This window comes from Betaproteobacteria bacterium, assembly GCA_016194905.1.
GTDB lineage: Bacteria > Pseudomonadota > Gammaproteobacteria > Burkholderiales > JACQAP01 > JACQAP01.
On sequence record JACQAP010000015.1, the window covers coordinates 1 to 110946 of the forward strand.

A 110946-nucleotide genomic window follows, 5' to 3' on the forward strand; every position below is an offset into this window, starting at 1 on the left:
ATCGAGCCACACGCGATCAAACGAAGACCGAAAAACCACGCGCTGCTGACAGTACCTCGACAGGTTGCGCGCGCCGCGATCATCCGTGCACGTCGGGCTTATGCTTAAGGTAGTGCCATGAGGGTCGGGCCTGCATAGATGCATAAACAAATGTAATACTGCAGGCTTGGCCTCCAGTCACGCACGAGTATGGCTATGAATACATTCTTGAGTGCGCTGGTGTTCCTTACGTTTAGCCACGAGGGTGGGATGTGCAAATATTTTTAAGTCACAGCAGTAAGCAGAAACCGCTTGTTCGCGAGATAAGAAGATACTTGCCAGCCTACCTAGGCTCGTGGATTGATGAAAAACAGCTGCTCTTCGGCGATAACATTGGCACGTCGATAGAGGCCACAATTAAGTCTGATATGGACTATGTCTTACTCTTTATCGACGAGCACGCAGCTACCTCTAGCTGGGTCGCTAAAGAGTTGGAGTGGGCATTGCAGGCTGAGAAGATTTTAGGCCGCACAATTCTGCTTCCGATTGTCATTGCGGAAAACGCACTTCGAGATATCGGAAGTATAGAAATACAAAATCGGAAACACCTTAAGCTAAAAGATTTTCAAGAATCGTCCGTTCGCGCTCTAGCAGATTCGATTGCGTCTGATCTTTTTGCCTTAGTGTGCAGAGATATGGATCGACTTCGAACGCCAAAGCCAAAGACGCCTTCGGCTACAATCGCCGATGCGGATGCGCTTCTTTCCGCTCACGCCGCATTAATCCGAAAGATTGTTTTTCCGCATCGAAAGCCGAATCCAATTTCGCGAGAGACACTCCGCAATGTGGTGAATTCGCAGGATGCAGAACCCATTGGCGCCGATGAATTCGAGAAAGTCCTTTCATCCGTTGTCCAACGTAACCTTATACCTGGACTTCTCTATGATGGGTTTGAGCTATTTTTGCTCGAAGAACATGCAAGCTGGAAATCTGAAGTACACCATCAGAGGAAAGAGAAGGTTGGAAGGAAGGCCGTCGGATTTATTCAAAATGGTATGAAGATCATCCTCGATGCGGGTTCTACAGTTGAGGAGGTCGTTCGTCTTCTATGCAAGAAAATCGAAAATCGAGCGCTGACCAAGTTAACAATTGCGACAACATCCATAAACATCGCCGATATGATCTCGGATTGCTGTGTCAGCATGGGCTTTGACGATAATTTCTCGGCGGTTCGCCTATATGTGCCAGGAGGACAAGTTCGCCCGAGCACGCAAGCTATTGTTCCAATGTTTGGGTCTGAGCGGGGGCAAATTCAGAGGCTCGCAGACCAGATAGGTGGTTTTGATCTTAGCATTATCGGTGTGAATGGAATTGATGCAACCGCAGGCTTTACTACCCATGACAATGCAGAGGCAATGAATAAAATCGATCTCGCGCGTGCCTCGGGATCCCGCCTCATTGTCGGAGACAGCTCAAAGATTGGGATAGTACTGGAGTACAAGTTCGCCGATCTTGAAGAAGAGTTTAAGCTAATTGTCGATAACAACCAAGAAAGCCAAGAACTTTGCAATTGTTTAGGGTCGCGCGCATCAAAAATTATCTTGGCGTAGATCGATTTTCTGATGACTGATGGAGAAGAGATTAAATTTGCCACTAATCTGGGCATCCGGTGTATGTCATGTAGAGCAGTAGTTTTCGATTTTTTTGGTGTCGTTTGCTCTGAAGTGGCGCCATTTTGGCTCGCGCGATATCTGCCCCAGGTGGAAGCGGCGAAGATAAAAGCGGAAATTGTGCGAGCTGCAGATTTGGGTGAAGTGTCCCAAGACGAAATGTTTTCTATGCTTTCCGAAGTTGCACAGGTGCCAGCGAAGCAGATCGAAAGGGAATGGCGGTCTTATGCCCGTATTGATCGGCAGGTAGTGGATTTTATTACAGCACTGAGGAATCGGTATCGACTGGGGCTTCTGACAAATTCGCCATCTTTGTTCGTGCGAGAAATTCTAGATCAACATCGATTGGGCGATTTATTTGAAGTGATCATCGTGTCGAGCGAAATTCACTGCGCAAAGCCAGATCCCGCCATTTACAGGCGGATGCTTGCTAGCTTGAACGTGCAGGCGAGCGAAACGGTAATGATCGACGACAATCCTGAAAATGTTGCTGCCGCGATCGCAGTAGGTATGGAGGGGATAGTTTTTCAATCGTGCAGCCAACTGCAATTGGCTATAGCGCACTAGGAGGTGGCCTGAACGAAACGACGGTAGATCGGACGATGGGGCTTGGCCTGTATAAATGCATAATTTAGCGGAGCAATGGCGGGGCAACGCGGTCAGGCTTGGCATGTTGCAAAATGAGAGCGTAGAAAATATGAGACCAGAACCAGAATCGGAACCAGAATCGGGTCGGACCAGCGCAAAGCGTTGTTCTGCTGAGACAAGAACATCGAAATTCGACCTTTCTAGCGCTTAGCACCCCCCCTTTTCGATGGCAGAAAGCTTTTCCTCCAAGCATGCAAGTCGAAGACCAGCCCAAACTAATCGCAAGCCCTAACCGATGCCCTGTGACGGGCATCGGTCACGAGTTCAATCCCGTCGTCGATCCGTATCTCGCCGAGCCTTATGCCTTCTGGCTTGGAGCACGGCTGTCAGTTGGATGCGCGCTGGTCGCATTCCTCGCCATGACCAACGCGTTTGCGCAGCAAGAGGTTCCCACGCTGCGCTACGACCCGCCGCCCAATTTCTACCGCAGCGCAATCCATCCGCCGGACGATTACTCTTCGAACGAGGTCAATGCGACGGTGCAGGTCTATCCATTCCGGCCGTTCAACGGGAACATCGAGCAGATGTTTCAGAAGACGCTTTTGCGCGAATGGATCGATCCCCGGTATCAGGAGACCAATGTTGCCGGGCAGCCCGAATTCGGGCTGGGGAGTGTCCGCGGAGCGCAAGTCGTTCTCACCGCGCGCTTTGCCGAGAACATCGCGGGCATTCCCAGGCAGCACATGCGGATGGTGATCGTCTCGGGCGGCATTGCGGCCATCGTCGATGCGTCCGCCAATAACATGACGACTTGGCAGCGCGCCTTGCCGGCGCTCAACGTGTTGGGCGCGTCGCTTCGCGTGGAGGCAGGGGCGGCGCTACCCTCGGTAACGGAAGGGCCCGGCCCGGCGGGCGGCAAGATCGCCGGGCTCTACATGGGAACGAAGCCGAAATACGTGGTGGATCTGAACCGGCCCGTAGGCTACGGAAAGCATGTGCCTGCCTTGCATTACTACCTGTTTTCCGCAGACGGCCGTGTGTATCGCGCCTACGACACGCTTACCGTGCCGGGCGGCGAAGTCAGCCGCTTCGACTTCGACGCCGCACAGCGCGACGACCCTGTCAATTCTGGCCGTTACACCGTGAAGGGCAATCAGCTATATATCAAGATGGGCGATCAGCCGCCGGAGATGATTACCACGGCTGCGCCGCAAGGCAACCGCATTACGATCGACACCGTCCTCTATATCCGTCAGTAAGTCACCCATGACGCCGAGGAAAAATTGTTTCTGACGTCATTGGCGATGATTGCATTCGCCGGCAATTCTCTGCTGTGCCGCATGGCACTGAAGCACACGGCGATCGACCCGGCTACCTTCACATCGATACGTGTGCTCTCCGGTGCCATTGCGCTCTGGCTTATCGTCAGCATGCGCACCGGCAGTCGCGTGCAGAGGGGGAGCTGGACCTCCGCGCTTGCACTTTTTGCTTACGCGGCCGCCTTTTCATTTGCCTATATCGATCTGTCCGCGGGTATGGGTGCATTGCTGCTGTTCGGCGCGGTGCAGGCCACCATGATCCTGTTCGGACTGTGGAAGGGCGAGCGCCTGAATGGATGGCAGAGCATTGGACTTGCGACGGCCCTCGGTGGGCTGATCGCCCTGTTGCTGCCAGGATTGTCCGCGCCGCCTTTGGGCAGCGCGATATTGATGGTGGGAGCCGGAATCGCCTGGGGTATGTATTCGCTGCGCGGCAAAGGCGCCGGTGATCCTCTGGCCGCAACCGCGGGTAATTTTCTGCGAGCCGTTCCGTTCGCGGTGATATTAAGTTTGGTGTTGTTGACTATGGCACGCGTGGACGCAGAAGGCATCGCGTACGCGATTGCCTCCGGAGCGCTGACTTCGGGAGTCGGCTACGCAATCTGGTATGCCGCCTTGCGCGGGCTCACAGCCACCAGCGCGGCGACAGTGCAACTGAGCGTGCCGGTCATCGCCGCTATCGGCGGCATCATATTGCTCGGTGAGCCGATCACGCTGCGCCTGCTCGGCGTCTCCATCGCTGTTCTCGGCGGCATAGCATTGGTGGTGGTCAGGCCGAAACCTGGCGGCTGAGTTCCGCGAAAGTCCCGACCCGGGTTACTCTTGATGTAAACAATGGAGAGCAGGCTTGGACACGTTGGGAGCGAGCAATGCAGATCGAGGATGACTCCAAACTTGGAGCGAGCACGGGTGGATGCCCTGTTACCGGAATCGGTCGCGAGTTCAATACGGCGTGCGGCGCCGGTGGCACGGTGAAAAACGGTGTGATCGAAGTTCAGGGCGATCACTGTGAACGGGGGATCGAAACCCTCAGGCAACAGGGCCGGACGGTCAAGCGTGCCGGGGGATGAGGTGGAACCAGCAAAGAACGGCGATAGCCGGGCTTTGCGTCGATTCACCTAACAGGGATTGCCCGGCTTGGGATTGCAGCCGTCGTGGTTGCTGATGATCAATACGGCCGCCACCCCAATGGCTACCCCGACCACGATCCAGAATGTCGTGTCGTCCGATCTTCCGCCCGACGGTTTCGCGTTCAACGGAACGCCATTCAGGCTCAACACGGACGCATCCCGATCCTGCCGGAGCCGGAAATCCAGCACGCGCACGGGTTCGGCGGAATACTTCGGGTCGGCAGTGAGTACCGATTCGTACGAGAGCCGGAATCCCAATTCCGGCTTGAGCTCTTTTCCCGTCTGGAAGGGAAGTGCCACGTAGAGCGTGGCTTGCGGCGCCATTCCCAGGTCGCCGGCATGAGCGATCGGCGCAAAAGCGGTTGCCCAGATCAGGAACAGGCAAATCGCCTCGCGAGGCTTGGTGATGCGGCTTCCGAGCCCAATGAGACAAATCAGTCGTTGCGTCATCTCGGCTCCTTTCAATGTGGTCAAGGAGACTTTCACGAAAGCGTGATATCCCATGAACGTGACGTCGCCTCCCGTGTGCAAAAAACAATTCGAAACTACGCCACGGTTGCGGCCGCGTCAACCGCATTGGAAGTGAAAGGGGTTTCGCACCGTCAAACGTGACCAGGCACAAGAGGGCACAGACTTTCTTAAGGGGACTACGGCTTGGATGGCGGTGGTAAACAATGGGGTCCGCGCTGTAAAGTGGCCGAAGTCGGGGTCCGTCGAATTTCTCTCCACCCGGGAGCGCAAATCGTGAGTGAGATTCATGAGGGAGGCTGTCTGTGCGGCAGTGTGCGTTATCGAACCAGCGGCGATCCGATGCTGGCGACGGTCTGCCATTGCACTTTCTGCCAGCGGCGTACCGGTAGTGCCTTTTCCGAACCTGTCTTTTTCAAAATGGAGCAAGTGCAGATGTCGGGTGGACCGCGGGTGACCTACGAGCATCGTTCCGATGAAAGCAATCGCTGGATTCGCCTGGAATTCTGCCCGCATTGCGGAACCACCGTTTCCTGGACAGCCGAAAGGAGGCCGGGTGTGCGTGGAATTTCCGCAGGAACTTTCGACGACCCCGCCTGGGTCAAGATTCAAAGGCATATCTGGACGCGCTCGGCGCAGCCCTGGATCTCCGTGCCGGTGGATGTGGAGTGTTTCGACAAGGGCTCTCCGGTATAAAACCCGGCTCCCTCGCTGGGTCCTTTGTCTTTGCTGCCACCACTGTCGCCGTGAATCGGCCTACGGCTTTCGTTCAGGGATGGGAACGCGGAACTCGCGATTTTCCTGCACCAGGGGAACCGCGGCCGCCACGAAGGAAAGGAGTGGATTATCCCGGCAAAATTTGTCGACATAGAGAGCGACGGCAGCCGGGTCCGGCATGGCGCCCAGGTGAACCTGATTCGCCGTGTTGCCGAAGTTGTATCCGGAGACGAATCCGCGAAACCAGGTCCCATATTGGGCACGCAAGACCTCGTCGCCCCGGGAGCGTGTCCACGCAGCGCACGATATGTCTTCAAAACTGAATATGGCAATATCAGGCGCGTCTTGAGCCACAGCCGTCGAAAAATTCACAAGGCAAAGTGCCGTCGCCCAGAGGCATACCCATTTCATTCGGCTTCCCCCTTTCTCGCGCCGCCGCTTTTTTCATGCTGTGCGGTGGGTTCGGACCTGCGGGATTGAATCGATTCATGGACGCAAAGGCGCGACCGCAATCACGTCCACCGGACTCCGTCAACAACGGTTGCGGCAGTCTCGCCCAGACCTCGACCGGAAGCAAGAGTCTCTGTCCCTCAAGAAACCGATGCAGGCTGCCGTTTACGGGACTGATCGAGGAGGTTCCGATGACGAGCGTATTGAGCGATATCCTTTCCTTAGACCCGGCCGAGGCCGACAGCGCGTTGTCGCCCGGAGATGAGGACGTCCTTGCCGGCCTGTTCGAAAACTGGGAACGATTTTCAGAAGCGGGAGCCATGCTGCGGCCGATTTCGCCGCTTGCCCTCAGCCTGCTGAGTCTGGACCAGGACTCGTCCACGCCCGGCCGCGACCTCACAAAAATAATCGAGAGCGATCCGATTCTCACCGCACGCATGCTCGGCCTTGCCAACTCGGTTGCATTCGCCGGATCGGCGAAGCCGATTTTCAAAGTGAGCGAGGCAATCGTACGTCTTGGTGTCGATACGGTGCTCACCGCGGCCTTCTCGCAACTGACAGCACAGTGGTTACGCGGCGCCTGCAAATTTCCCGATCCTTCGCTGATTCACGGTTTGTGGCTCGAATATCTGATCACGGCGCACTGTGCGCGTGAGATTGCCAAGCGGTTGCCTGACGGCGAAGTCGACGGTTCGCTGGCCTATGCGGCGGGGCTTTTGCACGATGTGGGGACGATTGCCCTTCTCTGCGCGCAGCCGGAGCCGATGTCCCGGTTTCTGCGGTCCGGATATGGATTTGGCGGACCTCTTTACGCCGGCTTCGTGACGGCACACACGCACCTCGGCGCCGCGTTGCTGCATCGCTGGCGCACGCCGGCCGATATCGCCACGGTGGCTGCCCGGCATCATTCGAAGTCGGTGTTGTCCGAGTCGGCGGCCTTGATCACCGTGTTCCTCGCCGATCATCTTCACCTGGCTGTCCTGGACCATGATCGCGCCGGCTTCGAGAACCCGGAGGCGTGCAGTCCTGGATGTTTTGGCAATGCCACCGAGCGGATCACCGCAGCGCTGGCGGCTCTGGGGGTCGCCGACGAACTGGATGTCATGGTCGGGCGCGTCGCCGCCGAGAGCCGTGGCATCGAGATGCTGGCCACGGCCATCCACCCGTAGACATCGAGTGCCGCAAGGCGCCCCTGAATCCCGCATTCAGGCTCCACCCCTGCGTCCGGGACGCTCGGCCAGCTTTGCGCGGAACACCCCGCTATACTGAAATTGCGCAGCTTCCCTCATACGCACTTTCCTCGCAGCCAGGATCCTTCACATGACAGCCATCGCCGCAGAAATCGCATCCCGGAAACGCATCGCGCTGGTCGCGCACGACAATAAAAAACAGGACCTTCTCGAATGGGCGCGCTACAACCGCGATCTCCTTGCCCACCATGAACTGCTCGCCACCGGCACGACGGGCAAGCTTCTGGAAGAGGCGCTGAAAACACCCATCGTCAAACTCCAGAGCGGCCCGCTGGGCGGCGACTTGCAGATCGGCGCCAAGATCGCGGAAGGGCTCATCGACTTCGTGATCTTCTTCTGGGACCCCTTGGAACCGCAGCCTCACGATCCCGATGTCAAGGCGCTGATCCGGATCGCGGTGGTCTGGAACATCCCGGTCGCGTGCAACCGGGCGACGGCCGACTTCGTGATCTCGTCGCCTCTGATGTCGTCGTCGTACGAGCGCGCGCTCCCGGACTACGAGAGTTACCGCGAGCGTTTACAAAAGCTGCCCGGCGAGCGATGAAGCCGGGTTCGTCTCGTTGAAAACGAAAGTTCTTCCAATCATCTTCGATGAGCCCTGAAGCTTCGGACAAGCGCTACGCCTGGAGCCCGTCTTGCACTAGAATTACCCTGGTTATCCATATCGAGGAAAAAGTACCATGAAGAAAATTCTGATTGCGCTGTTCTGTTTATTTTTCTCCGCGCATGCAACGGCCGGAGGCGGGCTCGATGGTTTTCTGAGCAAGCTCAATGCGAAGGCCAAGAGTGACCTCGCCGGTTTTTCCGCCAAGATCAGCGCCCAGTTTGGTATTCCCGAAGCGCAGGTCAAGGTGGTTATCGGCACGGTCAAGGAGCCCGCCGATGCCTTTATGGTATTCCAGCTTGGCCAAATGGCACGGCAGCCAACCGACAGGGTGCTGCAGGTTTACCAGGCCGGGAAGGGAAAGGGCTGGGGAGCGATGGCCAAGGATCTGGGCATCAAACCCGGTTCACCGGAATTCCACGCGCTCAAGCGCGGCGACTTCCATCTCGGGGACGCGTCGAGTGATGATCGTGGCAATGGAAAAGGAAGAGGGAAGGGGAAACACAAGGATTAGTCCCGCCGGATTGTGCTGCGATTCGCGCCACGTAATCCAAAGTAAGAGGCAGGTTTCCGGTTTGGCGTAGGATTTTCCTTTCCGTTGGAGAAAACCACATGAAGGTGTTCATCACCGGAGGCGGGGGATTTCTCGGCTACCGGCTCGCGCTGCGGCTGCTGGAGCGCAAGACGCTGGCCGGGGCGGACGGCAAGCCCGCACCCATTTCGCAGATCAAGCTCATGGACGCCGCTTTTCCGGCCAATGCTGATCCCCGGCTGGTGTGCGTGAAGGGAGATATCGCGGAGCCGGGCACCATCGCAGCCGCGATGGATGCCGATACGAATTCAGTGTTCCATCTCGCGGCCGTGGTCAGTTCGGGCGCCGAAGCCGATTTCGATCTCGGTTACCGCGTCAATCTCGACGGCACGCGGAATCTGCTCGAAGCCTGCCGCATGCTGAAGTCTCCGCCGCGGCTGGTTTTCAGCAGTTCACTGGCCGTGTTCGGCGGCAAACTGCCGGCCGTGGTGGACGATTCGATCACGCCGAATCCGCAGACCTCTTACGGGACGCAGAAAGTCATAGGCGAGTACCTGGTCACCGACTATTCGCGCAAAAGTTTTCTCGATGGCCGCAGCCTGCGCTTGCCCACCATCGTTGTGCGTTCCGGCAAACCCAATCTCGCGTCGACTTCGTTTGCGAGCGGCATGTTCAGGGAACCGCTGAACGGCGTGGTATGCGAGTGCCCCGTGGACGATACGGTCGAGATGTGGATCCTTTCGCCCGGCAAGGTGCTCGACGCCTTCGTGCATGCCCACGACCTGCCGGCATCCGCGTGGGGGTCGAATCGCGCGATCAGCCTGCCCGGCATCACCTTTTCGGTGAGGGAGGGCGTCGAGGCGCTGCGCCGCATCGCCGGGGACGAGGTCGCGGCGCGCGTCGTCTTCAAGCCGGTCGACCGTATCCAGAATATGATCAGAACGTTTCCCGCCCGCTTCAAGACGCCGCGGGCGCTCGAGATGGGATTCACCGCCGATACCGGCATCGACACCATCCTGAAGGATTACATCGCAAGCGAAGGCATCAAACTCTGACAACTGTGTTGGAAGTGACATGTCCGATAAAAACAGCACCGGCCTGCGTCTGAAGCGCGGGCGCTACAAAGCCATTGCGGGCAAGGTTTACCACACGCCGAAGGAGATCTGGAATTTCCGGACTGCGGCCCGGGGCGGTTCACCCGAGAGCATCGCGCGTGATTTTGTAGTGGCCAACGCGGCCCTGTTCAAGCTCGAGGAGGGCGTCAGCGAACTCACCGTGCAGCGCGTGATCCGCAGCCTGGGCGCCGCGCACGTCATCTTCAGGCAGGTTCACGACCGCTATCGCGTGCACCGCGGTTACGTGACGGTTCATATGGATCGTTCCGGACGTGTGTATCTCTCCAAGAACCGTTCGGTGCCGCCGCGTCTGCTGCCCGGAAAATTCGAGAAGAACATCGACCGCGACGAGGCCGTGCGCCGCGCGCGCCGCTCCCTGCCGAAGCGCGACCGGCTCAGCGACGTGCGCGAGACCGAAAGGCTGTGGTTCCCCCGCGAAAACGAACTGGTGCCGGCATGGAAGGTGCGGCTGACACGCGCTTTGCCGCGAGAGGAGTGGATTGTCTACCTGAGCGCCCGCAACGGCGCCATCCTCAACAAATACGACAACCTGGCCGAGGCCGTGCGCGGACGCGGCCACGTGTTCGATCCGAGCCCGGTCACCGCTCTCGGCGACCATGCGCTGCTGCTCAACGAGAGGAAGAAACCGCGCCGTCCGCCGCCGGTCGCCTACCGCGAGGTCATCCTCGAAGGCCTGGATGGAGGCGGCACGCTCTCCGGAGAAAAAGTCACGACCGCGCCTACGCGCGACATGCGCGTCAGAAAGGCCGACCTGCAGTTCTCGTTGCGCTCGCACGAGCGCGGCTTCGAAGAAGTGATGGTCTATTACCATGTCGACTCTGCGCTGCGCTATCTGGAGCAACTCGGCTACAAGGGCGCGCGAGCCATCTTCCGCGAGCCGGTCAAAGCCAACGTCAATGGCACTCGCGACGACAATTCCTGGTACAGCCCGGTCGATCGCATGCTCACCTTCGGTACCGGCGACATCGACGACGCCGAGGATGCGGAGACCATTCTGCATGAACTCGGCCATGCCATCCAGGATGCGATCTGCCCCGATTTCGGCCAGTCGGCCGAAGCCGCCGCGATGGGCGAAGGCTTCGGCGATTATTTCGCCGCGAGTTTCTTCGAATCGCGCAAACCCCCGCATTACCGGAACTCGGTCATGAGCTGGGACGGCCTGCTTTCCGGACTTGGCAGCGGCGACGATCCGCCTTGCCTGCGCCGTGTCGACAGCCCGAGGACCCACCGGAGTTTCCGCCCAAGCGGGGACGAACACGTCAACGGCCAGATCTGGTCGGCGATGCTTTGGGAAGTGCGGGCGTTGCTCGGGCGGGAGAAGGCCGATCGGCTCATTCTGGAAAGCCATTTCCAGCTCGACGGCTTCACCGACTTCGCGAGAGGTGCACGCGCCATCCTGGACGCCGATCGCAACCTGGAAGGCGGACGGCACGGGTCGGCGTTGAAGAAAATTTTCCGGCGCAGAAAGATCGGACCCGTCTAGCGGCAGCCTCTGCAACGAACCCTGGATAAGGCTGAACCATCGGCGCCATCGCGGGAACGGCGGTCTGGCTGGATTCATCATCGAGTTCGCATGCCGGCGGCTATTCAACCGCAGTACTTTGCAGGGGAGCGTGCATCATGCCGGGATTGACGCTGGACATTGCAAGGCAGTTGCTCGATCGCGCAATGGCCAGAGTGAAGCAGGAATTCAATCGACCGATCTGCGTTTCGGTTTGCGATCCCCAGGGGTTCCTTCTCGCTTTTGCGCGCATGGAGGGATCGCCGGTCAGAAGCATCAGGATTTCGCAGGGAAAGGCCTATACCGCCGCGCGCGAGGATCAGCTTATTACCGACTATATCGCCGAGTTTGTCCTTTCGGGTTCCAAAGCCTGGAGTCTTCACCGCGAAGGCGCGAAGGTTGCGCGAAGAAGTGCGAGGCGAAAAACCGTGACTGTTCGATCTCGATGCGGTCGGGCGGCTCGACAACAAGCTGCCCGATCCGGCGATCCTGTTCCTGCTGCTGATGCTCGTGGTGTGGGCGGCATCCTGGTTGCTTTCGGGAGTGAACTTCACCGAACTCGATCCGCGCAACGGCAAGCCGATCGCGATATATGTTCTGGTGATTCCGCTCGGCGCGGTGATCTTCCATGCGGCCGGCCGCCATCCGCTCGCCGGCATTGCGGCGGCTTTTGCCGGTGTCTCCGGTGGTTTCTCCGCGACCTTCTTCCTGCCCTCCAGTCTGGATCCGTTGCTTGCCGGCCTGACCCAGGCGGCGGCGAACATCACCGATGCCGCCGTGGTGGTGAATCCGCTCAACAACCGCGACATCGTCGCCGGCATGAGCAAGTCGATGAGCGGCATGGGCTACTACCTGGTCATGGCTTTCTTCTGCGCGCAATTCGTCTATGCCTTTGGCCAGTCCAACCTGGGTGCGCTGACGGCGATCAAAGGCGCCGGCTGGCTCAAGGCCATGGGTTTTCCGATGGCGGTTATCCTGATCGGGGTCGTGCTGCTCTCGGCCTCGGTGAATCTGATGATCGGTTCCGCGTCGGCGAAGTGGGCACTGATCGGACCGATCATGGTGCCGATTCATCGTCGTGTTCTGCCGGCGTTACGCGAAGTCCACCGGCTGGGCACCAAAACCATCAATGCAGCCGGCATCACGATCTGGTCGGCGGCGACCATGCTCACCGGCGCTTCCTGGAACTTCGTCTCGTTGATCGGCACGCGGCTGGCCATGGGCATAGGCGAACCAACAACGTTTCCCACCGGCGGGCGCGTAGTGCGCGAGTGGATTCCCGCGGGCGAGCGCGACGCGAAGACCAGCGCCCTGCAGAGCCGCGCCAGGGCCACGCGCGTGCTGGACTTGCTGCGCACGCGCACCATGTGGGGCCTGGCGCTCGCCGAAGGTTGCGCGGTCTACACCCGGTATCTGTTTCTGACCTGGTTGCCCAGCTATCTGCAAACGACACGCGGCTTGACCATCGTCAGGACCGGATTGTTCACCGCGGTGCCTTACGCCGGCGCAGCCGTCCTGGGCATTGCTCTCGGACGCATCAGCGATCGTTTGCTGACGCCCGATGCCGTGGGGAAGGGACGCTCGCTGGTCAACGATCTACTGCGCAATCCCGAGGATTCCGGCAAGGCGATGAGCATCCTCATCGTGGCCGGACCGGCCAATTAATTTCTCCAGACGAGGATCCATGCTGTTCAATCCGCCCACCATTGTGCAGACCACCGTATTCGCGCGGCTTCCCGAGGAACTGAAGTCTGCCGACCAGAACAACGGCTGGGTCGCGCGCCAGCCGGTCGGCACGCCGGCAGGCTCGCTGCTCGAAGGCCCATCTTTCGACCGGGAAGGCAATCTGTGGTGCGTCGACATCCAGAATGGCCGCGTGTTCAAGGTGACCCGCGATGGCGTTTTTCATGTCATCGCCCAATACGACGGCTGGCCGAACGGCCTGAAGTTCCATCGCGACGGCCGCATCTTCATCGCCGACCACAAGAACGGCATCGTGCTGCTCGATCCGGTGAGCGGAAGAATCACGCCGTTTCTGCGTGACGTGAATGGTTCGCGCTTCAAGGGGGTCAACGATCTGTTTTTTGCATCCAATGGCGACCTGTACTTCACCGACCAGGGATTGACCGGACTGCATGATCCGACCGGGCGGTTGTTTTGCCTCAGTCCCACGGGCGCGCTGACTTGTCTGCTCGACAACATACCGAGCCCCAACGGACTGGTCATGAACCGCGACGAGTCGCAGCTCTACGTTGCCGTGACGCGTGGCAATTGCGTGTGGAGAGTGCCGTTCGTGCGCGAAGGCGGCATTGCCAAAGTCGGTTTGTACATCCAGCTCTCGGGCGGCGGCGGACCGGACGGCCTTGCCCTGGACGAGGAAGGCGGACTGATCGTGGCCCATGTGGGCATGGGATCGGTGTGGACCTTCAATTCCCTGGGGGAGCCGGTGCACCGGATCAGGTCGTGCATGGGCACGCACACCACCAATGTCGCTTTCGGCTGGCCGGACCGCAATACGCTCTACATCACGGAATCGGCCAGCGGGACCATTCTCAAGGCACAACTCGATGCACCCGGCAAGCTCATGTACTCGCACACCTGAGGCGGTGTCCGCGCTCAGCAGCGCGACCCGTCTATTTACGCACGCGCAGCCAGGAAGGCCGGACTGAGCAATGCGCAGGCGCCGAGCTCGAACCCTGGATCGTCCAGGCAAGCGGCGTTCAGCAGCGCCGCATCCACCAGACCCGGATAGTTGTTTCTCATCGAACGCAGGTAAGCCGGATCGTAGTGGGTCGCGAGCAGGTCGCCGACCAGAACCTCCCATTCTCCCGCGTCGATCTGCGCGATCCAGCGCGCGACGGTGGCCTTGGAATGCTGCGCGGTCAGCCGCGACAATTGCGTCTTCAGCCATGCCGGTTCAGCCAGAAAATGCCGGTACTCGGCGATGAGGAAGCGCACCCGCTCCGCCACCGGCGCCTCGATGCGCACACAGCTCGATTTGCGCATGCGTTCCAGCAGCGCTTCCGGCACGCGCAGTGCGCCGATCCTTCTACTTTCCGCCTCGACGAAGACGGGGCGTGTCGCATCGAAGTTTCGCAGCGCGCTCCAGACCAAGCTTTCGAACATTTTCTGCGCGGGCTGCGGATCGCCGGGCAGGTCGCCGAGCACCGAGCCGCGATGCCGCGCCAGCGCTTCGAGGTCAAGGACCTGTGCGCCGCGCGCCGCCAGCGTTTGCAGCAGGCGGCTTTTGCCGCTGCCGGTGGGGCCGCAGATGACGCGATAGTCGTATCGCATCGGCAGTTCTTCGAGCTGCGCGAGCATCGCACGCCGATAGCTCTGGTAGCCGCCTTGCAACGACGCCGCATCCCAGCCGATCTCCCGCAGAATGAGCGTCATCGCTCCCGACCGCTTGCCGCCGCGCCAGCAATAGATCAGCGGTTTCCAGTGCTGGTCGCGCGAGGCGAAATGCGTCTCGAGATGCCGCGCCACATTCTTCGCCACCAGCGCTGCGCCGATCTTGCGCGCTTCGAACGGCGAGATTTGCTTGTAAACCGTACCAACCCGGGCACGCTCCTCGTTGCCGAGCACCGGGCAGTTCACCGCGCCGGGGACATGGTCGACGGCGAATTCCGCGGGCGAGCGGACATCGACGACTTCGTCGAAGTCGTCGAGCTGTGCCAGGTCGACGCTGCTTTCGTACCTCACCGATGAAGTACCAGAATGGAGAGTGGGGTATTCTAAGCGACCCGACCCTGACTCGACGGCTCAGATGAACGCACCCGCGGAACGCCCCATCCGTCTCACCGAGTTCAGCCACGGCGGTGGTTGCGGCTGCAAGATCGGACCGGCCGTGCTGTCCGAGATTCTCGCCAGGACGCCGCTGCGCGCGATCCCGAAGGATCTGCTGGTCGGCATCGAGACCAGCGACGACGCGGCGGTCTATCGCCTCAACGACCAACAGGCCATTATCGCCACCACCGATTTCTTTACGCCCATCGTCGACGATCCATTCGACTTCGGGCGCATCGCGGCGACCAACGCGATCTCCGATGTGTACGCCATGGGCGGCCAGCCGATTTTCGCGCTGGCCCTGGTCGGCATGCCGCTGGAGAAACTTCCCGTCGAAGCCATCCAGCGCATTGTCGCAGGCGGTGAGTCGGTGTGCGCGATCGCGGGCATTCCGATCGCTGGCGGCCATTCCATCGACACGCTCGAGCCCATCTATGGCCTGGTTGCGCTCGGCGTCGTGCACCCGGACAAGGTCAAGCGCAACAGCGGCGCGAAGGCGGGTGACGTGCTGATCCTCGGCAAGCCGCTGGGTATCGGCATCCTTTCCGCCGCGCTGAGGAAGGGGAAACTCTCGCCCGACGGCTATCGGCAGATGCTGGCCACGACGACGCAGCTCAATACGCCGGGATTGAAGCTCGCGGACCTGCCGGGTGTCCACGCCATGACCGATGTAACGGGTTTCGGCCTCGGCGGCCATCTGCTCGAAATCTGCCGCGGCTCCAGACTGGGAGCCGCCGTGCGCTTCGACGATCTGCCTGTGCTCGAAGACGCACTGGAATGCGTGAAGCAGGGTATGGCCACCGGCGCATCGGGGCGCAACTGGGCGGGCTATGGCCATGAAGTGAAATGCCCTGGGGATTTCGCGGACTGGAAGCGCAATCTCGTCACCGATCCGCAGACCTCGGGCGGCCTGCTGGTGGCGTGCGCGCCCGAGGCGGCGGACGACGTGCTGCGCATTTTCAGATCCGAGGGCTTTGCGGCTGCGACGAAGATCGGCGTCATGACGCGGGGCGACGCGGCGTTGACAATTGGCTAGCGGGAAAATAATTGCCGGGACCTTGCCCAGCCGGAGTGCGAGGTCCCGTTGCACGTCGAGAAAGGGAAGGGTTCGAATGACCGACCTGTATGCGTTCTCTGCTACCAGCCTGGAGGGAAAGCCGGTCAAGCTGGATGCCTTTCGCGGCAAGGTCGCGCTCGTGGTCAATACGGCCAGCCAATGCAGCTTTACGCCGCAGTACGCGGGGCTGGAAGAACTGCAGCAGGTTTTTCACGCAAAAGGCTTCGACGTGCTGGGTTTTCCCTGCAATCAGTTCGGCAAGCAGGAACCGGGCGCAGCGGACGAGATCGGGTCCTTCTGCCGGAAAAATTACGGGATTTCCTTCCCGATGTTCGACAAGATCGATGTGAACGGCGCCGGTGCGCATCCGCTGTATAAATGGCTGACTTCCACTGCGCCGGGCTTTCTCGGCACCCACGCGATCAAGTGGAACTTCACCAAGTTTCTGGTCGGCCGGGATGGGCACGTGGTCAGGCGCTACGGCTCGTGGACGAAGCCGCGGAACATCGCGGCGGACATCGCGAAGCTGCTGGCAGCCTGAAGTCCGATTCCGCGGAGTTCTGACACGCAATGAGCGATCAAGCAAATCCGGGAACCACCAGCGGTGGGGCCGTTGCCTGTGCCACATGCAGAGCGTGTTGCTGCAAGCTGGAAGTCATCCTGATGGGCGACGACGATCCTCCGGCCGAATTCGTCGCAACGGACCAATGGGGCGGACAAGTCATGAAACGCCTCGACGATGGCTGGTGTGCCGCCGTGGATAGGGTCACGATGTTGTGCCGGATATACGAACGCCGGCCGGGGGTGTGTCGCGAATTTGCAGTCGGCGAAAGCGAATGCCTGACCGAGCGCCTGGCACTCGATGAGGAAAAGCTGATTGTCGTGAGACCATAGCTGTTGAGTTAACATCGGGACTCACCACGACAGCTTCAGCCGTAAGTGTTTCACCTTAAGGCGCGAAGACACGAAGAGAAGCAGACGCATTTCCTGAATTCGCGTGCGGATGTAGAGAAACGGATTTCATTGGTCCGATACCCACTTCACTGATTCAACGAGGTTCGAACAGAAACACTTGTTCTCGGTTTTCTTCGTGTCTTCGTGCCTTCGTGGTGAGATTTTCAGTTACCACTTTCGACAGGTTAACCAACAAGTTCCACGACAATGAACGCCCGGCCTGACGCTGAAGAAGTCGTCTCTGCGACGCGAACCTGGCTCGAGAGGGCGGTGATCGGTCTCAACCTGTGCCCGTTCGCCAAGCCGGTCCATCTGAACAACCGTATCCGGTATTTCGTCAGCGACGCGCGTTGGCCGGCCAGGCTGCTCGAAGAGCTGATGGCGGAGTTGCGCGCACTGGACTCCGCCGACCCGGTGCAATGCGAGACGACCCTGCTGATCCATCCTCATGTCCTGGCCGATTTTCCGGACTACAACGAATTTCTGGAACGGGCCGACGACGCGGTCAGTGAACTCGGACTCGACGGCGTGATCCAGGTCGCGAGTTTTCATCCCCGCTACCAGTTCGAAGATGCCGGGCCGGACGATATCGAGAACTACACCAATCGTTCGCCTTATCCCATGCTGCATCTGTTACGCGAATCGAGCGTCGAGCGTGCGGTCACCACCCATCCGGACACCACGGCGATTTATCGGAAAAACATCGAGACACTGCGCCGCCTCGGGCATGAGGGCTGGCGTCGGCTGTGGCTTGCCGAATCGTCCAGGGAGGATGAAAAGACATAGCAACCCGGGTCAGTTCCGTGGCCCGGGCATGGAAGTGCGATCCTGACCGACTCCAGGGCATAGAATAGCTTTGTCCGTAATTGACCGCCTCTCCGCGGTGCGGAGTGTAGTCGGGGCCGAAACGCGAAACGCTTTCCCGAGTTCACAGAATCTGTCTCCTAAACTCACGTCCGCGTAAGGAGCCGCCGCCATGGACGAAAATGCCAGCACGCGCACCAGCGACCAGCCGGAATCCGATCGTCAGTCATTAGTCCTTGATACCGACTTTCAAATCGTCGCCGAAGATGCACCGGTGATGCTGTGGTTGACCAATGCGGAAGGCAAGGTCGTCTTCACCAATTCAAAATGGATGAAATTTGTGGGAGGGACGTCAACCCAACGCGTGGGCGGCGATGCGTGGATCAAGGCCCTGCATCCCGACGACCTGGAACCCTGCCTGAGGATTTTCGAAGAGGCATTCGGGGCGCACAAGTCGTTCGAGATGGAGTACCGGCTGCGTCGGGCGGACGGCCAATACCGGTACGTGCTCGACACGGGCGAGCCCTACATCAGCAAGGACGGGAAGTTTGCCGGATTCATCGGCGCCTCCACTGATATTACCGATCGCAAGAATCACGAAAATCAGTTGCGCGTCTCTCAGCTGGAACTGACGCAGCACAATCTGGAGATGCAGCTCATCAACGAATTGAATTCCTACCTGCAGGTGTGCCGGTCGCTGGAGGAAACGCATTCCATCGTTGCACATTTCGCCCGCAGGATCTTCGCCGAATACGCGGGGGCACTCTATCTGTTCAACGAAAACCACAGCAGGGTCGAATCGGTGGCCCAGTGGGGCGACGCTGAATGTTTTTCAGTGGAGGCAATTTCCCCCGACGACTGCTGGGCTTTGCGGCAAGGCAAGGTCCACGTGGTAGACGGGTCGACGGACGTGATCGTGTGCAAGCACATAGCCGAAGGCTCCAGGCAGGGCTACGTCTGCGCGCCGGCAATTGCGCAGGGCGAGATGATTGGAGTGCTTTCCGTGACGCTCGGTCGCGGGGATGGCGATGGCGGTGACGGTGCCGGCCTCATGCGAAGGTCGGTGGAATCCCGATCCCGTCTTATTTCAATGGCGGCGGACAACCTGGCGATGGCGCTCGTCAGCCTGAAACTTCGCGAAGCGCTGCGCGAGCGGTCGGTGCGGGATCCGCTGACGCGCTTGTTCAACAGGCGCTACCTTGAGGAAACGCTGGCCCGTGAATTGTCGAATTGCAAGCGGGCCGGAAAACCACTGGGCGTGATCATGGTGGACATCGACCACTTCAAGCAATACAACGATACCCATGGGCACGATGTCGGCGACTTCGTGCTGGTGGAGATTGCGGATCTGGTGCGCTCGAAGCTCAGGTCCGAGGACGTGGCCTGCCGCTATGGCGGGGAGGAGCTGGCGCTGATCATGCATGGGGCGAGCAAGGAGATCGTCTTTGCCCGGGCGGAAGCCGTGCGCAAGGCAATAGCGGACCATGAATTCGTCTGCAAAGGCAAAAACCTGGCGCGTGTCACCGTTTCGATGGGGGTCGCGGAATTTCCGGCAGACGGCGACTCGGTGGCCGCCGTGCTCAAGGCCGCCGACACCGCCCTCTACCAGGCCAAAGAGTCCGGCCGCAACAGGACTGCCATGGCTGGGATCACGTAGATGGTGGGGTCGGCGCGATGTGTGCAGGTTTCGCCGCTTGCGCCTTAACGGCGGTTCAGTGAGCGCGGCTTTGGATACTGCACCAGTTTCGACGCTTTGCGCTCGAAGGCATCGCGTTGTGCCAGCAGGCGCTCCTGCGCTGCCGAGATAAGAGTGTAATGCCGCGCCTTTACCAGGCGATCGTGAACCTCGTTGCATGCTTCTTCGTTCGTGACCCAAAGGGAGGGATCGACTCTTCGCAGATCGAATGTCCGCGAATAGCTGCGCAATGTCTTTTGATACCTCTTGTTGAAATACTCGTGGAAGTACGACATCGCCAGCTCCCGCAGCGTACGGTAGACCGGATCCCGATAGCGCAGCGGCGTGCCATTGGTCTTGGAAATCGCACCCCAGCAATCCTTGCGGCGGAAAACAGCGATCACGTGAGGGAAATCGCTCAGATCGCAGTCGAGATGAACCAGCAGCGGCGGATCGCCATGAATCCACAGCGCGCACGCCGCCAGAAAGGCGCCTTCGATGCAGTGTGCGCGGCGCTGCCGCAACACTTCCCGAACGGACAGGATGGTTTCGCCATCCAGCTCGTGATTGATCGGCGTCGCGTTCAGGAAGACCTGGATTTCCTGCGGCGTGTCCAGCCGCTTCAGCATGGCAAACTCCCTCACCGACATGCCGAGGTATCTGCGGTTCGCGAAGCGCTTGTTTGCCTTGTTGATCATGGGTGGGAACGCAGTTGCCAGTCGCTATGGTAAACGCCGGGTAAGGATGGCGACGGTGGAAGGTCCGTTGTGTCGTTCGTGGCCAATCTGGCCGGGTCATTGCCGGAATGTCATCGATCCATACTATCCTTCGGATCCGATCAAGTGTCGATGTCGAAATTCCGGCTAAAACGCGGTGTTAAACAGATGGATAGCTTCCGCGCGGTCCGGTTCGTCGTTCCATCCGGCCGGCGCGGATGGCGCGGTGCCGCGTCCGCGATAAGGACCCTGCAAGTCGCGACTGGATCGTTTGCGCGCAGGCCGGATTAAGCGACAATCCAACCGGAAAAACAGGCCAGGGTTGAGGGGAAGGTATGAACTTCGAAACCAAACGGCTGCCGCCAATGCCCGACATCGTCGCGCCCGACGGTTCCGACGTTCGCGTGCTGTTGAAAACGCCGCGCGGCGGAATGGCCCACTTCGAACTTGCCGGTGGCCACGCTTCGAAGGCGATCCGTCACCGCACTGTGGACGAGATCTGGTTCGTGCTGTCCGGCCGCGGAGAAATGTGGCGCAGTTGGAATGGGCGGGAGGAAGTTGTCGCGCTCGAATCCGGAGTCTGCGTCACCATTCCGGTGGGAACGCATTTCCAGTTCCGGGCTGAAGACGGCGCAGCGCTTGCGGCGGTCGGCGTGACCATGCCGCCGTGGCCGGGTCCGGAAGAGGCCGTACCGGTGCCGGGTAAATGGGGTACGACGGCGTCCTGAGGATGGATCTGCGCGCAACGGCAACTGAAAGTACTACCACGAAGGCACTGAGATTCGCGGCAGTTTGTCTCCCAACCGTCAATCCGCGATTTCGATCAATACCGGCTGATGGTCGGAGGCCTGCGTTTGCGCGTTGATTGCTACATCGCGCACTCGCTCAGCGAGATCGGCGGTCACGAAAATGAAATCGCAGCAAAAGGGTGGCTTGGCCCAACTGTCTTCGTGGACTCCGGCACTCGGCGCATGGGGAATTCCGGGATGTGCAAGTGTCCATGCATCGATGAGAGCGGGTGCAGTGCCGGCATCGAATGGCGCCGTGATGCGCCGATACTCCGGACCTTCCGGTCTGAAATTGAAGTCCCCGGTGAGAATGGCCGAAGGCGGTCGCGGCAGGGTCTGGAAGGGCTGACCGGCATCGTCCCGAACGCGAGGAGCTGATGCGTGGCTGCATGCCTCCTGATGCAGTGCGCGCAGCGCACTGACCTGCGCCATGCACTGAATCGACGAGTAATACTCCAGGTGAGTCGTTGTGACGCGCACTGGACCCCTTGGGGCCTGCACCACCACTTCGATAGCGCTGCGCTGCATGCTTTTCACCGCGGGATCCGCGGGCCAGGGCAGCAGGTGCCGGAAAATCTGGATCACGGACAATCGCGAAAAAACCAGATTGCCGAACAGGCTGCGACCGCCTTTGCCGTCATCGACATCGGTCGCAACGCCGTAATGCGCGCTGAAGCCAGGTAACGCACGCGACAATTCCGCGACCTGGTCCTCGCCGCGGCTTCCCGGCAGCCCGGGATAGTTCACCGCGACTTCCTGCAGGCATAGCAGGTCGAAGTCGGCGAACTCGCGGGCGGTGCGCGCAATGCGCGCCAGATCGACCGCGAGATCGATCCCGCGCGCCCACTGGATATTCCAGGTGATGAGTTTCATCGGATTTGCAGCGCGAGTCAGTAGCGGGCGTCGTCCGGCTTTCCGCCCTCGGGCCAATCCTCCAATTTCCTGAGGAAATCCGGCCGTGGTTGCCGGATGAAAAACGCGGCAACGTCAAACGCCTCCTGATCGCTCAGTGAGCCGCCCTGGCCGAGGGGCATGCTGGCCTTGACGAAGGCTGCGGCGGTATTGAGCCTCGCCATGCCGGCGCCGACGTTGAACGATTTCGGCCCCCACAGCGGCGGATAAACCGTTTCGCCGGAAGGGGTGTGTGTGCCTTGACCCGCGTCGCCATGGCAGAGTGCACATTTCTGCGCATAGACCCGCGCTCCGCGCTCCGGGTCCGGTGCCTGCGGGCTTTTGATGCGCAGGAATCCGCGACTGGAAACGCTTTTTCCCGTCGGCACTTCGCGCGACAGCCATTGCATGTACGCCAGGATGCCGATCATTTCCCGGCTCTCGGGAGGCAGGGGTCGGCCATTCAGGGATCGCTCGAAGCAATCGTTGATGCGGTCCTGCAATGCGTTGACTTTCGCGTTGCGGCTGCGATATTCGGGGAACACCCCCCAGATGCCCACCCACGGCGCCGCCCACGGCGTGCGTCCGCCATCGAGATGGCAACTGGTGCAGTTGAGCGCGCTGCCCGCATACGCCGGAGCGTTTGCTGGCGTATGCGCAAGGATGCGCCGCCCAAATGCGATCGCCTCCCCAACCGGTCCGTCCGGATCCGGAGCGTCACGCCATCCTGGATAGCGGTCATCTTCGGCTGCCGTGATCGGCGCGCAGATACAACACGTCACGATCGCCAGCGCGATCGTCGATGCGCGGACGCGGTGTCCTCGCTGAATCATCGTCGAATCAGCCCGCGAAGCAGTAGCTGCAGCCTTTCGATTGCGCACCATTGACCGCCAGCACGCCGGAAGGAACGACCTGCACTCCAGGCAGGACCGCCGCCAGCCAGTCCTGCTTGATGGACTCGTGTTGCAATCCCAATTGTTGCGCCAGGCGGGCGCTCTGATGGTGGATCGCGGTGTTGCACACGGCGATACGGACACCGCGTGCGACGAGTTTTTCCAGGGCAGCCTCGGGTAGCGGCATATCGCCCGGCTTGATATGGGCGAAGGGATTGCGCACAGCGGGTGATTTCGTGGCGGGGTCGCTGATTTTAAAATACTCGCCGAGTTTGTATTTCTCCCACACGCCGTCGCTGAATGCAATCGGGATCGCCGAATGCCGCAATACGACGACCACACCGAGTTCGCTTTCCGGCACGTTATATCCCTGCGCTCCGGTCATCAGGAACACGTGCGACCAGATCAACGCGAAGCCATTGTTGGGTGAGGGGGCGTCGTAGACCTGCCGGTACTGACCACGGATGCCGTCGAGCCAGGATTGGAATTCGGTACCCGCACCGGAGTCCGCGGCTTGCGCGCTCGCGATCAGATCGCCCAGGCCGATTGCGGCCGCGGTAGCCGCGATGCCGCCGAGGAAGTCGCGTCGCTGCAACAGAGATTTCGATTCCGACATTTTCGAGTCCTTTCCGTTCGAGGTGGAGTGATAACAGGTTTGCCGCAAACATTATCCGGCAAAGTCATCCTGGCCAGGGCGTGGACAAAAACAAAACCCCGCTTGCGCGGGGTTCGGAATGGGGCGTCGCTGGTTGGAATCAGACAGGAAGCAGGTCTTCGTCGTAGGCGGGTTGTCTCTGCGGCTTCGTTTCCGCAGCCTTGCGTTGTTTCTCGGCCTCTTTCCTTTTCTCTTCCTCTTCGGCCAGCTTTGCCCAGTACAGCGCTTCAAATTCAAAGCACATGGTGCACCTCCTTGGCGGAGTTGAGGGTCACAAACATTCGTGCTCTTGTTGTTGAACCCATGCTAGCGCCGCCGGTTCGCGGAATCAACCGGTTTCGTCAGCCGGGTTGCGGCGTCGCAGCAAGTTCTTCGCACGCCTTCTCCATCGCCTCGAGAATGACCTCTGGCGGCTGCGCGCCGGACAGGGCGAGGCGCTGATTGAATATGAAGAAGGGCACGCCTTCCACGCCGATGGCGCGTGCCCGCCGGTCCTGTTCTTCGATCAGCGTACGATCCGTATCGCTGGCGAGATACGCGGCCACCTCATCGCGATTCATCCCGGCCTGTTGTGCGATGTCGGCGAGCGTCTGCCTGTCGCTCAGGTCCGCGCCTTCCACAAAATAGCGGCGGAAGATCGCTTCGGCCATTTCGTTTTGTCTGCCGTGTTCGCCGGCGTAATGCATCAGCTGGTGCGCGTCGATGGTATTGGGCTGAACCTGAATGTTGTCAAACGCGAAATCGATGCCGGCGCGCTTTCCTGCCGCCGACACCCGTGCATAGATTTCCTTTGCGCGTTCCGGACCGCCGAACTTGTTCTCGAGGTATTGCTTGCGCGGCACGCCGCTGTCGGGAAGATGGGGATTGAGCTGGAACGGATGCCAGCGCACCGCAGGCGTTTCATCGGGATGCGTCGCGCGCCAGGTTTCCAGCGCGCGCTCGAGGTTGCGCTTGCCGATGAAACACCAGGGACAAACCACGTCGGAAATAACATCGATTTGAAAAGACATAGACATTTCCTTCCGGCTCCCCCTCTCCCCGGCCCTCTAAATGGGTACTCCCGGCTTCGCCTGGGTATCCCGCTAGGGGAGAGGGGGTTGAGAAGCCGCGCGATTGGTTGATACCTGCGCTCGATATTAAATTTTTCAGGTTACGCTCACAAGTTCTCTCTTCTTACGGAGAGGACCAAAGGGACGGAGCGGGAGAAGGCGTTCAATTGGTTGATTGCTGCAAATTGGTAACTCTAGTACCTGGATTAGGCCTACAAGTCCCCTCTCCCCTCGCGGGACAAGGGAACACTTGAAGCGGAGCAGAGGGCTAGGGAGAGGGGGGGGTGGGGCCTCTAATTGCACACCATTCTTTTTACCGCCAGTGCTTCGTTGCCATAGGACACGCGGCGATCGAACACGGCGTTGCAGCCGTTCATGCCGGGCGGCAGCAATGCGGTAATGCTGGCGGTGGTGCGTTCATAATTGCAGGTCAGATGAAAGTTGCGCTTGCTTTCCGGAAGCCGCCAGGAAACGCGCAGTTCGCCTCGCGTGCTTTTCACCGAGAACGGTTTGATCTTGTGGTTTTGCGAGGGCGGGCCATCGTAGATCGTCACGCCGGTCAGCCGCAGCGGCGGATCGGTGTAGGACACCGTCCAGTCGCCGGCGATGGTCGCCTGCTGATTCACTTCGATTGAATCCGGGCAGAGGACCTCGGCCTGCGCGGGTAGGGCAAGTGCCAGCAAAAGCGTTGTCGCGGTCAATCGCATGCGCGGGATACTCCTTCGTTCGCGTGTTGCTTGTATTCTAAACCGGGAACGACGGCAGCTTCGGCTCCAAGTGTTCCCTTGAGTGCTGCGCCTTAAGAGCACGGATACCCTCGCGAATACTCTACGTGCGCAGCACGTCGGAGTCCCCTTCTAGCGGGGAGTGCCCTTTTAGGAAAATCCGATCCCTTCGCACGGTCGTCAGGAAACCAGGCGAAATTGCGGGTCGACTGTTCTCACTCCGTCGCGAGTCGTCACCTTCAGCGTCGGCGCCGGACTATAGGCAGATTCGGACTCCGGCTCAGCGACCGCGGGCGCGGCGAGACGTTGCGCAACGCTGTCGTGAATCCACGAGCCCTCAAGAATCGGCCGGCGGACGCCCAGGAATCGCGTGGAGAGGCGGTCGATCCATGCGAAGAACCGGTTTTTTTTGTCGCTGCCGATCTCGGCGAATTCCTTCAGTGAGTCGCGCCGCTTCGCCCTGGGGTTGGGACGCAGGGCAGCGAGCGCGGGCGGCTCGAACTGCAAGCCGTTCGCGCTCGTGCGGTTAACCATCCAATTGAGCGCGATGTCTGAGAGCCCGGCATCGGCGTACCCGCCGCCGACGTTGGAATGCGCTCCGACGAACCACACCTGCTCGACCTTCGAGCCGGCGACGTTGACGCGGGGCGCGGCTCCTGCTGCGTCGGTCCACGGGGTCGGCAAAAAGGGCTTGCGCTGCTCGTCGATGGCAAGCGCGTGATACGCCGCTTCGACGCGTGGGCTGAGGTTCGTGTCGAGGAACCCGTAAAGCCTTGCGTCGATCGCCTTGTCGATCTTGCGCAGCGGCGGGATGAAGAACTCGTTCGGAATTCCCAGGGCGCCGACGGTATCCCATACGCCGATGAGGTGCACAACCGTATCGTTGCAGTAATCGCGCTTGAACTGCTCGGCGTCGGCACGGTTCTTTTCCTCGTAGGCGTGCTTGTACATCGCGAACGCCTTGTCGGTCACGTCCACTTTGAGATTAGCGTCCTGCTGCGTGGTGACCAGGTCGGCCACCAGCCCCGGGAGCTTCACATCCTGGACGTCCCTCCGGGCGATGCCACACCGCAGGACCATGCCGGCGAGGCTGCGCGCGGAGTAGGCGCCACGGGAAAACCCGAAGATGCAGATCCGGTCGCCGGGCTCGAAGCACTCGCGCAGGTAGCGGTACCCATCCTTGATCTGGTCGAACAGACCCCAGCCGAACGCGCCGCCACTTACTTTCTCCCCGGGGTCGGTGCCGACGCCGGGAAAATACTTGCGGATCTGGTCCGGGCGATCGGCCAGCGTATCGTACAGCTTGCGCACGTTCGTCGCGGTTTGTACCCCCTGGTCGGTCTGGCCGGGCTTATTCCAGGTGCCGTCCATGCACAGGATGATGTTGCGCGCCATATCTGCCTTCCGTTATAGATGGATCCGGGTTCCCGAGTCCGAACCCGAAGACGAAGGAAAAGCCTATCGCCTGCCATGCAGCGGCCGCGAAACAGCGGGCACACGCCTGCCGTTTCGCGGCCGCTGCATGGCAGGGTTGGGCATCATCACATGAACCTGCGACGCCTGAACGCTTTTACGTCTGAGGCAGACAACTCAAACCATTCTCCGTTCTTACGCCGATCTGCGAAGCGCTGGTGCCAGTACGCTTCTATTCCTGATGGGTCGTCCGTCTTGATTACATGAACTGTGTTGGCTTTATCAGGTAACTGCAATGCAATCTCACGTTCACGCCGTCCTATTGCATTTGACCGGCCGATTTTGAAGTGGCGTCCAGATTTGATGAGGTAGACGAAGCCAAAATCAGTTCCATCGTTTTTCTCACTCTGCGCGTCTGGCGCCTCTGGCCTGAAGGTTGTGGCTTCGTAGATTGCGACGACATCGTTGTAGCCCTTTCCACGACAGTATTCCGTTACCTTCGCGAGAATCTGCGCTTTGTTCCCAAACCGTCGAAAAGTCCTTTCACTCGGAAAATCTGGATCCGTACGACGCTTCATGATTACTTCGCCTTGCACCGGTATCCGACCAAGCTCGCGGATCAGGGATGCGTATTGCTCAAGAAGAAACTCCTCCTCGTGGGCGATATTTAATTTGTTTGGTTCGAATCCGGCCTCTCTGACAGCCTCACTCCACCGCACCCAGAATCTTCCCGCCCAGTCGGACTCCTTGATCCCAGTCTCACGCTCGAAACGCTCCCGCCCAATGGGCACGCCTCCATTGGCTTTTGCCATCCGTCGAATTTCATCAAGTATGTGTTGTCGCTTCATCGCGCACTATGATGCCCAACGAGGCTGTAGAAAAAGCCTTAAAACAACCATGATTGATGGTCCAACGAAATAATCTCGATTTTGTTGGTGCCTGACAATGTTGCCGCTGCCACGCCCGAGGATGCGTTCTGCGAGGAGATCGCAGTGCAGTCGATCGTTGATGTCGAATCTTATCGGATCGCTGTTCATATCGCGTCTAATTCTTGTGTCGATCGACTTCGAACTTTTTCTACAGCCTCAACGTTTGACATGAGCGGCCGGTGGAGGTCCGCTCGATAGGAAGGATTAGGCCACATGCTCCCTACGAGAACAAGGATGTGAGCCACTTGTATAGCGAGTTCTTACTTTGGGCGCTGAAGCCGCCGATACCGAATGCAAGAGTGAAGACGAAGAAGACCCACCAGAATGCTGTTGTCACTTCGCCTCGGAAGCCGCGGCGAGGTTCGGGCGGGTGTCGCTTTGGATCATTCTCCGCGAGGAAGTGCTCCCAGCCGATGCAGAGCGTCCCTTGGCTCCGAACCTGCGCTTCGATTCGCGACAAGTATTCTCCGAGCCAACCCAAGTGCTTCGCGATTGACCAACTTCGCAACGCACCGAAAACGACCACAACGGGAGGAATGAACCATGCAACCAGGAACGCCCCATCAAGTGGTTTCGTTGAGAGCCAGAAGAAGCCCGCGCCAACGCCGAAAATGCAATGCGTCTCGAGCGTGCCGAGTTCAGCCATCGCCACCTCAACCTCCTTTCGTAGCGTCAGATACTCCTCCTTCAAGAAATCGAAGTCAGCCATTTTTGTATGCTCCCGATGGAAGTGGAGTGAAGTTTGGAGAGAGTTTTCTGGGGCCTAACGAAGATCTGTACGTCATGATAAACATCTCCAATACTAGAAACATGCTTCTATAGTTATAAACAAGTTTCCAATAGCATAAACCTGATCCCGGCGACCCGGAACCCGCACTCATGCCTTTCTCTGTGATTTTATGGCGCGGCACTCAAGGGAACACTTGGAGCCGAAGCTGCCGTATCCTAAAAAGGTGCTCCACGCTAGAAGGGTACTCCGACGTGCTACGCACGTAGGGTATCCGCGAGGTTATCCGTGGTTCAAGTTTCGAATTGTCAGAGCGAACTCAGGAAAGCGAGCAAAGCCTCGCGTTCCGGCCCCGTGATCGGTCTTCAAGCCTCGCCGATGTCTTCATCCCAGACATCAGGATGAGCCTTGATAAACGATGTGAGCAGAGCTACGCATTCCGATGAGTCCAAATCAACAACCTTTACGCCTCGTTCGCGCAGCCAGTCGATCCCGCCGCGGAACGTCCGCGACTCGCCCACCACCACCTTACCGATCCGGAACTGAACGATGAGCCCGCTGCAATACCAGCACGGCGCCAGGGTCGTGACCATGATCGTGTCCTGGTACCTGCGCTGCCGGCCTGCCTTTCGGAAGGCATCGGTCTCGCCGTGTACCGACGGGTCGTTCTCCTGGACACGACGGTTGTGACCTCGCCCAAGCGGCACCCCATTCCGGTCGAAGAGCGCCGCTCCGATCGGAATCCCGCCTTCAGCCAGGCCAGATCTTGCTTCCTCGATAGCGACATCGAGCATTGCCGTGTAGTCAATTGCCTTGTTCATGCGTAACCTCGCCGGCGGCGGCTAACTGGATTTCGACAACATGATGGACATTTCCATCGGCACAAATGTGAGCCTGGCGACCCGCAATCCGCATTTACGCTCTTCTCCGTGTCCTCCGTGTCCTCCGTGGTTCATATTTAGAATTGTCAGAGCGAGTTCAGGAAAGCAAGCAAAGCCTCGCGCTCCGGCTTCGGCATGTGGACGAACGCGTCGCGAGAAGCTGCGGCTTCGCCGCCGTGCCACAGGATCGCTTCGGTTGGATTGCGCGCGCGGCCATCGTGCAGCAGCGACGCATTGCCGTTGACCTTGCTGCTCAGGCCGATTCCCCACAGCGGGGGCGTGCGCCAATCGCGCGGGCCGGCGAGAAAATCCGGTCTGCCGTCGGCGAGTCCTTCGCCCATGTCGTGCAACAGCAGGTCGGTGTAGGGACGAATGACCTGGTGGCCAAGCTGAGGCAGCGCGGGATAATCGCCGGTTCTTATTTCCGGCACATGGCAGACCGAGCATTGCGCCTCGGCAAACAATCGCTCGCCGCGTAGGGCGACCGGGTCGTCGATACGGCGTCGCGCAGGCACGCCCAGTGCGCGCGTGTAGAAAAGCAGTTCATTGAAAGCGCGATCGGGTTGTTCCGGCACCATGCCTGTCGGACGCTTGCGGCAGGCAGTCTGGATCTCCGGGCAGTTCTCGCGCTTGAACACGCTGGTGGTGACGCCCATGTCGTTCAGGAACGCGGACTCATTCTGCTGCTTGAGGCTGGGCTGGTTGGCTTTCCAGCCGAAGCGCCCGAGCGCCGTGGTTTGCTTTTCTTCATCCCAGACATAGTTCGGTCTGCCGTTGAAGCCGAGTTCCTGTTGCCGGCGCGCGATGTCGAGCACGGCATTCTCCGCAATGGCGTCGAGCAGCCCCGCGCCGAATATCGCTGGCGCGATGCGCACCGACGTCATGACATCCGCGCCGATCGGTCCGAAAGCCAGATTCGTGAAACCCAGCTTCGGGGTGCGCAGGGTCACGCTGGATCCGTCGGCCAGTCGCTCCTCGCGCTCGCTCCAGGCGATCACGGCGTCACCCTCGGGGAGCACCCGGCCGAGCTCGCCCTGGTCCTGCAGTTGATCGCCGTAATTCGGATGCGGCCGCGGCCCGCCGTGCTCGTTTTCGCCGGGGACCGAGAACCGAACCACCATCGATGCGAGCGTTTCCCTCTCGGAATCCGGCGCGTGGCCACGCCCGTTGCCGGCATGGCAGTCCGTGCAGACTTCTCCATTAGATGTTGGTCCGCGTCCCCATTTGCCGCCGATCACGGCCAGAACCACCCAGCGCTGGTGGAATTCCTGCCGGCCGTTGGCGAAGAGTTCGAGTTGGGCCGCGTCCAGTCCCGGCGCTGGCAGCGAATAAGCGAGTGCCGATTCATCGGACACGGTGAAGTCGCCGCCCGACAACGTCGTCAATTGCAGTTGGCCCGCGAAGGCGAGCACTGCGCTGGCGGCAAGCGATGCGACAAGAACAGGAAGGGAACGAGGGAGCAACGTCTTGATACCTCTTCACACGGAAGAATACTTTCTACTGCCAGTAGTGGAAGAAGGCAAGTCACCCCAGCCGCGACTGCGTGTTGGCATGCTCGCGAGCGAGGCCAAGGCTGCGGGACTGCATACCCCTCAAGCCATCGAGCGCGTGTTGCGCGAGGTGGTGCGCGCCTCGCTCTGGCGCCGCTTACCATACCCGTAGTTTGAACTGAACTACCAGCGCTCCGTCGAGCCGGTCCCGAATCGTGGGAATTATGCTCAGGTTCACGCCAAGATATCTGCCCTCGACCGCGAGCACCGGCAGAGGGGCGACGAACCATCCTCCGTCACGGTAGTTCGGATACCCGTCGAAGGCGCCGATCGCGATGCCGGCACTCAATCCGAGACTTGCAACCTGCCAGTGCAGTGGCCGCCACTCGTAGCCGCCATAGTGCGTGCGCTCCCGATTGCTGTTGATATAGCTGCCGCCGATCAGGGCGTGGTCCGGCGCAAGCGCGACTTCGAGGCTCAAACCCAGGTTGTCGTTGCGCAGGTTTTTGGAGCGGTCGAAGTGCAGAGAGTAAATGCCGGGGCTGATCCAGACCTGCGGCGAGAATGCTTGTGGCGCGTCATCCGCCTGTGAGCCAACCGGAACGAGGGCGGCGAATAACAGGACGCAAGCACACCAGAGATTGCAAGTACAACCGGGAGCGAACCGGGAGGATACAAGCATATTATTGTTTTTCCCGCTTCGTGCGCATGGAGCGGATATGTTAGCGTATGGGACCCGGATACATGCGCCCGGTTTTCAATGAAAAAATATTTTGAAAGATTTCACGCCAGCGTCGCGAACCCGTAGATCGCGAAACCGACGAGTACGGCACCGGAAAACCGATTGATCCAGATCAGCACGGGTGGCCGGAACAGGGCCGCGGACTTCGAAACCAGCGTCGTCAGGATCACCCACCACAGCATCGATCCGGCGAATACGCCGGCGGCGAAGGTGACCGACTGTGCAGTCGAGGCGATCGACGCCACGGAAGCGAAGATGCCGGCAAAGAACAGGATCGTCGGCGGATTGGCCATGGTGAGGCCGTAGGCGGTGAAAAATGCGCGACCGCCGGAACCGGTGGGGCTCGTGCGGCCATCAGGCTGCGGCGTGGCCAGGGCAATGCGCACGCCGAGCATGACCAGCAGCACCGATCCGACGAGCTTGATCCAGAAGGTGCTGGCCAGCAGTGCCGAAGACACCGCCGTGACGCCGAACGCGGCGATCGCGGCATAAGTCAGGTCGGCCGCCGCCACACCCGTGCCGAACACCAGTCCGGCGCCTTGTCCATGATCCAGCGTGCGATGAATGCACAGCAGGCTCATCGGACCGACCGGGGCCGCGACTGCCAGGCCGATACTCAGGGATTTCCAGAAGAGCCATGCATCCATTTTTTAATTGGCGGCGCTCGACCCCGGCCACCAACGGCAACCTGGCGCGGTGCCGCGGTGCACGGTTTGTTGACCAGGGCCTGCCCGACCTTACTTCTTGAGCTGCACGCCTAGCGGCAACTGGAACAGCAACTTGTCCGGTTTGCGGTCGGGTTCATAGCGCAGGAAGCGCATCGCATATTCGTATTCGGGGGATTTCACCGCGATCTGCAGGGGCGTGTCGTTCGTCTTCAGGAACAGCGTGACTTCGCGGTCATCGATTTGGAGCCGCAATACCTTGCATCTGAAGCCGTCGACGTCCTGGGCAGGCAGCTCTTTTGCGTCGCTTTCGTGGAAATATTCCAGCTCGTGCCCGAATTCGAGTTCGCGCAATTTCTGGGATGCCTCCGACGCAAACAGCGGGAAGTGGATTTTGTAGTTCGGCCCTGGATCGACCGCAAGCTGCGCCTGGTTGGTATTGCGATCGACAATCCAGATGTCGGGTTCGGCCACGATGATCAGGCCATGCACTTTGGTCTGCGGATTCGGCGCATCCTCGAAGCGAAGATAGTCCCTGCCGATGCGCCAGACTTTCTTCGACTGCGCATCGAAACTGTCCGCGGCAATCTGCTTGCCGGCGAGCTGGTATTCGACATAGAGCATCCTGTCGTCGGCGGCTTGCGCGGCGAACGGCGGAAGCAGGAAAAATAGTGCGGCGAGGAATCGTGACATGACGGGAATGTGCTTTCGAAAATGTTGGAGGGAAGTCTACAACGGATCGCCCGACGATATCCGCTACGGTTTGTCGTGCCTCGGAGACAGGGTGGGCTGCTGCAGGCCCGCCTGCTCCTCGGGAAGATCGCCGGGCAACAGCGGGCGCTCCGGCAGGGTATAGGTGACCTCGCGCGTTTCGCCCTCGCGGAACACGGACATCTTCAGCGTGCTGCCGACCTTGAGCGCGCGCATGATGGGTGCGATCTTTTCCGCATCCGTCGTAAGTACGCCGTTGATGGCGGTGACGATATCTCCGCCGAGCAGCAGCGAGATGGTGCCGAGCGTGAATTCGACTTCCCCGCCGTGCACGCCGGCGGTTTCGGCGGGGCTGCCCGGTTCGACGACTTCGATCAGCAGCCCGTCGGTCAGCGGAAGCTTCAGTATCTTGCGCAGGTCCGCTCCGATCATGGTGCCGTGGAATCCCACCCACGGCCGGATCATGCGCCCGTCCCTGATCAGGGCGGGCACGACGGCCTTCACCAGGTTGATCGGAATCGCGAAGCCGATGTTCTGTGCATCGGGCACGATCGCGGTGTTCATGCCGATGACTTCGCCGCACATGTTCAGCAGGGGTCCGCCGGAATTGCCGGGATTGATCGGCGTATCGGTCTGGATCAAAGGTTCGCTCAACGACAGTGGCGTCTCCGGCAGGATGCGGTTGACCCCGCTGACTATGCCGCGGGTCACCGTCTGGTCGAGACCGAGCGGATTGCCGATGGCGATGACGTTTTCCCCGACGCGCAGGTGTTCCGAGTCGCCGAGTGCCACCGTGGCGAGCTTGCTCTTGTCCGGCTTCGGAATCTGCAGTACCGCGATGTCGTAGATCGGATCGGCGCCGAGCAGGCGTGCAGGAACCACGGTGCCGTCGTCCAGCGTCACGTAGAGGGTCTGGCGGCCGAACGCCACATGGGAGTTGGTGATGATCAGGCCCTTGGAATCGTAAATGAAGCCGGAGCCGATGATGCGGGTGACGCGACCCTGGACTTTGTAGGGATTGATGCTCTGCGCGGAAATCATCACCACGGCCGGCGAAACCCGTTCGAACAGCGTCGGGATATCGCCGGAACAACCGGGGCGGGCGGCATGGGCGCAGCCACCCAGCGCAATCATCATCAGTGCCGTCCAGAGGCCGGCGACGCGTGCGGTGAAAATCGTCATCGTGGTTGCGTTGAGGCGGGCAGGATTTTTTCGGTCAGGTGGCGGCTGTCAGGCGGTTGGTCGAAGGCTGCAGCGACAGCCTGCTCTCAAACGCGGAAAGGCGCAGCCGGTTGACCGGATCGGCGCCGAAGGTGTACCAGTCCGCCGTCATACCGGCTCACGCTGATCATCTGGCAGCTAAAGCTCGATCGGCCAGTTGATGCCCGCAGTGACGCCGCCGTCGACGCGCAGCGTCTGCCCGGTGACGAATGCGGAAGCCGGCGAGGCCAGATAGATCGCCGCGCCGACCAGATCCTTGACGTCACCCAGTTTGCCGAGCGGCGTGTTGGTCTTCGCCCAGGCGGACATTTTTTCCTGCGCCCACATTTTCTGCGAAAGCGCGGTCGGGAAAAACCCCGGCGCGATCGAATTCACGCGCACGCCGTGTTTTCCCCATTCGTTGGCGAGCGCGCGCGTCATCATCAGCACGCCGGCCTTGCTCATCGCATAAGGCGTGACCCCGGCCAGCGGCGCATAGGTGTTCAGCGAATCGACATTGATGACGGCGCCGGACTTGCGCTCGATCATGTGGCGGCCGACGGCCTGTGCCACCAGAAAGGCGCCGCGCAGGTTGATGTTCACGATCCAGTCGTATTCTTCGATCGCGTAGTCCTCGGCCTTCATGCGCTTGTTCACGCCGGCCACGCTCACCAGCGTGTCGATGTGGCCGAACTGGCCGATGACGTTCTTGACCAGCTTCGCGACGTCGCCCGGTTTGGCGACGTCACAGACTTCGAACGCGACCGGATGCCTGCCTTTGGAAATCTCGCCGGCGGTGCGGGCGAGGGTTTCGGCCTCGCGTCCCGCAATCACGACTTTGGCATCGCGTTCGGCGAATCCCTCCGCCAATGCGCGACCGATGCCACGGCTGGCGCCCGCCACCAGCACGACTTGGTCCGCCACCGAAAACAACTTATCCTGCATTTTTTCTCCCTTATGTAAACCTCAACGCAGAGGCGCAGAGGACGCGAAGGACACAGAGAAAGACAAAAAGTAGTCAACAAAAGCACTTCAAAAATGTGTCAGCGCCACGAGTCTGGCCGATATATGTGCTTATTACATCCTCTATTCTTTGATTTCCTCTGCGATCTCTGCGTCCTCTGCGCCTCTGCGTTGGGTGTTGAATTACGCAGTATTTAGAGTGAAATTGCGGCGAAGCGGACGCCGTCCGCGTCCAGCGCCTGCCTGATGCGCTTTGCGAACTCCACTGCGTTCGGCTCGTCGCCGTGAATGCACAAAGTATCGGGCTGCACCGGAACGTCGCCGCCCTGTTGGCTGCGGACGCGGCCTTCGCCGACGATGCGTCTGACTTGTGCGATGGCGGTTTCCACGTCGTGGATCATCGCGTCCGGTTGCGTGCGCGGCGTCAGGCTGCCGTCGGCCTGATAGGTGCGGTCGGCAAAAACCTCGTTTGCGGTCTTCAATCCGGCTTGTGCGCCGGCGCGTATCAACTCGCTCCCAGCCAGTCCGAACAACACAAGTCCCGCGTCGAAATCCCTGACTGCTTGCGCGATTGCCTGAGCGAGTTTTCCGTCCTTTGCCGCCATGTTGTAGAGCGCGCCGTGCGGTTTCACGTGCGCCAGTTTGCCCCCGCAGGCGGTGGCGAAGCCCGCCAGTGCGCCGATCTGATACAGCACCATGTCATAGGCTTCTTCGGCTGACACGTTCATGCGGCGCCGTCCGAAACCCTGCAGATCCGGCAACGACGGATGCGCCCCGACCGCGACGCCTTTATCGAGCGCCAGTTTGACCGTCCGATGGATGGTACCGGGGTCGCCGGCGTGGAAACCGCAGGCGATGTTGGCGGAAGTCACGTGATCCAGCAGCGCGGCATCGTCGCCCATCTTCCAGGCGCCGAGGGCTTCGCCCATGTCGCAATTCAGGTCTAATGTTTTCATTCGGTCAGGTGTTTTTCCACCGCTTCGCGGATGGTGATGATTTCCTGTTCGCGCTTCAACCACAACGCCTGCGCCTGCGCCAGCGACACCAGCTCGAAACGCAGCCGGTCGCCGGGACGCAATTGCGCCAGCAGGTGAAGATCGACCGCCGCCACTTCGGCGACCTTCGGATAGCCGCCGACGGTCTGCCGGTCCGCCATCAGCACGATCGGCTTGCCCGAAGGCGGAATCTGGATTGTGCCAAAGGTTACGGCTTCCGACAGGATTTCTCCGGCGCCGCCGGCAACAACGTCTGCGCCGCCCGCGACAACGCCCGGGCCCTCGAGACGGCAACCCATCCGGTTCGAGTCGGAGGCGATGCGAAATTCATGTGCGGTCAGTGCGTCTCGCGCCGTATTCGGAAATGCATCCCAGTGGCGGCCGGCCAGGATGCGCACGATCTGTGGAGAACGCCCGAGCTTTTCGATGTGCTGGTTGACCGCCCATTTCGGGGCGGCGAAGCTTCGTTTCGAGATGGCGAGTTCCCGCGCCAGTCCGGGGTAGGAAGAGGATTTCTCGTTGCCAAGCGGCAGTACGTCGCCCTGTCGCAGCGCGCGGCCATCCAGTCCGCCGATGCGCGCGCTGTCATAGGTACTGCGGCTGCCCATCACCACGGGCACATCGAACCCGCCGTGGATCGCGAGATAGGCGCGGCAGCCGGCAACGCTGTTGCCGAAGTCGAGCACCGAGCCTGCCCGCACGCGCACGGCTTTTCCTTCGGGCGCGATGACGCCATCGATGGTCGGAGAAAGGTCCGCGCCGCACAACGCGATCAGCGCATCGCGTTCGAAACGCAGGCGCGGGCCGCGCAGCGTGATCTCGAGCGTGGCTTCGTCGGTTTTATTGTCGGCGAGGATGTTGGCGATGCGATGCGAAAAAAAATCCATTGCGCCCGATACCGGTACGCCGAGGTGCTGGAAACCGTATCGACCGCCATCCTGCAGCGTGCTCAGCATGCCGGGCTTGAGGACGGCGATACTCATGCAGCGGCCCGCGATCGCGCCTCGAATTCCTGCACGCTGATCGGCACGAAGCGCACGGTATCGCCCGCATTGAGCAGGCTCGGCGGCACGGCGTCGGGTTTGAACAACTGCAGCGGTGTGCGGCCGATGATCCGCCAGCCGCCCGGTGTGTCCAGGGGATAGACGCCGGTCTGCGTGCCGCCGATCGCCACGCTTCCGGCCGGTACATGCGGCCGCGGCGTATCCCGCCGCGGCGTGGCAAGCCGCGCGTCCAGTCCGCCGAGATAGGCGAACCCGGGTACGAAGCCGAGCATGTGAACGTGATAAGCGGCGCCGCTGTGAATCGCGATGACTGCTTCGACCGACAGATTGCAGCTCTCCGCAAGGGCTTCCAGATCCTCGCCAAAGGCGCCGCCGTAGCAGACGGGAATCTCGATCAGGCGGCCGGCCGGCGGCGTCGCAGCGGTTTGTGTCTTCAGCCAGGACTCGATGGTCTCGACCAGTGCCTCATAGGGCCCCGCGCCGGTGCCGACCGCCGCCGCATCGTAGTGCAGCGCCAGCGTCGAGTAGGCGGGAACAATATCGAGCACCCCGATGGGAAGGGATTCGCGCAGCCGTTGCGCCACGCCGGCGATTTCCGCGCTCAGGGCGGGATCGACGCGATCGCCGAATTCGACGATCAGTGCCTGATCGCCCATCGGAAAAAAGCGGGGAGCGGGCAGCATGGCGGGAATGCGGCGTAACCCGGAAAATCAGCGTGGGACGGCGCGTGCCAGATGAATGCCGCGCGCTGCTTCGATGCGCGGAACGGTTGCGCGCCTGAGCATTTCTTCGTACATCGTCAGCGGATCCATATCGAAGACCGCCCTCGCGTCGAAACGCAGCACGTACCAGCCGCCTCGCGCGATTTCGTCTTCGAGCTGACCGGCCGCCCACCCCGAAAATCCAGTGAAGAAGCGCTGCTCCCCGGCGTTCTCCGGATGCTTCAATAGTTCCGCGAGGACTTCGCTGAAACCGCTGAGGTAGATATCGTCGGCGACGAACAGGCCTTTCGACGGTTTCCGGGGCGACCGGAAGGCAAACAGCAGCGCATCGGGCTCCACCGGTCCGCCGAGGAATACAAGATCGCGCCGGCCGGCGATTTCCGCGCGGCCCGGATACAGCGATCGCAACTCGACGGTGCTCGGGCGGTTGAGAATGACGCCGACCGGACCACCATCATCCGGGCGCACCGCCAGCACGACGGTCTGGGCAAAGTTGGCGTCGAGCATGCCGCGCTTCGCGACCAGCAGAAAGGCGTGCCCGGTTTCGACTTGCGCACGCGGGCTCCCCGCCGCAAGCACCAGCGTCGCGGCGAACAGGATCGGGGTGAGGATAGGCCCGCGCATCGGCATAGTTTGACACCGTCTGCCGGTGCATGGGAGGGGGCTACTTCAGGATCGACTGGTACACCAGGTTACGCAACTGGATGCGATAGGTCTGGCGCCGCAACGGCTCTTGTGTCATCAGCACCGGAACCAGCTGTTCTTCGGGATCGATCCAGAAGTAGGTGCCGGCATAACCGGCCCAATAGTAATCGCCGGGCGAACCGGGCCATTCGGATTGGCCGCGATCGATCCGCGTGGCGAAGCCCAGACCGAAGCCGTAACCCGGGCCGGGCAGAAAGGCCGGGCCCTTGTCGATCTGCGGATTGACGTGGTTCGAACTCATGTACTCGACGGTCCGCGGGCCGAGGATGCGCGAACCTTCGAGTTCGCCACCGTTGGCCAGCATCTGCGCGAAGCGCAGGTAATCGCCGGCGGTGGAGACCAGGCCGTGCCCGCCGGCAAAAAACGTCTGCGGCTTGCTGAAATCGATGAGTTCAGGGGTCTTGCCGGTGTAAACGTCAGGCATCGGCTGCGCGATCCGGTCCTGCTTTTCGGGCGGAACCTGGAAAGCCGTGTCGACCATTTTCAGCGGTTCGAAAATGCGTTCCGCGAGGAATACATCCAGGGTCTGTCCGGAAACGACTTCGACCACGCGGCCGAGCACGTCGGTGGAGTGGCTGTACTCCCAGGTGCTTCCGGGCTGGGATTGCAGAGGCAGTTTGGCGAGTGCCTTGACGAAATCCGCCAGCACCCATTTCTGCGAGAAGATGCCGGCGTCGTTGTACATCTTCTTCACGGCGTTGGGCGTGCCCAGTACGCCGTAAGTCAGACCGGAAGTGTGGCGCAGCAGGTCCTGCACGGTGATCTGCCGTTTCGCATCCACCAGCTTGAGCGATGCCTTGCCGTCGGCGTCGGTCGACTCGACGCCGACTTTCATTTCCCTGAAGTCGGGAATGTATTTCGACACCGGCTCCTGCAGGCCGAGCCTGCCTTCCTCGACCAGCATCATCGCGGCGACGCTGACGACCGGTTTGGTCATCGAGTAAAGCCGGAAGATCGAGTCGTCGCGCATCGGGATTTTCTTTTCCCGGTCTTGCCAGCCGAAACTCTTCGCATACGCCAGATGTCCATCACGCGCGATCAACACGACCGCGCCGGGCAGCTCGCCGGAGTCCACCGCTTTCTGCATGGCGGCGTCGAGCCGGCCGAGCCGCTCCGGGGACATGCCGACTTCTTCCGGACTGGCTTCCGGCAAAGGCGCGGCCTGCACGAGCACGGCGGCGCCGGCCAGCATGAGAAAACAGATGCGACGGATCAGGGATTGCATGGGCATCCTCCGGAATTTTGGGGGGAGCCGCCTGGCGGCGGCGCGTTTTCGGTTTGTGACGTCCATCTTAGCGCAGGTTGATCCTGCGCCATGCTCCGGAGCGCCAGCGCAGGTAGATCAGGCTGCCGAGCACGCAGCAGTAAACCAGAGCGACGGCCCAGCCGCCGATGGCGCCGTAGCCGAACTGGGGCAGGAAATTCACCCAGCCCTGGCCTTGCGCGAAGGTGAACATGTGGGTGAACGGCACGAAGCCGAACCAGGATAAGAAAATGATCGCCAGCGTCGGCACGCGCATGTCGCCGGCGCCGCGCAGGCAGAACCCCGCGCCAAGATTCAGGCCGTCGAAAATCTGGTAGCCGGCGGCAAACCACAACAACGTGCGTCCGAGCGAGATCACCGCGCCGGCATGCGGATCGGAGGCATTCACGAACAGTGGAATCAGCCAGGGTCCGATGACGGCGAGGAACACGGTGACGAAACCCATGTAGCCGACAGCCAGCTTGATGGTGGCGTTGCCGACTTTGCTGGCCCAGTCCTTGTCGCCCGCGCCGATGGATTGGCCCACCAGCGTGGTGCCGGCGAGCGCGAAGCCCATCGTCGGCAGGTAGGCAATCGACGTCAGCATCATCACGATCTGGGTCGAAGCGCCGCCGATTGCGCCGGCGGCAACCTGCATGGCCTGGAAGGCCGCCAGTCCGGCGACATCGATCGCCGGAAACAGGCCCATCGGGAATCCGACACGGAACAGCCGGCCGAGTTCGGCACGGCTCTCGCGCCAGGTTTTTCGGGAATCGAATTCGGCATCGATGGCGCGACGGGTGATCAATGCGATGGACACCAGCAGCTCGATACCCATCGCCGCCGTCGTCGCCCAGCCGCTGCCGGCCACGCCCCAGTCGAAATCGAATATGAAGATCTGATTGAGCACGGCATTCAGCACGGCAACGAAAGTCATCAGTGCAAGCGTGATGCGGGTGCGGCCGATGCCGTTGAAAAAGCCGGTGGTTCCCCAGATGCCCACCGCGAAGGCGCCGCCGAGCAGCCGCGGGAACCAGTATTCGGCTGCGAGTTGCGCCACGTGGGGATCGAGCTTGAGCCAGCCGATGAGGCCCGGACCGAGAAGGGCGACGATCACGAACGCCGGCGCCACCAGCAGCATGCCGCGTATTCCGGCCCATGCCGCGCGTGAGGCCGAGCGGTTGTCTCCGGCGCCGAACGCCTGCGCCGCCAGCGTTTGTACTGCCAGGCCGGGACCACCGAAGAAGAGGATGGCAACGATCACGAACCAGTACGATGCGCCGACCGCCGCGGTGGCGTCGGTCGACAGGCGGCCGATGAACCAGGTGTCGGTGAGGTTCAGCAAAGCCTGGATGCCGCTGTTGATGAACAGCGGCAAGGCCAGCGCGATGACCGCGTGCAGATCGACGCGCCTGCGCCCGCGGGTGTCCGAGCTCACGGCCGGCAGGCGGCTGATAGGTCGGGCTTGCGCCGTGGTGTTCATTGACAGGGGCATCGGGGCGGCTACACTTGCACGATCTTGCGGCTTCTAACTTTTCTCGAATATGCGGCGATTCTCTCGGGCGCAATTGGCCTGCTGGCCAGTACGCAGTTCGATGTCCTGAGAGATTCGCTCCTTGGCATTTATCTGATCGGGGCGGGGCTTGCGCTCGCGGGCGCTGAAGCGCTGTATTCCCGTGAGATGAGCCTCCTATATACCGGCGAAACCGCGCCGCGCCACTCGGGCTTTCCCGCCATCGTCTGGGGGCTGATGCTTCTGTGTGTCGGCGGCGTACTCATCGGATATGCGATTCTGACCGAAGCTCGCCTCTGGCCGCGGGTCGCAACGACGCTGCAACAGTACCCAGGCTGGAGCTACCTCGCGGCGGGACTTTTGATGGTTGGATTTTCAATTCTGTTGTTTGTCGATTCGGACCGCACTCGCGGTTGGTTGCGGACGCTTTTCCTTCGGGTGCCACGGGTTGTGTTCGCCGCCGCTATTCTGCTTGGCGGCATTGCCGTGGCGGCGGGCGGGGCTTGGCAACTGCTCGACGCGCAAAGTTTCGCGGCAGCCCAGCGCATGGCCGGGATGAAAATCGAAAAGACGTTGGAGGGTCATCCGGCGCAGGCGTGGTTCAAGAAGAAGTAGGACGGCAGCCGCGTGCTGCCGCGGGAAGCGGGTTGAATCGTCCTGGCGCTTTTACCTCTTCACGCCATCACTCTTCACCCGTCACTGTTCACCGAATCTCAGTGCAGATGCTTCCGGCCCGCGGGCATCGGCATCGGTTCGGACGGACCGGTGGAAGTCTGGGTGTTCGAGGTCCCGGATTTCACATTGCGTTCGAACAACTGGTTCACCAGGGCGACGACCTGGGCGATTTCCGGATCGCTGAACTGGCGTGACAGCAGACTGCGCACGTCTTCGATCATCAATCCGCGCTGCGCCTCGAAAATGGCGTCCTGCGTCGGGCCGACGAACACCAGGCTGAACTCGTCCTTGCCGTCTTCCAGGTAATAACTCACCTCGAAGGCGGCGGCTTCTTCCGAAAACGGACTGAGCGCGGCGAGCGCGCCCGCGATGGTCTGATGGAAGCTGCGACCGACGTCGCCGGTCCAACAAACTTCGAGGACGCGGCGGCGGCGGTCGAACACCAAGCCGGGTTCGTCCGGATGGACGCTCTTCGCGTCGGCCATGTTGTCCTCGTCGATATATTCTAGCCAGGGGCGCAAGGCCTCCTCGATCTGGGTGGTCGTCGTGCCGGCACGAAGCAGGACCGTGCCGTGAATGTGGGCTTCCATGCGCATGGAAAGTCTCCTGGAGCGAGGGGCGGGCCGGAGTTCCGGGCCGCTGCATGCTTTTCGCGGTAGTTCACAATTATAGCGGCAGGAAGCGGGGCATCGCGAGCTTTGCGCCCCGGGGAGCGGAAGAATCCCTGTTTACGCCGGCTTCGGCTAGAATTTGTCACTTCGTCCCTCATGTCGATCCGTATTTCTTGATTGCCGCTTCACTGGCCCGGTTTCGGGCGTTTCGCCCCGCTACCCGCGCGGTTCTGTTCATGATGGTCATGGTCGTGTGCTTCTCGATACTGGAGACCACCGCCAAATATCTCAGCCGTTCCTATCCGGTGCCGATGCTGGTGTGGTGCCGCTACGCGGTACACACGCTGCTCATGCTGATCCTGCTTGCGCCGCGCATAGGCATGAGACTGGTACGCACCGGGCAGCCTGGCGGCCAGTTCTTTCGCGCGGCATTGCTGATGGGTTCGACGCTATTCAATTTCAGTGCGCTGAGTTTCCTGCCGATGGCCGAAGTCAAGGCCATCAGTTTTGTTTCCCCGCTGTTGGTGACCTTGTTGGCGGTCTGGCTGCTGCGCGAGCACGTGAGTTGGCCGCGGTGGATCGCGGTGGGGGTGGGATTCTGCGGTGTCTTGTTCATCGTCCGCCCGGGCAGCGCGATGCTGCAGTGGCCGGCGCTATTCGCCATCGGCTCCGCGTCGTCCTACAGCGTGTATCAGATCATGACGCGGAAATTCAGCGAATCGGAGAATCCGCTAACAACGCTGTTCTACACCGCCGCGGTCGGTTGCGTGCTGATGACCTTGATCGTGCCGTTTTTCTGGAAGACACCGCAGCTGCACCATGTTCCGCTGCTCCTGCTGCTCGGTATCGCGGGAGGTTTCGGGCACTTCATGCTCATCAAGGCCATGGAACTCGAAAATGCTTCCTTCCTGTCGCCGCTTGGCTATATGCAGTTGCTGTGGGTCGTGCTGCTGGGCTTCCTGGTGTTCGGCGATTTTCCGGACGCGCATGCCTTCGTCGGCATGGCCATCATCGTCGGCAGCGGGCTGTACGTTGCGCTCGGCCATCGGCCGAAGCCACGGGAAGAGCCGGATACGGCGATCGAATAAGGCGAGGGGCTAGGGACTAGGGGCTAGGGGTTAGGGAAGAGCGAAAGAGCTTCAAACTTTTTTTAGCCCCGCTAACCCCTAGTCCCTAGCCCCTGCACTTTCCCCCCTAGCCCCTCGCGATCGCGCCAGCGCTAGCGCACATCGCTCGGACTGAACACCGGCACGTTCCCGCCGGGCTGATCGTTCCCGTCGGTGTCTGCGTCGAAGATGCCCTCGAGTTCCTTGTGGGCGTCCTTCGACGTCTGGATGAGCTGGGTTTCGTCGTGGTACACCGCGTGCTGGCTCTCGAGCTGGCGCTCGTCGTGCCGGCGGAAAGTTTCAGTCGCATCCCGGGCTTCCCACTCCGCCATGCCCAGCCCCTGCATCACGTTCTGCGCCAGATCGAGCGAGGAGAGCAAGGTTTCGCGCATGAGGAAATCGACGCCGATGTCCATCAGCCGGTAGGCATGGAAACGATTGCGCGCGCGGGCATAAATCTTCAGCTTCGGAAAATGCCTGCGTGCGTTTTCGGCGGTGCGCAATGAAGCTTCCACGTCGTCGATCGCCAGCACCAGGATCTGCGCCTTGTCGGCGCCGGCCGCGCGCAGCAGGTCGAGACGGGAAGCATCGCCATAGTAGGAGCGGCTGCCGAACCGCCGCACGGTTTCGACCTGCTCGGCGCTCTTGTCGAGAGCGGTAAACGGAATCTTCTTGGCGCGCAGCAGGCGGCCGACGATCTGACCGACCCTTCCGAAGCCGGCGATGATGACCTCGTTGTCGCTTTCCTCGATGGTGTCGAAATTCTCCTCTTCCGGTTTGCTCAGCCATTTCGCCAGCAGCACGTCGTTGAACGCGAAGGCCAGCGGTGTAAGCGCCATCGACAGCGTGACCACGATCACCAGCGAGTCAGTCAGCGTGCGTCCCATGATGCCGTTGTCGGCGGCCAAGCCGAACAGCACAAAGGCGAATTCACCGCCTTGGCACAGGGCAACGGCCAGGCCGCGCGAAGATTCCAAGCTGTGCCCGGAAAACCGGCCGAGGCCGAGCACGATCGCTGTCTTGACCGCCATCAGGGCCACCGTCGCGCCGACGATGGCGAACGGGTGGGCGACTATCAGGCCGAGGTCGGCGGACATGCCCACCGAGATGAAGAACAGGCCGAGCAGCAGGCCCTTGAACGGTTCGATGTCGGCTTCGAGTTCATGGCGATACTCGGAATCCGCAAGCAGCACGCCGGCGAGGAAAGCGCCCAGCGACATCGACAGGCCGACCGAGCTCATCAGCAAGGAAGTGCCGATCACCACCAGCAGCGACGCCGCTGTAAAAATTTCCTGGATGCCGCTCGTCGCAATGGCTTGCAGCACCGGGCGCAACAGATAGCGGCCGCCGGCAATGACGGCGATGATCACGGCGATCGCTTTCAACGCGCCGAACCACGCGCTGCCGCCCGCGGCGTGCGCATCACCCGCTCCCAGCAACGGGATCAGCGCAAGCAGCGGAATCACCGCCAGATCCTGGAACAACAGAATGGCGAAAGAGGAGCGACCGTGACGCGCGGTGAGTTGGCGTTTCTCTGCGAGGATTTGCAACACGAAGGCGGTCGAGGACATCGCCAGCCCCAGGCCGATGACCAGCGCACTGTCGAAACTCAGACCGAGCGCCAGCGCGATGGAACCGATCACCGCACCCGTGACCAGCACCTGGGCGGAGCCGAGACCGAATACCGAGCGACGCAGCACCCATAGGCGCGACGGCTGCAGTTCGAGGCCGATGACGAAAAGAAGTAGCACGACGCCGAGTTCCGCGAAATGCAGGATGTTGTCGACGGCGGTAACGAACTTGAATCCGCACGGGCCGATGATGACGCCGGCCGCGAGGTAGCCGAGCACCGCGCCGAGCTTGAAGCGCCGGAACAACGGTACGGTAACGACCGCAGCGGCAAGAAAGATGGCGGTTTCGCTGAGAACGTTCATTCTGGGATAACCGGGCAGGGGACGTCCCCGATTCTATGGCCCGAACGCCAAAATAAAAAGGCCGCGGGGAGCAAACCGCGGCCTTCGCCAAAAAGGCAACCTGCTATCTGGCAGCTATGACGCGAATCTCCACCTTGTAAACCGGCGCGGCAAGTTTCGATTCGACGCAGGCGCGCGGCGGTGTGTTGCCCTTCGGTACCCATTGGTCCCACACCGAATTCATCCCGGCAAAGTCCTTGATGTCGGCGAGCCAGATGGTGGTCGACAGGATTTTGGACTTGTCGGTGCCGGCTTCCTTGAGGTACTGATCGATCTTGTCGAGGATCTGGCCCGTCTGGCCGGCCACGTCCACATTGGTGTCGTCGGCGACGATCCCCGCGGTGTAGACGGTATCTCCGTGAATCGCGACTTGCGAAAGCCGCGGGCCGACGTGCAGGCGTTTAACGCTCATGTTTGTCCTTTCCGTTTTAAAAATATTCAGAACAGCTTCCTGAGTTCGGTGATCAGCGAAAGTATCACGAACGCGGTAGTCAAGCGGTCGCGGGCCGCGATCCGCGCAACGTCACCAGCTCTTCCGCGACTGTCGGATGAATGGCAACGGTGTCGTCGAAGTCTCGTTTGGTGGCACCCATGTGCACGGCGACGGAGAAGCCCTGCAGGATTTCGTCGGCGCCGGGGCCGATGAGATGGCAACCCACGATTTTTTCCGCATCACCGGTGACCACCAGTTTCATCGCGCATTTCACCTTGCGGCGGGTAAAGGCGTGAAACATCGGCGTGAAGCGCGCCTCATAAACTTTTACCTCGTTTGCACCGTAGGCCTTCACGGCCGCTGCCTCGGATAGTCCGATCGTGCCGATTGGGGGATGGGTGAACAGCACCGTCGCAATGTTTTCGTAGACGAGCTTGCGATCCTTCATGCCGCCGAACAGCCGGTCGGCCAACCGGCGTCCGGCGGCGATCGCGACGGGCGTCAGATCGACGCGGCCGGTAACGTCGCCGATGGCATGGATGCCGGAAACGCTGGTCGTTTGATAGGCGTCGGTCGGAATATTGCCGGCGACGTCGACGGCCACGCCGGTGGCGCGCAGATCGAGACGATCGGTGTTCGTTCGTCGACCAACCGCCCAGATCAGGCCATCCAGTCCCTCCACGGATTCGCCGCTCTCGAAACTTATGCGAAGGCCGGTGGAAGCTCTTTCGACTCTGGCAATTTTTGTCTTTACGATCATGCGCACGCCGTCCGCCTGCATCTGTGTCATCAGCTCATCGCGCAGCATGGTGTCGAAATCCTTAAGAAAGTGTGCGCGGCGCAGGATCATCGTGACTTCGCTGCCGAGGGCTCGCAGCAGACCGGCGAGTTCCACGGAAATATACCCGGCACCCACGACTGCAACATGTTTCGGCTGTTGCGGCAGTTCGAAGAATCCATCCGACGTGATGCCGAACCCGGCGCCGGGCAGTTCCGGGACCACCGGCCGGCCGCCGACCGCGATGACAATGTGCTCGGCGGTAAAGAAGTCGGCCCCGACCTTTACCGTTTTCGGCCCGACGAAACGTGCGTTGCCGCGGATGATCTCCACGCCATTCTTGAGCAGATTGCGTTCATAGTGGCCATTCAGGTCGAGAACATGCTGATCGCGCTGGCGCTTGAGAAGGGTCCAGTCGAATGAATGCGAAGGAATGGAGAATCCGTAATCAGAGGCATCCTCGATCGCGTGCGCGAGGCTGGCGCCATTCCACATGACTTTCTTGGGTACGCAGCCGACATTCACGCAGGTGCCGCCGAGGCGGCCGGCTTCGATCAGGGCGCATTTCGCGCTGTAGCTCGCCGCACGATTGGATACGGCGACGCCGCCGCTGCCGCCGCCGATGGTGAGTAGATCGAAATGTCTGTTCATTGTGTAAGAATGCGTGTTGACCAACGGGAAACTACCCGACGAGTATAACGGACACGTCAATTGCTCATTGCATCGAGAAGAGCACTTGTCACCGGAGGCATGGGAGTCGTGAGGTGCTATCTGCTGAAGGGCCTGGTCGAAACCGGTAGTTGGGACTAGCGCCACGCGGGCGGGTACGTAGAAATAGCGGGTAACATTTACTTTATTCCGAGACTTGTTTGAGTTCCCTCGAGTCAAGGATGTTAAAAGGAGGAGAAAATGAGGGCCGCAATTTGGATTACCGTATCTTTGTTGTTGTCGTCCTGTGCTGCAACTATTTCTACCCGCTATCCGGGGAGCGACGCTGGTTACGCGATAATCGGTGTTGGGGCTGCCTCAACGACTGAGTATTCGAGTTATTCGTTCTTGTTTCATCACACTGGCAAGAAGGAAACCGGGCGCTTTACCTATTTTCAGCACAATATCTTTACGTCTCAAAAGCCTGACTACAGCAATGAAGATGAAACGGGAGTAGTAGAAGTCGCAACGCTCCCGCCCGGTAAGTACGAACTGACAAACTTCGATATTTTTAGCAATCGATTCGGTGGACCTCAGATCCATTACTCATCCCGGAAAGAGTTTTCTATCCCATTTGAAATTAGACCGGGCGAAGTGGTTTACCTTGGAAATTACCAGGCAAATATCATCAAGGGGCGTAATTTTTTTGGCATGCCCGTGAATGGTGGTGCATTCTTCGTCGTGACGGATCGTTCAGAGATCGACTTACAACTCGCGAAGGCGCGGTTCGATTTTTTGCCAATGGCAAAGACGCAAGATGCGACGCCGGATGCGAAACAAGTCGGAAATCCGTTCTTGGTTTCGGCGGACCAAGCACGTCACGCAAGAGAGGCCGCCGAACGTTAACGTGGATCTGAAGATAATCGGCCCGCTGAAAGGTTCGGGGTGCGTAGAATGAGTGCATCAGGCCGCTCGTGTTCCAACTTGAAAATAAGGGATTGCTACTCGGACAAAGTGGGGCCACTTTATCGTTCACTGTTCACGGAACTTGCATGATTGACCTCTATTACTGGCCCACACCCAACGGCCACAAAGTCACGATTTTCCTCGAAGAGACCGGCACGCCTTATCGCATCCTGCCTGTCAACATCGGTGCGGGCGACCAGTTCCGGCCCGATTTCCTCAGAATTTCTCCCAACAACCGCATGCCCGCGATCGTGGATACTGCGCCGGTTGATGGGGGTCCGCCGGTTTCGGTTTTCGAATCCGGCGCCATTCTCGTTTACCTGGCCGAGAAGTCCGGGAAATTCCTGCCGAAAGACTTGCGTGGAAGATTCGAGGTGCTTCAATGGCTGTTCTGGCAGATGGGCGGCCTCGGCCCGATGGCCGGCCAGAACCATCATTTCACGCAGTATGCGCCGGAGAAGCTGCCTTACGCGATCGACCGATACGTCAACGAAACCTCACGGCTGTATGCGGTGCTGGACAAACGCCTCGCCGATCGCGAATTCGTCGCCGGCGATTATTCGATCGCCGACATGGCCGCGTATCCCTGGATCGCGCCCTATCAGCGTCAACAGCAGAACCTCGACGATTTTCCAAACCTGAAACGCTGGTTCGAATCGATTCAGGCGCGGCCGGCCGTGGTGCGTGCCTACGAGAAGGGCAAGGCCATCAACACCAAGCCGACAATCGACGAAAAGTCGCGCAGCATCCTGTTCGGCCAAACTGCCGCCACGGTGAGACGCTGACGTTCGTTTTCCGTCGGCGATGGCCTTTCTCTGATTCTCCCCCGACGCATTCCATTGCCGTATTGACGGTTCGCCCTCCGATTCCAGTGGCGCGGTAATTGCTATCGCGTACGGTGGAATCGATTTTCCATGGGTGGTCTGCAATGCTGCGCGTGATGGTAGTGGACGAAGACAACGAACGCCGCGAGGTGCTGCGCCAGGGCCTGGAAAAGGCGGGCCACCGGGTGGTGGCCGAAGTGCAATCCACCGTGAAACTGTCGCGACTGGTGGCTGAGTTACTGCCGGACGTCATCATCATCGATACGCATTCTCCGGACCGCGACACCATCGAACACCTCTGCGTGATCAGCCAGGACACGCCGCGGCCGATCGTGATGTTCTCTGCCGACGGCAACACGGAGAAGATCCGCGAAGCGGTGCGCGCAGGCGTGAGCGCCTATGTCGTGGATGGACTCGCGGCGCAGCGCGTCCAGCCGATTCTCGACGTGGCGATTGCGCGTTTCGAAGCGCTGCAGTCATTGCGCAACGAACTCGAGGATACGCAGATCCAGCTCGCAGATCGCAAACGCATAGACCGGGCGAAGGGCATTCTCATCAAGCAGAAAAATCTGTCCGAAGAAGAGGCCTACCAATGGCTGCGCAAGATGGCGATGGACGAGAACCTGAAGCTTGCCGCGGTCGCGGAGCATGTGATTCGGGCAGCCAGGTTGCTGCTTTGACGACCGGCCGACAGCAATGCGCGGCAATCCTGCACGGTCCCTCAGCGGGAGTTGATTTGGTGCGTTACTGCAACGACGCGCACACGAACGGGGCGGCCGACGCGTTCAGTCACAAGGCGCCAAGTGCGTATGGTTGCGAAGAATCCGTATTAAGGACATAGGGTTAGTGTGTTTCGCCAGTGGTGGCACGCAGATTGCCTTTAGGTAAGCGCGATCGTTGACGTGATGCCCAACGATGGGCCGAGCGCGAAAGGTTTTCTTGCGTTGAACCGACGAAGGTTTGGCGCGATGGATAAAGACGTCCATGAGATGCGAGTTCGACTCGCACACATGGACGTTTTTTTTGTCTTCAAACTTTGCGGGGTGCAAATGAAGCAGCAAGCTGATTCCATACCAAAGGCCGTCATCGAAAAGGCGCAAAGTCCGACGCGCCGCCACTTCATCAAGCATTCCGGGGTTCTTACCGCGTCGGCTCTGATGGGCATGGTACCCGCAGCGGTGCGCCAGGGCGCTTGGGCGGCGGGTTCAGACGCACCGGAGAAAACGGAGCTAAGGATCGGATTCATTCCATTAACCGATTGCGCCTCCGTGGTTATTGCCGCGACCGAAGGTTTCGACAAGAAGTACGGCATCAAGATCACGCCCACCAAGGAAGCGTCGTGGGCGGCGGTGCGCGACAAACTGATGAACGGCGAAATCGATGCGGCCCATGTGCTGTACGGATTGGTGTACGGGGTGCATCTCGGTATCGGCGGCCAGAAGAAGGACATGGCCATACTGATGACGCTCAACAACAACGGCCAGGCGATTACGCTGTCCAATCAACTCGGGGAAAAGGGCACCACCGACGGTGCCAAGCTGAAAGCGCTGATCGAACGAGAGAAACGCGAGTACACCTTCGCCCAGACGTTTCCGACGGGCACGCACGCCATGTGGCTCTATTACTGGCTGGCGGCGAACGGCATCAACCCCGTTAACGATGTGAAAACCATCACCGTGCCGCCGCCCCAAATGGTGGCCAACATGCGGGTAGGCAACATGGACGGCTTCTGCGTGGGTGAGCCATGGAACGCGCGCGCCATCTTCGACAAGATCGGCTTTACCACCACCACTACCCAGGACATCTGGAAGGACCATCCGGAGAAGGTGCTCGGCACCACTGGCGAATTCGTGCAGAAGTACCCCAACACTGCCCGCGCCATGACCATGGCGGTGCTGGATGCCGCGAAATTTATCGACACCCTGGCGAACCGGCGCAAGGTCGCGGAGATCATCGCCGACAAGTCCTACGTCAATACCGCGGTGGATGTGATCGACGGCCGCCTGCACGGCAAGTACGAAGACGGGCGGGGCGGGCAGTGGGACGATCCGAACTACATGAAGTTCTACAACGAGGGCGCCGTTTCCTTTCCCTATCTCTCCGACGGTATGTGGTTCATGGCTCAGCACAAGCGCTGGGGTCTGCTCAAGGAAGACCCGGACTATCTCGCAGTGGCGCAGAAGGTCAATCAGATCGAGTTGTACAAGCAGGCCGCAGCCCAAGTGAAAGTGCCGGTGCCGAAGGAGCCGACCCGCACATCCAAACTGATCGATGGCGTCGTGTGGGACGGGAAGAACCCGAAAGCGTACGCCGCCGGTTTCAAGATCAAGGCGTGATTCGCGAAAAGGAGGACCATGAACTCGCTCGCCATCGCAAAAGCCATGCTGGATGTTCCGCCGACTCCGTTCGCCGTCGTGACCCCGGTCAAGCCCGGGAAGGTTGTCGCCATTGCTCCGGAGTCCGAAATGGTCGCAACGGTAAAAGCCGGCAGCGAGCGCCTCGCCTCGCAGTATGCCTCGCGGCTGCGCGGTTTGCTGTTGTCAATCCTGCTGCCGCTGCTGGGATTGGCGGCGTTCATCGGCGTCTGGGCGCTGCTTTCGCAGTTGAGCCCCAATCTGCCAGGTCCGGCCAAAACCTGGGGCTCGGCGGTGGAACTGTTTTCCAACCCCTTTTACCGCAACGGCCCGAACGACCAGGGCATCGGCTGGAACATCCTCAATTCGCTGCAGCGTGTAGGCATCGGCTTCGGGCTAGCCGCGCTGGCGGGCATTCCGCTCGGCTTTCTCGTCGGCCGCTTCAAATGGTTGAATGACATGACTGCGCCGATCGTGAGCCTGCTCAGGCCGGTGTCACCGCTCGCCTGGCTGCCGATCGGGCTGTTGGTATTCAAGGCGGCCCACCCGGCGGCGATCTGGGTGATCTTCGTCTCCAGCATCTGGCCGATGATCATCAATACCGCGGCCGGTGTGCGCGAGGTGCCGCAGGATTATCTGAACGTGGCCAAAGTGCTCAACCTTTCCGAATGGAAGGTATTCACACGCATCCTTTTCCCCGCGGTGTTGCCGTTCATGCTCACCGGCGTACGCCTTTCCATCGGTGTCGCGTGGCTGGTGATCGTCGCTGCCGAGATGCTTACCGGCGGTGTGGGCATCGGGTTCTGGGTCTGGGACGAATGGAACAACCTGAACGTCGAGCACATCATTATCGCCATCTTCGTCGTCGGCATTGTCGGACTGCTGCTCGAAAACGCGTTGCTGCTGCTGGCCCGCCGCTTCGAGCACCGCTGAGAAAAGGGAGATCGGGAGATGAAGAGATTCGTGCAACTCGAGAACGTCGCGATGACTTTCGCAACCCGTGCGGGACGCTTCGACGCGCTTCGCGGCATCAATCTGGCGGTGGAACAAGGTGAATTCGTTTCCATCATCGGCCATTCCGGCTGCGGCAAGTCGACACTGCTCAACCTGGTGGCGGGATTGCTGGAGACCCGCGACGGCGTCCTGCTCTGCGCCGGACGCGAAATCGCCGGCCCCGGTCCGGATCGGGCGATGGTGTTCCAGAACCATTCTCTGCTGCCGTGGCTGACCTGTTTTGGCAACGTTTATCTGGCCGTGGAACGCGTGTTCGGAGCCAGGGAAAGCAAGGCGCAGCTCAAGGATCGTGCACGGGCTGCGCTCGCACTGGTACACCTGAGCCACGCGCAGGACAGGCATCCCCACGAGATCTCCGGAGGCATGAAGCAGCGGGTTGGCATCGCCCGGGCGCTATCCATGCAGCCCAAGGTTCTGTTGCTGGACGAACCTTTTGGCGCGCTGGATGCGCTTACCCGTGCGCACCTGCAGGACGAGTTGATGCGCATCGTTGCCGAAACCGGCAGTACGGTAATGATGGTTACGCACGACGTCGACGAGGCGGTTTTGCTCTCCGATCGCGTGGTGATGATGACCAACGGTCCGGCCGCTACCATCGGCGAGATCGTATCCGTGGATTTGCCGCGGCCGCGGGAACGCCTCAAGCTCGCCAACCACGCCGTCTACATGGAGTATCGTCATCAGGTGCTGGAGTTTCTCTACCAGAAGCAGATGCGTCCGGCCGCATGAGCGGCGTACGGGCGGGTCCTCGGGCCATGCACATTTCGGCCGCCGGCGCACTGACTGCTGATGTTCGCTGGCGTGGAATTAGCGACGGATTGTGGCGATGCTGCGTGTGATGGTAGTGGATGAAGACAACGAGCGCAGGGATATTCTGCGTCAGGGGCTGGAACAGGCGGGACATCGAGTCGTCGCCCAGGTCCACTCGACGATACAGCTGCCGCAACTCGTCGCCGAGTTGAAGCCTGACGTGATCATCATCGATACCAATTCTCCGGATCGGGACACACTTGAGCACATCTGCGTGATTACGCAGGATGCACCGCGCCCGATCGTGATGTTCTCGGCGGACGGCAATATGGAGAAGATCCGCGAGGCAGTGCGTGCCGGGGTGAGCGCGTATGTGGTGGACGGCCTGTCGGCGGAGCGCGTGCAGCCGATCATCGACGTGGCAATTGCACGCTTTGAGGAACTGCAAGCGTTGCATAACGAGCTGGCGAGCGCGCAGACACAGCTTGCCGACCGCAAACACATCGACAAGGCCAAGGGCATTCTGATGAAGCAGAAAGGGCTTCCGGAGGAAGAGGCTTACCGAATGCTTCGCAAAATGGCCATGGATCGAAGCCTCAAACTCGCCGAAGCGGCCGAACAGGTGATCAAGGCGGCGAAATTGCTGGGTTGAGAGTGAGGGTGTACCGCTCGATGAGCATGAAATGTCGGGAAAAAGCTGTCCACGCCGCTCAAGTTTGCCCGCGTCAGTTCCGATTAAGAATTCTTGTCGCGGGGGAAATGGCGGATTAGGTGCGGCTTCGAGGTCTGCGGTGGGCGAGTTATCAGGAGGCCCCCGCCGGTAAACACCCAATCCAATCGGTGTGCGCCGGCGAAATAGAACGATGGGATTGTGACGGTGGCGTTGCTCAACGACGAGTAACGCAGAAGGTTATCAAGACTCGGGCTAACGAAGGCTCGAGCAACTGGATGATGACGTCCATTTCCGGCGAAGACAATCGCCGAAATGGACTTTTTTTTGCGGATGTGAATTTCAACTTTTTAGGGAGCGTGGTAATGAAAAGGCTATTTGCTTCAGACTTGAAATCGACAAATTACACGGCGCTGCTGGTTGGCCGGATACTGCTTGCGGTCCCCCTGCTGTTCCCGGCTGGCCTGGCTTTTTCGGCCGAAGAAAGTGCCGGGTCCTTGGCCGACGCGATTACCGGCGGAAAACTGTTGCTGAATTTGCGCCCGCGCTACGAGCACGTCGAGCAGGACGGCAAGCAATTCGACGCCAACGCGCTGACGTTGCGCACCCTGCTGGGATGGCAGACCGGCAGCTACTACGGCTTCGGCGTCACCGCGCAGATGATCGACGTCGGACGGGCAAACGACAACTACAACGACACCAAGAATGGCAAGACCCAGTTTCCCACGGTGGCCGACCCCGACAATACCGACATCAACCAGGTCTATCTCGACTACACCGGGCTGTCCGACACGCGGCTGCGGCTGGGCAAGCAGAGCATCAAGATCGACAATGTGCGCTTTGTCGGCAATGTCGAGTTTCGCCAGGTGATGCAGGTGTTTACCGGTGCGACGGTAGAGAACAAGAGTCTGCCCAATACCACGCTTTACGGCGGACACCTGGAGCGGCTGAAGACGATTTTCGGCGATCAGCAGGAAATCAAGCTGGAGATCCTGCACGCGGCGTACGAATGGGCGCCGGGCAACAATTTGATCGGCTACGGCTACTTTCACGATTCCGCCAAGACCGCCTCGGTCACCGGCTTTGCCAATAACTCCAACCAGATCGTCGGGCTGCGCGCTGACGGTGCCTATCCGCTGAGCGACCAGATCAAGCTGTTGTATACGGCGGAATATGCCAAGCAGAACGACTATGCCGACGGCGACTCGCGCATCGATGCCGATTACACCCACGCGGGGGTCGGTCTGGGTTGGCCTGCCTTCTATGCCCGCCTGGATTACGAGCTGCTGGGCAGTAACAACGGTGTCTACGCCTTTCAGACTCCGCTGGGTACCAATCACCTGTTCCAGGGCTGGGCGGACCTGTTTCTGACTACGCCTAAACAAGGTATCCGTGACAGCTACCTCACCGTGGGCGGTTCGGTGGTCAAGGCGAAGTGGAGCGCGGAATACCACGACTTCAAGTCCGATTTCGGCAGCATCCATTACGGTCACGAACTCGACTTCGGCGTCACCTACCCATTGATGAAAGGCCTGGTGGGTAAAGTGGAATACGCCAGCTTCCGCGAGGATGACGTGCTCGCCCCGGCTACGGCGCGCAAGCGTGACACCGACAAGCTGTGGCTCACGTTCATCTATAACTTCGAATAACGATTCTGCATGCGTGAAATTGGTGCAACCGGGGAAAAGTTGCACCGTATGAAAGCGGATATATTTCTCGTCGAAGTCCTTGGCGCGGCGGATCGATACCTCTTTTCCCCAATCAGACAATCATTTGGAACTCGTTCGAGCCATTAGCATGGATCTTGCTGCAGACAAAGGTCAAACATTCGCGCATAAGTGAATGGATTAACGCTCGCCGGGCAACGCATGTCCGGCGGGTTGGGCAAAGGCGTCCATCGAACGGGAGACGAATTTCTCACGTTGATGGACGCTTTTTTTTGGCCTGAATGCAAGCGATGGTGAGGTGCGGCAATGGAGAAAAAGCTTGGACCGAATGGCGACTGAGGTCAAATCCACCTGTCCCTACTGCGGCGTGGGCTGCGGCGTGATCATTGAAGCCGACGGCAATCACATCTCCGGCGTGCGCGGTGATCCCGATCACCCCGCCAACTTCGGTCGCCTGTGCACCAAGGGCTCGACGCTGCATCTGACCGTGCAACCGGACGCGCGCGCACTGTATCCGGAACTGCGCGCCCGACGCGAGGAGGCGCGTGAACGCGCGAGCTGGGACGAGGCGCTGGAGTTTGCCGCGGAAAAGTTTGCCGGCGCCATTCGCAGCCACGGCCCGGACAGCGTAGCGTTCTATATCTCCGGGCAGTTGCTGACCGAGGATTACTACGTCTTCAACAAGCTCGCCAAGGGCCTGATCGGTACCAACAACGTCGACACCAATTCCCGGTTGTGCATGTCGTCGGCGGTAACCGGGTACAAGCTCACGCTTGGCGCCGATGCACCACCTGCCTGCTACGAGGACATCGATCACGCCGAGTGTCTGTTCATCGCCGGATCCAACACCGCCTACGCGCACCCGATCGTATTCCGCCGCATCGAGGACGCGCGCGCAAGGAATCCGGAGCTCAAATTGATCGTCGTCGATCCGCGCCGCACCGATACCGCGGCGGTGGCCGATCTGCACCTCGCGATCCTGCCCGGCACCGACGTGGCGCTGTTCAACGCCATCCTGCACGTCCTGTTGTGGGAGGGCCTGTGCAATCTCGACTACATCCGCGCGCACACCGAAGGTTTCGACGCGGTGAAAAACCGTGTGGCCGACTACACACCCAAGACCGTGGCACAGATCTGTGGCGTCTCAGCCGAAGACATCGTCCAGGCGGCGCGCTGGTTCGGGCGCGCCCGCGCGACGCTGTCGCTTTACTGTCAGGGGCTCAATCAATCGACCCAGGGCACGGAAAAAAACGCTGCGCTCATCAACCTGCACCTGGCGACTGGACAGATCGGCCGGCCGGGCGCCGGACCGTTTTCGCTGACCGGTCAACCCAACGCCATGGGCGGGCGCGAAGTAGGCGGAATGGCCACGCTGCTGTCGGGACATCGCGACTTGGCCAACCCGGCGCACCGCGAGGAGATCGCTCGCTTCTGGGGTGTCGACTCGGTCCCGTCCACGCCCGGGAAGAGCGCAGTGGAAATGTTCGAAGCCGTGCGCACGGGCGAGATCAAGGCGATCTGGATTGCCTGTACCAACCCGGTGCAGTCGATGCCCAACCAGGCGCTGGTCGCGCAGGCCCTGAAGCGCGCCGAGTGCGTGGTGGTGCAGGAGGCATTTGCCCATACGGACACCACGCCATTCGCCGACGTGCTGCTGCCGGCCACCACCTGGGGCGACAAGGAGGGCACGGTCACCAACTCGGAGCGGTGTATCTCGCGCGTGCGCGCCGCAGTTCCGCCGCCGGGCGGAGCGCGCCACGACTGGCAGATCGCCGTGGACTTTGCGTTGCGGCTGGGACGCAAGCTTGAACGCGCTGATGCGCCCATGCTTTTCTCCTATTGCACGCCGGAGCAGATTTTCAACGAACACCGCGAAACCACGCGCGGCCGCGACCTCGACGTGACCGGACTCAGCTACCAGCTGCTCGAATCACGCGGCCCGCAGCAGTGGCCGTTCCCCGTAGGTGCCGCCACCGGCAAGGCGCGCTTATATGAGGACGGCGTATTCGCAACCCCGGGCGGACGCGCGCGTTTCATGGATGCGCCGTACCGGCCGGTGGCGGAGAAGACCGACGCACGCTATCCGCTGCACCTCAATACCGGACGCCTGCGCGACCAGTGGCACGGCATGAGCCGCACCGGGATCGTCGCGCGTCTGTTCAATCACGCGGAAGAACCGTTGCTGGCAATGAACCCAACGGATATGCAACGCCGCGGATTGCTGGGCGGCGACATCGTGCGGGTGAAGAGCCGGCGCGGCGAGATCAGGGTTCGGGTGCAGGCCTCTGAAGAAGTAAGGCCGGCGCAGGTCTACCTGCCGATGCACTGGGGCGCGCAATTCATGCGCGGCGGCGGCATCAACACACTGACCGTAGCCGACTTCGATCCGGTTTCGATGCAGCCGGAGCTAAAGCATGCGGCGGTCCAGGTCGAAAAGCTCGACTGCCGATGGCAACTCGTGGCGATGCGAAGCGGCGACGTGCTCAAGTACTTGCACGCAGTGCAGCCGCTGCTCGAGCGCTTTGCCTACGCAAGCTGCGGGTTGTACGGACGCGAGCATCCGCTGCTGCTGTTCCGCGCCGCCTGCGCAGCACCCGCGGAAGACGAACTCATCGCCGCGCTGGACGTGGCCCTGGAACTTTCCGATGACGCCTGCGCGATGGTTTATCGCGACGCGCGCCGCGGTATCTGCAAGCGCGTGCTGGTGCAGGGGGAAAAAGTCGTGGGCGCCCGGCTTACCGGCGAGACCGCGGCGCGCGACTGGCTCAGGGATCTGATGGCGCAGAACGGTTCGGCGCAGACCGTGCGCCCGTGGATCCTGGCGCCGGTGGCGAGCCCGCCGCTGGGCCAATCCAGTCGCGGACGCATCGTCTGCAATTGCCTTGACGTGTCCGAGCGCGAAATCGAAGCGCGCGTCGCGGCTGGCGCCACGCTGGCGCAACTGCAGGCGCAGCTCAAATGCGGTACCAGTTGCGGATCGTGTCTGCCGGAATTGCGGCGCATGGCGCAGCAGGCTCGTGCCGCCGCGTGATTTCAAAGATGAACCACGGAGGACACGGCAGCTTCGGCCGTAAGTGCTGCGCCTTAAGAACACGGAGGAAAGTCAAAAACGGATCGAGAGAGGTCTTCGATTTGGGAGTTGAAATGATGAAGCAAGGCAAGGTTTATCTGGTGGGGGTGGGACCGGGCGACGTGGAGCTGCTGACGCTGAAGGCGGTGCGCGTGCTGTCGCAGGCCGACGTAGTGCTGGTCGACGACCTAGTGAACCGCGAAGTGCTGCAGTTCGTCGGGCCGCGCGCCCGCGTGATCGAGGTGGGCAAACGCGGCGGGTGCAAATCCACCCCACAGGCGTTTATCGACAAGCTCATGGTGCGTCTGGCGCGAGCGGGACGCGTCGTCGCCCGGGTCAAAGGCGGCGATCCTTTCGTATTCGGCCGCGGCGGCGAAGAACTGCTGACGCTGCGCGCTGCGGGCATCGAAGCGGAAGTGGTCAACGGGATTACGGCAGGCATCGGCGTGCCGGCAGCGCTGGGCATACCGGTGACCCATCGCGACTGCAGCCGTGGCGTCACGTTGGTCACTGGCCATACGCACGATGACCGGCAGCCCGACTGGCGGGCATTGGCGTGCAGCGGCACCACGTTGGTGATCTACATGGGCATGGCGAACCTCGCGTCGATCTGTGCGCGCCTGGTTGCTGCCGGGATGCCGACCGGGATGCCGGCGGCCGCGATCCAGAACGGCACGCTGGCGACGCAGCGCAGCGTGGTCGCGACACTGGCCGATCTTGCCGAACGGGTCGCGCGCGCCGAACTGGGAAGCCCGGCAATCGTGGTGGTGGGCGAAGCCGTGCGCTTTGCGCAGATACGGTCTGCGGAAGCGGAGATCGCCGCAGCATGAGAGTCAAAGTCAAGGGCTTTCAACGCAAAGGCGCAAAGGACGCAGAGGGCGCAAAGAAGAACATGCAAAACGGATTGTGTATGTTTTCTGTTTCATCCGTGGCTGGACGGTTCTGAATCTTGTTTGAGGTGGAAACATGAAAAAGATGAAGCTGGTGATGGTGGGCAACGGCATGGCCGGGGCGCGTGCGCTCGAGGAACTGCTCAAGATCGCGCCGGATCTCTACGACATCACGGTGTTCGGCGCCGAGCCGCATGCCAACTACAACCGCATTCTGCTGTCGCCGGTTCTGGCTGGCGAGATGACCTTGCAGGACATCATGCTCAACGACGAGGACTGGTATCGGGACAACGGCATCAAGCTCCATCTCGGCAAGAAGATCGTGCGAATCGACCGGGTGGCGCGCAAGGTGGTGGCCGCCGACGGCACCGAAGAGCGCTACGATCGACTACTGCTTTCCACCGGTTCCAACCCGTTCATCCTGCCGGTGCCCGGAAAGGAACTCGACGGCGTGATCACCTATCGGGATATCGCCGATACCGAGGCAATGATCGTAGCGTCCGGCAAGTTCCGCCACGCCGTGGTGATCGGCGGCGGGCTGCTCGGGCTGGAGGCGGCGAACGGCTTGCGGCTGCGCGGCATGGAAGTGACCGTGGTGCACCTGATGCCCTGGCTCATGGAACGGCAGCTCGATAAGACTGCCGCCGACATGCTGCAGAAGTCCCTGGAGAAGAAGGGACTGCGGTTTCTGCTGCAGAAGGAAACAGCCGAGATCGTTGGCCGCGACGGCCGCGTGGCGGCGGTGCGGTTCAAGGACGGTCAGGAGATTGCCGCGGATCTGCTGGTAATGGCAGTGGGCATCCGCCCCAATACCGATCTGGCACAATCGGCGGGCCTGTACTGCAACCGCGGCATCGTTGTGAATGACACGATGCAGACCTTCGATCCGGTTATCTACGCCGTCGGCGAATGCGTGGCGCATCGCGGCATCGTTTACGGGCTGGTGGCGCCGCTGTTCGAGATGGCCAAGGTGTGCGCCAACCACCTGGCGCAGTTCGGCATCGGCCGCTACGAGGGCTCGGTCACGTCCACCAAGCTCAAGGTCACCGGCATCGACGTGTTCTCCGCCGGTAACTTCGGCGGCGGGCCCGACACCGAGGAGATCGTGCTTCACGACTCGGTCGGCGGCATCTACAAGAAGCTGCTGATCCGCGACAACCGCATCATCGGCAGCGTGATGTACGGCGATACGGTCGACGGCGCCTGGTTTTTTCAGCTCATGCGCGACGGCCAGAGCGTCGCCGAGATCCGCGATCATCTGATGTTCGGCCAGGCGCACCTGGGCAACGCCGGCCATCAGGGCCAGAACAAGGCCGCGGCCATGTCCGACATCATGGAAGTGTGCGGCTGCAATGGCGTTGCCAAGGGCAGCATCACCCGCGCGATCAAGGAGAAGGGGTTGTTCACCCTGGACGACGTGCGCAAGCACACCAAGGCGTCCTCGTCCTGCGGTTCCTGCACCGGGCTGGTGGAGCAGATCCTCGCTTCCACCGTCGGCGGCGCCTACACGCCGCAGGCTACCGTCACCAAACCGATGTGCGGTTGCACCGAACTCACGCACGAAGAGGTGCGCAAGGCGATCCGCGCGCAGAAACTGTTGTCCATTCCGCGGGTCATCGATGCGCTCGAATGGCATACGCCGAACGGTTGTGCCAGCTGCCGGCCGGCGCTGAATTTTTACCTGATCGCCGCCTGGCCGCACCAGGCCGAGGACGACCCGCAGTCGCGCTTCATCAACGAACGCGCGCACGCCAATATCCAGAAGGACGGCACCTATTCGGTGGTGCCCCGCATGTTCGGCGGGGTGACCACTGCCGGAGAACTGCGCCGCATCGCCGACGTGGTCGATAAATACAAGATCCCGACGGTGAAGGTAACCGGCGGTCAGCGCATCGATCTGCTTGGCGTGCGCAAGGAAGACCTTCCCAGGGTGTGGGGCGAACTGGACATGCCCTCCGGCCACGCCTACGCCAAGGCGCTGCGTACCGTGAAGACCTGCGTGGGATCGGAGTGGTGTCGTTTCGGCGTGCAGGATTCCACGCAAATGGGCATCGACCTGGAGAAAGCCTTCTGGAAGATGTACGCCCCGCACAAAGTCAAAATGGCGGTGTCGGGCTGCCCGCGCAACTGCGCCGAATCCGGTATCAAGGACGTGGGCGTCATCGGCGTGGACTCGGGTTGGGAGATCTACATCGGCGGCAACGGTGGCATCAAGACCGAAGTCGCCCAGTTTCTGGTCAAGGTGAAGACAAAGGAGGAGGTGCTCGAGTACGCCGGCGCCTTCATTCAGCTTTACCGCGAGGAGGCGCGCTATCTCGACCGCACGGTGCACTACATCCAGCGCGTGGGCATGGACTACATCAGGAAGCAACTGATGGAAGACCCGGCAAATCGCAAGGCGCTTTACGAGCGGCTGATATTCGCCTTGCAGGACGAAAAGGATCCCTGGGTTGAACGCATCAAAGGCTCGGCGGCACACGAATTCGAGGAGCTCTCGATATGAAAATGAACGACGTCTCCACCGTTGCGCAATGGCGCAGGGTCTGTCCGCTGTCGGAGATCCCCAGGCTGGGAGCGCGAGTGGTAAGGACCGCGCATGGCAATGTCGCGGTGTTCCGAAATGACACCGACGAAGTATTTGCATTGCGTGACCACTGCCCGCACAAAGGCGGGCCGCTGTCGCAGGGAATCGTTTTCGGCCGCCACGTGGCGTGTCCGCTGCACAACTGGACCATCCGTCTCGAGGATGGCAAGGCCGTTGCGCCCGACGAGGGATGCGCGGCGACTTTTCCGGTGAAGGTGGAAGCGGGCGAGGTTTACCTGCAGATCTGACACTTCGCGTACAACGAAATCGCAACTGTGAATCCAGAATCCATCAACGTCCGATCATTCTCGCGGGAGCTGCAATGAAATCCTCGTTCCTCAAATCCGGCCACTGGCCGACCCTGTTGGCGGCCTTTCTCTACTTCGATCTGAGTTTCATGGTCTGGGTCGTGCTCGGCCCGCTCGGCGTGCAAATCGCCAGGGATCTCGGCCTCACCGCGGCACAGAAAGGACTGATGGTGGCTACGCCGGTTCTCGCAGGGGCGTTGCTGCGCATTATCATGGGAATCATGGTGGATCACTTCAAACCAAAATTGGCGGGCGCGATCGGGCAGGTGCTCGTGATTGCCGCGCTATTGACAGCGTGGCTCGTCGGAATCCACAGCTACAACCAGCTGCTGATGTTTGGTGTGGCGCTCGGCGTGGCGGGTGCATCGTTCGCGGTAGCGCTGCCGCTGGCCTCGCGCTGGTATCCGCCCGAGCATCAGGGTGCTGCGCTGGGCATCGCCGGGGCCGGCAATTCGGGCACGGTGCTCGCCGCACTGTTCGCACCCGGACTGGCGCTGGCCTTCGGCTGGAACAATGTATTCGGGCTGGCGGTCATCCCGCTCGGCATCGTGCTGGTGGCCTACCTGCTTCTGGCCAGGGACAGCCCGGATTGTCCGCCGGCGAAACCGCTGTCGGATTATTTCAAAGTGCTGAGGGACAAGGACGCATGGTGGTTCATGTTCTTCTACAGCGTGACCTTCGGTGGTTTTGTCGGACTGGCATCCTCTCTCACCATTTACTTCAACGACCAGTACGGCCTGCCGCCGGTGGCCGCCGGCTATTTCACCGCGGCCTGTGTGTTCGCCGGTTCTCTGCTGCGTCCTGTCGGCGGCGTCGTGGCGGACCGGGTCGGCGGCATCAAATCGCTGTCGCTGATGTATCTCCTGGCGGCGACTTTTTTGTTCATCGTCAGCTTCGGATTGCCCCAGGCATGGATGGGGCTCGCCCTGTTCGTGCTGACGATGCTGGTTCTCGGCATGGGCAATGGCGCGGTGTTTCAGCTGGTGCCGCAGCGCTTCCGCAAGGAGATCGGCGTGATGACGGGGCTGGTGGGCATGGCGGGCGGCTTGGGCGGGTTCTATCTCGCCTCGTCGCTAGGCTACTCGAAGCAGTTCACCGGCAGTTATCAGTCCGGTCTGCTGGTTTTCGCCGGCCTCGCGATCATCGCGCTGATCGGGCTCACTTTTGTGAAAGGCCGCTGGCGCACGACCTGGGGTACCGTGAACGTCGCGATGGCGAAAGTCTGACATGGCTGCCTTCGCGAAGCTTCGCGTCTTGCCGAATCATACCCAGTCGCTGCCTGCTTCAGGAGAGAGTTCACTCAAGGTGTGCGTCGGCCACGCCAGCAACGCAGGACGGCGCGAGAGCAACGAAGATTTCTTCGGCGTGGCGACGCCGGAGATGGCGGAACTGGCGGCCAAGGGCGTGCTCGCCGTCGTGGCGGATGGCGTGTCAGGTGCGGGTGGCGGACGTGAAGCCGCCGAGTATTCGGTGCGCAGCCTGCTCGGGGACTATTACGCCACGCCCGACACCTGGGAGGTACCGCTTGCACTCGACCGCGTGCTGTCCGCAGTGAACCGCTGGCTGCTCGCCCAGGGCGCGGCGGACAGCGAACTGGCGGGAATGGCGAGCACGCTCTCGGCGCTGGTGCTGCGAGGCAAGCGTTTCTATCTTGCGCACGTCGGCGACACCCGCATTTATCGGATCAGTCGGGGAGAGTGCGCGCAACTCACGCAGGACCACGTGTGGGACCGCCCGGACATGCAGCATGTGCTCAAACGCGCGGTCGGGCTCGACCGGCATCTGGTCATCGACTACGCGGACGGCGAGCTTCGCGCCGGCGATGTTTTCCTGATCTGCAGCGACGGCGTCTGGGAACCTCTTGGGCAGGTGCACCTGGTCCGGTTGCTGCAGTTGTACCGGGATCCCAAGCTGGCCGCGGAGGCGCTGGTGGACGCTGCGTTACGCGCCGGCGGGCAGGACAACGCCACTGCCGTCGTGCTGCGCGTCGATGAAATTTCCGAGCACGGCTGGCGCGACATGCTCGGAGTCGGCCTGCAGTTGCCGGTGCCGCCCCGGCTCAAGCCGGGAGGGGAGGTCGATGAATTCGATGTGATCGAGTTGATCCATGAATCCCGCGCCACCTTGTTGTACAAGGTGCGCTCCAGGCGAACCGGTCAGGTGCTTGCCCTCAAGACGCTGCAGCCCGTGCTCGCCGAGGACAGGGCAAGTTGCGAAGGCCTGCTTGCGGAAGAGTGGCTGGCAAAGCGCCTGGTATCGGCGCACTTCCCGCAGGTCGTCCCGCTGTCGTCCGCGTCGAGGCACTGGTTGTACTACGTCATGAGCCATCACGCCGGGGCGACGCTGCAAGGACAACTGGATCGCGGCGGGCATTTCTCGATCACGGAAGTGGTGCGCATCGGCACGCAACTCGCAAAGGGCATCGGCGTCCTGCAACGCCTGTCCATCGTTCACCGCGATATCAAGCCGGCGAACCTGCTGCCGGAAGACAACGGCGGGCTGCGTATCCTCGACATGGGGGTCGCGCTGGCTGCCGGCGTGCCCTATCCGGAACTGCAAGGCAATCCCGGTACGCCGAGCTTCATGGCGCCGGAGTTGTTCACGGGTGAACCGGCCACGGTACAGAGCGATCTGTATGCAGCCGGCGCGACGCTCTACCACCTTCTCACGCGAAGGTATCCCTACGGCGAGATCGAACCGTTCCAGACGCCGCATTTCACCGACCCGATTCCGCCCACGCGTTATCGGCCGGATGTCCCGAGCTGGCTGGAGAACCTGCTGCTGCGGGCGGTCGCGCGCGAGAAGAGCCAGCGCTTCGAGACTGCCGAAGAGATGCTGCTTGCCCTGGAGCGCGGTGACCGGCATCCCGTCTCGGCGCCGCAGCGCATCCCGCTGCTGGAGCGCAACCGGCTGATGCGCTGGCAGGCGGTCTGCCTGGTGCTGGCGGTGATGAATCTGCTGTTGCTCTATTTGCTGTTTTTGCGGTGAAGCGGCTCAGGCCTTGATGGTCCGCTGTGTCCCGAAATACCCGATTTGCGCTTCGTAACTTCGAGTAATGACCAGACGTTTTCGAGAAGATCACGTCAAATGAAAACGGGCGACCGATTGGTCGCCCGTTCTGTCACGCTTCGTTTGCTCCCCTATCCAGCTCTCGGTTGGGGGCAGACAGTTATTAGCTGCCCCAGTTGCGGACCAGGTCGTCGTAAGCTTGCTGAGCCGTGCGGGTTTGCGGGATGCTCTTATCCTCGGCGGCGATCGTCGCCTTGGACGGGCCGTTCCAGTCGCGCACGAGGTCGGCCTGCATTTCGGATTTGGTACGTTCGCGCACCGGAACAGCGGTTCCGCCGCCGGTGAAATTCCAGTCGCGCACCAGATCCGCCTGGGCGGCTTCCGGGCTGCGGGTCATGATCTTCGCGCCATCGGCATACGCACCGCCGGCGGCAAACATCGAAGCGACCGCACCCGCCAACATCAGTTTCGAAACTGTTTTCATGATTCTCTCCTGATAAAAACGTTTTCCTGCGGAAATTCGTCCGATCCGGCAAACGCGACTACCTGAAACTGCCCGATTCGTGAGGCGAATTATCGCGCGGGGGTGCGAAGCGTTTATTGGAAAGGGTTGCCGACTTTTAGTCTGTTATTGCCGGTTGTCCGACCTGGTTGAACATCCTTGCGGACTATTTGTATATTCTTGCGGTCGCGGGTGTTCATCGCAAAGTTGCGGACGGTATTACCATGTGACCGAGGGTTGTCCAGCCAATGGGTTATCTCGCCACCGGCACGATGTCTTCGTAGAATGAGGCACATGAAAGACAAGAGAATTGCCGTGCTGGAGAGCCGTTTCGGGGAACATCTCGCCGCCCTGCTGGAGAAGGAGGGTGGCGTTGCGTTTCGCGCCCCGGCGCTGACGGAGGAACCCGACCTCGATCCGGAAGCGATCCGGCGATTGATCGTGGACTGGGCGGCGCATCCGGTCAAGCTGGCGATCTTCCAGACCGGGGTCGGCACTCGCGCGTTGTTCGAGGCGGTCGACCGGCTCGGCCTTGAAGAGCAACTGCTTGCGTTGCTTGCGAGTGGCGTGGTTGCTGTGCGTGGACCCAAACCTACCGCTGTACTTCGCGGCCGCAACGTGCGCATCGATATCAGTGCCGAAGAACCTTACACGACCGTCGAAGTACTGGCGGCGATCCGCAATGTGGAATTATCCGGCGAGCGCGTGCTGGTGCAGCGTTACGGCGAAACCAATCTCGGACTGGAAGAGGGACTCGAGGCGCGCGGCGCGGCTGTGGTCGAGGTGCCGACGTACCGGTGGGCACTGCCGCAAGATATCGAGCCGCTGCTGCGATTGCTCGCCGCGCTGGAGCGCGGCGAGATCGATGCGGCGGTATTTACCAGTGCTTCTCAGGTACGCAATCTGTTTGCCGTGGCGGGGCAACGCGGAGGCGCGGACCAGTTGCGCCGCAATCTGAATTCGGTGGTGGTGGCTTCGATCGGTCCGGTATGCAGCGACGCGCTCGTGGCAGCAGGCGTGAAGGTCAGCCTCGAAGCTAGCCCGCCGAAACTTGGACCGCTGGTTACGATGCTCGGCAAGGCGTGGAATTAAAGACACGTTAACCGCAGAGGACGCGGAGGACGCAGAGGAAGACCGGAGCAAGAAATGCGCACGCATTGGTAAATTCAAAACCGGCACATGGATCGCCGTATGTTCCATTACCGTACAGTTGACAAGCGTCTCTCTGGCCGGTGGGGCGTCAAGCGACCGAAGGGGGCGAGGTTGGGCGCCATGCTAGACCACGGTATCACGCTGCCCGCGATTGCACTCGAAACAGAGCGTATCAAGATTGGATAGATTGTCGCTCCCACCCTTCGCAAAAGGGAAGCGATGATGTACTTCGAGTTTGACACCAACGCCACTAGCTCCACATCGCACACACGCAAAATGGTCGCGCTTGAGAACGAAGAAGCGCTTTCTGATAGATAGGGCGATTCGTTTGCGAGTCACGTTCGTCGGCGTGATCGGCTCTTCGTTGGAGACCGATTCTTCAGTGATTGATTCGTGTGCACGAACAAGAGCCTTTCGCCAAGTTCCGAATCGGCGAGAAATGGTGTCGTTCGACACAGGAAATCCGTATTCCTTCAAGTCCTTTTTTTGAGGAGTGCGACCCTCTTTTTCAACAACCTGCTGCCAAAGCTCGATGATGATGGCGAGTAACTCATCGTCCGTCGCCTTCATAAAACGCTCGCTTTTCAGTCCCGCAAGTTCAAGTGCCCGACGGAGTGAACCGAACCTGCGGACAACGGCCGAATGACTGACCCGGCCGATCTTTTTAAGGTCGGCTTTCGTAACTGTATTGGAGCCAGTCGCTCCCGCGATGCGACGAAGCTCTCCGAGCAGAGACTGGTCGTCATACGCGGTCAGGAAATCAATGTTTAACGGCTTCATGAATAGCAGGGGGTCCAACTTGTAATAGTATTTCCTCCGCGTCCTCTGCGGTGAACGCGTTGGTCTTTGGTATTTTTAATCGATGGCCTTGTATTCGATGCTGACGATTTCGAGAGATTCGTCGCCGCCGGGCGTCCTGACGATCACCGTGTCACCTTCGCGGGCCTTAATGAGGGCTTTCGCGAGTGGCGAGATCCAGGAAATCCGGCCGTGCGACACGTCAGCTTCGTCGATGCCGACGATGCTGTAGGTTTTTTCTGAGCCATCCTGCTCCAGCACCGTCACGGTGGCCCCGAAAAACACCTGATCCGTGTCCTCGCGCGCAGCCGGATCCACCACCACCGCAGCGTCCAGCCGTTTGGTCAGGAAGCGGATGCGACGATCGATTTCCCGCAGGCGGCGCTTGCCGTAAATGTAGTCGGCATTTTCCGAGCGGTCGCCGTTGGAGGCCGCCCACTGAATGACTTTCACGAGTTCCGGACGTTCCTTGTCGAGCAGATGCAACGCCTCGTCCTTGAGCCGCTTGAATCCCGCGGGCGTAATGTAGTTCTTCAAACCCGCCGGAATAGGGGGCGCACCGGCACCCTGATCCTCGTCGTCCTGGTCGTTTTCCCTGGTGAATGCCTTGCTCATGTGGATCGTGAGGCGGTCGGGACAGTTGTACAATGAGATTGTTTTTGCCGATCATCGTTTCCAATCATTCCTCTGCATTTCGGTTTGTTGATGCAGAGTATTGAGCGGAATGCGAAAAGCAGTATTCAGCGATTCTAATCGTTTCCTTCCATTCCGTTCTATTCCGTCCGTTGTGTGTAGCTAAATGTGTAGCTACGCTCCAGGCGACAGTTGAACAATTGGAATCGCGATGGCGAAGCTGAACGAGCAAAAGCTGCAAGCGCTGCTCAAGGAGAACAAGCCTGTTGTGGTCGCGGTCGGCGATGGCAGCGGCCTATCGCTCCGAATCACTGCCACCGGTGCGGCCTGGCAACTTCGATATCGCCATGCCGGCAAGCCGCACTGGCTGACCATCTCGAAATATTCGGATTGCAGCCTCAAGGAAGCGCAGAAAAAAGCCACCAAGGAACGCGCCAGGATCAACGAGGGCATTGACCCGGTTGCGGACCGGCGCCGCTCCAAGCTCGCCCTTAAGGCCGCCAAGACGTTCCGAGAGCTCGCGGCCGACTACGATGCGCGAGCCCTTCCGGATTTGACGCCGGACACGCAAAGGATCATTCGCCAGTTCCTCAAACGGGACATCCTGCCGCGCATAGGCGATCTGCGGATCGAGGAGGTAGGCGGCGGCCATATCGTCCAGATGGCCGAGCAGGTAGGCAAGCGATCTGACTCTGCCGGTCGACGGGCCTTCGAGATCACGTCAGTCATTTTTTCGCACGGCGTGGCCAAGCAAGTGGCAAAGTCCAATCCCTGCGCAGGGCTGAAACTGCGCGCAATCCTTGGTAAGAAGAAATCAATCCGCCCCGGCGTCACGCTGAGCGAAGATCAACTGCGCACTGTCCTGGCGAACTTGTCGGGAATCGGCGCGAGAAATGCACTCGCCGTGAAAATCATCCTGGCGACGTGCGTCCGCAAGGTCGAACTGCGTCTGTCACGACCGGAGCACCTGGACCTCGATCGCGGCGCCTGGACCATCCCCGAAGAGAACGCCAAGAACGGCAAGCCGATCGTCATTCCGCTTGCTCCCGTCGTGGTGGACTGGTTCAAAGAGCTGCTTACGCTGGCCGGCAACAGCGCTTGGGTCATTCCCGGCCAGAGCCCGAAGCAAGCGATCTCGCAGAACACTCTGAACGAGGCAATAAAACGGCTGAAGAACTCGCCCAGGTTCACGCCTCACGATCTGCGCCGCACCGCGCGCACGCATTTGGGCAAGCTCGGCGTCGATATCATCACCGCGGAGAAATGCCTAAATCACACCCTGGGCGGCCTGGTGGACGTTTACGATCGTGGCGACTATTTCGAGGAACGCCGGAAGGCACTGGCGCTCTGGGCCGATTTTCTGGTCCGGTGTGAACAGCCGGCCGACAAAGTAATCAGCTTGCGGAAAGCTGGATGAAAGCGAGCCTTTCTTTTTGAGGAGAGTAGGAATGGTAAACGTGATGGACGTAGTGCCAAATTGCGTAATCGGATCGGGGCTAAGTTCAGATGATCAGTGGGCGCTGAGCCATGAAATCTCACGGGTTATCTGGAGGCCTGCGCCATTTGCGATGGCGACGTTGATACTACTGTTTTTCACCATGCATATTCCATTGAGAGGTTCAAAGGAAAAATTGAAGATGGCAATGTAGTGATGGGGTATTTAGTGGCTCATCTTTTCCGCGCATGTATTCCTGTCTTAAAAGTACGTTAGAAAACGTGCAGACGCCTGCACGCTGAAGCGCCGGCCGCACGCGCGGAAACGCGTGGACCGGCTGACCACAACGTAACCTGAAAAGGAGGTTCGCATCATGGCTACTACGCATGTTAGCAAACGCAACGCTCGCAAACCGCGTGAGGCCTTCGATTTGGTCAACTCGGCCTCCCTTCCTTTAAACCAGGCGATCGGATCGGGGCTAAGTTCAGATGATCAGTGGGCGCTGAGCCATGAAATCTCACGGGTTATCTGGAGGCCTGCGCCATTTGCGATGGCGACTCAGCATTCTCAATCTTGCGATGACGGAGCTTGACTCAGGAAAAGTTTCGCCGCGACAAAATCAGTTGTACCTGGCTATCTGGGCTGGGATCGACTTGCTTAGGCGGGTACAGGGAGAATTGGTTTGCTAATTCCCTGCTGCAAGGCGTGGTGCCCGGGTAGATCGTGTGCACTTCCATAGCGCCGGCCACAGGTGACTCACCACCTGGACCGGCTGACCACAGCGCAACCTGAATAGGGGGATTGCATCATGGCTACGAAGAATCGTATCAAGTCCGGCCTCCGCGAGGTAGAAATTGCCAGCATGAAGCTCGACCAGGGGCTTCGCGCGCTGAACGCACTCGCGAAACAACACGAGAACGGCGTAGATGGCGAAACGCTTTCGATTTGCGTTGAGCAGATGACGGATTCAATGCTCGAGACCGTCCTTACGTTGTCCAAAATCGCCAATCGGGAGCTGCACCATGGATAAAAACCATTTAATCGCGGGCGCGCTGCCCAACGAGAGCGCGGACGAGATCTTTGACAACGCAATCGAAACCTTGTCGAAAATTTCGGATCGCATCGAGGTTGCGCGATTGGCCGTCGCTGCCTTCTATCCTGCGGGGGAGAGCGCGGCGGCCCACGGTCATGTAAAAGTTTTTCCAGGGGCCCCGATTTCGATCTGCTCCGTCCTGACCGGCGTCAAGAGCGATCTCGTATGGCAGATCAACGAGCTTGAGACCGTCAAAATGATGCGGGAAGAGAAGTGCCGCAATTCCAGCTCAGCGGGCCCGGAGAGGTGACCTTGGACTCCACATTCGCCGCAAGACTGAGGCGCGTTCTCGAATTTGATGGTGTGGTCTCTGTTCGCAACCAGGGACGTCGGATTGCCGCCGCGGGCGTGATCACTAGAACCACGGCGCGCCGATGGCTCGTAGATGGTCGGGAACCTCGGTCGGCAATTTACGCGACCAGGCTTGCAATGGCTCTCGACGTTTCGCTCGACTGGTTGGTCGGCTTAGAACTTCCATTGCATGCGGATACACCCGAACGATGGGCCATGATCGCCGGCATGGATCCGAGAGCCTACAAGTTTGAAGTCTGGTTCCTGCGTCAGCGCCCGGAACACCGCGCCAAGCTTCATCGGATGATCATTCGATTGACGAATGACAATGGGAAGGCCTGGCGCCTCGTGGAGGCGTGCGCGCGCGGGTACTTGTCCTACGAACGCCTGCTCGAAGCGATGTGGCTGCCCTTCGGCGACCTGTATGCAAGAGGAAAATTTAGCAGCTGATGATTTAACACCCGGATCGCATGGTTAACGCAATACGCAAAGGAGAAATAGATCATGACTGAATCATCTACGCAGAAACCCATCCGCGACTGTTTCAAAGACTATGAAACATTCAACGCCGCCGCGATCGCCATCAACAATGCCGCGGGCATCCTGGCTGCGGCCGGCGTGGCCAAGATCGATGTCGGTGATTGGGCGCTCGAGGAGGCCATCAACCTCATTAACGACGTTTTGATGGCTATGAATTTCGAAGTCGATAATGAAGTCTTCGATTACCTCAACCGCGCGGCGGCCATCAGCGACCTGGTTCGTGATGTCGGAAGCGAGATGGGCGACAAAAACCGCACGCAGGCCCTATACGCGGCGGAATCGTTGTTGCAGTTCGTCAACGTTGTGCATTTTTGCCAATCCGTAGTTACCTCGGATTTCGCGCGGCTGCGGAATCCGAAATTGTTCGAGGAAGGCACGGCGCTGCAGGAATTGCTGGAAAGTGCGGCGCCGTCCTCGAGACGATCTGCCGAACAATTACTGAAGACGCTGCGCGAGACCAAAGGCGATAGCACTCAGTGACGCGATATAGGTCCCGTTCCATGCAGTCATACGAAACCCCGACTTACCCGGCGCACGTCGATCGCGATATAGTTATTTTTCTGAGCCTAGGGTAGCTCCCAAAAAGCGGGCCCCTTCACCCGCCTGGCTCAGCTTCTCTCTTTGAAGGCGCTCCCTGGAAGGAGGGTGCCTTGCATGTCATTCGACCCACATTGCACTTACGCCGAAGCTCAAGCCGCCGACATCGTCTACATAGCGAAGCCCGGTGTAAGCATCACCGATCCGAGGAGGCCATTGGCACAATGGCAAGCGGCAAGAAAAGTAAGTGAGATCGAGAAACGTGTCGAGCAAGGAGATTCGTTTGCGCTTTTCTGGGCGATTCGATTTTGCTCATTTCACGGTATCGTGCTGCCGCCGTGGCTCGCTCAAAAGTACGTGGAGTGTTTCGATAAGATCGTGAATCATGAAGCGAAATCGTGGGACGAAGCATTTGGCCGTCCATTTCGCAAAGGCTTGCAGATTCAGAAATTAAAGCTAGGAGAAAAGTGGCGGCTTCTGGTGTGGACTACGGTTATTCGGGAACGCAACAACAACTCCAAACTCGCGATCGGTCCAAAGTTATTTGAGAAGGTGGCGAAGGAGCTGAAGCTCGGAGCGCCTACCGTCAAGAAATATTATTACGAGACCGAAAAGCTCTTAAAGCCGTAAATCTGTCGCTGCAACAAGCATTTCCAGTGCATTTCCGCGAATTTCGGAAATTTACGTGCTGGAGGTTTTCAATCGTCGCGCCATCATGGTCCCGCGTTCAGATTAATGGGGGCATGCATGGATTACTCAAAACTCCGTACCATTCGCCAGATCGCGACTCCCGCGATGAGCGAAGCTGCAATCAGGTCGTATATCCAAGAGGCCAGATCAAACGGCCTCGACAATGCGATTGTCCGAATGGGACGGCGCATCTACCTAGATGTAGATGAGTTCAACGCCTGGCTCGATGCTCGCCGGATGGTCGCCTGAATGGGCGCGCCCATTCGTTCTGCGCAGGTCCCGGCTGAAGTTGTGACGTTGCCCACCGAAGGTTACATTCTTCAGCACGCGTATTGCCTTCTCTTGGGAGGCATTAGCAATCAAACGATTTGGCGCATGAGGAAAAGCGGCCGCATCTCGCCGCCATTCAAGTTGACGGCCAAATTAAACGCCTGGCCTGTCGAGACGGTGAGAGGTGATCTCAAACGAATCGCCGAAGCCGCTAGCGGTCCGCATCGAGCGTGACTCATCAATGGCCGATCCCGTTGCAAAAATATCCGCGGAGTCCGGAGCAATCGGCGTGGCCGGCGCTGGCCTCAATGCGACCAGCAACTCCGATATATTTGATGCTTCTGTCGGCGCGTTCCGTCAGGCGATCGTCGAAGGCAAGTGGCCCCAGATCGAATGGAGCGAGCATCTCCTCCCGCAAGTGGTCGACCTCGCCGAGGCGGCGATGCTGAGTCATCCAGGAGATCCATCTCTCTATCAACGAGGGGGACTCCCCGTGCGCGTCGTGCGCCGGCCGGCGATTACTGCACGCGGGGTATCGAGGAGCGATGGCGCGCTCGGAATCGTTACGGTGGATGTCGCGCATATCCGCGAATCTTTCACGCAACGCGCCGACTGGGTGCGATTCGATAAACGCGAGCAGGGATTTCGAAAAATCGTCTGTCCGGAAATCGTCGCCCGGACCTATCTATCCCGCGGCGGCAATTGGCACCTGCCGCCTCTCGTAGCAACAATCGAGGCTCCCACGATCCGGCCGGATGGCAGCATCCTGCAGGCACCAGGCTACGACGCTGCGACCGGACTGCTCTTCAATAGCGGGAACCAAGATTTCCCCGTCATTCCACACGAACCCTCGGCGCATCAGATTAAAGCCGCGCTGAATGCGTTTGCCGAGATGCTGTCAGACTTTCCGTTCGAAGAGGCACACGACTATTCCGTAGCGCTTAGCGCGATCCTTACCGCCCTGGTTCGTTGCCGACTGCGCAGCGCGCCGTTGATCGCGTCGACCGCGCCTGTCATGGCGTCGGGCAAAACGTTGATCATGAGTCTGCCGTCGTGGATTGCCACAGGCCGCGCGCCGGCGGTTGTGCAGCATTCGCAGGATCCAAGCGAAGAGCAGAAATTACTGTTGAGCGTCCTGATGGACGGAGATCCCGTTGTTCTTATCGACAACGTCGAGCGGCCGATCAATTCCGATGCCTTGTGTTCGATCCTGACTGCCGAGACATTCAGGGGGCGGCCACTTGGCAAGACTGGGACAGTATCCGTTCCGACTTGCGTCCTCTTCCTGGCGACCGGCAACAACCTGGTGATTGCCGGCGATCTGACAACCCGCACCCTCCTGGTCCGACTGGATCCGAAGACCGAGCATCCCGAGCGCCGATCGTTCACGACAGATATTCACGAACACGTCGTTGCGCATCGTGCGGAGCTGGTTGCGGCTGCGCTGACGATCATGCGTGGCTTCCTTTCCAGCGGTGTGTCTCCGGCCGATCTGGTGGCTCCCTGGGGCCGTTTTGAAGAATGGTCCAATCTGGTCCGCGCCGCAATCGTCTGGGCTGGGCTCCCGGACCCTTGTAAGTCGCTGGACAGACTTGAGCTCGAAGACCCTGCGCGCCTGGAGCATTCCGCCGTACTCACCGCCTGGTACAAGGTCTTCAATGGCGATGCCGCCAAAGTTGACCAGGTCATCGAGTGCTGCGATCTACAGAACGAGGAGCTGAAGGTCGCGGTGATGGCGATTGCAAGCGATCACGGTTCGATCAACGGCCGGCGGTTTGGCCGATGGCTTGCCAGGCACGAAAACCGGATCCACGACGGCCTTAGCTTCCGGCGGGCGGGCATCAAGTCGGGGCAAGTGCTGTGGAAGGTAATCGCAGACCCTACTCGGGAGGCTCCATTTTGAATGTTTCGTTTGTTATGGGGGTATCCCTCTATCTATACGCGAAAAATTGCATGCATATGCAATATATAGATAGCTGTAAGGCAGTGACCCCCGTAAACCCTCAAACCCCCGGCGCCATCGGCCGTGACCGGCGGCTTCGGGGTGGCCGAGGTCTGTTAGCGCAGGCCTCGGTCGCTCCGCCTTTTAACCACGCAGCTCGGGTTAAGGGCAGGCGCGTGAATATGTGTGCACTCCCCCGATTTACCATCTCCCGCCGTAGCAACCGGCGAGCCTCATCAACGCACGATAGGAGTTGAAGCATGAGCAATCAGAAGGACTTCGAAAAACTGCCTGTATCCCAGTCAATTCGCCGAAAGGTCGAGGCGATATTGGGTTCGCCCCTCTCGGAAAAGGCGTTCGCAGACTATGAAGCCAAAGAAGTCAGGACTCGCCAAGGGCTTGTTACGCACCTTCAGGCCATCCCGGGGATATTTGAGGAGCGTCGACGCAATGCCCTAAAGCGCGCAGAAAAAGCGGCGATCGACCTGCAGACTGCCAAAGACCGGCTGAAACAGTGCAATGACGAATGCCAAGAGGCCGCTATGGGCGCCTACGGCATGGAGCTAAAAGAGGGTGAGGCAACTCGGGAGATCGTTCTTAAACTGCGTGAAGGCGCAGATCATCGGCTGGCCGACTATCGTTTCTTCCTCGATTGTTTGCGGGACGAACTTATTTCGCGCATGGAGTTCGGGACCCTTCGACAAAAAAATTACGAAACTGGAGAGGTGAGAAGCATCGAGATCAGCAACGTGAAGGAAGTCACGAGTCTTCGGCTGATCTTGGAAAAAAACAAGAATGTTTTGTGGGACTGGGAGCTGGAAGCTCTTACAAGCGCTGAAGTGACGGAGCGACTACAAACAATGGGCAGCAAACTGGAGAAGCCGCTCCGTCAGTTCGAGCTCAAGCCTCCGCGTCTGATGAACGGTGAAGTATTGGCGCCAGACGTGCCGCTGACCAAGCTTCGCCTGAGTCTTATGCCAAGCATAGAGGCAAGCAAGCAGTAAGCGGCTATGGTGGAGGGGCGGCAAGCAAGCAGTAAGCGGCTATGGGGGAGGGGCGGTCCAAATCTTCAAACATTTCCTTTCCTCGACCGCGCTGCTAACCAGATTTTTATGCCCGCGAATTTATGCCCCCCCCTATATCCCTCCCTCAATATCGACAGGGTACCTCTTATGAATTTCGCTGATCTGCAGGACAAGGAACTTGCGGTCCTGTACAAACTGACGGGAAAGTGGTCCCGAAAATATCCGGCATTCGGGGCCGTTATACGCGCCGCCCTGACAACCGAGGAGCACCGTCGCCAGGGATACGATAAGCGCCAGGCCGCGGCGCAGCTGCCGGCGTTGCCTCGTGAGGAAATGTGCAACCTCGTGTTCTCTCTCCTCTGGACCGCGAAGGACGTCAATACGGGGCACGTCGATCGGGTCGGAACGGTGGTCTTGGATCTCGCCAGGGACATGATCGATCTCACATTGAAGCGAGAGGCCGAGTTATTCGCTACGGGTCTGGTCGCGGGATTTTCCGATTCATTGCGGACAAGGGATGGCGCATGAGTACCCAGCGCAATACGCGAGACAGGTGTCGCTCACTCCAAATAACCGCGAAAACCCTGGTTGCGGATCCGCAGTCAGCGCATCTGGATAACATCGCTGGTGTCACGCTCGGCCTGGCCAGGGGCCTGATCGAAACCCATCTGGCACAGCGTGCCCTCAATGAACTCGCGGCCATCCTGCAGGGGGACGCGTGATGCCCGGCCCAGAACACTCGAGCAGGCACGGCGCGCCCCTTCGATCGCTCGCAGATGTGCTTGCGATCGTCCTGCAGGACCTCGGCAAGGCGCGCGCCCTGAAAGACGAGGCGGCGCGTTTGCGCGATGTTGCCAGGGAAAAGAACAAAGCAGCACATCGCGTTCATGTGGATATCGAGAAACGCCTCGCCGGCCTTGGCGCGGGCCCGGGATTCGATGTTGCGGAAGCGGCGGCGAGGCGCGAGCGCAGCCTAAAGATCAAAGCCGCGGAGCTGCGCAAGGCATCTCGAGAAAAAAATAGAAGAGCCCACTTCTTCCTCTCGGACGCCCAAAGGGGCATGGCAGTCCTGGGTCTGCGCTTTGCCGACGTAGTAGAAGCGGAAAAATTGGAGTCAATTTCGATGAGGAGTGGCGCATGAGTACCCGACGCACTGCGAGAGGCAGGTCGCGCTCTATCCAACTACCGGCGACAGCTTTGGCCGCTGGCCCCTCCAGCGGGATCCCGCCGGACATTTTGCAGGATATCTGCTTGATGCAGACCTTGGTCAATGAGGTCGAGCAGCTGCGCGAAGTAGTTCTTGAAAAGAATCGAGAGGCCCTGCGCATCGGAGCCGAGCTGCAAAGGAAGATAAGCAAACTGCATCTCCAGTTCGCCGCGGACGAAGCGGCAGCGAAGGGTGAATCGATCGATGCGGGAGACGATTGCGGATCTGATATTTGCATTAAACAGGAGACGAAAGAATGAGCATTCAAGTTGGCACCCTGGTCGTGGAAATGTCCGCCAACGTCGCGCGCCTGCAGCAGGATATGGAGAGCGCCACGAGGGTAGTGAGCAAGGCCTCGCACGATTTCGTGGAATCCTTGGGGAAGGCGGCGACGGCATTCGAAGCCATACTCGGCGGAGTAGGCGTGTCCGAACTGTTCAAGGAATCGGTGAAAGCCGCGAGTTTGGCGGAGCAATCCAGCAACAGGCTCAATGCTGTGATTCGCGCCACCGGCGATACGTCCGGTTATACGCGCGAACAGATCGACAAGATGGCCGAAACCCTGTCGAAGTCGACAACCTTCGATATTACGGGCATCCAAAACGCACAGGCCAATTTGCTGAAATTCGGGCACCTGCATAGTGAAATGTTCGACCGCGCGCTTAAGGATACCACCGACTATGCGCAGTATTCGGGACACAACATGGTCGAAGCATCGCAGCTTATCGGCAGAGCGATGGCCGATCCCATCAACGGCGTCAAGGCGCTGGGCAAGGAGTTCGGCAACCTGTCGCAGACGCAGAAGGATTCAATCCAAAATTTTATTGATCAGGGGCGCGTAGAGGATGCGGCGGCAGTTATTCTAAAGAAGATCGAGGGACATATCGGAGGCGTTGCCAGTGCGATGAATACCGGCCTTCTGGGCGCCACCACGGCGGCCACCAAGGCCTGGGATGAGTTCCTGAAGGGTGTTGGCAAGACAGGTCCGGTGCAGATCGTCGTCGTCAATGGCCTGCATTTGATCGCCGATGGCCTTGACGCTGTCACCGAGGCCATCATCAAACAGAACAAGGCTTTCGAGAAAAACCCGCTCTACAACGGCGGCAAGCTGCAGCCGTTGCTACAGGCCCCGGCTGGCGATCCGCTGAAGGCGCTTCAGGGTTCGGGACTCACCGTCAACGACGTGCGCAAGCTGCCGCCGGGACTGCGCCCCTCCATCGTGCCGGAGGAACAGAACAGCATGACGGTGGCCGAAGTCATCGCGCGCGGCCGGGCCGCGAATGCGCAGAAGGCGGAGGAGGCTCAGGCCCGCGCCGAAGCGCAGAAGAAGCTCATGAAAGAGCTGATTCCGCTGGCGGACGAACTGAGCGACGCCTATGCCGCGGCCGCCATCAAGCAGAAGTCGGCCGCGCAGGAAATGCTGGCGGACTATGTCGACGCCCAGCTCAAGGAAAGCCGCGAATTCGAAACACTGGCTGAGGAACTCGGCAGGTCCTCGGCCCAGGCGGTACAGAATCAGCGTGCTGCTGCGAGCGACATGAACTTCACATTCCAGGAAGAGGAAAACCGGCGTCTTGGCGTCCTCGATGGGACGCAGAAAAGGGATCGCCTGGTGCAAATCCTCGATGGGATGCGCTCGCAACGCGAAATCGAAGACCAGGACTGGATCGAAAAGCAGCAACTCCTGCATGAGCGCTATATGGAGGATTACAGCAATCGCGCGTTCTGGCAGAAGAAGCTATTGCAGCTCGATAAAGATCATCAGAAGAACGTGCTCGATATCGAAGCGGAAGCATACACGCGACAGAGCGGCTTCCTGGTCGGTATTACGTCGGGCTTGGCTGAGGTCTATAGGACCGCCTCTGACAGCGCGGCACAGGCGCGCGGGCTGGTCGTCAATTCCTTCAAGTCGATGGAAGACGCGCTGGTCAATTTCACCAAGACCGGCAAGCTGGATTTCCGCAGCCTGGCCGATTCAATTGTCAGCGACCTCATCCGCATCCGTATGCAGCAATCGGTGATCGCGCCATTGTCCGCGATGTTAGCGGGCAATGGTGCCTTCGCCGATGCGTGGAGAGCGTTGACGGGCGGCACAGGCTCGCAGGTGCCCGCCGGTCAATCCGATGGATTCGCCACAGGAGGCAGCTTTATGGTCGGCGGATCGGGTAGTACGGATAGCCAGCCCGTGCACTTCATGGCCACGCCGGGTGAGCGCGTCACCATTCAGACGCCTGGCCAGCAGAGCAGGGCGCCGGCCGGTGGCGGCGATACGTATTACATCGATGCAAGTGGCGCAGACCCCGGCGCTATCGCCAGGCTCGAGTCCACGATCATCGCGTTGCACGGTTCGATTGAACGGAGATCACTGGTTGCAGTAGGGGCCGAGCTTGTGCGCGGCGGCCCGTTGGCCAAGATCATCGGCATGGCCAAGGGATAACCGAGGAGGAGAAAAAGATGACCGTTCTGCAGTTTCCTGAAAACCCACGCTCCGATTTTTCCCTTAACGATTCCTGGTTCCTGATCGTGATCGACGCCATGAAAGAAAGCTGAGGCGTGATGGGCACAATTTACCAGTTTCCCGAGAAAGACGAGCGTCAATGGCAAGGCGTGGCCGTGGGGTTGTCGGACTTCTTGTCCGCCTTGGGCGCTTCACCGGAAGAGGCTGCGGATCTGCTGCCGAAGCTACGTGCGCGATGGGATGCGCTCGGCAAGCCGTTCAGCATGGAACTCCAGTACGCAGTCCCTTCGCCACTGAGTGCTGCGCAAGTTGATGCCATACACGAAGCGCTGCAACAGCAGGCAGCGGAGATAACTGCCGTTTTGAAGACGGAACACGCCGCCACGCTCTTTGAGTTCGCCAAGCTAGAGTTGGAGCTCCTTAGGCTACATGGAGAATGCCGATGAACGAGAGCAGAGAAGCATACGCGGCAAATAATGAAATCCGCGAAGCCAATGCACATGCGTGCACCCAACACCCCAAAGGAGTGATATGAAAACCCCCACCACATTATCGGACTTCCTCTCTCAGCCTTGGGCCATGTTGCCCGAGGCCCTCGAATCGCTCACCTTGCAGATGGTCAAGCAGGCCTCGGGTGAAACGGCCACCGGCCGCGAAGCCGCGCGCGCGGCGCGTAATACGGCAATGGTCGGGAAGACGGCGATCGTTCCGGTCCACGGTGTCATGACCCAGCGCGGAGACATTTTCGACGCCATGTTTGGCGGTGGCAGTGTTTCTACCGCGGCACTAGGATCCCTGCTGCGGCAACTCGCCGTCGACGATACTGTCAGCACGATCGTCCTCGATATAGATTCACCTGGAGGGAGCGTGTACGGCGTCGCCGAGCTGATCGATAACATTGCCACCGTACGCGGCAAGAAAACACTGATCGCGGTGGCCAACTCCCTGGCTGCGAGCGCGGCCTACTGGCTCGCGTCTGCAGCCGACGAAATCGTCGTAACACCGGGCGGCGAAGTGGGCTCGATCGGCGTGTTCATGGCACACGTGGACCATTCCGAGATGCTGAAGCAGGCCGGCCTCCAATTCACCGTGATCAGCTCGGGAAAATACAAGACCGAGGCAAACCCTTATCAACCGCTCAGCGATGATGCGAAGCGCTTTTTGCAGTCGCGCGTCGATGAGTACTACGGGATGTTCGTAAAGGCCGTGGCGGCCAACCGCGGGGCAACGCAGACCGCTGTCAGGGAAGGCTATGGCCAAGGCCGTGTGCTCGGTGCCCAGGCCGCGCTTCGAGCAAACCTGGTAGACCGAATCGCGACTCTTGAGCAGGTCGTGACGTCGTCGGCTGCTCTTGGCAGCAAGCGAGGTAGCCAATCGCGCCTTGCGGCGTCTGAGCGCGAGCTGAGAATTCTGGAAGCAGGCGGCTCGGCGCCGAATGGCGGTGCGCCGGCGCGTCAAACGGGGGGCGGTCGGCCCTTTACGCGTTTGGAGGCCGCCCGGAGAACCTTGCGGCTGCTCGAGCTCGGGTGAGTCCGCGCGATGATTGAAGCCTACCCGCTGACTTGGCCAGAGACCTTCCCACGGAGCAAGGGCCGCGTCGACGGGGCCTTCAAGACGAGCCTCGCCGGCGCGCTGAAGAACGTCAATGACAGCCTGCGGCGGTTTGCAGCCGATAGCGGCAAGAAGATCGAGCAGCTGGTGATCAGCTCGAACGTATCGCTGGGTCAAGAGCGGCCGCCGGATCCCGGCGTTGCCGTGTGGTTTGCCTGGGACGGGCTGCAGGTCTGCATCCCTGTCGATCGATACGCCAAGGTCGAGGCGAACCTGCAGGCCATCCATCACATTATCGAGGCGCGCCGCACCGAGCTGCGCCACGGCGGCCTTGCGATCGTGCGCGCCACGTTCACCGGCTTCAAGTCCCTGCCTGCGCCAGGGCAAACCAGCGCGCGCAATTGGCGCAATGTGCTCGGCGTCGGCGAGAAGACAACGCTCGAGGAAGTAGGGCGCCTCTACAAATCGCTGCGATCGTTCCATCATCCGGAGGCCTGGGACCAGGCGCAAGGGGCGCTATCGTGAAAGGGAACCACGATGACGACGTCGAAAGCACAACTCAGACGCTCGGCTGGCTTATCGGGCGCGGCGCCGTGATGGGGCTATTCCGCTATGTAGAGGAGGGGGACACGGAGAATAAAAGAGGGAAACGCGACCTAGGTCGCTGCCTCGCTCCTCTTCTTCTATCGGCAGAATAGCTGTAAATATCCGCAGACCATTATGGTGAAAGTGGCAACGATGTATGGCACAAGAAGATCAGAAAATTCTTGCTTGCTCAATGCGAAAGCGATATAGCTTTTGATCAATAGTGGAACTACGCGATAAAACGCAATCTCGATCTCAAGCGGAGTATTTCTGATTCGCTGAAGATCACCGTTGTCATTTTCCAAGGCATAGAACATTTGCGCCTTATATTTGAAATTGCCGATCCTGTCGACTGAAAAACTAAGTGGCGGGAGCTTTATGCGATCAGCCGTTTCAGAATTCACGTCGAGCGCCTGATGAAGTGGCATTGGCAATTTCGATTTGGTCTCGGCTTCGAGGAATTTAATTAGAGAGAGATCTTGCCGATAGATTAGGAAATAGGCGTCATGAGCGAGCCGATGCTGATCCTTGGCATATAGCCAATACCGCCATGTGAAGTACAACAAGATTATCCAGCCGAACGCTATGATGACCTGTGGATTGGCAAGATGAAACTTCCCGCCAGAGATATCAAATTCGGCATCGTTCGGCGAACCAAAACTTCCGCCGCCGACGTAGTACAAAAGCATCAGGATGCAGGTGATAATGAGATTGCGCCGCTGCTTTTGCAAAGAGCCTTCCTGCATATCGGGGGCTTCCATTTGGGCCTCGCTATACGATTTAAATACCTCAGGCTAGACGGCCGTTCATAAGGCGATCATCGAATTTTTGTTGATTTTCGTTGTTTGCCTGGCGCACGCGGTTTCGGAGGCTGAAGCAAGTCGGCCTCGTCCCGTAAAAAGTTGCCCACGTCTTCTGTGCTCGGCGTGACTTGCAAAATGCTCTGATGACGCCGACGCGCAGCGTCTTGCAACAGCGCGCCATTCAGCCATTCGAAGTGTTCATAGTAGAAGGGATCGCTATCCGGTCCAACGCGCGTCGTCTCGACATAGGTTTTCACTGCCGGCCAGTAGTGGGTAATCGTGTATCCGAAATCATTGTAGATCGCCTCCCGGTCGATCGTCCCCTGGCGCACGTAGTACGCCATTGTTTCGAACATATCGATCACATCATCGGTAGGTGGATCTGCATGATTGAGTAGCGATATCGCGAGTCCCTGTCTTTTCCGTCGCATTGGTGCCGAATCGAAACGCTCATCAAAGTGCTGCGCCAGTTGGACCGAGAGCAAACGACGCGCATTCTCGGTTTGCTGACTGCCGTTTCGAACTACGGCAAACATGCTGCCGACAGCGGCCGCGGCGGCGAGAACCGAAGCGCACGCTGCAGCGGTAGTAAAAATGAAAAGGCGGCGCTCACGAAGATGGCGCTCCGCTTCTATGACTCGGCGCTGGATCTCTTTTTCCGGCGCTTGAGCATAAATGGTGCCGTTGACAGTGTTGATGGGCTGATCGCCATCAATGCTCACGCCAAGCTCTTGCGCGCGCTGGAGCAGAGCGTCTCCCATCAGTAAGCGTAGTGGCTTCATGCCATTAGGGTACCATCGTCAACCTCTAAGCGGGGTTCTCGAACGGCTCGATCAGATCTCTGCCTTGAGGGAGGCCGTGTACTTGCTCGGCGACGTGCTCCAACTACCGTCCCGTTACCCGCATGGACCGCCTGCTTACGTTCTTTGGCGTCGAGCGCGAGCGAGTTGCGCCGATCCCGGAGGAAACCTGGCCCCTTGGCGTGGCCCCGTTCATCCGCCTGCATGAGGATGGCTCGGGCAACAAAGTCATCGACGACGGTCTGTTCGGTCTGCTCCCGCACTTCGCCAAGGAACTGGCCTATGGTCGCAAGACCTACAACGCCAGGTCAGAGACTGTCAACAAGCTGCCAAGTTTTAAGGAGTCGTGGGCGCACGGTCGCCGATGCATCATTCCCGTCGAAGCCGTCTATGAGCCGAACTATGAGACTGGCGAGGCGGTCCGCTGGTGCATTCAGCAACCGGGCGCCGTGCCGATGGGCATCGCCGGCGTCTATGCCAACTGGCATAACCCCGATGGCCGCAGCGTATGGAGCTTTGCAATGATTACTGTCAACGCTGACGGCCATCCGGTTTATCAGCGCATGCACAAGCCCGGCGAGGAAAAGCGGATGGTCACCATACTGGATCCCGCGGACTACGATCGCTGGCTGCAATGCACACCGGCCGAGGCGAAGTCGTTTTTCAAACAGTGGCAGGGCCCGTTCGATGCCTTCCCTGCGCCCCTGCCCTCACGCGCACGCAAGCCAAGGTAGTGATTGCAACGCCGCTGACCATCTGATTTCGAGTCCGCGCCGCTTCGTGCCGCGATCCGCTCTGTGTAGCTAGCCGTGTAACTGGCCGCTGGCTATCATGGAGAATATCTAGTCAATTCAAATGGATTACAATTGTTATTGACAATGAGATTGTCTCACTTCAATCAGTCAACTTAATCAGAATCTGGAGGAGTTTCAGATGACCATCAAGGTAGGCGACAAACTTCCCGCCGGCACGCTGTCGGAATTCATCGAAGACGAAACGCCGGGTTGCACCATCGGCCCGAATGCGTTCAAGGTCGAAGAGCTGGTGCGCGGCAAACGCATCGCGATACTGGGGCTGCCCGGGGCATTTACGCCCACCTGTTCGGCCAAGCATCTTCCCGGCTTCCTCAAGATGGCCGACGAATTCCGCAACAAGAAGGTGGATGAGATCTGGTGCCTGTCGGTCAACGACGCGTTCGTGATGGGTGCGTGGGGCAAGGACCAGGGCACCAAGGGCAAAGTGCGCATGATGGCCGACGGCAGCGGACACTATTCCAAGGCGCTCGGCCTGGAATTCGACCTCACCCAGCGTGGCATGGGCGTGCGCTCGCAGCGCTATTCGATGCTGGTGGTCGACGGCGTGGTCAAGGCGTTCAACCTTGATCAGCCGGGCAAGTTCGAAGTCAGCGATGCCGAAACGCTGCTGAAGCAGGCTGAGAAGGTGACGCAGTTCATTCCGTAAAAATGATGAAGCGATTTCTTGGTGCGTGTCTGATCATCACGTCGCTGTCGGCCGTCGCCGCAGAGCCGCCGGCGCCCGCAGATTTAAATGGCGCTGGAGGAAAACCTGTCGCGACTTCCCATGGTCTGCTCGCGGAACTGGAGAGTTTTCTGCACCGGCAGGGGGTTGACGCTAGCCGCCTGAGCGCCGATACGATGGTCAGGCTGATGATCGACTGGTATCGTTTTGCGCCCGGCGATTCGGTCGCAGATGGATTATTCGCCGACGTACTCGTATATCGATATGGCGGCTGGTCCGAGGGGTGTGCGACGGCATTCAAGTTGAGTCTGCTCAGGCGGGTGACCGAGCGCAACGCCATCGGCGCAGACCCGGATCGTTTCGCCGGGATCACGTTGATGTTCGAACCAAGCGGCCAGGCAGAACTGATGCCGTTCACCACCGCTTCCTCCGACTGGAAATCGATCGACGCTTTTCTGGAAGCCATTGAAAGCTCCCCGGCTTTCAAGCAGCTCGCTGTCGCGACGCCCATGGCGGTTTTGATCGAGAGCGGCGGTTTGCGCTGATGCCGGCCTCTAGCCGGCAGTAAAAGCGTTGACGCAGAGGGTTCCTTTCAATACCCCCTTGAGGGGTGCGCAGAGGAAAAACCAGAAAGGTCGCGGAGTAATTCTTCTGAATAGACGATTCGACCCGATCTGACATCGCCCGGCCGATCAGATTTCGATTTCTATATAACTCTTCCGGTGCTGCCTGCTTTGCCTCTCAACTTTACTTCTTTGCATTTCTCTGCGCCCTTTCCTTTCTCCTCTGCGAACTCTGCGTCAACGCTCTTGAATTAAAAAACGGCAACGTTACGATGGCGCCGACCAGGTCCCCGCGTCAAATCTTATCCCGCGGGTACGACAAGGAATCCCGCGCGGGGAAAATGCACCACGACTTCGCCGGCGCGTTCGTCCTTGCGCCGGATGGCGATATGTTGCGCCGACAGCGACACGATCGTCCCCTCGACCGAAATCTTGCCGTAATCGTCCGGGATGACTTGCACGCGATCGCCAGGTTTGCGTCCGTTCAGATCTCCATTATCTTCCGCCATGGGGGTTTGCGGCGTGGCATTGCGTGCGATCTCCAGCGCCTCGGCGGATGTCAATTCGCGTTCGCGCGAGCCATGGCCGATTGCTTTTACGCGTTGCTCCCATGCCAGCATTTTCGGGAAGCGCTCGAATAAATTTGCTGCGTCGGTCAGATTGCCGCGCACATACCAGATGTTCATGTAGGCGTTGACGTCACCCAGGCTCGGCTGTTTTCCCAGCAGCCAGGCACGACCGTCACCGAGCTGGGCCTCGATCCAGTCCACGTGTGCACGCAACTGGTCGCGCATCTGCGGGATCGCGGCTTTCATGGCGTCGACGTCGAATTTCTGCCCGCGCAACTGCTCGCGATCCTCGCGAAACTCCTTCGGCACCTGGTCGGCAAGCGAGCCGAACACCAGATTCACGGTGTTCTGAAAGAAGGATCGATCGGTCCACATGCCGAGGCTCCAGGGGAGGCCGGCGTTTGCGTCCGGAAACAGAGTCGGCCGGGGGAAACGCCGCTCAAGTTCGCGGATGATTATCTGGGTGTCGCAATAGATATCCGCGCCGATCTGCAGCGTGGGCGTGCGCCGGTATCCGCCCGTCATCGGCATCAGGTCGGGGCGCGGCATGATCCGCGGAATCAGCACCGAGGTCCAGGCTATGTTCTTCAGGCCGAAGACGAGGCGGACCTTTTCCGAAAACGGCGATTTTTCGAAGTGGTGCAGGATGATCGGATACTGGCTGGTCATGCGGTCCTCAAGCAAGAAATGAAATGAGACTGTCCAGAACCTCGTCGGGCTTTTCCGCCATCAGCGAATGTCCGGCTCCGTCCAGCGCAACGACTTTGACGTCCGGCAGTTTCGAGATCACGTCCCTGGCAACTTTCATCGGCGTCATCAGGTCCCGCTTGCCGAGGATCATCAACACGGGGCATTTCAGTTTCCGGGCCGCCTCCAGTCCTGCCGCATAGTGGTTGCAGGCGCTGAAATCGGCATGCAGTACCCCGTCGCCGGAGCGTTCCATCAACCGCATCGCCGATCCCATCATCCACATGCCGGGCACGCGGTTACCTCCCAACTGCGCTGTATTGCTGTGAGCGAATACATTGATCATCTCGTAAGCCGCATGATCGTTGGCCTTCGACGTGTTCAACAGTGCTTCCGAAACCTGTATGGGCACGGCGCTTCCGATCATGGCAATTCTCTTGATCCGTTCGGGATGGCGGGCCGCGGTCTCCAATGCGACGAGCGATCCCATGCTGTGGCCGACCAGCGTAACGTGCTTCGCTCCGACCGCATCCAGCAAATGAGCGATCCATCCGGCAAGGTCGCCTATGGTGGCGAGGGCGGTGCCCGCCGACTTGCCGTGACCGGGCAGATCGACCGCAAGCGCATTCCAGCCGTGATACGCGTAATAGCGGCTTTGCAGCGACCAGACACTGTGATCGTTGGCCGCACCGTGGATGAAGACTACCGTCGGTTTGCTGGCGTCGAACGCGCGGTTGGCGGTGTAGGCGTAAGTTTTCCTGTCGTCGACCGTCAGGTACATATCAGGTTGTCATCGTAGTAACGGCTCCGCCGCAGCGGCACACTGCGCAAGGATATACACTGATGCGAGGCGCGTGCAACCTTGGAGGATATTGGAGCACGCGGTCCTTAACGAACGCGCCGGCGACGGCAATCCGGCGCACTGAATGGCCTACCCATGGAGGAACTCGTCATGATTCACAAGCGTGCGGCAGTAGCGATATCGGGAATGGCGCTGGCTTTCGCAGTCGGCGTCGCGGTCGGCCAGAACACGCCGCCCACCGAGAACAAGGGCGTGAAAGTCAGCCCGCCGACGGCTCTCGACCTCGCCAACGAGATCGACAGCGTAGCCGGCCGGCAACTGCGTATGCGGGTTGTCACGCTCGAACCGGGCGGCGTGGTCGCCATGCACAGCCACAATGGCCGCCCGGCCGTGGCCTATGCCCTGCAAGGCACACTGACCGAGCATCTCGAAAACGGCGATGTGCGCGACCATCGCGAAGGCGAGGCATGGACAGAAGACAGGAACACCACCCACTGGGCCGAAAACAAGAGCGACAAAGCGGTGATGGTGATCGCCGTCGACGTCTTCAAGCCGTGATCTGAAAGCGGGATCTGTCCGGTGTAACGCAGCCGGGCAGGCGGATCAGCTCGTCGCGATCGCGGCGGCCGCATCCTCGACGCTTTCTTCGAGGATTTTGACTTTCGGGCTCATCTGCGTCATCTGCGCCATGCCGAAAATCGTGGCGAAGGCCACATCCGTCGCGTCGCGGCCGGTGCCGATGCGCGTCACCTGGTTGCGCGGCGCCAGCTCGGTCGGATCGAACAGATACCAGCGCCCGCCGAGGAAAGCCTCGAACAACGCGTGGAAATCGGGCGGCGGATCCGGAAAATTGGCGTAGCTTGCGATGAATCTCGCCGGAATATTAAGCGCCCGGCAGAAGGCGATGGCGAGATGCGCGAAATCCCGGCAGACCCCGGCGCGCTGGACCAGGACGTCCGCGGCCGAAGTATTGGGATTCGAACTGCCGATCTGGTACTGGATGTGCTCGCGTATCCACCGGCAGATGGCTTCGACTCTGGCGTAGCCCGGTGGAAGGTTGCCGAATTCGCGTTGCGCCATGCGCATCAGCAGATCCGACTGGCAATAACGGCTCGGAAAGATGAAGGGAATGGTTTCCATCGGCAGCATGGCAATGGGCGACTCCTGGATGACCGCGGGATCGCCCGCCATGTAGTCCAGCCCGACTGTCGCGCGATACGAAACTTTCAGTGGTCCCGGATTCGCGCGGATGCGCACGAAGCGGTTTTCCAGCAACGGATCGGTAAATTGCTCGAAGGGCAGCGGCGGATCGAACGACAGCGTTTCTTCAATGATCTGCTGATACTGATTTCTCGCCGCCTCGATGTTGAAGACGAAATCGCTGGGTTGGAGAATGCTGTAGCTCAGTTCGTTATCGATGCTGACGCGGATCATGGTCTGTCATTCAGATTGCTGCGGGTCCGGCTGCTTTGACATGAAGCTGCGAAGCGGAGTTCGACTATCGCGCTGGCAACGGGGGCACTTCATTCGGGCGGCGAATGTTCGGGGTAAAGCCCAGACTAACGCCGGGTCGGTGGAGGGTCAAGGCGGGCAGTCGTGGGGCAGGGATGAACCAGCCCCGATGCGCTGAAGAAAGAATTGTGCAAAACAAAGCCCCGACTGCGTGCTCTGACCCCGCTCTTACGTCGTATCATATGCGTCAGGTTTTCACTCCGTGCCGGAGAGGTGATGCACAAGGTTTTTGTCGATGGACAGGAAGGCACGACGGGACTCCAGATCCGTGACCGGCTGCTCGGCCACGGCGGTGTCACGTTGATCGAGATCGACCCCGGCAAGCGCAAGGACACCTCGGAACGCCGGCGGCTCTTGAACGAAGCCGACATTGCTTTCCTGTGCCTGCCCGACGCCGCGGCAAAGGAGTCCGCCGCGCTGGTGACGAGCGGCCGCGCGCGGCTGATCGACGCGAGCACCGCGCATCGTACCGACCCTTCGTGGACCTACGGCCTGCCGGAATTGAACAAGGCGCAGCGCGCGAAGATCCTCAGTGCCAGGCGCGTGGCCAATGTCGGCTGCCATGCCGCCGGTTTCATCCTGCTCATGCACCCGCTGGTCGCGGCCGGGGTGGTGCCGAAGGACTATCCGGTGACCTGCCATTCGCTCACGGGTTACAGCGGCGGCGGCAAGAAAATGATCGCCGCGTACGAGGAACCGGGACGCCCGCGCTTTCCGATCGGCGCGCCACGCCATTACGCGCTGGGCATGAGCCACAAGCACCTTCCCGAGATGCAGAAATACGGCGGACTCGACTTCGCTCCCGCGTTCAACCCGATCGTGGGCGACTTCTACAAGGGCATGACGGTAACGGTTCCGCTTGCGCGCCGGCTGCTCGCGAAGAAGGTGTTGTTGAAGGACGTGCACGACCTGCTGGCCGGGTACTACGCCGGCGAGCGCTTCGTGCAGGTCATGCCCTTCGATAGCGACGCCAACCTGGACGACGGCTTTTTCGATCCGCTCGGATCGAACGACACCAACCGCAACGACATCTTCGTTTTCGGCAACGACGAGAACGTGGTGCTGGTGTCGCGGCTCGACAATCTCGGCAAAGGCGCTTCCGGCAACGCGGTGCAAAACATGAACCTGATGCTGGGATTGGACGAGGGGACGGCGCTTGCCGGCTAGTCGGTGATCGCAGAGTAAACGAGCTGTTTGAACAGCTTGCGGTAGTAGGCGCGGATCGGGCTCGGCGCCTGAGTCATGTACACGCCGACGAGCTGTTCTTTCGGGTCCACCCAGAAATAAGTTCCGGCGTATCCGCCCCACATGAATTCCCCGGCCGAACCGGATACGCCAGCCACGCCCGCGGCCTGGCGCACGGCGAATCCGAGTCCGAACGTATAGCCCGGCGTGCTCAGCAGGATCTCGCCCGGCGTCATCGGCGACAACGCCTGAATGCGCATGCCCAGGTGATCGGAGGTCATCAGCTCGACGGTGGTTCGGCTCAGGTAACGCTTGCCGTCAAGCTGGCCGCCGTTCGCCATCATTTGGGCGAAGCGCAGATAGTCGGACGCAGTCGACACGCCGCCCGCGCCGCCCGAGTCGTTGTTCGGTACCGCCGTCACGTCATAGAGCTTGTTGGGCTTGCCGCTGGATGTGTCCACCGGCAGGGCTTCGGCAAGGCGCCCCAGTTTCTCGCCCGGAACCCAGAACGCAGTGTCGGTCATGGCGAGAGGTTTGAACAGTCGCTCATCGAGAAAATCGGCAAGCCGCTTGCTCGATACGGCCTCGATTACGCGACCGAGCATGTCGGTGGCGAGGCTGTATTCCCAAACCGTACCCGGCTGGTGGACGAGCGGGGCTTTGGAGAAGCTCTCGACTTCCTCGGCGGGAGTCAAGCCTCTCGGATCGTCGTCGATGCCGCCCTTCGCATAGGCTTCCTTGACCAGGATGTTCTGCGTGAGGTTGGCGTAGGCCAGACCCGACGTATGGCGCAGCAGGTCCTGCACGGTCATCTCGCGCTCCGCCGGAACCAGCGTGTAGGTCACCTTGGCGAACTCCGCATCCGTTTTCGCGATGCTGACCTGCAACCCTTTCACGGCAGGCACGAACTTCGATACCGCATCGTTCAACTGCATCTTGCCATCCTCGACCAGCATCATCGCCGCTACCGACACCAGCGGCTTGGTCATGGAGTAGATACGGAATATTGCGTCCTTCGACAGCGGCTTGCCCGTTTCCTTGTTCTGGAAGCCGACTGCTTCGGAGTAGACCAATCGGCCTTTGCGGGCAACCATGACGACCACGCCGGGCAGGTTGCCTTTGTCGATCTGCTGCTTGAAGGCTTCGCTGATGCGGCCGAGCCGCTGCGCCGACATGCCGACCGATTCGGGCGGGGCGGCCGGCGGTCCCTGCGCCTGTAGAAGCACAGCCGGGCAAACGGTCGTGACGGCGAAAGCAAGGATCGCGATGCGTTTTGATCTCATGCTGCTCCTCCCTGGGGGTTATCTCGAGTCGGGTTTGCGTGGCAGGGTAGGGTGAGACTGCGGCGAGTGTCAATGCGAACCCGGCGCCGGGTCCCGCATCACTTCTTCTTGGCCGGATCTTCCAGGGAGCACTTCCATCCCGTCGCCGTCGAGTGCTTCGGGATGGCCTGGGGCAGGTTGGCCATGACGGCAGGCAATGAGCTTGCGAAAGTGGCTTCGCATTCCCCGATCGTCTTGATATTTGGATTAAAGACGACGTACTTGTCGATGTCCGTATCGTTCTTGAGGGAGATTTCGACATAGACGCCGGGTGCCTGTTCTTGCTTGCATCCAGACAGTGCCAGCACCGACACAACGAAGAGGAAACTTGCAAGATTCTTCATCGACTTCCTGATTCGTCCAGGGACGAGATTAAAAAGCAAACACATCTAATAGTGCCGCGACGATCGTAACGGACGCAATGAGAAAGGAGCTCTTCAGGCCCTTCTCTGTGTCCTCTGTGACCAGATGCTTTTAAGCTTTCTGCGAAGCTTACAAGGCCCGGCTCAGATCCTCGATCAGGTCATCCGGGTCTTCCAGACCGACTGACAGCCGCACGGTGCCTTCGGTGATCCCTGCCGCACGCAGCGCTGCGTCGTCCATGCGGTAGTGCCTCGTCGTCGCCGGATCAACGACATGCCCGGCGGTATAGGCGTAGACCTTGTCGTTGTCTATCGTCAAATAGTTGCGAAAACCCTTAAGAACGTTACGACGCGAAGGGCGGCAGGGTAGGCAAAGGAAAAGCGCAAACTCATTACTTGTCTACGGGACTCAGTGGGGTCGCGAACATATGACGGCCAATGGGGTCTAAGTTTGTACCGAAGGGCGACTCGCCGAATGATCCGCGGGTACATCGGCAACATCGGAATATACCAAGAGGAGAGGAAGCGTCGAACAAATCCAGGACCAAGGGAAAGACAAAAGCAGGGATCCGAGATAGTGCCGTGTAACCGCGCCGCCTGACGAGGGCCGCAATCGGCAACGATGTTCTCATTTTCCGGGAACACTCAGCCGCCTTCGGGCGGTTTTTTATTATCGGAGGCCCTTATGTGGAAAAGGATTTACGAGTGGGCCCTATTCATCGCTGCGATCGTCGTGGTTGCGGTGGCAATGATCCTGATATCGATCCCGCGGGCACAGGCAGACGGCGTCGATGCCATCAGGGCCCAGGGGCAGATAGCCTATTGCGCCAATTGGACAACCATCGCGATGTTCGGCTTGGACAACCGCTCGCTATGGAATTCCGAACGCAGGATCGAAGGAGTAACGGAGCTGGAACCGGGAAAGGCGTACCCGGGGATCATTATCTTTGAGTGGGATGCGTTGACTGTCCAGGAAAAAGAGCTTATCGACAATGCGGTCTTTTTTGGCTATGACGCAGCCGACAAGTTTCTCCGAAATGGCGGCGCCTTCACGCGTTCCCTGGATGAGCGCCGGATGTGGTTCAACATCTTCATGAGCGAATGCTTGAGCCGCAGACAGGCCGTTCTTGAAGCGCCGCCGCTTCGTCTCGCGGCATCCAGATGGGTTCGAATCCTGCCGGCGGAACCCCGCCTGTCTGTAGGTGTCTCTAAGATTGCGGAGTATGCTTTCCGAGTACCTGCCTTCGTCTTCAATCCGGCTGCCTTGAGCCGAATGCGCGAAGGAGCCCGCTGCTATCCGGAGGTGGCCTGTGCTTCGTGCCGCACAACGCTACGAACACGATCTGCTCGGTGAACGCGCCGTTCCGGCAGAGGCGTACTACGGCGTGCATACGCTGCGGGCCGTCGAGAACTTCCCCATTACCGGCACGCCGATTTCCATCTATCCCGATCTGATCAACGCGCTGGCCTGCGTTAAAGAAGCCGCTGCGCTTGCCAACAACGAACTAGGGCTGCTCGACGATGCCAGGACTGACGCCATCGTCAAGGCCTGCAAGGACATCCGGGCCGGGGAACTGCTCGATCATTTCGTCGTGGACGTGATCCAAGGCGGCGCCGGCACTTCGACCAACATGAATGCCAACGAAGTCGTCGCCAATCGCGCGCTCGAGTACCTCGGGCACACCCGCGGCGAATACCGCCACCTGCATCCGCTGGAGCACGTCAATCTGAGTCAGAGCACCAACGACGTGTATCCGACCTCGATCCGAGTGGCATTGCAGTTCGGCATCAGCCGGTTGCTGGAGGCGATGGCTGGGCTGCGCGCCGCTTTTGCCGCCAAGTGCGGGGAGTTCGCCGATGTCATCAAGATGGGACGCACCCAACTGCAGGACGCGGTGCCGATGACCCTGGGCCAGGAGTTCAGCACGTACGCGGTGATGCTGGGCGAGGACGAAGAGCGGCTTCGGGAAGCCGCGCGGCTCATTCTCGAGATCAATCTGGGCGCCACCGCCATCGGCACCGGCATCAACGCACCCCCCGACTATCCCGCTCTGGCGTGTCGCCGGCTTGCCGAAATCACCGGCATTCCGTTGGTCATGTCGGTCAACCTTGTCGAGGCCACTCAGGACGCCGGCGCTTTTGTACAGCTTTCAGGCGTGCTCAAGCGCATCGCCGTCAAGCTGTCGAAGACCTGCAACGATTTGCGGCTGCTTTCTTCCGGGCCGCGCGCCGGCCTTGGGGAAATCAACCTGCCGCCGGTGCAGGCGGGCTCCAGCATCATGCCGGGCAAGGTCAACCCGGTCATTCCGGAGGTGGTAAATGAAGTCGCCTTCGAAGTGATCGGCAACGACGTAACGGTGACCTTTGCCGCGGAGGCCGGTCAGCTCCAGCTCAACGCCTTCGAGCCGATCATCGCGCACAGCCTGTTCAAGAGCCTCAACCACCTGTGTCAGGCATGCACGGTGCTGGCGCAACGTTGCGTCGCCGGCATCAGCGCAAACCGCGAGCGCATGCGAGAAACGGTGGAACAATCCATCGGCATAGTCACAGCGCTCAATCCCTGGATCGGCTACGAGAATGCGACCGCGCTGGCGCAGGAAGCGCAGGCCACGGGCAGGCGCATCTACGATCTGGTATTGGAAAAGAAGTTGCTCGACAAAGAGCAGCTCGACGCCATCCTGCGGCCCGAGGCGTTGACACGGCCGCAGGTCCTGCCGACGCGGGAGTAGAGTAACCGCCGGGGAATCCGCAATTCCCCCGATGACAGGCTGTCTAATATTTACCGGCGGACTTCCGAATCTGCACCCTGTTCCGCCCGGCGCCGCGTAAGGGTACACGAAGGGGAACCATCGTGACCGTAATCGCCAGGTTCGAGATCGACTTCGTGCAGTTCCTCGACCACCTCGGTCGGGTGATTCAACCTTTGCCTGCCTTTGCCCGCGACCCGCAGGCCTTGATTCCGCTGTACCGGAGCATGGTGCTCACCCGCACTTTCGATGCGAAGGCGACCGCGCTGCAGCGCACCGGGCAGCTCGGCACCTTTGCCTCGTCGCTGGGGCAGGAGGCGGTGAGCGTAGGCACTGCGGCCGCCATGCGGCCGGAAGACGTGCTTGTTCCCGCTTATCGCGAATATGGCGGTCAGATGATGCGCGGCGTCAGGATAGAAGAGCTGCTGCTGTACTGGATCGGCGACGAGCGCGGCAGCGACTTCTCCGGCCCCCGACACGACTTTCCGATCTGCGTGCCGGTGGGCTCGCAGGCGGGGCACGCAGCCGGGGCGGCGTATGCGTTCAAATATCGCGGCGAGCCGCGCGTCGCGGTGTGCATACTCGGCGACGGCGGCACCTCCAAGGGCGACTTCTACGAAGCGATTAACGTCGCCGGCGCCTGGCAGCTCCCGGTGCTGTTCGTGATCAACAACAACCAGTGGGCGATCTCGGTGCCACGCGCGATCCAGACCGCCGCAAAAACCCTGGCGCAGAAGGCGATCGCCGCCGGCATCGAGGGTGTGCAGACGGACGGTAACGATGTTGTCGCAGTGCGCTTCGCGGTGGAACGCGCGCTGGACAAGGCACGCGGCGGGGGCGGCCCCACCGTGATCGAAGCCCTGACCTACCGGCTCGGCGATCACACCACGGCAGATGACGCCAGCCGCTACCGCAACGCCGAGGAAGTGAAGGAAAAATGGACCTATGAGCCGCTTGCGCGGCTGCGCAACTACCTGTTTGGCAGCGGGGCATGGACCAGGACCGACGAGGATGCTCTGCTTGCCGAGTGCGTTGGGTGCGTGCAGAAGGCAGTAGACAACTTCCTCGCCATTCCGCCGCCGCGGCCGGAACAAATGTTCGACCACCTGTACGCGCAACTGCCGAAAGCACTGCTGCCGCAGCGTGCGGCGGCGATCGAAGAAGGAGCCGATCGTGGCTGAAGTCAATCTGGTGCAGGCGATCAACATGGCGCTTGCCTACGAGATGGAGCACGACCCGGCCGTGCTGGTGCTGGGCGAGGACGTGGGCGTGAACGGCGGCGTGTTCCGTGCCACCGTCGGCCTGCAGAACCGCTTCGGCAAAGAGCGCGTGCTGGATACGCCGCTGGCGGAGGCGCTGATCGCCGGCATGAGCATCGGCATGGCCGCGCAAGGCCTGAAGCCGGTGGCGGAGATCCAGTTCTCCGGATTCATCTATCCGACGCTCGATCAGATAATCAACCACGCCGCCCGCCTGCGCCATCGCACGCGCGGCCGGCTCGCCTGCCCGATGGTGTTGCGCTCGACCTATGGCGCCGGCATTCATGCGCCCGAACACCATTCGGAAAGCCCGGAAGCGTTGTTTGCGCACATTCCCGGCGTGCGCGTGGTGATCCCCTCCTCGCCGTTGCGCGCCTACGGGCTGCTGCTGGCGGCGATTCGCGATCCCGATCCGGTGATTTTTCTCGAACCCACCCGGCTGTACCGGCTGTTCAAGCAGGAGGTGCCCAACGACGGCGAAGCCGTGCCGCTGGATGCCTGCTTCGTCGTGCGCCAGGGCCGCGACGTAACGCTGGTGAGCTGGGGCGCGAGTCTGTACGAGACGCAAGCCGCCGCCGACGTGCTGGCCCAGGGCGGCATCTCGGCGGAGGTGATCGACGTAGCCACGCTCAAGGTGCTGGATATGAACGCCATCGTGGAATCGGTGGGCAAGACCGGGCGCTGTGTCATCGTCCACGAAGCACCGCGCTGTGCGGGCTTCGGCGCGGAAATCGCCGCCAACCTCGCCGAGCACGGACTGCTGTCCCTGCTCGCCCCGGTGCAACGAGTCACCGGTTACGATGTAGTCACACCCCTGCCGCGCCTGGAGTCGCAGTTCATACCGTCAGTGAAAAGAATCGTTGATTCGGTGCGACGCACGATGGAGTTCGTATGAAGCTTTTCAAGCTGCCCGATCTCGGCGAAGGCCTGCAGGAAGCCGAAATCGTCGAATGGCGCGTGACGGCCGGACAGGAAGTGAAGGTCGATGAGCCGTTGCTGTCGGTGGAAACCGCAAAAGCGATCGTCGACATCCCTTCGCCCTATGCCGGGCGCATCCTGCGGCTTTTTGCCCAGGTTGGAGATGTGGTTCCGATCGGCACGCCGCTGGTGGGTTTCGAGGGCGAAGGCGACGCGGCCGACAGCGGCTCGCTTGTGGGGTCGGTCGAGGTCGGTAAACACGTGCTCACCGAAGAACCCCTGGTCGCCGCGGGTACGATAGCGGCTGCCGTCAAAGCCGCACCGGCGGTGCGGGCGCTGGCGCGACAACTCGATGTGGATCTGGCGATGGTCACGCCCACCGGTCCCGACGGTATCGTCACTACGCAGGATGTGCGGCGCACCGCGAAGATGCTTGTCGACGTCGGTCCGCAGGAACCGCTGCGCGGCGTACGCCGTGCCATGGCGCAGAACATGGCGCTCGCCAATGCCGAAGTGGCATCGGCCACCATCGTCGATGACGCAGACATCCATGCCTGGCCTGCCGGCACCGACATCACCATCCGCCTGATTCGCGCCTTGGTGGCGGGTTGCCGCGCGGAACCCTCACTCAACGCCTGGTTCTATGGCCGTACCATGAGCCGGCGGCTGATGAAGAAGATCGATCTGGGCATCGCAGCGGATACGCCGGACGGGCTGTTCGTGCCGGTGCTGCGCGACGTCGCGAACCGCGACGCGGCAAGCCTGAGACGCGGACTCGACGCCATGATCGCCGACGTCAAAGCACGCAAAGTCCCGCCCGAGGAGTTGCGTGGCTGCACCATCACGCTTTCCAATTTCGGCATGATCGCCGGCCGCTACGCCGCGCCGGTCGTGCTGCCGCCCACCGTGGCAATCCTCGGCGCCGGCCGCATCCGCGAGCAAGTGATCGCGGTTAACGGCACACCCGCGGTGCACCGCATCCTGCCTCTCAGCCTCACCATCGATCACCGCGCGGTGACCGGAGGCGAGGCAGGAAGATTTCTAGCCAGCGCGATCGCCGATTTGCAGCAAACCGCCTGAGCGCGGCAGGCATGGTCACTTCTGTGAAGCATAGAGCGCACGCGAAAGATCTTCGATCAAATCGTCCGGATCTTCCAGGCCGACGGAAAGCCGGACAGTGCCTTCGGTGATCCCGGCGGCGCGTAACGCCGTTTCATCCATGCGGTAGTGCGTGGTCGTCGCCGGATGGATGACCAGCGACTTGGCATCGCCGACGTTGGCGAGATGCGAAAATACTTTGAGCGATTCGATGAAGCGGCGTCCCGCCGCGCGGCCGCCCTTCAGGCTGAAGCTGAATACCGCACCGCAGCCGCGCGGCAGGATCTTTTTCGCCAACTCGTGGTCCGGATGCGAATCCAGTTCGGGATAGGCCACCGACTCGATGGCTTCGTGTCCCGCCAGGAATCCGATGATCCTGCGGGTGTTGTCGACATGCTTTTGCATGCGCAGGCCCAGGGTTTCCAGTCCCTGCAGGATCTGGAAGGCATTCATCGGGCTCATGCAGGCGCCGAAGTCGCGGAGGCCTTCGCGGCGGGCTCGCAGAAGGAAGCCAGCAGTGGTGGATTCCTCGCTGAACACCATGCCATGGAAGCCTTCGTAAGCTTCGGTCAGCGTCGGAAAGTTTCCCGACTTCTCCCAGTCGAACTTGCCGCCGTCCACCACCACACCGCCGATGGCTACGCCGTGGCCGCCGAGGAACTTGGTTGCCGAGTGGAAGATCAGGTCGGCACCGAGGTCGAAGGGCCGCATCAGCCAGGGCGTCGTGAAGGTCGAATCGACCAGCAGCGGCAGACCGGCCTCGTGTGCAACTTCCGAGACCCTCGGTATATCCAGCACGTCGAGCCCCGGATTGCCGAGCGTCTCGCCGAACAACAGCCGGGTATTCGGACGGATCGCCTTGCGGAAGGCATCGACGTCGCGCGGATTCACGAATGTGGTTTCGATGCCGAAGCGCGGCAGGGTGTACTGCAGCAGATTGTGCGAACCGCCGTAGAGCGAGCGCGATGCGACGATGTGCGACCCCGCGCCCATCAGCGTGGCAATCGCAAGATGCATCGCGGCCTGGCCGCTGGCAGTGGCGATCGCACCGACGCCGCCTTCGAGCGCCGATATCCGTTCCTCGAGCACCGCGTTGGTCGGATTCGAGATGCGCGTGTAGACGTGGCCCGCACGCTCCATGTTGAACAGGGATGCCGCCTGATCGGTGTCCTTGAAGACATACGACGTCGTGAAGTACACCGGTTGCGCTCGTGCCCCGAACTGCGGATCGGGCTGCTGTCCGGCGTGCAGGCTCAGCGTGTCGAACTGGTAAGTCTTCGGTCCCGGCATTGGATTTCCCGTCAGTCAGTCTAATGATGAACCACGGAGGACACGGAGAGCACGGAGGAGAAACCGAGTGGAATGAAGTCAAGCACCGCGGTTGCAGAGAGTATTGTCGGAAGGCTGGTTGGGGCCAATTTCCCTTTCCTCAACCTTGGTCGCACCCCCGGCCCGTTCTTCTTGTTTTTACTCCGTGTTCTCCGTGGTTCAAGGTCTAAGTATTCAATAAAAAGCGCCGCGGGCGGTGACCGGCCAAACGCATTCGACCTTGTCAGCTCGCACGCCGACGATCCAGTCGTAGAGGTTCACGGTCGGGTCGCAATGACCCGGAATGAGCCTGATCTTGTCGCCGACCTTGAGTCGCGACCCTTGCGGCAGTTTCAGCACACCATGCTCGTCGGAGGCTTTCAGGAATTCCACGCCGGGCAGGTCGGCGACGAGCGGCATGCCGGAATCCACCGACAATGCTTTCAGTCCGACATCCACCACGGCGCGCTCGGCGGTCGCATGGCTCATGACCGTGGTCCAGACGTAAAGGCTCTGTTCGAAATTTTGGACCGGTCTGCCATCGTCGCCGAGATTGCGGTTGTAGTCGGCATCCATGAAGATATAGGAACCGGGCTGGATCTCGTTGTAGACGCCGCTGGCGGCCTCCAGCAGATAAGTTCCGGTTCCGGCGCCGGTGATGATTTCCGGCTTGAGACCGTGGACCTGCAGCGCGTCGATGGTAGTGCGCACGTGCTGAATAGCCTTGGCGATCGCCGCTTTGCGCTCGGCCGGGGTGCGTGCATGTTGTGCCGCTCCCTGGTAGGCGTGCAGGCCGGCGAAGCGGAGATGCTTCGCCGCGGCGATGTGATGCGCGAGATTGACGGCCGGTTGGCCGGGTTCGACGCCGCATCGGTTGGCGCCGACGTTGACCTCGATGAGAACATCGATCTTCACGCCGGCCGCTCGCGCGGCCGAATCGATATCGGCGATGTTCTGGACGTCGTCGACGCAGACGCTGACGCGCGCGCGCCTGGCCAGCACCGCCAGGCGGGCAAGCTTGGGCGCGCCGATCACCTCGTTGCTGACCAGCACGTTCATCACGCCGCCTTCCACCATGGCCTCGGCTTCGGATACTTTCTGGCAGCAGACGCCAATGGCGCCGCGCGCCATCTGCCGCAACGCGATTTCCGGACATTTATGGGACTTGGCGTGTGGCCGGACGCGTATTCGGGTTTCGGCAAGCGACTTGTCCAGCCGATCGAGGTTGCGTTCGAACGCATCGAGGTCGAGCAGGAGCGCGGGCGTATCCACCTCGGCGAGGGGTATGCCCTGGCGGGCGGGAGGAGCCAGGCGGGTATTCATAAGTTTATTGAATTAATTCCGGGCCGGCGGCGAATCAGGTTTCGAACATGAAACGAAAAAAGCTAACGCCGAGGCGCCAGGTCGCCTCGCCTAGCGTCCCGTCTCGCAATCGGTGCGCATGACGGTGCCGGCGCTCTCGACGCTCCAGTTGCGGCCGTAGGAGCCAAACACCAGATCGACGATGGTCGTCAGATTCTTCTTTTCGACCGGATCGTTGTAAGCGCGCTTCTCCAGAGCCGCGAGCGCCTGATCCCGCGACTGGCCTTCCTTGCGCCAACCCATCGCTTCCGAGGCGAATGCGCCGATGTCGGCGCAGGTCATCGTGCCCAGTGGATAAGGAGCAGCCAGCGCTGCGGTGGAACAGACGAACAAGCCAAGCAGGAGCAATCTCGACATGACGGGAATCCTAGCGGAAGTGGTGGCGGAGTAGAATCTGACGGCGGCGGAAGACCCGCGCATTTTAGGCGTTTGAACAGAGGAATGCCATGTCGTGTCAGGGGTTGCCTGGAGCAGACCGTACGCGGTGCGTGATGGTGGCGATCGCCTTGCTGCTCGCGTACGGATGCGCTTCTGCCGCCCGGCAGAGCGACGACGAAACACGCAAACTTGCCTTGGTTCAGTTGCAGAACAAGGACGCCGACGTCCGCCTGGCGGCGTGTGCGGTGCTGGCGGAAGTCGGTAAACAGGAGGATTTGCCGTTGCTCCAGTCCCATTTGTTCGACGAAGACGATCGCGTCCGCGGCATCGCCGAGACGGCGATCTGGGCCATCTGGAGCCGTTCCGGCGACGCGGCCACGGATCGGCTATTCAACCGCGGTGTGGAGCAAATGCGGGATGGTCGCCTGAGGGGCGCGGTGGATACGTTCAACCGGGTGATCGCCATGCGGCCCGCATTCACTGAGGCCTGGAACAAGCGGGCCACTGTTTATTTCCTGCTCGGGGAGGAGGACCTCTCGCTGAAGGATTGCGACGAAGTCCTCAAGAGAAACCCGCAGCATTTCGGGGTGCTGGCGGGCTACGGGCAAATCTACCTGCGCAAGGGCGATTTGCAGCGCGCCCTGGACTATTTCGAGCAGGCCATTGCCATCAATCCCAATATGGGAGGCGTGCGGGCTTCGATCGACGCGGTTCGCGAGATCATGATCAGGCGCGGCCGCCGCTTCATCTGATGCAGGAGCGCGATGCTTTTTTTGCCGCGCGTGCTTTTTTCGTCAGGTCCGAATGGATGGCTGTGCACGGGCGGCAAGAAATCATGAAGACGGAAACATGGATGTAGAGGATTTGCCCGAAGCAACGCCGGATGCCGACGCATGGAGGGAATGGCTGGAGAACCTGACCACCGGCCTGCGCCTGGCTTTTTTCCGCCGCCCCGCTTCCTTCCCATTTCATGTCAGCGCCAACCACTTCATCGCGATAGCGGCGACCGGCCTCGCCGTGAATTTCGCGTGCTCCTTTGCCCTCGCGGGGCTTGACGGGTTTCTCGATCTGCACGCGTTACCGTCGGTGTTGTTCTGGGTGCCATTGACCCTCCTTTCCGGATACCTGAGCTGGCAGGTGATGAAGGACGACCGGTATGCGCTGCTCATCCCGATCGCGGTGGGTTCCATCGGCATTCCGCTCTCTATTGCGTCGAGCGTGATCGCGTACGCCGCGGACCATCGCGGGGTCAAACCGCCGACTGCGTTCGGCTGGTTCGGACTTGATGAGCTCATTTTTGCCTGGTGGGCATTGGCGACATTGCTGGCGATTAGACGACTGACCGTTTCTGCTTCTGCGCCGGACAGGACGAATTTGCCCGCCGCGATCGTTGCGATAATCGTGCTGGTGCCGGTTTACTTCCTGCCCTCGGAGCCGTTGTGGGAGGCAGCGTTCGATTCGGCCGAGTATACAGAGCCCGGCCTGCGTCAGCGCGCTTTCAGCGAAAGCGCGCTCTATGCGCAGCACGAACTCCTGAGGGCGGCCATAAAGGACATAAAACCCGAGCGCGCGGGCGTCGAAGATCTCTACTTCGTCGGCTTCGCACCCTACGCCTCGCAGGACGTGTTCATGAAAGAAACCCTGGCAATCGGGAAACTGCTGGAAGAGCGGTTCGACGTCGGTGGGCGCGCCATCAGCCTCATCAGCCATCCCACCCTGATCGATAAATTCCCGATCGCCACCTTGACCAGCCTGCGCGAGGCGCTGCGGGCAGTGGGGGAGCGGATCAATCCGGACGAGGACGTGGTCCTGCTTCACCTGACTTCCCACGGTTCGGAGACCCATGAACTCAGCGTCGAGTTCTATCCGTTGGCGCTGGCGGCAATTCGTCCCGCCGATGTGCGCTCGGCGCTGGACGCCGCCGGAATCAAGTGGCGCATCGTAGTCGTATCGGCATGCTATTCCGGCGGATTCATCGACGCGCTGAAGGATGCCCACACCATGGTGATCACGGCTTCGGACGACAAGCATACGTCTTTCGGCTGCGGCGATGCGTTCGACTTCACCTACTTTTCGAAGGCGTATTTCGACGAAGCCTTGCGCAAGACCTACTCCTTCGAAAATGCCTTTACCATGGCAAGAGAGTCCATCAGCCTGCGCGAACGGAAGGAGGGGCTGGAGCCTTCCAATCCGCAGATGTTCCTGGGTGAGGCCATGCAGGCCAAGTTGTCGAGGCTGGAAAAAAGATGGTCGGCGGGGACCGCAAATGCAAAATAACAAGCTCGTCGCGCTCGTCGTTCGGGTATTGCTCGGACTCGCGTGCGTTTCCTCTCCGGCCGCGGCCGTCGACTGGACACCCATCAACCGCGAGCAGGCGCTCGAACAGACGCGCAGCACCCAGCTCGACAAGCGCCGCCTTGCCTATGGACGTCTGGCGGAAATCGGAACCATGGATGATGTCCCGGTGTTACTGGCGGCATTGTGGGACGAAGAGGAATTGATTCGCGGCATGGCGGAGCAGTCCGTCTGGGGAATCTGGATGCGCACCGATGATTCGGTGGCGGACCCACTGTTCCAGACCGGCATGCTATTGATCGCGCAGGACGACCCGAAGGCCGCCATCGAAAAGCTCAACCAGGTCATCGAACTGAAACCGGATTTCGCCGAAGCCTGGAATCGCCGCGGCAATGCCTACGCGGCTCTTGGCGATGAAGACCGCGCGCTGGCCGACTATGATCGCACGATCGCCCTGAATCCCTATCAGTTCGGAACGCTGGAAAGCTGCGGCGAGATCTGGATGACGCGCAGCAACTATCGAAAGGCCGCGGACTACTTCCGCCGCGCGCTCGACCTCAATCCGAACCTGCCGGAAGCGGCCGAGGCGCTGCATTCTCTGGAAGAGAAGCTGGAGAACGATCGCATCTGAAAGATGCGGTGATTAGTGACTGGTAATTGGTGATTGGTAAAACCGAAAGTCGTCCTTGGCCCTGCTTTTTACCAGTCACCAGTCACTGCTTCTTCTTTCCCGGCAGCTTGATGCCGGACATCGCCTGATACACCTTCACCACGGCGATGTCGTCCTCATAGCCCAGGCCGGCGCCGGCGGCGCCGAGAAACTGCTGATGCGCAGCGGCGGTGAGTGGCAGCGGGAAGGTCATCTTTTTCGCCGAGTCGAGCACTATGCCGAGGTCCTTGACGAAAATATTCACCGCGGACAGCGGCGTGTAGTCGCCGTCGAGAATGTGCGGTACGCGGTTCTGGAACATCCAGGAAGAGCCGGCGCTGTTGGAAATCACTTCGTAAACGACCTTCGGATCGGCGCCGACGCGAATGGCGAGCGCGATTGCTTCCGCGGCGGCGGCTATGTGCACGCCGGCGAGGAGTTGGTTGATCATTTTCACCTTCGAACCGGTGCCGGCCTCGTCGCCCAGTTCGTACACCTTGGCCGCGATGGCTTTCAGTACCGCGTCGGCTTTCTTGAAGGCAGCTTGGGAGCCGGAGCCCATGATGGACAACTCACCCTTGGCGGCGCGGGTGGCGCCGCCGGAAACCGGGGCGTCGATCAGCAGGAGGCCTTTTGCGTCGAGACGTTTACCCAGATCGATGGCAAATTCAGGCGCGACCGTACTGCTCGCGATGACTACGGAGCCCTTGGCCAGCGTGGAAGCGGCCCCATCCCTGCCGAACAGGACCTCGCTGGTCTGATCGGCATTGACGACCAGGATGACGACGACCGGAACATTGCGGCCGACCTCCGCCGGGCTTTTCGCCGCGACGCCACCTTCTTTCGCGAACGCTTTCGACACTTCGGGCCGGACGTCGTAGGCGTGCACTTCGAAACCTTTCTTCAGCAGCGTGCGTGCCACGCTCAGACCCATCGAGCCCAGTCCGATCACGCCTGCCGTCTGCTTCTTGCTTGCCGCCATTTCCTCGCTCCCTGTTTTCGTTGAACGCGCTCTTTGCGTCGGCGCGGGTTCTTTGCATCGCATTCGGCGGACCGCTACACTGCCCGAATTCCCCGTCCAGACGATGAAGATCAGATCGATCATGATTCTGTGTACCGCCTGTGTGCTGCTCCTCTCCACCTGTCGCAGCAACTCTCATTATAATCCGGCAAAATCGCATCACACCGAGGACGGATTTCGCAACAACTATCCGCAGCCTCCGCGGCAGAGCTTCTGGAAGTGGCAGTGGGAACGCTGGACCAGGGGGGTTCCGGACGACCCGAAGGAAGGCTACGGCTTTCCGCTGTTGAAGCCGGATGCCGCTTTCCTCGCCGCCAATCGCGGTGACCCCACGCTCACCTGGATCGGGCACGCCTCGTTTCTGCTGCAGATCGGCGGTGTCAACGTGCTGACCGATCCGCATCTCACGCCACGCGCGTCGCCGCTATCCTTTGCCGGACCGAAGCGTCACGTTGCGCCCGCGTTCGATTTCGACACGCTGCCGCACGCCGACGTGGTGGTGATTTCCCACAACCACTACGACCACCTCGACCGGGAGACGGTTAAACGTCTGAACCGGCAGAAGGGCGGTCCGCCGATGTTCTTCGTGCCGCTGGGGCTGAAGGACTGGTTCACGGTCCAGGGCATCGACAACGTTTCCGAGCTCGATTGGTGGGAGAGTGCGAATCACACGGGGCTCAAGCTCACGCTGGCCCCCGTGCAGCACTGGAGCTCGCGCACGCCGTGGGATCGCGACAAAACGCTGTGGGGGTCCTGGGTCGTCGAACATCCGCGCCTGCGTTTCTTCTTCGGCGGCGACTTCGGTTACTCGCCGGACCTCGCCGATATCGGCAAACGCTTCGGCACCATCGACCTTGCGGCGCTGCCGATCGGCGCCTATGAACCGCGCTGGTTCATGCGCGTGATGCACGCCAATCCGGAAGAAGCCGTGCGCGCCCGGCAAGACCTCCATGCGCGCTACGCCGTGGCGATGCACTGGGGCACCTTTCGCCTGACCGACGAGTTGCTCGACGAACCCCCGCGCAAGCTCGCCGACGCACTGGCAAAGGCCGGCGTGGCGCCGGAGCGCTTCTTTGTGATGAAGCACGGTGAGACGCGAAAACTCGATTTCCTGATGTCCGCTTCCGCCGATGAGGCCGCGCAACCTGAACGAGCCGCTCGCTGAGGCGGCCACCGAAGAGTTGGTCGGCCGGATCCGGCATTGGGCGGCCGAGCTCGGCTTTCAGCAGATGGGCATCGCCGATTGCGATCTCGGCGAGGCCGAAACGCGTCTGATGGAATGGCTGTCGCGCGGCTGGCAGGGCGACATGGACTATCTGTCCGCGCACGGTACGCGGCGCACGCGACCGGCGGAGTTGGTGCCGGGTACGCTGCGGGTCATCACCGTGAGGATGAATTATTTCCCGGTCGAGGCGGCCGACAGTTGGGACGTTCTGAGCGATGGCAGCCGCGCGTACGTGGCGCGCTACGCGGTTGGCCGTGACTATCACAAGGTGTTGCGCGGACGGCTGCAGAAACTGTGCGACCGCATCGAGGAAGAGGTTAAGCGCGCGGACACGTTACCGACGGAGTCGGCCGGACTCGGCTCTCCGGCGGGCGCAGCTTGGGGCGGAGTCGAGTCATGGGTGGGCGTGGAGGGTACTCATGTGCCGAGTCTTGCTCGTGTTCCCGCAAACGGGCGTACCGCTAACGAGTCACGCTCGCGCGGGCAGCGCGCTGGCGCCTCGCCGTTGCCAGCGCATCAATTTCAGAATCCGGTTGCGGCGAGGCGGTTCCGCTATCGGGTGTTCACCGACAGCGCGCCGGTCATGGAAGTGGAACTTGCGACCAAGTCCGGACTGGGTTGGCGCGGCAAACACACGCTGGTGCTGAATCGCGAGGCCGGCTCCTGGTTCTTCCTCGGCGAAATCTATACGGACCTGCCGTTGCCGGTGGACTCGCCGCAATCCGACCATTGCGGCACCTGCAGCCGTTGCATCGACATCTGCCCGACGCAGGCGATCGTCGCGCCTTACCAGCTCGATGCGCGCCGCTGCATTTCTTACCTGACCATCGAACACAAGGGCGACATTCCCGAGGAACTGCGGCCCCTGATGGGCAATCGCATCTACGGTTGCGACGACTGTCAACTGGTCTGCCCATGGAATCGTTTCGCGGGAAAGGCCGAAGTGCCCGACTTCGATGTGCGCAACGGGTTAGACGCCGCCGGTCTGGTCGAACTGTTCGGGTGGAGCGAGCGGGAGTTCGACACCCGGCTGGAGGGCAGCCCGATCCGCCGGATCGGCTACGAGCGCTGGCTGCGCAACATTGCGGTCGGTCTCGGCAATTCTCCGACTTCCGAGAGCGTCATCGCGGCGCTCGGCGCAAGGCGCGACCATCCATCCGTCATGGTCCGCAATCACGTCGGCTGGGCGTTGAAGAGGCACACCAACCCATCCCCCTCTCCCTAGCCCTCTGCTCCGCTTCAAGTGTTCCCTTGTCCCGCGGAGGGGGAGAGGGAATATTTGGAACGCAATGGCGGGTGACGACAATGTCACTCGTTTTTGTTCTAGATCTCCCGACAAAACGGTTTGAGCGAAGAACGTGCTTGAAGTGCTGTTGCTTCTCAGGTCCCCTCTCCCCTTGCGGGAGAGGGTCAGGGAGAGGGGGAAAGGGTGCGGGGTTGAGATTGCCGTCAACATCGTCTATAACGTGCCCCTCGCGCGGTAACCGCTGCGCGATCTGACTAGGAGCAAGAGAAAAAGTGGCCGGCCATAAAAAATACGCGTCCTTCAAGGGGCGAATGCTCATCGTGGGTTTCGGGTCGGTGGGCCAGGGTTCGTTGCCCCTGATCCTGCGTCATATCGACATCAAGCCCGAGCAGATCACCATCATCACCGCGAATGCATTCGGCCGCGAAATCGCGGGAACGCTTGGCGTCAAATTCATTGTCGAGCCGATCAAGAGCGATACCTACGTCGCGCAGTACGACAAATACCTCGGCGAAGGCGACTTCCTGGTCAACGCGTCCTACGATGTAAACAGCCTGGACACCATCGAGTACTGCCAGAAGCGCGACATCCTCTACATCGACGCCTGCATCGAACCGTGGCCCGGCGGCCACAACAACACGGATGTTCCCGCCGCACGGCGCACCAACTACGCCTATCGTGAAGCCGCGCTGGAAATGCGCAGCAAGTATCCCAAAGGTCCGGTTTGCGTGCTGATGCACGGCGCCAACCCCGGGCTGGTCTCGCATCTCACCAAACAGGCGCTGCTCAACGTCGCCAAGGATACGGGGGTGAGAAAGGCCGAGCCGAAAACCCGTAAGGAATGGGCGGAACTCGCGCAGCGCCTCGACATCAAGGTCATCCATATCGCGGAGCGCGACAGCCAGTTGAGTCCGCGCCGCAAAGCGCGCGACGAGTTCGTCAACACCTGGTCGAGCGAAGCTTTTGCCGGCGAGTCGCTGCAGCCGGCGGAACTGGGCTGGGGCACGCATGAAAAAAACTGGCCGGCCGACGGGCGTACTTTCGATTTCGGTTGCGGAGCAGCGATCTACCTGGAGCGCACCGGGGCATCGACGCGGGTCCGTACCTGGACGCCGCTGGAAGGCCCGATGCTGGGTTTCCTGATTTCGCATGGCGAGGCAACCTCGATTCCCGATTACTTCACGGTGCAGAAAAAGGGCAAGGCGGTGTATCGGCCTACCTGCCATTACTCCTACCACCCCTGCGACGACGCCGTGCTGTCGATGCACGAATATATCGGCAACAACTACAAGTTTCCGCCGCGCTACCGGTTGCTGCGCGACGAAATCTCGGAAGGCATGGACGAACTCGGCGTGCTGTTGATGGGACACAAGAAGGGCGCCTACTGGTACGGCTCGCAGCTCACCATCGAGGAGGCGCGCCGGCTTTGCCCCTACAACAATGCAACCAGCCTGCAGGTCAATATCGGCTATGTTTCGGCTGTCATCTGGGCAATCAGGAATCCGGAGGCGGGCATCGTCGAGCCTGACGAACTGCCGTACAAAACTATGCTCGAGATCTGCAAACCGTATCTAGGCAGGGTCGTGGGCGTTTATACGGATTGGACGCCGCTCGAAGAGCGCGGCGTTCTCTATCCCGAGGACGTCGATGGTAGCGACCCGTGGCAGTTCAAGAACTTCAGGGTGGTATAGCGCCTCACCCCCCGCCCTCTGCTCCGCTTCAAGTGTTCCCTTGTCCCCCGAAGGCGGAGAGGGGGCGCTGCGCGGGCCTACTGCGGTCTTGACCTTCCAGTTCCCTCTCCGCCCTCTGGGGGAGAGGGCTAGGGTGAGGTGGGTGGGTGCACTTCCAATTCTATTCGTCGTCTTCGGCTACTCATTTCGTTTTGCGCCGGTCTGTGCTTTCTCGCCGTGCTGCGTCGTTTGCGTCTCATCGGGTTTCTTGTAGTCACCGATGACGCTTTTCAGCGGGCAGGCTGTAAACGCAGGGCATTTCTTGCAGCCAACTACTATTGCGATGGGGCATAGCGTCATCCGGCTTCTCCTTTATTCTGCGTTTGGGCGGGACGAATAATAGGCGTGGAGTACCAGTGGTCTGACTCAAACTTGATCGAGAAAGAGTTCAGTTCATGCGCGTGGGACCCAATTCGATGCGTTATTACGCCGTGGTTCAGCGGCGGGCCGAGCGCGCAGCGCGAGGACCGTCCGCTGGAACCACTTGTTGGGCACCAGCGGGTTGAAACGACGGGAAGCCGGCATACCAATCTGAAAAACGCTCGGTGCCATGCCCACCTTTGAGCAAGACGCGAGGCTTGAGCCAACTTGTGATGTTTTTCTTAGGCTTCTGGTGCCAACTGATATTGAATGAGCACATGCCTTCGCCATCGAAGAATTCGAGCTCACTGTATGGAAGATGGTCATGAATCCAGTAGGCCAGGGAGCGCCAATCAGCGCCCGCAGCATACTTGTCCATGAACCACGGAACGACAACGCAAGCCGTTGCTCCAATCATTTTGTCTTTGTCTGGTTTGTCCCAGATGTGACCGGCGTAGTTATCTTCGTTCTTTGCGCAGTTGCGTCCTTTTTCGTTCCCAAGCGCATTGACGGCGCATGAGCGGAACGCGGACCTAACCGCGATTCGACCGAAGGTCGCATTAAGGGGCTCCAGCAATTCTTCGCATAAATGCTCTCCAACCTCGATCGCTGTGGCCGGATCATCAGGCAGATTGGGAATGCCATAGAAGTTTGAGATTTCGCTGTATAGAAAATCTCGCACGAAGAAGTGACGCGACAAACGAATGCGGCCAAACTTCTCCAAGGATTCGTAGGACGCTACTTTGCGCATAGGTTTCTCTCTGGTGCCCAACGCCAAAGCTCAGCGGACGGCAATGGCTTTTCATGGCCGTTCCGCTGGAGCGCCTTGTTGGGCAGCAACTCGGTACGGTCCAGACACATCGGTAACAGAATAGTCCGGGGACATAGGTAACAGTTTATCCATACTGCGGGCACCGAAGGGAGGTGCCCATGCCTTGGAGCGAAACGACCCCTATGGACCAGAAGACGCAGTTCATTGCCGAT

At 60.3% G+C, this 110946-nt stretch carries 114 protein-coding genes and 3 pseudogenes; 71 read left to right on the forward strand and 46 right to left on the reverse strand.

Features of this window, described 5'->3' with window-relative positions:
• Nucleotides 1–251: 251 nt before the first annotated feature.
• The 5 genes from HY067_09215 to HY067_09235 all read left to right on the forward strand — a co-directional run bounded on the left by HY067_09215 (nucleotide 252) and on the right by HY067_09235 (nucleotide 4626).
• Nucleotides 252–1589, forward strand: a complete 1338-nt coding sequence (locus tag HY067_09215) for a TIR domain-containing protein (protein MBI3528137.1) — start codon at nucleotides 252–254, stop codon at nucleotides 1587–1589.
• 12 nt (nucleotides 1590–1601) lie between these two features.
• Nucleotides 1602–2216, forward strand: coding sequence for an HAD family phosphatase (locus tag HY067_09220; protein MBI3528138.1), 615 nt, complete (start codon nucleotides 1602–1604; stop codon nucleotides 2214–2216).
• Between the two features lie 323 nt (nucleotides 2217–2539).
• Nucleotides 2540–3496 (forward strand): hypothetical protein, encoded by a 957-nt coding sequence (locus tag HY067_09225; protein MBI3528139.1) that lies wholly within the window; start codon nucleotides 2540–2542, stop codon nucleotides 3494–3496.
• Nucleotides 3497–3541: 45 nt separating this feature from the next.
• Nucleotides 3542–4348, forward strand: a complete 807-nt coding sequence (locus HY067_09230) for a DMT family transporter (protein MBI3528140.1) — start codon at nucleotides 3542–3544, stop codon at nucleotides 4346–4348.
• A gap of 77 nt (nucleotides 4349–4425) precedes the next feature.
• Complete coding sequence (locus HY067_09235) at nucleotides 4426–4626, forward strand: hypothetical protein (GenBank protein MBI3528141.1); 201 nt, start codon at nucleotides 4426–4428, stop codon at nucleotides 4624–4626.
• A 48-nt stretch (nucleotides 4627–4674) separates the two neighbouring features.
• On the opposite strand, the gene HY067_09240 is transcribed toward HY067_09235, so the two are convergent.
• Nucleotides 4675–5136: a hypothetical protein gene (locus HY067_09240; protein ID MBI3528142.1), complete on the reverse strand. Its 462-nt coding sequence runs from the start codon at nucleotides 5134–5136 to the stop codon at nucleotides 4675–4677.
• 294 nt (nucleotides 5137–5430) lie between these two features.
• Between HY067_09240 and HY067_09245 the strand changes: the two genes are divergently transcribed.
• Nucleotides 5431–5850 (forward strand): GFA family protein, encoded by a 420-nt coding sequence (locus HY067_09245; protein ID MBI3528143.1) that lies wholly within the window; start codon nucleotides 5431–5433, stop codon nucleotides 5848–5850.
• Between the two features lie 60 nt (nucleotides 5851–5910).
• On the opposite strand, the gene HY067_09250 is transcribed toward HY067_09245, so the two are convergent.
• Nucleotides 5911–6282 carry a hypothetical protein gene (locus tag HY067_09250; protein MBI3528144.1) on the reverse strand — a complete coding sequence of 124 codons (372 nt, stop codon included), beginning with the start codon at nucleotides 6280–6282 and terminating at the stop codon, nucleotides 5911–5913.
• Between the two features lie 230 nt (nucleotides 6283–6512).
• On the opposite strand from HY067_09250, the gene HY067_09255 reads away from it, so the two are divergent.
• From HY067_09255 to HY067_09290, 8 genes and pseudogenes are all read left to right on the forward strand, one after another.
• Nucleotides 6513–7490 (forward strand): HDOD domain-containing protein, encoded by a 978-nt coding sequence (locus HY067_09255; protein ID MBI3528145.1) that lies wholly within the window; start codon nucleotides 6513–6515, stop codon nucleotides 7488–7490.
• A 151-nt stretch (nucleotides 7491–7641) separates the two neighbouring features.
• The gene (locus tag HY067_09260) at nucleotides 7642–8115 is read left to right on the forward strand and encodes a methylglyoxal synthase (GenBank protein MBI3528146.1); all 474 of its coding nucleotides are present in this window, start codon (nucleotides 7642–7644) and stop codon (nucleotides 8113–8115) included.
• A gap of 136 nt (nucleotides 8116–8251) precedes the next feature.
• Nucleotides 8252–8689: a hypothetical protein gene (locus tag HY067_09265; protein ID MBI3528147.1), complete on the forward strand. Its 438-nt coding sequence runs from the start codon at nucleotides 8252–8254 to the stop codon at nucleotides 8687–8689.
• A gap of 98 nt (nucleotides 8690–8787) precedes the next feature.
• Nucleotides 8788–9762, forward strand: a complete 975-nt coding sequence (locus HY067_09270) for an SDR family oxidoreductase (protein MBI3528148.1) — start codon at nucleotides 8788–8790, stop codon at nucleotides 9760–9762.
• A 19-nt stretch (nucleotides 9763–9781) separates the two neighbouring features.
• Entirely contained in the window at nucleotides 9782–11326 is a 1545-nt protein-coding gene (locus HY067_09275; GenBank protein ID MBI3528149.1) for a M36 family metallopeptidase, read from the forward strand.
• Between the two features lie 137 nt (nucleotides 11327–11463).
• Nucleotides 11464–11658, forward strand: a pseudogene (locus HY067_09280) (heme-binding protein).
• A 127-nt stretch (nucleotides 11659–11785) separates the two neighbouring features.
• Nucleotides 11786–13009: pseudogene (locus HY067_09285) on the forward strand (AbgT family transporter).
• A gap of 22 nt (nucleotides 13010–13031) precedes the next feature.
• A complete protein-coding gene (locus tag HY067_09290) occupies nucleotides 13032–13946 on the forward strand; it encodes an SMP-30/gluconolactonase/LRE family protein (GenBank protein MBI3528150.1) in 915 nt (304 codons plus the stop codon).
• A 35-nt stretch (nucleotides 13947–13981) separates the two neighbouring features.
• Here HY067_09290 and mnmH read toward each other — a convergent pair whose 3' ends face one another.
• Complete coding sequence (gene mnmH / locus HY067_09295; protein MBI3528151.1) at nucleotides 13982–15049, reverse strand: tRNA 2-selenouridine(34) synthase MnmH; 1068 nt, start codon at nucleotides 15047–15049, stop codon at nucleotides 13982–13984.
• Between the two features lie 64 nt (nucleotides 15050–15113).
• On the opposite strand from mnmH, the gene selD reads away from it, so the two are divergent.
• From selD to HY067_09320, 5 genes are all read left to right on the forward strand, one after another.
• Nucleotides 15114–16169: a selenide, water dikinase SelD gene (gene selD / locus HY067_09300; GenBank protein MBI3528152.1), complete on the forward strand. Its 1056-nt coding sequence runs from the start codon at nucleotides 15114–15116 to the stop codon at nucleotides 16167–16169.
• A gap of 76 nt (nucleotides 16170–16245) precedes the next feature.
• The gene (locus tag HY067_09305) at nucleotides 16246–16731 is read left to right on the forward strand and encodes a glutathione peroxidase (GenBank protein ID MBI3528153.1); all 486 of its coding nucleotides are present in this window, start codon (nucleotides 16246–16248) and stop codon (nucleotides 16729–16731) included.
• Nucleotides 16732–16760: 29 nt separating this feature from the next.
• Nucleotides 16761–17084 (forward strand): YkgJ family cysteine cluster protein, encoded by a 324-nt coding sequence (locus tag HY067_09310; protein ID MBI3528154.1) that lies wholly within the window; start codon nucleotides 16761–16763, stop codon nucleotides 17082–17084.
• Between the two features lie 267 nt (nucleotides 17085–17351).
• Nucleotides 17352–17930: a DUF1415 domain-containing protein gene (locus HY067_09315; GenBank protein ID MBI3528155.1), complete on the forward strand. Its 579-nt coding sequence runs from the start codon at nucleotides 17352–17354 to the stop codon at nucleotides 17928–17930.
• A gap of 190 nt (nucleotides 17931–18120) precedes the next feature.
• On the forward strand, nucleotides 18121–19605 hold the full coding sequence (locus HY067_09320; protein ID MBI3528156.1) for a diguanylate cyclase: 1485 nt from the start codon (nucleotides 18121–18123) through the stop codon (nucleotides 19603–19605).
• A gap of 44 nt (nucleotides 19606–19649) precedes the next feature.
• Here HY067_09320 and HY067_09325 read toward each other — a convergent pair whose 3' ends face one another.
• Nucleotides 19650–20321: a hypothetical protein gene (locus tag HY067_09325; GenBank protein MBI3528157.1), complete on the reverse strand. Its 672-nt coding sequence runs from the start codon at nucleotides 20319–20321 to the stop codon at nucleotides 19650–19652.
• A gap of 353 nt (nucleotides 20322–20674) precedes the next feature.
• On the opposite strand from HY067_09325, the gene HY067_09330 reads away from it, so the two are divergent.
• Nucleotides 20675–21067: a cupin domain-containing protein gene (locus tag HY067_09330; GenBank protein MBI3528158.1), complete on the forward strand. Its 393-nt coding sequence runs from the start codon at nucleotides 20675–20677 to the stop codon at nucleotides 21065–21067.
• A 78-nt stretch (nucleotides 21068–21145) separates the two neighbouring features.
• On the opposite strand, the gene HY067_09335 is transcribed toward HY067_09330, so the two are convergent.
• The 11 genes from HY067_09335 to HY067_09385 all read right to left on the reverse strand — a co-directional run bounded on the left by HY067_09335 (nucleotide 21146) and on the right by HY067_09385 (nucleotide 30675).
• On the reverse strand, nucleotides 21146–22000 hold the full coding sequence (locus tag HY067_09335) for an endonuclease/exonuclease/phosphatase family protein (protein ID MBI3528159.1): 855 nt from the start codon (nucleotides 21998–22000) through the stop codon (nucleotides 21146–21148).
• Nucleotides 22001–22017: 17 nt separating this feature from the next.
• Nucleotides 22018–22851, reverse strand: a complete 834-nt coding sequence (locus HY067_09340) for a c-type cytochrome (protein ID MBI3528160.1) — start codon at nucleotides 22849–22851, stop codon at nucleotides 22018–22020.
• A 7-nt stretch (nucleotides 22852–22858) separates the two neighbouring features.
• A complete protein-coding gene (locus HY067_09345; protein ID MBI3528161.1) occupies nucleotides 22859–23527 on the reverse strand; it encodes a twin-arginine translocation signal domain-containing protein in 669 nt (222 codons plus the stop codon).
• 139 nt (nucleotides 23528–23666) lie between these two features.
• Complete coding sequence (locus HY067_09350) at nucleotides 23667–23810, reverse strand: hypothetical protein (protein ID MBI3528162.1); 144 nt, start codon at nucleotides 23808–23810, stop codon at nucleotides 23667–23669.
• A 97-nt stretch (nucleotides 23811–23907) separates the two neighbouring features.
• Nucleotides 23908–24582, reverse strand: coding sequence for a DsbA family oxidoreductase (locus HY067_09355; protein ID MBI3528163.1), 675 nt, complete (start codon nucleotides 24580–24582; stop codon nucleotides 23908–23910).
• Between the two features lie 326 nt (nucleotides 24583–24908).
• Entirely contained in the window at nucleotides 24909–25322 is a 414-nt protein-coding gene (locus HY067_09360) for a hypothetical protein (GenBank protein MBI3528164.1), read from the reverse strand.
• Nucleotides 25323–25520: 198 nt separating this feature from the next.
• On the reverse strand, nucleotides 25521–26735 hold the full coding sequence (locus tag HY067_09365) for a DUF2235 domain-containing protein (GenBank protein ID MBI3528165.1): 1215 nt from the start codon (nucleotides 26733–26735) through the stop codon (nucleotides 25521–25523).
• A 146-nt stretch (nucleotides 26736–26881) separates the two neighbouring features.
• Nucleotides 26882–27565, reverse strand: coding sequence for a GIY-YIG nuclease family protein (locus tag HY067_09370; protein ID MBI3528166.1), 684 nt, complete (start codon nucleotides 27563–27565; stop codon nucleotides 26882–26884).
• 337 nt (nucleotides 27566–27902) lie between these two features.
• Nucleotides 27903–28391 carry a hypothetical protein gene (locus tag HY067_09375; GenBank protein ID MBI3528167.1) on the reverse strand — a complete coding sequence of 163 codons (489 nt, stop codon included), beginning with the start codon at nucleotides 28389–28391 and terminating at the stop codon, nucleotides 27903–27905.
• A gap of 383 nt (nucleotides 28392–28774) precedes the next feature.
• Nucleotides 28775–29230, reverse strand: coding sequence for a nucleoside deaminase (locus HY067_09380; protein ID MBI3528168.1), 456 nt, complete (start codon nucleotides 29228–29230; stop codon nucleotides 28775–28777).
• A 146-nt stretch (nucleotides 29231–29376) separates the two neighbouring features.
• Nucleotides 29377–30675: a thiol oxidoreductase gene (locus HY067_09385; protein MBI3528169.1), complete on the reverse strand. Its 1299-nt coding sequence runs from the start codon at nucleotides 30673–30675 to the stop codon at nucleotides 29377–29379.
• An 82-nt stretch (nucleotides 30676–30757) separates the two neighbouring features.
• Here HY067_09385 and HY067_09390 point away from each other — a divergent pair, with 82 nt between their 5' ends.
• Complete coding sequence (locus tag HY067_09390; GenBank protein ID MBI3528170.1) at nucleotides 30758–30952, forward strand: hypothetical protein; 195 nt, start codon at nucleotides 30758–30760, stop codon at nucleotides 30950–30952.
• On the opposite strand, the gene HY067_09395 is transcribed toward HY067_09390, so the two are convergent.
• The 11 genes from HY067_09395 to HY067_09445 form a co-directional block, all read right to left on the reverse strand.
• Nucleotides 30938–31462, reverse strand: a complete 525-nt coding sequence (locus HY067_09395) for a hypothetical protein (GenBank protein ID MBI3528171.1) — start codon at nucleotides 31460–31462, stop codon at nucleotides 30938–30940. The two genes, HY067_09390 and HY067_09395, sit on opposite strands and share 15 nt — an antisense overlap.
• 101 nt (nucleotides 31463–31563) lie before the next feature.
• Nucleotides 31564–32169: a LysE family transporter gene (locus HY067_09400; protein ID MBI3528172.1), complete on the reverse strand. Its 606-nt coding sequence runs from the start codon at nucleotides 32167–32169 to the stop codon at nucleotides 31564–31566.
• 90 nt (nucleotides 32170–32259) lie between these two features.
• Nucleotides 32260–32880 carry a hypothetical protein gene (locus HY067_09405; protein ID MBI3528173.1) on the reverse strand — a complete coding sequence of 207 codons (621 nt, stop codon included), beginning with the start codon at nucleotides 32878–32880 and terminating at the stop codon, nucleotides 32260–32262.
• Nucleotides 32881–32943: 63 nt separating this feature from the next.
• Complete coding sequence (locus tag HY067_09410) at nucleotides 32944–34080, reverse strand: trypsin-like peptidase domain-containing protein (GenBank protein MBI3528174.1); 1137 nt, start codon at nucleotides 34078–34080, stop codon at nucleotides 32944–32946.
• Between the two features lie 177 nt (nucleotides 34081–34257).
• On the reverse strand, nucleotides 34258–35043 hold the full coding sequence (locus HY067_09415; GenBank protein ID MBI3528175.1) for a glucose 1-dehydrogenase: 786 nt from the start codon (nucleotides 35041–35043) through the stop codon (nucleotides 34258–34260).
• A gap of 212 nt (nucleotides 35044–35255) precedes the next feature.
• A complete protein-coding gene (locus tag HY067_09420; GenBank protein ID MBI3528176.1) occupies nucleotides 35256–36017 on the reverse strand; it encodes a LamB/YcsF family protein in 762 nt (253 codons plus the stop codon).
• Complete coding sequence (locus HY067_09425) at nucleotides 36014–37039, reverse strand: biotin-dependent carboxyltransferase family protein (protein MBI3528177.1); 1026 nt, start codon at nucleotides 37037–37039, stop codon at nucleotides 36014–36016. The genes HY067_09420 and HY067_09425 overlap by 4 nt, the downstream gene beginning before the upstream one ends.
• Entirely contained in the window at nucleotides 37036–37743 is a 708-nt protein-coding gene (gene pxpB / locus HY067_09430; GenBank protein MBI3528178.1) for a 5-oxoprolinase subunit PxpB, read from the reverse strand. Before pxpB ends, HY067_09425 begins: the two co-directional genes overlap by 4 nt.
• A 27-nt stretch (nucleotides 37744–37770) precedes the next feature.
• Nucleotides 37771–38406, reverse strand: a complete 636-nt coding sequence (locus HY067_09435; GenBank protein ID MBI3528179.1) for a YqgE/AlgH family protein — start codon at nucleotides 38404–38406, stop codon at nucleotides 37771–37773.
• Between the two features lie 40 nt (nucleotides 38407–38446).
• Nucleotides 38447–39712 (reverse strand): beta-lactamase family protein, encoded by a 1266-nt coding sequence (locus HY067_09440; GenBank protein ID MBI3528180.1) that lies wholly within the window; start codon nucleotides 39710–39712, stop codon nucleotides 38447–38449.
• A gap of 67 nt (nucleotides 39713–39779) precedes the next feature.
• Entirely contained in the window at nucleotides 39780–41213 is a 1434-nt protein-coding gene (locus HY067_09445) for an MATE family efflux transporter (GenBank protein MBI3528181.1), read from the reverse strand.
• A gap of 36 nt (nucleotides 41214–41249) precedes the next feature.
• On the opposite strand from HY067_09445, the gene HY067_09450 reads away from it, so the two are divergent.
• Nucleotides 41250–41858, forward strand: coding sequence for a hypothetical protein (locus tag HY067_09450; protein ID MBI3528182.1), 609 nt, complete (start codon nucleotides 41250–41252; stop codon nucleotides 41856–41858).
• 98 nt (nucleotides 41859–41956) lie between these two features.
• Here the strand turns inward: HY067_09450 and HY067_09455 are convergent, their stop codons facing one another.
• Nucleotides 41957–42514: a hypothetical protein gene (locus tag HY067_09455; protein ID MBI3528183.1), complete on the reverse strand. Its 558-nt coding sequence runs from the start codon at nucleotides 42512–42514 to the stop codon at nucleotides 41957–41959.
• Nucleotides 42515–42765: 251 nt separating this feature from the next.
• Here HY067_09455 and HY067_09460 point away from each other — a divergent pair, with 251 nt between their 5' ends.
• Complete coding sequence (locus HY067_09460) at nucleotides 42766–43617, forward strand: DMT family transporter (GenBank protein MBI3528184.1); 852 nt, start codon at nucleotides 42766–42768, stop codon at nucleotides 43615–43617.
• A 131-nt stretch (nucleotides 43618–43748) separates the two neighbouring features.
• On the opposite strand, the gene HY067_09465 is transcribed toward HY067_09460, so the two are convergent.
• The 3 genes from HY067_09465 to gorA all read right to left on the reverse strand — a co-directional run bounded on the left by HY067_09465 (nucleotide 43749) and on the right by gorA (nucleotide 47470).
• The gene (locus HY067_09465; protein ID MBI3528185.1) at nucleotides 43749–45569 is read right to left on the reverse strand and encodes a cation:proton antiporter; all 1821 of its coding nucleotides are present in this window, start codon (nucleotides 45567–45569) and stop codon (nucleotides 43749–43751) included.
• A gap of 103 nt (nucleotides 45570–45672) precedes the next feature.
• A complete protein-coding gene (locus tag HY067_09470; protein ID MBI3528186.1) occupies nucleotides 45673–46020 on the reverse strand; it encodes a RidA family protein in 348 nt (115 codons plus the stop codon).
• A gap of 79 nt (nucleotides 46021–46099) precedes the next feature.
• A complete protein-coding gene (gene gorA, locus HY067_09475; protein ID MBI3528187.1) occupies nucleotides 46100–47470 on the reverse strand; it encodes a glutathione-disulfide reductase in 1371 nt (456 codons plus the stop codon).
• A gap of 258 nt (nucleotides 47471–47728) precedes the next feature.
• Here gorA and HY067_09480 point away from each other — a divergent pair, with 258 nt between their 5' ends.
• The 14 genes from HY067_09480 to HY067_09545 all read left to right on the forward strand — a co-directional run bounded on the left by HY067_09480 (nucleotide 47729) and on the right by HY067_09545 (nucleotide 65552).
• The gene (locus HY067_09480) at nucleotides 47729–48373 is read left to right on the forward strand and encodes a hypothetical protein (protein ID MBI3528188.1); all 645 of its coding nucleotides are present in this window, start codon (nucleotides 47729–47731) and stop codon (nucleotides 48371–48373) included.
• A 146-nt stretch (nucleotides 48374–48519) separates the two neighbouring features.
• On the forward strand, nucleotides 48520–49218 hold the full coding sequence (locus tag HY067_09485) for a glutathione S-transferase N-terminal domain-containing protein (protein ID MBI3528189.1): 699 nt from the start codon (nucleotides 48520–48522) through the stop codon (nucleotides 49216–49218).
• A 143-nt stretch (nucleotides 49219–49361) separates the two neighbouring features.
• Nucleotides 49362–49937 carry an ANTAR domain-containing protein gene (locus tag HY067_09490; GenBank protein MBI3528190.1) on the forward strand — a complete coding sequence of 192 codons (576 nt, stop codon included), beginning with the start codon at nucleotides 49362–49364 and terminating at the stop codon, nucleotides 49935–49937.
• A 369-nt stretch (nucleotides 49938–50306) separates the two neighbouring features.
• A complete protein-coding gene (locus tag HY067_09495) occupies nucleotides 50307–51593 on the forward strand; it encodes an ABC transporter substrate-binding protein (GenBank protein MBI3528191.1) in 1287 nt (428 codons plus the stop codon).
• A 45-nt stretch (nucleotides 51594–51638) separates the two neighbouring features.
• A complete protein-coding gene (ntrB, locus tag HY067_09500) occupies nucleotides 51639–52544 on the forward strand; it encodes a nitrate ABC transporter permease (GenBank protein ID MBI3528192.1) in 906 nt (301 codons plus the stop codon).
• 18 nt (nucleotides 52545–52562) lie between these two features.
• Nucleotides 52563–53354: an ABC transporter ATP-binding protein gene (locus HY067_09505; GenBank protein MBI3528193.1), complete on the forward strand. Its 792-nt coding sequence runs from the start codon at nucleotides 52563–52565 to the stop codon at nucleotides 53352–53354.
• A gap of 97 nt (nucleotides 53355–53451) precedes the next feature.
• The gene (locus HY067_09510; GenBank protein ID MBI3528194.1) at nucleotides 53452–54027 is read left to right on the forward strand and encodes an ANTAR domain-containing protein; all 576 of its coding nucleotides are present in this window, start codon (nucleotides 53452–53454) and stop codon (nucleotides 54025–54027) included.
• Nucleotides 54028–54410: 383 nt separating this feature from the next.
• Nucleotides 54411–55694 (forward strand): alginate export family protein, encoded by a 1284-nt coding sequence (locus HY067_09515; protein ID MBI3528195.1) that lies wholly within the window; start codon nucleotides 54411–54413, stop codon nucleotides 55692–55694.
• A 346-nt stretch (nucleotides 55695–56040) separates the two neighbouring features.
• Nucleotides 56041–58743, forward strand: a complete 2703-nt coding sequence (locus HY067_09520; GenBank protein MBI3528196.1) for a molybdopterin-dependent oxidoreductase — start codon at nucleotides 56041–56043, stop codon at nucleotides 58741–58743.
• Between the two features lie 113 nt (nucleotides 58744–58856).
• Complete coding sequence (gene cobA, locus HY067_09525; protein ID MBI3528197.1) at nucleotides 58857–59612, forward strand: uroporphyrinogen-III C-methyltransferase; 756 nt, start codon at nucleotides 58857–58859, stop codon at nucleotides 59610–59612.
• A 136-nt stretch (nucleotides 59613–59748) separates the two neighbouring features.
• On the forward strand, nucleotides 59749–62175 hold the full coding sequence (locus HY067_09530; protein MBI3528198.1) for an NAD(P)/FAD-dependent oxidoreductase: 2427 nt from the start codon (nucleotides 59749–59751) through the stop codon (nucleotides 62173–62175).
• Nucleotides 62176–62177: 2 nt separating this feature from the next.
• Nucleotides 62178–62504, forward strand: a complete 327-nt coding sequence (gene nirD, locus HY067_09535) for a nitrite reductase small subunit NirD (GenBank protein ID MBI3528199.1) — start codon at nucleotides 62178–62180, stop codon at nucleotides 62502–62504.
• A gap of 74 nt (nucleotides 62505–62578) precedes the next feature.
• The gene (locus HY067_09540; GenBank protein ID MBI3528200.1) at nucleotides 62579–63790 is read left to right on the forward strand and encodes a NarK/NasA family nitrate transporter; all 1212 of its coding nucleotides are present in this window, start codon (nucleotides 62579–62581) and stop codon (nucleotides 63788–63790) included.
• Between the two features lies 1 nt (nucleotide 63791).
• Complete coding sequence (locus tag HY067_09545; GenBank protein MBI3528201.1) at nucleotides 63792–65552, forward strand: bifunctional protein-serine/threonine kinase/phosphatase; 1761 nt, start codon at nucleotides 63792–63794, stop codon at nucleotides 65550–65552.
• Nucleotides 65553–65736: 184 nt separating this feature from the next.
• Here the strand turns inward: HY067_09545 and HY067_09550 are convergent, their stop codons facing one another.
• Nucleotides 65737–66057, reverse strand: coding sequence for a hypothetical protein (locus tag HY067_09550; GenBank protein ID MBI3528202.1), 321 nt, complete (start codon nucleotides 66055–66057; stop codon nucleotides 65737–65739).
• Between the two features lie 312 nt (nucleotides 66058–66369).
• Here HY067_09550 and HY067_09555 point away from each other — a divergent pair, with 312 nt between their 5' ends.
• Entirely contained in the window at nucleotides 66370–67167 is a 798-nt protein-coding gene (locus HY067_09555) for a uroporphyrinogen-III synthase (GenBank protein ID MBI3528203.1), read from the forward strand.
• 183 nt (nucleotides 67168–67350) lie between these two features.
• On the opposite strand, the gene HY067_09560 is transcribed toward HY067_09555, so the two are convergent.
• A complete protein-coding gene (locus HY067_09560; GenBank protein ID MBI3528204.1) occupies nucleotides 67351–68007 on the reverse strand; it encodes an HNH endonuclease in 657 nt (218 codons plus the stop codon).
• Between the two features lie 75 nt (nucleotides 68008–68082).
• Nucleotides 68083–68640: a transcription elongation factor GreB gene (gene greB / locus HY067_09565; protein ID MBI3528205.1), complete on the reverse strand. Its 558-nt coding sequence runs from the start codon at nucleotides 68638–68640 to the stop codon at nucleotides 68083–68085.
• 229 nt (nucleotides 68641–68869) lie between these two features.
• On the opposite strand from greB, the gene HY067_09570 reads away from it, so the two are divergent.
• The 17 genes from HY067_09570 (at nucleotide 68870) to HY067_09650 (ending at nucleotide 82222) form a co-directional block, all read left to right on the forward strand.
• On the forward strand, nucleotides 68870–70075 hold the full coding sequence (locus HY067_09570; GenBank protein MBI3528206.1) for a tyrosine-type recombinase/integrase: 1206 nt from the start codon (nucleotides 68870–68872) through the stop codon (nucleotides 70073–70075).
• 826 nt (nucleotides 70076–70901) lie between these two features.
• On the forward strand, nucleotides 70902–71123 hold the full coding sequence (locus HY067_09575) for a hypothetical protein (GenBank protein ID MBI3528207.1): 222 nt from the start codon (nucleotides 70902–70904) through the stop codon (nucleotides 71121–71123).
• Entirely contained in the window at nucleotides 71116–71436 is a 321-nt protein-coding gene (locus tag HY067_09580; GenBank protein ID MBI3528208.1) for a hypothetical protein, read from the forward strand. Before HY067_09575 ends, HY067_09580 begins: the two co-directional genes overlap by 8 nt.
• Nucleotides 71437–71438: 2 nt before the next feature.
• The gene (locus tag HY067_09585; protein MBI3528209.1) at nucleotides 71439–71927 is read left to right on the forward strand and encodes a hypothetical protein; all 489 of its coding nucleotides are present in this window, start codon (nucleotides 71439–71441) and stop codon (nucleotides 71925–71927) included.
• A 54-nt stretch (nucleotides 71928–71981) separates the two neighbouring features.
• Entirely contained in the window at nucleotides 71982–72497 is a 516-nt protein-coding gene (locus HY067_09590; protein ID MBI3528210.1) for a hypothetical protein, read from the forward strand.
• A gap of 174 nt (nucleotides 72498–72671) precedes the next feature.
• Complete coding sequence (locus HY067_09595; GenBank protein MBI3528211.1) at nucleotides 72672–73184, forward strand: hypothetical protein; 513 nt, start codon at nucleotides 72672–72674, stop codon at nucleotides 73182–73184.
• Nucleotides 73185–73301: 117 nt separating this feature from the next.
• Nucleotides 73302–73493: a DNA-binding protein gene (locus HY067_09600; protein ID MBI3528212.1), complete on the forward strand. Its 192-nt coding sequence runs from the start codon at nucleotides 73302–73304 to the stop codon at nucleotides 73491–73493.
• A gap of 262 nt (nucleotides 73494–73755) precedes the next feature.
• A complete protein-coding gene (locus tag HY067_09605) occupies nucleotides 73756–75417 on the forward strand; it encodes a hypothetical protein (GenBank protein MBI3528213.1) in 1662 nt (553 codons plus the stop codon).
• 299 nt (nucleotides 75418–75716) lie between these two features.
• Nucleotides 75717–76460, forward strand: coding sequence for a hypothetical protein (locus HY067_09610; protein MBI3528214.1), 744 nt, complete (start codon nucleotides 75717–75719; stop codon nucleotides 76458–76460).
• A gap of 168 nt (nucleotides 76461–76628) precedes the next feature.
• Entirely contained in the window at nucleotides 76629–77009 is a 381-nt protein-coding gene (locus HY067_09615) for a hypothetical protein (GenBank protein MBI3528215.1), read from the forward strand.
• On the forward strand, nucleotides 77006–77203 hold the full coding sequence (locus HY067_09620) for a hypothetical protein (GenBank protein MBI3528216.1): 198 nt from the start codon (nucleotides 77006–77008) through the stop codon (nucleotides 77201–77203). Before HY067_09615 ends, HY067_09620 begins: the two co-directional genes overlap by 4 nt.
• The gene (locus HY067_09625) at nucleotides 77203–77622 is read left to right on the forward strand and encodes a hypothetical protein (GenBank protein ID MBI3528217.1); all 420 of its coding nucleotides are present in this window, start codon (nucleotides 77203–77205) and stop codon (nucleotides 77620–77622) included. Before HY067_09620 ends, HY067_09625 begins: the two co-directional genes overlap by 1 nt.
• Nucleotides 77623–77735: 113 nt before the next feature.
• A complete protein-coding gene (locus HY067_09630; protein ID MBI3528218.1) occupies nucleotides 77736–77948 on the forward strand; it encodes a hypothetical protein in 213 nt (70 codons plus the stop codon).
• Nucleotides 77945–80125: a phage tail length tape measure family protein gene (locus HY067_09635; protein ID MBI3528219.1), complete on the forward strand. Its 2181-nt coding sequence runs from the start codon at nucleotides 77945–77947 to the stop codon at nucleotides 80123–80125. Before HY067_09630 ends, HY067_09635 begins: the two co-directional genes overlap by 4 nt.
• Nucleotides 80126–80244: 119 nt before the next feature.
• A complete protein-coding gene (locus tag HY067_09640) occupies nucleotides 80245–80592 on the forward strand; it encodes a hypothetical protein (GenBank protein MBI3528220.1) in 348 nt (115 codons plus the stop codon).
• Nucleotides 80593–80677: 85 nt separating this feature from the next.
• Nucleotides 80678–81676, forward strand: a complete 999-nt coding sequence (gene sppA, locus HY067_09645) for a signal peptide peptidase SppA (protein ID MBI3528221.1) — start codon at nucleotides 80678–80680, stop codon at nucleotides 81674–81676.
• A 9-nt stretch (nucleotides 81677–81685) separates the two neighbouring features.
• The gene (locus tag HY067_09650) at nucleotides 81686–82222 is read left to right on the forward strand and encodes a J domain-containing protein (protein ID MBI3528222.1); all 537 of its coding nucleotides are present in this window, start codon (nucleotides 81686–81688) and stop codon (nucleotides 82220–82222) included.
• A 158-nt stretch (nucleotides 82223–82380) separates the two neighbouring features.
• Here HY067_09650 and HY067_09655 read toward each other — a convergent pair whose 3' ends face one another.
• Nucleotides 82381–83043, reverse strand: a complete 663-nt coding sequence (locus HY067_09655) for a hypothetical protein (protein MBI3528223.1) — start codon at nucleotides 83041–83043, stop codon at nucleotides 82381–82383.
• Between the two features lie 56 nt (nucleotides 83044–83099).
• On the reverse strand, nucleotides 83100–83867 hold the full coding sequence (locus HY067_09660; GenBank protein MBI3528224.1) for a hypothetical protein: 768 nt from the start codon (nucleotides 83865–83867) through the stop codon (nucleotides 83100–83102).
• Nucleotides 83868–83989: 122 nt separating this feature from the next.
• Here HY067_09660 and HY067_09665 point away from each other — a divergent pair, with 122 nt between their 5' ends.
• The 3 genes from HY067_09665 (at nucleotide 83990) to HY067_09675 (ending at nucleotide 85909) form a co-directional block, all read left to right on the forward strand.
• Nucleotides 83990–84619, forward strand: coding sequence for an SOS response-associated peptidase family protein (locus tag HY067_09665; protein MBI3528225.1), 630 nt, complete (start codon nucleotides 83990–83992; stop codon nucleotides 84617–84619).
• 199 nt (nucleotides 84620–84818) lie between these two features.
• A complete protein-coding gene (locus HY067_09670) occupies nucleotides 84819–85346 on the forward strand; it encodes a peroxiredoxin (GenBank protein MBI3528226.1) in 528 nt (175 codons plus the stop codon).
• A 2-nt stretch (nucleotides 85347–85348) separates the two neighbouring features.
• On the forward strand, nucleotides 85349–85909 hold the full coding sequence (locus HY067_09675; protein ID MBI3528227.1) for a hypothetical protein: 561 nt from the start codon (nucleotides 85349–85351) through the stop codon (nucleotides 85907–85909).
• A 320-nt stretch (nucleotides 85910–86229) separates the two neighbouring features.
• On the opposite strand, the gene HY067_09680 is transcribed toward HY067_09675, so the two are convergent.
• Together HY067_09680 and HY067_09685 are read right to left on the reverse strand one after the other, a co-directional pair.
• Entirely contained in the window at nucleotides 86230–87165 is a 936-nt protein-coding gene (locus HY067_09680) for a glutathione S-transferase family protein (GenBank protein MBI3528228.1), read from the reverse strand.
• Nucleotides 87166–87172: 7 nt separating this feature from the next.
• Nucleotides 87173–87964 (reverse strand): alpha/beta hydrolase, encoded by a 792-nt coding sequence (locus HY067_09685; protein MBI3528229.1) that lies wholly within the window; start codon nucleotides 87962–87964, stop codon nucleotides 87173–87175.
• 207 nt (nucleotides 87965–88171) lie between these two features.
• On the opposite strand from HY067_09685, the gene HY067_09690 reads away from it, so the two are divergent.
• The gene (locus HY067_09690; protein ID MBI3528230.1) at nucleotides 88172–88543 is read left to right on the forward strand and encodes a cupin domain-containing protein; all 372 of its coding nucleotides are present in this window, start codon (nucleotides 88172–88174) and stop codon (nucleotides 88541–88543) included.
• A gap of 45 nt (nucleotides 88544–88588) precedes the next feature.
• On the opposite strand, the gene HY067_09695 is transcribed toward HY067_09690, so the two are convergent.
• On the reverse strand, nucleotides 88589–89416 hold the full coding sequence (locus tag HY067_09695; protein ID MBI3528231.1) for a transglutaminase family protein: 828 nt from the start codon (nucleotides 89414–89416) through the stop codon (nucleotides 88589–88591).
• 294 nt (nucleotides 89417–89710) lie between these two features.
• On the opposite strand from HY067_09695, the gene argC reads away from it, so the two are divergent.
• Nucleotides 89711–90664 (forward strand): N-acetyl-gamma-glutamyl-phosphate reductase, encoded by a 954-nt coding sequence (gene argC, locus HY067_09700; protein MBI3528232.1) that lies wholly within the window; start codon nucleotides 89711–89713, stop codon nucleotides 90662–90664.
• Here the strand turns inward: argC and HY067_09705 are convergent.
• The 3 genes from HY067_09705 to HY067_09715 all read right to left on the reverse strand — a co-directional run bounded on the left by HY067_09705 (nucleotide 90661) and on the right by HY067_09715 (nucleotide 92607).
• On the reverse strand, nucleotides 90661–91965 hold the full coding sequence (locus tag HY067_09705) for a beta-lactamase family protein (protein MBI3528233.1): 1305 nt from the start codon (nucleotides 91963–91965) through the stop codon (nucleotides 90661–90663). The two genes, argC and HY067_09705, sit on opposite strands and share 4 nt — an antisense overlap.
• Before the next feature lie 98 nt (nucleotides 91966–92063).
• Entirely contained in the window at nucleotides 92064–92348 is a 285-nt protein-coding gene (locus tag HY067_09710) for a hypothetical protein (protein MBI3528234.1), read from the reverse strand.
• A 148-nt stretch (nucleotides 92349–92496) separates the two neighbouring features.
• The gene (locus tag HY067_09715; protein ID MBI3528235.1) at nucleotides 92497–92607 is read right to left on the reverse strand and encodes a PLP-dependent transferase; all 111 of its coding nucleotides are present in this window, start codon (nucleotides 92605–92607) and stop codon (nucleotides 92497–92499) included.
• A gap of 444 nt (nucleotides 92608–93051) precedes the next feature.
• Here HY067_09715 and HY067_09720 point away from each other — a divergent pair, with 444 nt between their 5' ends.
• The 5 genes from HY067_09720 (at nucleotide 93052) to HY067_09740 (ending at nucleotide 98370) form a co-directional block, all read left to right on the forward strand.
• Nucleotides 93052–93720 carry a hypothetical protein gene (locus tag HY067_09720; protein ID MBI3528236.1) on the forward strand — a complete coding sequence of 223 codons (669 nt, stop codon included), beginning with the start codon at nucleotides 93052–93054 and terminating at the stop codon, nucleotides 93718–93720.
• Nucleotides 93677–95095 (forward strand): aspartate ammonia-lyase, encoded by a 1419-nt coding sequence (gene aspA, locus HY067_09725; GenBank protein MBI3528237.1) that lies wholly within the window; start codon nucleotides 93677–93679, stop codon nucleotides 95093–95095. The genes HY067_09720 and aspA overlap by 44 nt, the downstream gene beginning before the upstream one ends.
• A 122-nt stretch (nucleotides 95096–95217) precedes the next feature.
• Nucleotides 95218–96294 (forward strand): pyruvate dehydrogenase (acetyl-transferring) E1 component subunit alpha, encoded by a 1077-nt coding sequence (gene pdhA, locus HY067_09730; protein MBI3528238.1) that lies wholly within the window; start codon nucleotides 95218–95220, stop codon nucleotides 96292–96294.
• Nucleotides 96287–97267 carry an alpha-ketoacid dehydrogenase subunit beta gene (locus tag HY067_09735; GenBank protein ID MBI3528239.1) on the forward strand — a complete coding sequence of 327 codons (981 nt, stop codon included), beginning with the start codon at nucleotides 96287–96289 and terminating at the stop codon, nucleotides 97265–97267. The genes pdhA and HY067_09735 overlap by 8 nt, the downstream gene beginning before the upstream one ends.
• A complete protein-coding gene (locus tag HY067_09740; GenBank protein ID MBI3528240.1) occupies nucleotides 97264–98370 on the forward strand; it encodes a 2-oxo acid dehydrogenase subunit E2 in 1107 nt (368 codons plus the stop codon). Before HY067_09735 ends, HY067_09740 begins: the two co-directional genes overlap by 4 nt.
• Nucleotides 98371–98385: 15 nt before the next feature.
• Here the strand turns inward: HY067_09740 and HY067_09745 are convergent, their stop codons facing one another.
• From HY067_09745 to HY067_09755, 3 genes are all read right to left on the reverse strand, one after another.
• A complete protein-coding gene (locus HY067_09745) occupies nucleotides 98386–99678 on the reverse strand; it encodes an O-acetylhomoserine aminocarboxypropyltransferase (GenBank protein MBI3528241.1) in 1293 nt (430 codons plus the stop codon).
• A 213-nt stretch (nucleotides 99679–99891) separates the two neighbouring features.
• Entirely contained in the window at nucleotides 99892–101019 is a 1128-nt protein-coding gene (locus HY067_09750) for a DSD1 family PLP-dependent enzyme (GenBank protein MBI3528242.1), read from the reverse strand.
• 90 nt (nucleotides 101020–101109) lie between these two features.
• The gene (locus tag HY067_09755; GenBank protein ID MBI3528243.1) at nucleotides 101110–101415 is read right to left on the reverse strand and encodes a hypothetical protein; all 306 of its coding nucleotides are present in this window, start codon (nucleotides 101413–101415) and stop codon (nucleotides 101110–101112) included.
• 134 nt (nucleotides 101416–101549) lie between these two features.
• Between HY067_09755 and HY067_09760 the strand changes: the two genes are divergently transcribed.
• The 3 genes from HY067_09760 (at nucleotide 101550) to HY067_09770 (ending at nucleotide 104362) form a co-directional block, all read left to right on the forward strand.
• On the forward strand, nucleotides 101550–102188 hold the full coding sequence (locus HY067_09760) for a tetratricopeptide repeat protein (protein MBI3528244.1): 639 nt from the start codon (nucleotides 101550–101552) through the stop codon (nucleotides 102186–102188).
• A 97-nt stretch (nucleotides 102189–102285) separates the two neighbouring features.
• Nucleotides 102286–103713: a hypothetical protein gene (locus HY067_09765; protein MBI3528245.1), complete on the forward strand. Its 1428-nt coding sequence runs from the start codon at nucleotides 102286–102288 to the stop codon at nucleotides 103711–103713.
• The gene (locus tag HY067_09770) at nucleotides 103703–104362 is read left to right on the forward strand and encodes a tetratricopeptide repeat protein (protein MBI3528246.1); all 660 of its coding nucleotides are present in this window, start codon (nucleotides 103703–103705) and stop codon (nucleotides 104360–104362) included. The genes HY067_09765 and HY067_09770 overlap by 11 nt, the downstream gene beginning before the upstream one ends.
• Nucleotides 104363–104444: 82 nt before the next feature.
• On the opposite strand, the gene HY067_09775 is transcribed toward HY067_09770, so the two are convergent.
• Entirely contained in the window at nucleotides 104445–105425 is a 981-nt protein-coding gene (locus HY067_09775; protein MBI3528247.1) for an NAD-binding protein, read from the reverse strand.
• Between the two features lie 40 nt (nucleotides 105426–105465).
• Between HY067_09775 and HY067_09780 the strand changes: the two genes are divergently transcribed.
• From HY067_09780 to HY067_09790, 3 genes are all read left to right on the forward strand, one after another.
• Nucleotides 105466–106566 carry an MBL fold metallo-hydrolase gene (locus HY067_09780; GenBank protein ID MBI3528248.1) on the forward strand — a complete coding sequence of 367 codons (1101 nt, stop codon included), beginning with the start codon at nucleotides 105466–105468 and terminating at the stop codon, nucleotides 106564–106566.
• Nucleotides 106532–107851, forward strand: a complete 1320-nt coding sequence (gene queG / locus HY067_09785; protein MBI3528249.1) for a tRNA epoxyqueuosine(34) reductase QueG — start codon at nucleotides 106532–106534, stop codon at nucleotides 107849–107851. Before HY067_09780 ends, queG begins: the two co-directional genes overlap by 35 nt.
• Before the next feature lie 332 nt (nucleotides 107852–108183).
• Nucleotides 108184–109563, forward strand: coding sequence for a homospermidine synthase (locus tag HY067_09790; protein MBI3528250.1), 1380 nt, complete (start codon nucleotides 108184–108186; stop codon nucleotides 109561–109563).
• Between the two features lie 550 nt (nucleotides 109564–110113).
• On the opposite strand, the pseudogene HY067_09795 reads toward HY067_09790, so the two are convergent.
• Nucleotides 110114–110713 (reverse strand): annotated as a pseudogene (locus HY067_09795) (hypothetical protein).
• Between the last annotated feature and the right edge of the window lie 233 nt (nucleotides 110714–110946).

Coding starts and splice junctions, on each gene's coding strand:
- HY067_09220 (MBI3528138.1), top strand. CDS start 1,602: ATGACTGATGGAGAAGAGATTAAATTTGCCACTAATCTGGGCATCCGG.
- HY067_09230 (MBI3528140.1), top strand. CDS start 3,542: ATGATTGCATTCGCCGGCAATTCTCTGCTGTGCCGCATGGCACTGAAG.
- HY067_09235 (MBI3528141.1), top strand. CDS start 4,426: ATGCAGATCGAGGATGACTCCAAACTTGGAGCGAGCACGGGTGGATGC.
- HY067_09240 (MBI3528142.1), bottom strand. CDS start 5,136: ATGACGCAACGACTGATTTGTCTCATTGGGCTCGGAAGCCGCATCACC.
- HY067_09250 (MBI3528144.1), bottom strand. CDS start 6,282: ATGAAATGGGTATGCCTCTGGGCGACGGCACTTTGCCTTGTGAATTTT.
- HY067_09255 (MBI3528145.1), top strand. CDS start 6,513: ATGACGAGCGTATTGAGCGATATCCTTTCCTTAGACCCGGCCGAGGCC.
- HY067_09260 (MBI3528146.1), top strand. CDS start 7,642: ATGACAGCCATCGCCGCAGAAATCGCATCCCGGAAACGCATCGCGCTG.
- HY067_09265 (MBI3528147.1), top strand. CDS start 8,252: ATGAAGAAAATTCTGATTGCGCTGTTCTGTTTATTTTTCTCCGCGCAT.
- HY067_09270 (MBI3528148.1), top strand. CDS start 8,788: ATGAAGGTGTTCATCACCGGAGGCGGGGGATTTCTCGGCTACCGGCTC.
- HY067_09275 (MBI3528149.1), top strand. CDS start 9,782: ATGTCCGATAAAAACAGCACCGGCCTGCGTCTGAAGCGCGGGCGCTAC.
- selD (MBI3528152.1), top strand. CDS start 15,114: ATGAACGCACCCGCGGAACGCCCCATCCGTCTCACCGAGTTCAGCCAC.
- HY067_09305 (MBI3528153.1), top strand. CDS start 16,246: ATGACCGACCTGTATGCGTTCTCTGCTACCAGCCTGGAGGGAAAGCCG.
- HY067_09310 (MBI3528154.1), top strand. CDS start 16,761: ATGAGCGATCAAGCAAATCCGGGAACCACCAGCGGTGGGGCCGTTGCC.
- HY067_09315 (MBI3528155.1), top strand. CDS start 17,352: ATGAACGCCCGGCCTGACGCTGAAGAAGTCGTCTCTGCGACGCGAACC.
- HY067_09320 (MBI3528156.1), top strand. CDS start 18,121: ATGGACGAAAATGCCAGCACGCGCACCAGCGACCAGCCGGAATCCGAT.
- HY067_09325 (MBI3528157.1), bottom strand. CDS start 20,321: ATGATCAACAAGGCAAACAAGCGCTTCGCGAACCGCAGATACCTCGGC.
- HY067_09330 (MBI3528158.1), top strand. CDS start 20,675: ATGAACTTCGAAACCAAACGGCTGCCGCCAATGCCCGACATCGTCGCG.
- HY067_09335 (MBI3528159.1), bottom strand. CDS start 22,000: ATGAAACTCATCACCTGGAATATCCAGTGGGCGCGCGGGATCGATCTC.
- HY067_09340 (MBI3528160.1), bottom strand. CDS start 22,851: ATGATTCAGCGAGGACACCGCGTCCGCGCATCGACGATCGCGCTGGCG.
- HY067_09345 (MBI3528161.1), bottom strand. CDS start 23,527: ATGTCGGAATCGAAATCTCTGTTGCAGCGACGCGACTTCCTCGGCGGC.
- HY067_09350 (MBI3528162.1), bottom strand. CDS start 23,810: ATGTGCTTTGAATTTGAAGCGCTGTACTGGGCAAAGCTGGCCGAAGAG.
- HY067_09355 (MBI3528163.1), bottom strand. CDS start 24,582: ATGTCTATGTCTTTTCAAATCGATGTTATTTCCGACGTGGTTTGTCCC.
- HY067_09360 (MBI3528164.1), bottom strand. CDS start 25,322: ATGCGATTGACCGCGACAACGCTTTTGCTGGCACTTGCCCTACCCGCG.
- HY067_09365 (MBI3528165.1), bottom strand. CDS start 26,735: ATGGCGCGCAACATCATCCTGTGCATGGACGGCACCTGGAATAAGCCC.
- HY067_09370 (MBI3528166.1), bottom strand. CDS start 27,565: ATGGCAAAAGCCAATGGAGGCGTGCCCATTGGGCGGGAGCGTTTCGAG.
- HY067_09375 (MBI3528167.1), bottom strand. CDS start 28,391: ATGGCTGACTTCGATTTCTTGAAGGAGGAGTATCTGACGCTACGAAAG.
- HY067_09380 (MBI3528168.1), bottom strand. CDS start 29,230: ATGAACAAGGCAATTGACTACACGGCAATGCTCGATGTCGCTATCGAG.
- HY067_09395 (MBI3528171.1), bottom strand. CDS start 31,462: ATGCTTGTATCCTCCCGGTTCGCTCCCGGTTGTACTTGCAATCTCTGG.
- HY067_09400 (MBI3528172.1), bottom strand. CDS start 32,169: ATGGATGCATGGCTCTTCTGGAAATCCCTGAGTATCGGCCTGGCAGTC.
- HY067_09405 (MBI3528173.1), bottom strand. CDS start 32,880: ATGTCACGATTCCTCGCCGCACTATTTTTCCTGCTTCCGCCGTTCGCC.
- HY067_09410 (MBI3528174.1), bottom strand. CDS start 34,080: ATGACGATTTTCACCGCACGCGTCGCCGGCCTCTGGACGGCACTGATG.
- HY067_09415 (MBI3528175.1), bottom strand. CDS start 35,043: ATGCAGGATAAGTTGTTTTCGGTGGCGGACCAAGTCGTGCTGGTGGCG.
- HY067_09420 (MBI3528176.1), bottom strand. CDS start 36,017: ATGAAAACATTAGACCTGAATTGCGACATGGGCGAAGCCCTCGGCGCC.
- HY067_09425 (MBI3528177.1), bottom strand. CDS start 37,039: ATGAGTATCGCCGTCCTCAAGCCCGGCATGCTGAGCACGCTGCAGGAT.
- pxpB (MBI3528178.1), bottom strand. CDS start 37,743: ATGCTGCCCGCTCCCCGCTTTTTTCCGATGGGCGATCAGGCACTGATC.
- HY067_09435 (MBI3528179.1), bottom strand. CDS start 38,406: ATGCGCGGGCCTATCCTCACCCCGATCCTGTTCGCCGCGACGCTGGTG.
- HY067_09440 (MBI3528180.1), bottom strand. CDS start 39,712: ATGCAATCCCTGATCCGTCGCATCTGTTTTCTCATGCTGGCCGGCGCC.
- HY067_09445 (MBI3528181.1), bottom strand. CDS start 41,213: ATGAACACCACGGCGCAAGCCCGACCTATCAGCCGCCTGCCGGCCGTG.
- HY067_09455 (MBI3528183.1), bottom strand. CDS start 42,514: ATGCGCATGGAAGCCCACATTCACGGCACGGTCCTGCTTCGTGCCGGC.
- HY067_09460 (MBI3528184.1), top strand. CDS start 42,766: ATGATGGTCATGGTCGTGTGCTTCTCGATACTGGAGACCACCGCCAAA.
- HY067_09465 (MBI3528185.1), bottom strand. CDS start 45,569: ATGAACGTTCTCAGCGAAACCGCCATCTTTCTTGCCGCTGCGGTCGTT.
- HY067_09470 (MBI3528186.1), bottom strand. CDS start 46,020: ATGAGCGTTAAACGCCTGCACGTCGGCCCGCGGCTTTCGCAAGTCGCG.
- gorA (MBI3528187.1), bottom strand. CDS start 47,470: ATGAACAGACATTTCGATCTACTCACCATCGGCGGCGGCAGCGGCGGC.
- HY067_09480 (MBI3528188.1), top strand. CDS start 47,729: ATGAGGGCCGCAATTTGGATTACCGTATCTTTGTTGTTGTCGTCCTGT.
- HY067_09485 (MBI3528189.1), top strand. CDS start 48,520: ATGATTGACCTCTATTACTGGCCCACACCCAACGGCCACAAAGTCACG.
- HY067_09490 (MBI3528190.1), top strand. CDS start 49,362: ATGCTGCGCGTGATGGTAGTGGACGAAGACAACGAACGCCGCGAGGTG.
- HY067_09495 (MBI3528191.1), top strand. CDS start 50,307: ATGAAGCAGCAAGCTGATTCCATACCAAAGGCCGTCATCGAAAAGGCG.
- ntrB (MBI3528192.1), top strand. CDS start 51,639: ATGCTGGATGTTCCGCCGACTCCGTTCGCCGTCGTGACCCCGGTCAAG.
- HY067_09505 (MBI3528193.1), top strand. CDS start 52,563: ATGAAGAGATTCGTGCAACTCGAGAACGTCGCGATGACTTTCGCAACC.
- HY067_09510 (MBI3528194.1), top strand. CDS start 53,452: ATGCTGCGTGTGATGGTAGTGGATGAAGACAACGAGCGCAGGGATATT.
- HY067_09515 (MBI3528195.1), top strand. CDS start 54,411: ATGAAAAGGCTATTTGCTTCAGACTTGAAATCGACAAATTACACGGCG.
- HY067_09520 (MBI3528196.1), top strand. CDS start 56,041: ATGGCGACTGAGGTCAAATCCACCTGTCCCTACTGCGGCGTGGGCTGC.
- cobA (MBI3528197.1), top strand. CDS start 58,857: ATGATGAAGCAAGGCAAGGTTTATCTGGTGGGGGTGGGACCGGGCGAC.
- HY067_09530 (MBI3528198.1), top strand. CDS start 59,749: ATGAAAAAGATGAAGCTGGTGATGGTGGGCAACGGCATGGCCGGGGCG.
- nirD (MBI3528199.1), top strand. CDS start 62,178: ATGAACGACGTCTCCACCGTTGCGCAATGGCGCAGGGTCTGTCCGCTG.
- HY067_09540 (MBI3528200.1), top strand. CDS start 62,579: ATGAAATCCTCGTTCCTCAAATCCGGCCACTGGCCGACCCTGTTGGCG.
- HY067_09545 (MBI3528201.1), top strand. CDS start 63,792: ATGGCTGCCTTCGCGAAGCTTCGCGTCTTGCCGAATCATACCCAGTCG.
- HY067_09550 (MBI3528202.1), bottom strand. CDS start 66,057: ATGAAAACAGTTTCGAAACTGATGTTGGCGGGTGCGGTCGCTTCGATG.
- HY067_09555 (MBI3528203.1), top strand. CDS start 66,370: ATGAAAGACAAGAGAATTGCCGTGCTGGAGAGCCGTTTCGGGGAACAT.
- HY067_09560 (MBI3528204.1), bottom strand. CDS start 68,007: ATGAAGCCGTTAAACATTGATTTCCTGACCGCGTATGACGACCAGTCT.
- greB (MBI3528205.1), bottom strand. CDS start 68,640: ATGAGCAAGGCATTCACCAGGGAAAACGACCAGGACGACGAGGATCAG.
- HY067_09570 (MBI3528206.1), top strand. CDS start 68,870: ATGGCGAAGCTGAACGAGCAAAAGCTGCAAGCGCTGCTCAAGGAGAAC.
- HY067_09575 (MBI3528207.1), top strand. CDS start 70,902: ATGGCTACGAAGAATCGTATCAAGTCCGGCCTCCGCGAGGTAGAAATT.
- HY067_09580 (MBI3528208.1), top strand. CDS start 71,116: ATGGATAAAAACCATTTAATCGCGGGCGCGCTGCCCAACGAGAGCGCG.
- HY067_09590 (MBI3528210.1), top strand. CDS start 71,982: ATGACTGAATCATCTACGCAGAAACCCATCCGCGACTGTTTCAAAGAC.
- HY067_09595 (MBI3528211.1), top strand. CDS start 72,672: ATGTCATTCGACCCACATTGCACTTACGCCGAAGCTCAAGCCGCCGAC.
- HY067_09600 (MBI3528212.1), top strand. CDS start 73,302: ATGGATTACTCAAAACTCCGTACCATTCGCCAGATCGCGACTCCCGCG.
- HY067_09605 (MBI3528213.1), top strand. CDS start 73,756: ATGGCCGATCCCGTTGCAAAAATATCCGCGGAGTCCGGAGCAATCGGC.
- HY067_09610 (MBI3528214.1), top strand. CDS start 75,717: ATGAGCAATCAGAAGGACTTCGAAAAACTGCCTGTATCCCAGTCAATT.
- HY067_09615 (MBI3528215.1), top strand. CDS start 76,629: ATGAATTTCGCTGATCTGCAGGACAAGGAACTTGCGGTCCTGTACAAA.
- HY067_09620 (MBI3528216.1), top strand. CDS start 77,006: ATGAGTACCCAGCGCAATACGCGAGACAGGTGTCGCTCACTCCAAATA.
- HY067_09625 (MBI3528217.1), top strand. CDS start 77,203: ATGCCCGGCCCAGAACACTCGAGCAGGCACGGCGCGCCCCTTCGATCG.
- HY067_09630 (MBI3528218.1), top strand. CDS start 77,736: ATGCAGACCTTGGTCAATGAGGTCGAGCAGCTGCGCGAAGTAGTTCTT.
- HY067_09635 (MBI3528219.1), top strand. CDS start 77,945: ATGAGCATTCAAGTTGGCACCCTGGTCGTGGAAATGTCCGCCAACGTC.
- HY067_09640 (MBI3528220.1), top strand. CDS start 80,245: ATGGGCACAATTTACCAGTTTCCCGAGAAAGACGAGCGTCAATGGCAA.
- sppA (MBI3528221.1), top strand. CDS start 80,678: ATGAAAACCCCCACCACATTATCGGACTTCCTCTCTCAGCCTTGGGCC.
- HY067_09650 (MBI3528222.1), top strand. CDS start 81,686: ATGATTGAAGCCTACCCGCTGACTTGGCCAGAGACCTTCCCACGGAGC.
- HY067_09655 (MBI3528223.1), bottom strand. CDS start 83,043: ATGGAAGCCCCCGATATGCAGGAAGGCTCTTTGCAAAAGCAGCGGCGC.
- HY067_09660 (MBI3528224.1), bottom strand. CDS start 83,867: ATGAAGCCACTACGCTTACTGATGGGAGACGCTCTGCTCCAGCGCGCG.
- HY067_09665 (MBI3528225.1), top strand. CDS start 83,990: ATGGACCGCCTGCTTACGTTCTTTGGCGTCGAGCGCGAGCGAGTTGCG.
- HY067_09670 (MBI3528226.1), top strand. CDS start 84,819: ATGACCATCAAGGTAGGCGACAAACTTCCCGCCGGCACGCTGTCGGAA.
- HY067_09675 (MBI3528227.1), top strand. CDS start 85,349: ATGATGAAGCGATTTCTTGGTGCGTGTCTGATCATCACGTCGCTGTCG.
- HY067_09680 (MBI3528228.1), bottom strand. CDS start 87,165: ATGACCAGCCAGTATCCGATCATCCTGCACCACTTCGAAAAATCGCCG.
- HY067_09685 (MBI3528229.1), bottom strand. CDS start 87,964: ATGTACCTGACGGTCGACGACAGGAAAACTTACGCCTACACCGCCAAC.
- HY067_09690 (MBI3528230.1), top strand. CDS start 88,172: ATGGCGCTGGCTTTCGCAGTCGGCGTCGCGGTCGGCCAGAACACGCCG.
- HY067_09705 (MBI3528233.1), bottom strand. CDS start 91,965: ATGAGATCAAAACGCATCGCGATCCTTGCTTTCGCCGTCACGACCGTT.
- HY067_09710 (MBI3528234.1), bottom strand. CDS start 92,348: ATGAAGAATCTTGCAAGTTTCCTCTTCGTTGTGTCGGTGCTGGCACTG.
- HY067_09715 (MBI3528235.1), bottom strand. CDS start 92,607: ATGGACGACGCAGCGCTGCGTGCGGCAGGGATCACCGAAGGCACCGTG.
- HY067_09720 (MBI3528236.1), top strand. CDS start 93,052: ATGTGGAAAAGGATTTACGAGTGGGCCCTATTCATCGCTGCGATCGTC.
- HY067_09740 (MBI3528240.1), top strand. CDS start 97,264: ATGAAGCTTTTCAAGCTGCCCGATCTCGGCGAAGGCCTGCAGGAAGCC.
- HY067_09745 (MBI3528241.1), bottom strand. CDS start 99,678: ATGCCGGGACCGAAGACTTACCAGTTCGACACGCTGAGCCTGCACGCC.
- HY067_09750 (MBI3528242.1), bottom strand. CDS start 101,019: ATGAATACCCGCCTGGCTCCTCCCGCCCGCCAGGGCATACCCCTCGCC.
- HY067_09755 (MBI3528243.1), bottom strand. CDS start 101,415: ATGTCGAGATTGCTCCTGCTTGGCTTGTTCGTCTGTTCCACCGCAGCG.
- HY067_09760 (MBI3528244.1), top strand. CDS start 101,550: ATGGTGGCGATCGCCTTGCTGCTCGCGTACGGATGCGCTTCTGCCGCC.
- HY067_09765 (MBI3528245.1), top strand. CDS start 102,286: ATGGATGTAGAGGATTTGCCCGAAGCAACGCCGGATGCCGACGCATGG.
- HY067_09770 (MBI3528246.1), top strand. CDS start 103,703: ATGCAAAATAACAAGCTCGTCGCGCTCGTCGTTCGGGTATTGCTCGGA.
- HY067_09775 (MBI3528247.1), bottom strand. CDS start 105,425: ATGCGATGCAAAGAACCCGCGCCGACGCAAAGAGCGCGTTCAACGAAA.
- HY067_09780 (MBI3528248.1), top strand. CDS start 105,466: ATGAAGATCAGATCGATCATGATTCTGTGTACCGCCTGTGTGCTGCTC.
- queG (MBI3528249.1), top strand. CDS start 106,532: ATGAGGCCGCGCAACCTGAACGAGCCGCTCGCTGAGGCGGCCACCGAA.
- HY067_09790 (MBI3528250.1), top strand. CDS start 108,184: ATGCTCATCGTGGGTTTCGGGTCGGTGGGCCAGGGTTCGTTGCCCCTG.